A 94,576-nucleotide genomic window follows, 5' to 3' on the forward strand; every position below is an offset into this window, starting at 1 on the left:
TCGTTCTGTGGGGGTAGATCTTCTTTATTACTCCCAAAGTGATCTCGCTATAGCAACCCTTTCATCACAAGATGGTACCGCTAAAGCGTATCTTTCATCGCTTTTACACAAAATTGGTTCAATAAAGAACAATTATAGTCAAATCCGTTTGCTTGATGTCAATGGCAATGAAGTGATCCGTTTCGATCGGAATGCAGACTTTAAACTACATCAGGTGCCTTCCCACAAACTACAGAATAAGAGTAACCGCTACTACTTTAAGAATGCACTAAATCTCAAGTCAGGTGAGGTTTACACCTCAAAGTTTGACTTAAACAAAGAGCACGGAGTTGTTGAACAGCCAATTAAACCAATGCTCCGATTTTCTACACCTATATACAACGCCCAAGGAGTATTGGTAGGTGTCGGCGTTATAAACTACGAAGGAAGGCATCTACTACAAATGCTGGAGGGACTAAATGAACACGAAGGAGATCAGCTCTTTGTTATCAATGAAGATGGTTACTATTTAAAAGCCTATGCTTCTCATAAAGAATGGAGCTTTATGTTTCCAGAGGGTGAACAATTTCTGTTTTACGATGATCACCCCGAACTATGGCATTCCATGCAAAAGTTCTCAAAAGGAAAACTCACCAACTCGGATGGCGAGTATTACTTCCACCATTTCGAACTGGCCCCTTCGGAAACACTTAGTACCATTAATCGCGAGGGTGGATTCCTTGTTATGCATGTCCCATCAAATGTTATTGATGATGAATTATCTATTTTAATTCATGGGCTTGGGATAGGGTTCATTTTAGTGGCACCATTACTAGTCTTTTTGGGATTAAGGCTCGCTAGCTCGCGCTCAGAACAAGAAAGGCTTCTTAATACATTGAAGTATGAAGCAAATCATGATGCATTAACTGGTCTATACAATCGTAAAGCAATTATGGATTGTCTAAAAACCCATGTACTTCTCAGCCATCGAAGAAATTCGCTACTAGCTGTTGGGTTTATTGATGTAAATGATCTGAAAGTAGCGAATGATTTATACGGTCATGAAGCTGGTGACGAATTAATCAAAGGCGTAGGTAGTGCGATTAATATGTCTATAAGGGAATCTGATTGTGCTGCTCGAATTGGTGGGGATGAGTTTTTGGTAGTGTTTGTTGATTGTAACAAACACGATGCGAATATTATAATGCAACGAATCCAATCAGCTTATCGTTTACTAGGGGCTCAAAGAGGAAAACACTGGGATCTGAGCTTTGGATGTTCTGAGCTTGGAAATGAAAATGATGATGCTGAAGCACTAGTTGCTAGAGCTGATAGCGTTATGTACACGCATAAAACGCGTATGAAATCTTCTTATAAGTCCGATTAATTGTTAATAGTTTCCTCAAATGAAAAGCGGGTACTGTCATATCTGTTCCTGTCTGAACTAGCTCACTTTATGCGCCCATATGGTATTTGTATGCAAAAGTGTGACTCCAAGCCGTTCGCTGCTCAGTGAAAGGTTTTGTCCAGTCCCTTTCAAAATCGCCACCTGTAGCAAAGGTAGCGTTCTGCTTTTTGGGATATGAAAAATTATTTAAGGACATCTAAACTAGCAGAGTTACTGACACGTCTTTGTCCAGAAGTTTATTTGATATGTCAATTTTGATTATGCTCGAGCATAGCTCGAAAATTACCGAGGCAGTAGGATGATATATGAACCTAGATTTTATGAGTGAAGTCATCAAACTTCACAATAAAAACCAGTTTAATGCACTGCTAAAAGACCATGACGATGTATTATTGGCAATCTCTGAGGATTGGTGCTCGATCTGTAGGGTGATGGAAGGCACTCTTATTAATGCGGCATTTGAGCTGAAAGGTAAGGCGGTGGTTGTAAAATCAGATATTGCGACTTCCCAGTCTTTAAGTGAGCAATTAGGCCTGAGAAGTATTCCTGCATATGTTGTGTTCAAAGAGGGCGAAGTGTCAGAAGTCTTGTATGGAAGACAGCCGATTCAGTCGCTGACCAAGGCCTGGATTTAAATTTGCTTAGAGTAAGTATAAAAGGGGAGCCATGCGGCTCCCTTCTTAATTTTTGGTAACTATATAAAAGCTATTACGTTACAGTGTAATGATAAGCTGGCTATTTCAAATATCGACTTTCCAAATGAGCTTTAAAGAAGGTTGGGTTCAACGCTTCGTCAGTAGCTTTTTTAACTAACTCGTCTGTTGTTAGCAAGCTGCCTTTGCTCCAGATTTTATCCGATAGCCAGTTAAAGATAGGGGAGAGATTACCGCTACGGATGGCAGCATCGACATCAACCGTTTTCTTCATTGCCGCCATAAACTGAGCGGCATACATAGCACCTAATGTGTAACTTGGGAAATAGCCGAAGGCACCATCGGTCCAATGTATGTCTTGCATACAGCCGTCTTTAAAGTTGCCTTTGGTGGAAAACCCAAGGTAGGCCTGCATTTTTTCGTTCCATAGCTCCGGGACATCAAGATAGGATATTTTGCCGTTCATCAGATCCCGTTCGATCTCATAACGCAGGATGACATGGGCCGGGTAGGTCAGTTCATCAGCATCCACACGAATAAAGCCTTTGTTTACCCGGGAATACAATTTCTGGAAGTTATCTGAAGCAAAAGCCGGTTCATTTTCTTTGCCAAATTGTTTGCCTGTCATCTCGGCCAGGTGATGGATAAAAGACGGGCTACGTCCCACCTGCATTTCAAAGAACAAAGACTGAGACTCATGAATGCCCATGGAACGGGCTTCTCCGACAGGTAGCCCAGCGTAGGATTCGGGTAAGCCCTGTTCATACCGGGCATGGCCGGTTTCATGCACGGTGCCCATCAGAGACTGGATAAAGTCGGTTTCATCATAGCGGGTCGTCAGACGGACATCCTGTGGAACGCCACCGCAAAATGGGTGTACGCTTTCATCCAAACGACCATGATTGAAATCAAACTGTAGTAATTCCATCACTTTATGACCCAGTGCCTTTTGTTGAGTGGCTGGAAATATTCCCTGGGGCATAAGAAGGTTTTCGTGGCTTTGTTTTTCGATGACCTGTTCAATAAGTTCAGGAAGCCAGCGCTTAATATCATCAAATAGTGGTGTTAAAAATTCAGTCTTAGTTCCCGGCTCATAAATGTCTAACATGGCATCGTAAGGGGACAAACCGGTGGCTTCAGCACGTATCTGAGCCTCATGCTGAGAAAGGTTAACGACTTCTTTCCAGTTTTCAGCAAACCCCTTCCAGTCATTGTTGGTGCGTTGGGTTCGCCAGGCATGCTCACATTTTGAGCCTGCCATGGATTTAGCATGGACTAAATCTTCAGGAAGAACATTCGCCTGAACCCACTGACGCTTCATTTCGCGCAGACTTGCCGTGTCTTCCGGTGGCAGGGTTTTTGTCTCCGCTTCAGAAAACCAGTCGGCGAGAGAGTCTTGAGTTTGTAACTTATGAATATGGACGGAAAGCTCTGCCATGGCTGCGGAACGAGCCGATGCGCCTCCGGCTGGCATCATTGCAGCCTGATCCCAGCCGCAAATCGCAGCCAGGTGATTAAAATGCGATATTTTTTTAAAATGTTCGGTCAGTTTTTTATATGCGGTCATCAGCTTATGTCCGTGAGTGTAAGTCACTTTATACTAACAAGTTACCTCTCACTTTCTCAATCACTTGGTATTACCGATGTTTCCTGATATAACCAACCTTTATGCTGTTTCCGGAGCCTGTATGTATATCCAAAATATTGAAGCTTTTCTTATCGCCATTACTATTCTGACTCTGACACCTGGAATTGATACAGCGCTAGTGATAAAGAATACGACACGTAGTGGTGTTAAGGATGGCTGCGTGACTAGTTTTGGTATCTGTAGCGGGTTGTTTATTCATGCCACATTTTCTGCCGTTGGTATTTCGGCTATTTTGTTGCAGTCCGCCCAGTTGTTTATGGCGGTTAAATGGGTTGGGGCACTTTATCTTATCTGGTTAGGGATTAGCTCGATGAAATCGACATTCAAAGGGGGAAACGGGCTGGATGTTGATTCAGTAAGTAGCCGGACTTTTTCTGCAAGACGAGCAGTAAGAGAAGGCTTTTTATCGAATGTACTGAATCCAAAAACCGCAGTATTTTATCTCGCGTTCCTACCCCAATTCATTAATCCGGATTACTCCCCATTTTTGCAGTCACTAACTATGGCTGGTATTCATTTTATGATTGCCATGGTGTGGCAGTGCGGTGTTTCTATGGCGGTAACCTCTGCACAAAAGCTGGTAAAAAACTCAGCAATGTTAACCTGGATGGAAGGCATTACTGGTAGTGTACTTATCGCGCTTGGAATCAAGCTGATGATAGATGATGGACCGTCTCCGGTTCATTAGGTCAGCCCATACCAAGGTGCAATAAATAAAAATGCCAGTCAGATTAACTGACTGGCATTATCTTTTTATACTTGGTATGTCGCAATAGGCTGATTAGCTTTCTGTTGCAGGTTCGTGTTTGTCCAGTGTCACCATCTGACTAAAAAACTGTTTCGTTTCTTCCGCGACCACATTACGCAGTGCTATCAGGCCAATCAGGTTAGGAATCGCCATCAGTCCGTTAACGATGTCAGCAATCAGCCAGATCATATCCAGTTTCAGGAATGCACCGGAAGCGACTAATCCAAGAAAGATGATTTTATAAGGCAGTACTGCTTTAGTACCCATCAAAAATACTACACAGCGCTCACCGTAATAGTTCCATCCAAGAATAGTGGTAAAAGCAAAAAACATCAGGCCAATGGATACCATCATCGGGCCAAAAGTGTCTGAACCCAGACCAACCGCGAATGCATGTGTTGTCATCTCTGCACCGGCAAAGTCACTCTGCCATGCGCCTGTCAGGATCAGAGCCAGACCGGTCATGGTACAGATGATGATCGTATCGAAGAAAGTACCGGTCATGGAGATCAGGCCCTGACGAACACACGAGTCTGTTTTAGCAGCAGCAGCGGCCATAGGAGCGCTACCAAGCCCTGATTCGTTAGAGAATACACCACGTGCGATACCGGATTGGATCGCAACCATGATCGTTGCACCAAGGAAACCACCAGTTGCTGCGGTAGAAGTAAAGGCAGAAGTGATAACCAGTTCAATAGCCGTTAGCAGTTGGTCTGCATTCGCAACCAGGACACTCAGACAGGCAAGCACATAAAAAACCGCCATTGCCGGAACCACTTTACCCGCCACTTTAGCGATAGACTTAATACCGCCAATAGTCACAAACGCGACTAACAGAGTCAGAACCGTTGCGGCTACGCCGCGTGACAGGCCGAATGACAGTTCAGAAGCATCAAGGATTGCGTTCACTTGCGGGAATGTACCGATACCGAAGCAGGCAACACCAAGAGCAAAAATAGCAAAAAGAGTAGCCAGTAGTTTAGAGCCGACCCCGTATTGCAGATAGAACATTGGGCCACCAACCATCTGGCCTTTATCGTCTACTTTTCGGTATTTGACTGCCAGCAGACATTCCGCGTATTTTGTTGCCATTCCGAATACGGCAGCCAGCCACATCCAGAAAAGAGCACCGGGTCCACCTAGTTTGATAGCTGTGGCAACACCAACGATATTACCGGTACCGATAGTGGCAGACAGAGCCGTACACAATGCAGCGAAGCTGGATACATCGCCCTGAGTTTTATCATTACCACTTTTGCTGAACACCATTTTTAGTGCAGTTGGCAGGTGTCTAAACTGTAGTAGTCCAAGACGAAAGGTGAAATACACACCGGTACCAACCAGCAGTATTAATAATGGTGGTCCCCAGACCAGACTGTCGACCGTTTGTAAAAAAGATTGGAAGTTATTCATGATTTTCCCCTTAAATAATAAAATCGGTTAAGGAGAAGAGGGAAAGGTGGTGATTTTAATTATCACTTATGATCGGGTAAGAACACCCAAAGGTGCTCTGAAGATACATTTACTCGTTTGCTTTCCACTCCTCTGTCCTTTTGCCTGAGAGTTTCACCCGACCTGGTGGTCGAACTTGCTCCTTCGGCGGCTGATAATATCGTTGTGATATTTCAGCTCTCTCCAGAGGTTCCTCCAACTACAGTCCCCGTCTAGCGTTAAGCATCGACACCTGAAAGATTCACTTCTTCGGTGGACAAATGTCGTACGTTTTTTTCAAAACGAAGAGCAGATGTCTCTCTCCTGCAGTCTTCACTGGAACAAATACCTGTATAAAACTTATTAACAAGTATTCTGTAGCGCGGATTTTAATTTAAAATCGGGAGGGTGTCAGCAAAGAAATGACTGTTTGTCTAAATAATCGCCATAAACCTAAGAGGAAGATGAAGAAATACGGAAAAAATACCGAAATTATATATAATTAGGTAATAAGTCAGGTTTTCCGAACAGAAGATAACGGAGCAAAAAATGACAAGATTACTCGCGATTGGTGTTTTGATAGCATTGGCGGTATTGCTGTTTCGGTATCGGACTAATGAAAAAGTACAAACGGGTGTTGTGGTTGTGCTGATTACCTGCGTTACGATATATACCATCATCATTGTAATTAGCGAATTGATACGTTGAGAGTGAAGTCGGAGTAATAGTTCAGTGAAAGATCAGAACGATCAGGATAATGTTGTTGTCATTGAAGAGCGGGACAAGAGAACGTATCTCTATATCGCGGTGGCCGCTGTATTTGGAATAGCTATTGGTGGCCTGGTGGGGTCAATAGTGACGCAGAGCCGATGGGAGTCTGCGTATCATCAGGTTCTGGCCAGATTAGAACAGGTAAGTACCGTACCGCTAACCAATAGTAAACCGCGTGTTGACGAACCAGCTCTGGATATTGAAACCGAAGTTAATAAGAGGGTAACGGAACAACTTGAATCAGAAGTGAGTGTCTTACAAAAAGAGTTTGATGCGGAACTTCAGGCGTCAAAGAATATGGTAACGGAGCTTGAAAAGGTCAATATCAACCTGGAAACCAGAATAAAGACACAACAGGAGGCAATAGAGCAGTCTCGGGATGAAAATGTTCAGCTTCAGCAAAAAATTGAGATGCAAGGCGTTGTGTTTGAGCGGGCCAGAGAGTTGTTTCAAAAAGAGTTAAGAGTGAAACAAGAACTGGACAAACTGCAGCAGGAAAGGGAGGAACTGGAGCCTAAAGTTGCACGTTACCGTAAAGACTGTGACGCTTACCTTGAAGGTAATGACTGGGATGTTGCTGAAAATTCTTGTGATAAGCATGATGAAGCAAACTCAAGGATCAGTCAGATCGATCAAATGATAGAAGTTCACAGACTTGATCTTCGTGAAATACAGCAAATTGCCAGTGAGATAGGGCTGTAGGTTAGGTTACTTCAACAGATATACATGCTTATTGAGGTTTTGCTTGTTGTAACTTGCGGTAGGCATAACAGGCGATTGCTCCCCAAACGATAACCTGCCCCCACATTACGGACCACAGAGGCAGAATAAGAGAAAAGTCAGCCCCCATCTGATTGACAGAGAGAAAACTTTGTATTGCCGGAGTGCAGGGAAAGAGCTGGCTGAGCCATATAAGAGGTTTTGGCAGGGCTTCCAGGGGCCAGATAAATCCGGAACTGAATATCAGTGGCATTGAGCTTACTAACACGACCATGGTGACTAACTCCCGCCTTGGCAGTATTGCTCCGAGCCAGATACCGATACAGGCGCTGCTGATAAGAAAAGGAGCCAGTAACTTTACGATCAGCCAGCCATCAGCCAGTTGGCTGATATGGTAATAGTCAAAGCTAAAACCAAAATAAAACATGGCCAGCAGGTAATAAATAGCGACAAAAATAAACACGCGTATGCTTAAAAGAGACATAGTCGGTGTTCGTTTCCAGTACCCGTTTCTGTCTTTTTCAGTTCCGACTAACAGGCCGGTACCCATGATCAGTGTCTGCTGCAAAATGAGCACAAATACCCCCGGTATCACATAGTCCACATAGCCGATAACCGGATTAAATACAGGCTTCATATTGAGTCTGGCTTGAGCATACTGCTCTTGTGCCGAAGCCAGAGGCACGCCGTCCATCAGCATTCTTGTTACGGTTGCCTTTGCACCTAAAGTACCGCTTGCCTGTGCCAGCCCTTGTATTATGGTTCCGTAAACCAGAAAGTACGATGCGTCACCCGCATAGGAAAGTATCGGACTTTTGCCTAACAGAAGGTCCCGGTAAAAATGCCTGGGAATAACCAGTAAGCCTCGAACCTGTCCGGAAACAAACTGTTGTTTGGCCTGTTCAATGGAATGGGCTCGGCCGACAATGTTTACCTGTGGTGTGGCATTAACCATTCGTTCCAGCTGGCGGCTGACAGCACTGTTATCCAGATTAACAACCGTAATATCCTGTTCGGTGGGGGTCTGTTTTGCATAAGGTAAGGGGTAAAGAAAAGAATAAAATATAACACCACCAAAGACTGTAAGCATTACCACCTGATTGGTGAATATCGAACGTAACTCTTTCTGGAGTAAAGAAAACAGGCTCATGTGTCGCTCTCCTGTCTTGCGTGGTGCTTTTTGATCAGTAACAGGGTGACCCCTAGCGGGAACAGGTAGCCTAGCATTGGCAGGCTAAACCGGGTAATGGTTTGCCATGATGTGACGCCGTAACTTGATTGGCCGATTTGCGCTTCAATATAATAGCTGACCGGCAGTAAATTTCGCCAGATCTCCGCAGGTAAAGGCATATCTGTCGCAGGGAAGGTAATGCCCATAAAAGCAAAGCTGGGGGCGGTTAAGACGCCCGCAAAACTCATTGCCCGCGCCGGATCCTGAGTGATAAAGAAAAAAAGGCTTCCCATAATGATACAGGCGACGGCAGTCAGGAGTTGTGCATAAATCAGAGGAAAAAGGCTGCCAGCCATGGGCCACTTTAGTCCGGTGTAAAACCAGCTGAGAAAACCGAAGCCTGAAAGTAGATAGAAGGGAAGATAAAACCTGCAAAGAGAGATAAACCGACGCACAGGTTGCGGACCTAGCATGGTTTTTGAACCATATATCCGGTAATTGGCAGTTAACCAGAGTATGGTGGAAACCACAATAAAAATCTGCCACAAAGCGGGAACAATAGCAGAAACAAGAAATTGTGCGTAATCTGAGTTCAGGTTAAACAGTGGGGTTATTTGACTGCGCAGTGGTAAAGCCTGGCCGGCTGCGCCTGAAAATGTCTGTTGTCCTTTGCTTAATTGTTTTAATGCTCCGGCCTGAGTGTTAAAAGTGCCATAAGCCTGATTGACCGCACTGTTGATCTGCTTGCCAACCAGAATGTACTGACTGTTATAAAACACCGATATCTGTGGCGGGGTGTTGTTATAGATATCCCGGGTAAAGTGGCGGGGAATAACTGCGTAAGCATAAATATTTCCTGCGATCAGCGCCTGCCTGGCTTCATAGACATTTGGGTAGGCGCTGGTAACTGCCATAACGGAGGTGGCATCAAGTTGACGTACCAGTGTGCGCGAAACCGTGTCATTCTCAAGATCAACAATACCAACAGGCAGATCACAAACAAGTCCCTGAGAAAAAATCCACCATAGTGTTACGGCCAGAAAGACGGGAAGCCATGTCAGGGATGAAAGCAGCCATTTATCATGCTTTAATACGTGCCACTGGCTAAGTCTGGAGTTCTGCATAGACTTACAGCTCAACAGCGACGCTCATACCCGCTCTGAACGGATACGAGCCGGTAAGTGGACGCGCCTCAACCTCAAAAGTTCTTAAATCAAAACCTTGTGAAGAGTCGGTTGATCGCCAGGTTGCAAAGTCACCCATAACGGCGATATGAGTGACCCTGAAATCGACATTTTTGTCTAATGCAGGAAGATAGGCGGTAAAGGTGGTGCCTTTAGTAAAGTGTTTGAGCCGATCCTCCCGGATGTTGAACACTGCCCAGCAATCATCCATGTCTACAACGGTGACAACAGGAAACCCCTGTGGTGCAAGCTCCCCGCTGTTCAGTAATACCTGAGAGACTTCACCATCAAACCAGCTTTTGATTCGGGTATCTTTGGCATAAGCTTCAACCTCAGCAACGGCACCTGCAGCCATACGGGCTTTCTCATTCGCTGCCTGAACGGTTTCGAAGCGGGCACCTTCTTTTGCCATCTGATACATTTGATACGCTGCACTTTCGGTATATGTTGCGGCTTGCCACTGGGTTTGGGCTTCATCTCGTTTTTGTTCCGCGATAACACCATCTCTATATAGGTTATCAATCCTTTTGTAAGTCTTTTCAGCAAGCTGAGCCGCTGCCTGAGCTTTTTTCCATTGATCTTCTGCGGCTTGGATCTGCTGGGTTCTGGCACCGTTTTCTGCTTCCTGAGCGAGAGCACCCGCTGCTGCTTTCCCGGCCTGAGCCTGCTCAAGTTTGGCATTAATTTCCGGGCTATAAATGGTGAAGATGAGATCGCCTTTTTTGACTACATCTCCTTTCTTCACCATCACACTATCAATACGTCCAGCGACTTTGGAGGAAATACTGTACTGCTGAGCTTCTATTTGCCCCTGAATATGAATCGGTTTTGGCTGATGAGCCTGATAAAAGCTATTTCCAACCCAGCCCGTGATGGCGAGTACAGCCGTGGCTATCAGAATTGGCTTCACAATATTCATTTTTCACTCTCCTGGTGAGTGGGGTTAGCAGACGTATATTCATAGTGAATGAAGGTATTCATTTCACTACTGAGTGCTAATAACCGATTTAAAGCAATCACGTAGTTAAACTTGGCAACTTGCTGTTGTGTTCTGATACTGGCCAGGTAGAGTTCGGCGTCGACAACGTCCAGGGAAGTGGCCAGCCCTTGAGAAAAAGCCATTTTGCGCAACTTCAGATTTTCTCCGGCGAGATCAAGGCTGGTATTCAGGCCGTCTGCTTCTTCAATGGCTTGTTGTGCCTCGGCATACGTTTTTTCTACCAATACGGTCAAATCTTTAATAGCCTGCTGGCGGGTATTAGAAACCTGAATAATGGCATGCTTAGCCGCTGCCGCTTTTTCTGAACGCCCCTGATTATCGACCAGGCTGATATTGACTCCGATTCCAACCATCCAATCGGGTACCAGCTTACTGGCAAGGGTGTCCTCCTCATAAAGGGTATAGTTACCGTACAGATACACTTCCGGGTAATAGCTTCCCATTTCGGCCTTCAGCAGATTCTTTGCCTGTTTCTCTTTAGCATTCAGAAGCGTAAGTCCAGGGTGTGTTGCTAAAGTCTGGTCAGTAAAAGCGGATAAAGGTGGGAGCTTATGGTTGATAAAAAGAGAAGTCTGCGGGCGGATAGGTTCCTTCTGATTGAGCACTTTTGTCAGAGCGGCAGACGCAATAGTTAAGTCTCGTTCTGCTTTTTTTCTGTCAACAATGGCTTTCATTAATGATGCTTCAGCCTGCAGCCGCTCTACTTTAGCTATCTGGCCTTGTTGCTCAAGCTTCATCGCTGATTTTTTATGTTGAGTCAGACCTTGCTCTACGGTTATTCGAGTATTTAGAATCTGTTTGGCTAATACCACACTGAAATAGTATTTTGTCAGGTCCTCATACCTGGCCTGAGTTTCCATTCTAAGTTGAGCTTCAGCTTCTTCTGTTTGTCCCTGAGCGATATCCTGGGCGGCTGTGATTCTTCCTCCGGTAAAAATAGGCCAGATAGCCCGTATGGAAGAGTTAACCATGTCTTTTTCTGCGATAGTTGATGTCGGGTTCAGGGAACTAAGCCCTGTAATGGCCGGGCCGAGGCTGGTGGATGATAGACTGCTTATCAGGTTTGGTAGCGCAGCTTTGGTCGAATCGTCGAGACTGTCAACAAGATCATCAGCTGAGAGAGTGACATCATCGTCCAGTCTTGTATATGTCGCCCCCAGAGTAATGGAGGGGTAATCTAATGCGGATTTAGCTTGTTCGAGCTGCTGATAACGCTCAACGTTGGCTCTTTGTGCTGCTAATGAACTGTTTTTTGTCTGCAGAATATCCCAGGCTTCGTTAAAGTGAAGGTTTTGCGAAAAAGCCGGAATGGATATAACCCAGCCCAGAATAGATGAGACGATAATGCGGGAGTTTTTAGCCATGTACAGATCAACGTTATAACGGTGCATGAATTAGAGTATATACTCTAATTCATGCGGGTGCAGCAAAATTAGCTCATGACTTATAGGGTTATTTTGCTATTCACTATACATTTTTGTCGCAAATATTGACCCGCCACTAGATTGTGTCTGATAAAAAGGTCAAGCTTTATTCATTGGCTTTATGAGTAAAATAATTGGAATGGATAATATTCAAATTCGGAGTGCTGTATTTGATGATTTGGATGAGCTGAACGATATGATGTTTGCTCTGCACGATTATCATCACAAGTCTTGTCCTGAACACTTTAAAACTGCTGAAGAAATTGAGCAGGAAAAAAGTATTGCCCGCTATCTGGACATACCAGAATGTCTGGTTTATGTCGCGGTAGAGGAAAAAAGAGTCATTGGCTTTATTACCGGTCATTTTTGTGAACTGGTATCAACCGTTAGCAAGCCCGTTGAAATGGGGAGTATTGATGAACTCTATGTGCTTCCCGAAAAACGCAACAGTGATATTGCGGGAAAATTGTTTCGGAAACTGGAGCAGACGTTTGATGATTATGGTGTTCAGCAAATCTTTGTTGAGGTATGGGATTTCAATCAGGGCGCTGTACATTTTTATAATAAAATGGGATTTAACCAGCATATCCACTGGATGAGAAAATCACTTCAGGGGGAATCTTCAGAGTATAAAGACTTGTTTTAACGTCAAACGAGTCAGTAAGAAAGAAGGCGGCTATACTTGCCGCACTTCAGTATTGTTTTAATCGGGATTGTTATGCATTAAGCACAAACTTCTCAATAGCGGCAGCAACGCCGTGATTGTCGTTCGTGTCGGTCACATAATCTGCCAGGGATTTGGTTTGTTCCATCGCATTTCCCATAGCAATCCCAAGGCCGGCATATTCGATCATATGGTGATCATTTTCAGCATCCCCCATACAGATTACCTGATCGGCATTCAGGCCCAGATATTCCGCAATCACTTTAACTCCGACACCTTTGTTACTGTCTTTATTCAGAAACTCCAGAAAGAAGGGGGAACTACGCACAATCGTAAACTGTTCATACAGTTCTTTTGGCATGGCCGCGATGGCTTTTTCTAACCGGTCTGGCTCATCGATCATCATCGTTTTGATAATCTGATGGTCGTCTTCCAGTGTTGAAAAATCAAGGACGGTCACATCCATGCCGTTGATTTTCGCTTCATGCTCTGTGTACTTACTGTTTTTTGGGGTGATCAGGCCGTGCTCTTGACTGAACGCATGGATATTGATACCTAGATCGTTACTTAAACTTGCCAGCAGCTTGGTTTCTTTACCGGTTAACGTCTGGCTACGAATTACCTCTCCATTCGATACTCTCTGGACGAGGGAGGCATTATAGCTGAGCACAAAATCGTTATCAGACGTTAAATCCAGCTCTAGTATTTTCGGCATTATTCCTTCAATAGGACGCCCTGAAGCCAGAACAACCGTTACGCCAAGAGCACGAGCTTTTGCTATGGCTTCTTTATTCTGCTGAGATATTTCTTTATCACTATTCAGTAGCGTGCCGTCCATATCCAGAGCAATCAGTTTGTACATATCAATACCTAGTGTGTCGTCAATATAAACTGAGAATACCATAGGAAGATGAAAGAATCCTGACTAAGCCGGGTAAAATCTTTCGGTGAATATTGATATTATGGCTGCTCTCTATTATGGTCTGGCAAGATTTGATTGTATTAAGGTAGTCCGATGAAGAAAGCGGTGGTGGTATTTAGTGGTGGACAGGATTCGACAACGTGTCTGGTTCAGGCCTTAAAGCAATATGATGAGGTTCATGCTATTACGTTTGATTATGGACAGAGACATAAATTAGAAATTGAAGTCGCGAGTAAACTGGCTAAAAAACTGAAAGTAAAAGCTCATAAAGTTATGGACGTTGGCCTGCTTAATGAGCTGGCTGTCAGTTCGCTGACCCGAGAAGATATTCCGGTTTCCCATGAGTTACAGGATAACGGCTTGCCCAACTCTTTTGTTCCGGGACGCAACATTCTTTTTCTGACTCTGGCGGGTATCTATGCTTATCAAATAGGGGCTGAGGCTATTATTACCGGGGTATGTGAGACGGATTTCTCCGGTTACCCTGATTGCCGGGATGACTTCATTAAAGCGATGAACTCAGCTCTGGTGAAAGGGATGGACAGGTCTCTGGTTATTGAGACGCCGCTGATGTGGCTTAATAAAGCTGAAACCTGGGCTCTGGCTGATCAAAATGATGCTCTTGATGTTGTGAGAAATGAGACCCTGACTTGTTATAACGGGGTGATTGGTGATGGCTGTGGGGATTGTCCTTCTTGCGCGTTACGACAAGCTGGACTGGATGAGTACCTGAGTAATAAAGATGCAGTTACGACGTCACTTTTAGCTAAGCAGGCTAATAGAATATAGAAAATACATGTCCGGGCATCCGTGCCCGGCTCAGAACCTATTTTTTATTATCAGAACTTACTTTTTATTAAAAGTACACTCCTGTTAAAGGGGCCTGTTAAAGATACATTTTAGCCAGTTCGGATGGCTCAACTTCTTTTCCTTCCAATTCTGCGTTCCAGTTAACGCCAATGAGAACGGCATCTTCAGATAACGTGATTAGCCAGTCTTCCACAAAAATATCTAATGGAATTTCAACGACACTGAAATCTTCCCACTCTTCTACATTCTGCATTTCTGCGTCTTCTTTTTCTGACCAGAAAGGCATGACTTCTGTGTCTTCGAATTCAGCAGAGTCACAGGCCAGCCAGCCTTCTTCATTGCGCAGCCCCCAGACAATCTTGCTTTCTTTCGTTTCGTTGATAAAAAGCTCGAGGTTCGCCTGCGTATCAGATGTCAAATTGCTCATGGTTTATTCCTGCAATGGTTTAATCGCTATGATGTTAGCAGGAAATCATAGTCTTATCTTATTTATTTCCTACTCTTGTTCCTGTTTTTCCGAGACGTCTGTTTTTTGACCAGACCAATCACTTTTGGGGATGATATCTCGTTATCTCTGTTCAATATGATAAATAAATATGCCACTGGTCACGGAATGGAGGATGAGAGATGTGGATAATGCACCAGATTGTTTTTATTTTGCTCCTGAATTTTGGGGGGCTTTGAAGGAGAGAGAATTACTATGTATTACGGTTTTGACGTTGGTGGTACTAAAATTGAGTTTGGCGCATTTAACGAAAAGCTCGAAAGGGTCGCGACAGAACGTGTACCTACACCAGGAGATGATTACCAGAAGCTCATTGATACATTGGCGGGACTGGTAAAAAAATACGATGAAGAATTTGGTGTTGAAGGTAAAGTTGGTATCGGTCTTCCTGGTATGGAAGATGCGGAAACTGGCGCGGTTTTAACGGTTAATATTGCAGCAGCAAAAGGTAAGCTGCTTCGCAAGGATCTTGAAGCGGTGATTGGCCGCGAAGTTAAGATCGAAAATGACGCTAACTGTTTTGCTTTGTCAGAAGCCTGGGATGAAGAATTGCAGGGTGAAGAATCGGTAGCCGGTTTAATTCTTGGTACAGGCTTTGGCGGCGGACTTGTCTTTAATGGTAAGATTTTCTCCGGTAGCAACCACGTAGCGGGTGAAGTTGGCCATATGCGCTTGCCTATTGATGCATGGTTCCACTTAGGAGACAGTGGTAAAGCACCATTGTTTGATTGTGGGTGTGATAAAAAAGGTTGTCTGGATAATTACCTTTCTGGTCGTGGTTTTGAGCAATTGTATGAGCATTACTACGGAGAGAAGAAAAAGGCGATTGACATCATTAAGGCTCAGGCTGAAGGCGAACCAAAAGCCGTTGAGCATGTTGAACGTTTTATGGAGTTGTTGGCTATCTGTTTCGCGACTATCTTTACGTCTCTTGACCCACATGTCGTTGTTCTGGGTGGCGGCTTGTCTAACTACGACCTGATTTATGAAGAGCTACCAAAACGCATTCCTAAATATCTGCTGTCTGTGGCGAAATGTCCGAAAATCATGAAAGCGAAACATGGTGATTCCGGCGGTGTCCGTGGTGCGGCATTCCTGAATATTAAGTAATTACTTCATCAGTTCACATAAAGCAGCCCCTTATATAAGGGGCTGTTTCATTTCCTCTCTACCTTAGTTTTTCTTTTTTCCGACGCCACGGTTTTCTTTTTGTTGCAGAGTTATTTTCCCAAAGCCTAATTTTCTGAAGTAGTTATCTCTGTAATCGCGCACAGCTTTGCTGTCGGACACAGCTTCTATTTGTTGCTCCATTTTCAGGTATTCAGAAAGGTCAATACCTTCGGCTTCGGCGACAGCTTCTTGGATAGTACGGTGTTTCTCATAAGAAAAGGGCAGTGTTTTTTCCTGCTCTTTGTAGATATAAATAATTGTGCGTGCCATGTTTTTACTTACTATTGAATGTTTGAATAAAATCGGTCACAAAATCACAGATGGCAGAAATATCATTAATACTCATCTGTGGTAAAGAAGAATCCGCATGGGTATCTGATGCGATGGCAATAATATCCTTGTCTTGAGGGTAAAGCCAGGGGGTACTGGTTTCTTCCCGGTGTAGCTCGACCTTAGGAAAGGAGAGGTTTTTACAACCTTCTACCAGGATGATATCCAGCGTTGAGTGATCAAAGCGGCTCAAGAGGTATTCGAAACTGACTTCTTCCTCTGGAGTTTCTGTCATTAACACATGGCGTTTTCCCGATGCTAATAACATTTGATCTGCTCCGGCTTTACGCAGGCGATAACTGTCTTTTCCCGGTGTATCCACGTCAAAACTATGATGCGCATGCTTAAGAACCGCCACGCGCAGGCCCCGTTTTTTCAATACGGGAAGCAGAGCTTCCAGCAGTGTTGTTTTACCTGTGCCGCTATACGCTGCAAATCCTAAAACTGGAATGTTTGGTCGTGTCATTATTTTCCTGATATACCGTTTTGTAATTCTTCTGGTGTGTTTAAATTCATAAACAGTGAAGGTGTATGGGAAAAGTCGATATACTTTGTATTGCACTGTTGCAAAAACAATTTTACTTTCCGGTCTCCCTGAGCCAGGTAAGACTCTAGCTTTGGTAACGTGCGGGCATTCCATATACTGAAAACAGGTTGCGGCTCATGCCCATCGTGAGCGACGAAGATATCCGCGTCGGTCGTTATTGCTTGCAGCATTTGGTCGATATAATCCGTTGACAGATTAGGACTGTCGCATGGGACAAATCCCAGCCATTCACTTTTTATTTGCCTGAGGCTCGCATGAACTCCGGCTAAAGGGCCTGGAAACCCTGGCATTTGATCACAAACTACCGGTGCATAATTTGTGTAGTGGTTAATGTTACGATTGGCATTGATAAAAATGGAGTCTGACCGTTTTTTCAAACACTCCAGAGCATACTCGATCAAAGGGCGGCCATGGAATGCAATCAGTCCTTTATCTCGGCCTCCCATACGGGAAGCTTGTCCTCCGGCGAGAATGACCCAGCTAATCACCTGACCGAACTCCTTTGTGTCCATACCTTTGTAATATCCCCTAAAATAAGCGTATAGAGAAGCATAGTGTTTATGTAGGGAATAAGCTACTCTATCGCGAGTAAAATTAAGTTATTTCATAACGTTGGCATATAGTAATGAATTATTTCTCCGGTAAACAGACTAATCGCTATCAAAGTGCTTCTATTCTTATCGTCGATGATGAAGTCGGCATGCAAAAGGTGCTTTTCAAAGCATTGAGCAAAACTTTTCCCAAAGTGGATTGTGCAGGCAATATCGAAGAGGCGGAAAAGCTAAGAACCCAGAATCACTATGATTTGGTCATTCTTGATATTAACTTACCGGGGCGGTCAGGTATCGAGTGGACTGAAGTCTTTGATCACAATGAGCATGTGACTGATGTGATCTTTATGACAGGTTATGCCGATTTGGATATGGCTATTAAGGCTCTAAAACTGGGAGCGGCGGATTTTATATTAAAGCCATTTAATCTGGAGCAGATGCTAAAGGCGGTTCAGCAGTGTCTGGATAAGCGTATCGATCAGCGTCTTCGTTATGCGTTACAACGTGACGTTGAAAGGCATGTCGAAACGAATATTATTGGTGGCTCGGAAAAAACCAGACAGATTGTACAGACCATCAGGCAGTTTGCACCGTCAAAAGCGTCTGTTTTGATTCAGGGGGAGTCAGGTACCGGGAAAGAGCTTATTGCCCGTGGCTTACATGAGGCAAGTGGCAGAACCGGACCTTTTGTTCCCGTCAATTGTGCTTCCATATCTGAGCATTTACTTGAAAGCGAGTTGTTCGGTGATATGAGTACTCAGAGAGAAGGCATGTTTCAGGTTGCTGCCGGTGGTACGCTGTTTTTAGATGAAATCAGTGAAATGCCGTTGAGTGTTCAGTCTGCTCTGTTAAGGGTCTTGGAAGAAAGGAAAATCCGTCCCTTGGGATCAGATAAACAGATTAGCGTGGATATCCGTATTGTGGCATCGACAAATAAGAATCTGAAGCAGGAAATTAATGACGGACATTTCAGGGAAGATCTATTTTATCGGTTGAATGTGCTAGATATTCAGATACCTCCACTGAGAGAGCGTAAAACGGATTTAATTGATCTGGTTCCGCATTTCAGTAAAAAGCTTGCCAAAGAGTTAAACAGACCCGAACTCACCTGGAGTGAAGAAGATGTCTTTGCGATGCACCAGTATGAGTGGCCAGGCAACGTCAGGGAGTTAAAAAACTTACTTGAGCGATGTATTTTAATTGGTAAACCCGTTGCACAATACTGGCGAGAACTAAATTTTGAACATTCACCTTCCGACAGTAGAATATCAGTGACGCTGTCACATGGTGACATTACAACCGCCATTACCGATTTCAATAACAATCATATGGGGTATCCGACGGAATGGACGTTAAAGGACGTAGAGAAAGCTCATATAAAACAGGTTGTTAAATATTTTGATGGAAATAAATCAGCTGCGGCCAAAGAGCTTGGAGTATCGAGAAAAACGCTCGATAGAAAATATAAAGAGTGGGAGTCTCAGGACTTAACATGATGGAAAATCTTTTTGGTTTGGTTAGCCCACGGAATTTAGCTTATAAGATAAAAACCAAGGTCCGGTACCGGCTTCTGTTTCTCACCTCAATGCCTATTTTTATCACTATGTTTGCGCTGGTGATGATAACTATCTATTGGGCGACTCACTATACCTGGCAAAATGCTCTGGATGATGTCTCCGAGCGACTAAAAACTGCAGAAATCTATGTCTCACACCTTCATGAGAGCCAGAATATCGAAGTGACTACTTTTGAGGCGTCGTATAGTTTTCGTCAGAAGTTACGTGCATCTCTTTATGATGTTGATGAACTTAATTCATGGCTAAAGAGTCGTTCAACTAACGACTCTAATGTCTGTCTTCGCTGGCGAAATCCAAAGAGCGTGTCCAGCGGACTTTCCGATATCTCATCTGGGAAAGGTGCCTTTTATCAGGTGTTAAGTAAAGATGAGCTTCAGGCTGAGTGTCCAGAGCTTGCAAAAAAAGCGAGTGTTGCTGTGTTTAATGAGCAGCGGGAAGAAGAGCGGGCTCTGGTTAGTCGCATTATTTATCCGGTTTATGATGAAAACAGGGAGTTGCGAGGATATCTTGATAGCATACATTTAATCAATAATAACCAGAAAATAGTCGATGATATCAAGGAGCTGGTATATCCGGATATTGGCCTTAAGACGGCCAATACTGGTGCGGTCACTATATTTCTGGAAGATTTACGTATCAGTACAAACGTCCCTTTGAATGAGGGGGAGCCCGCTAGAAAGGCAGTTGGTACCCGTGTTTCCCAGAGAGTGAAACATACCGTATTAGAGCGAGGTGAATCCTACCTCGACAGAGCTTACGTGCATAACGCCTGGTATGTTTCTGCTTATATACCGCTACGCGACATCAATAGTAACATCGTCGGAATGTTATATGTCGGTCATCAGATATGGCCATTGATAGAGGCCTATATTATTAATCTGGGCGAGATTGCTTTGATGGTTTTTCTTGTTCTTCTTATTAGTGGCTACATTGTGCATTTTGGTACCAGAGACTTATTCCATCCTATAGAGAAAATTTCCTCTGTTGTGAAGGGCGTCCAGAATGGCAAAGTGAAGCGCATTGGTAACCTCCAATTATCAGACAAGCACGAGCTTGCGGAGCTGGCCAGACAGTTTGACCAGATGTTGGATCAACTGGATTTCCGTAATCAACAAATCAAACAGGCCGCGGCACAACTTGAGACTAAAGTTGCCGAGCGTACGGCCAGCCTTCATGAAAAAACGGAGCAGCTCGAACACCATATTACTTTGCTTAATCAGACCAGAGATAAACTGATTGTCAGCGAAAAACTTGCAGCGTTAGGGCAACTTACCGCGGGTATTGCTCACGAAATCAATAACCCTGTTGCCGTTATTTTAGGAAATGCTGAGTTGATTCAGATGGAGCTGGGAGAAGATGCGACTGATGTGAATGAAGAACTTACCGTTATATTTGAGCAGGTCAGGCGGATCAGAAACATAACACAAAGTCTGTTGCAGTACAGTAGAAATAGAGGAAAAGATGAAGTCTACAGTCTCCAGGATATAAACAGCATTGTGGCAGAAAGTATTACTTTAGTTAAAACTGGTTCTAAAAAGAAAAATGTGAGCTTTATTACCAACTATTCAGCGACAGCATTAGTTGAGTGTAGTCGTAACCAATTACTGCAGGTTCTGATCAACTTGCAGGTTAATGCAGTGCAGGCAATGGGTAGTAAGGGGACGATTTATATCAGTACTGAAAATTGGGTCGAAGAGTCGGTACAGAAAGGAGGGATTATTCATATTGAAGATGAAGGGAACGGTATAAGAAAAGAGGACATTCCAAAAGTATTTGATCCATTTTATACGACCAAAACAGAAGGTACTGGGCTAGGTTTGTCTGTATCTCAAGGTCTGCTTCACCGTATCGGGGCAGAGATACACGTTGAGTCAGAGCACGGAAAAGGTGCGCGGTTTAGCCTTTATCTCCGTAGAGAGGCTATATTTAGTTAGTATACCTGAATGCTATTGATTCAATTCGGTGCAATTAGTGTATTGTGCTAACCATATTGGTGCGCAAATTGGGTGCGCTCCTATAGGTTTTTATTTTATCTAAATAAGAATATTTTAATTTTACCGTTACAAATCAATATGATGCTGGTTGTTTTGGCGGTTTTTCCTTGCGCTGTGATTTATGGAACGCTATTTGCTATGACAGGGGAAAATAAAATAATTAACCATTTTGGTTCGCTATGACGTGCATATGCACTGAATTGATGCGAATAAAATAATGGTTTAAACCGACTCAAAATAACGGAGTAGTATCGAGAATGAGCAATAGTATTAGTCAAGTACATAGTGCTGTTCAGACTTTGACACAAAGTTCGGACACCTTATTCCTTTTGTTAGGTGCCATTATGGTATTCCTGATGCATGCTGGGTTTGCATTTCTGGAAGTAGGTACAGTACGTAAGAAAAACCAGGTTAACGCCTTAGTTAAGATCCTGGCTGATTTTGGTGTTTCCGCAGTTGCATACTTTTTCATCGGCTATTGGGTAGCTTATGATGCCAACTTTTTTGCAAGTGCAGAAACTCTATCCGCAGGAAATGGATATGAACTTGTTAAGTTCTTCTTCCTTCTGACATTTGCAGCAGCAATACCTGCCATTGTCTCTGGTGGTATTGCTGAAAGGGCGCGTTTTTATCCGATCCTATTAGCCACATTGTTTACCGTTGGTTTTGTGTACCCATTCTTTGAAGGCATTATCTGGAACGGTAACCTGGGTGTTCAAAACTGGTTTGAAAGCACTTTTGGTGCCGGTTTCCATGATTTTGCCGGTTCTGTTGTGGTTCACGCCGTTGGTGGCTGGATTGCCTTAGTGGCTGTCATCTTCCTGGGCATGCGTAAAGGTCGTATTCGTGCAGGAAAACACACGAACTTCGCACCTTCCAATATTCCATTTCTAGCTCTGGGTGCGTGGATCCTTTGTGTGGGCTGGTTTGGTTTTAACGTTATGTCCGCTCAGACTTTGAATGGTATTAGCGGTCTTGTTGCCATGAACTCATTAATGGCAATGGTTGGTGGTATTCTGGCTTCTTTGCTTGCAGGTAAAAATGACCCAGGTTTCATTCACAACGGTCCACTGGCTGGTTTGGTTGCGGTATGTGCTGGCTCTGACCTGATGCACCCACTTGGTGCGCTTGTAACGGGAGCGATTGCTGGTGCAGGATTTGTATGGCTGTTTACTCTTCTGCAAAACCGCACAAAAATCGACGATGTGTTGGGTGTATGGCCTCTGCACGGTGTGTGTGGTGCATGGGGTGGTATTGCTGCCGGTATCTTTGGTCAGGAAGCGTTTGGTGGCCTGGGTGGCGTGAGTTTCACTGTTCAGCTTCTCGGAACTATTTTGGGTATTGTTGTCGCGCTGGTGGGCGCTGGTATTGTTTACGGTACTCTGAATAAAGTGATGGGGCTGAGACTCTCTGAAGAAGACGAGTTTAGTGGTGCTGACCTGGCTATCCATAAGATTAGTGCAGTTAATGAAGAATAATCATTAAACATATGCGTAATAAAAAGGGTAGATGCTACACAGCATCTACCCTTTTTTAATGAATGTGTAATAGTATTTATAACACCAGCAGCCTGCTATCGTGCCAGCAACTCTGCAACCAGTTTAGGTACTTCAATGCCAGCTTTGCCATAACGTTTTTCTTCAAATTGGCTTTCTACCGCACTTGGCTTGAGGTTGATTTCAATCGTGTGGGCACCATGGAGCCTGGCTTCGTGAACCAGCCCTGCGGCAGGGTACACCACACCAGAGGTACCGATGGAAATAAAAAGATCGGCTTGTGCGATAGCAGAATAGATTTCTTCCATTCGGAGTGGCATTTCACCAAACCAGACTATGTGAGGTCGCATCTGAGATGGAACTGTGCAACACCGACACATGTCACCGGTTTGAATGTCTTCCGTATGTTCTACTACCTGTCCGGATGTACAGCAACGTGCTTTGAGAAGCTCTCCGTGCATATGAATGACATTCTTGCTGCCACCACGTTCATGCAGGTTATCAATGTTCTGGGTTATGATGGTCACGGTACCATCCAATTTTTGCTCCAAAAGCCCTAAGGCTTTATGAGCCGGGTTTGGTTTGATTTCTTCGCTCTGTAATGTCCGTCTTCTTTGATTATAGAAATCCTGAACCAGATCCGGATCAGCAATAAACCCTTCCGGAGTGGCAACATCTTCTACTCTGTGATTTTCCCATAAGCCATCTTCAGCTCGGAATGTCTGAATCCCGGATTCAGCAGAAATGCCGGCTCCGGTAAGCACAACGATATTTCTGTAGGGAAATTTCATGATATTCCTCCTGTATGGCTGCGTTATTGATAGTGGTCTTTAAGTTTTTGATAATACTCTTCGTACAGTTCATTCGCTTCACCCACGTCATCCTGCCAATAGCCGGACTCTATGACTTCCTGCGAAGGGAAAATGGAGGGGTCCTCAATAAAGGCCTTGGGTAGAAGAGGGTATGCAGATTTCACCGGAGTAGGGTAGCCAATTTTCAATGCTATCTTAGCGGCATTGTCCGGGCGAAGCAGGAAGTCGATCATTTGATGTGCCGCATCAACATTTTGTGCATCAGCGGGGATGGCCAGACTGTCCATCCAGAATATGGTTCCTTTCTCAGGCCATACGATCCGGATGTTCGCACCTTCATTGCGTGCCATATAGGCTGAGCCATTCCATAACATACCCAGCGATACCTCTCCTGATAGATAAGGATTTGCCGGGAAACCAGAATTAAATACCAGTATGTTTGGCATCAGCTGTTGCAACTCTTCATAAGCTGATTTTATTTCATCAGGATCCGTTGTATTGACTGAGTAACCGAGGCGAATGAGTGCAATGTGGAAGAGCTCCCTTGCATCATCAATAACCATTAACTGACCTTCCCACTTTGTATCCCAGAAATCATTCCAGTTTTTAACAGAAGTCAGATCCAGCATATCAGCGTTAATACCTATACCCGTGGCTCCAAGAACATAGGGGACTGAATATTGATTTTCAGGATCAAAAGGTTTGTTAAGATACGCCGGATCCAAATCATTCAGGTGAGAGAGCTTGGACTTATTCAGCTCCTGAAGCATGCCCTCTTTACGCATTTTGGACACAAAGTAACTGGAAGGAACCACAAGATCATAGTGTTGTTCTTGCTTTTTCAATGTCGAATACATGGTTTCATTGGAGTCATATGTTGAATACACAACCCGGATACCTGTTTCTTTGGTAAAATCAGCAAGAACGGATGCTGGAACATACTCAGACCAGTTGTAGAAAAATAACTCTTTATCTGCTGAGAAAGAAGAGGGTGAAAAAGAAACCAGTAACAGTATACAAGACAGAATGTTGGCTAATTTTTGCATGATAGTCTCCGTTACAACGGTTTGTCTGCTTTTTGAGTGACAGAAATTTTACGCATGATATCACCCAATGAGATGAAATATATCCGTTTAAGGCGATATTGTTTTTATTTTTTTACAACCATAACCTGTGAAATTGTTCATAGTGTGTAACAATTTAAAAGCGGCTATGAAAGAGAAACTTGCGCTAGTATAATCAACGGAATTTTTATATCAGAATTGAATTTATGACCCATAGCACTAAAAAAAGCTTTATCTTAGGTGGCTCGATAGAAACGGCGCTTTCTGGCCAGTATCAGCTGAGCCCGGTCGCTGTATTCCAGGAAGCTCTGAAACATACTATCAGGCACTTCATTTCTTTTACTCCTTCTATTGTGATTCTGTTGATTGTTCAGATCGCAATCTTTTACATTGCATTACAGCTGCAGATTGGCGATCCTCTTGCGTTGTTATCCCGCTTTTTAGAACCCGATACCATTACCAGCGATGTTCTGACCGCGATTATGGTTGCTAACTTTAGTTATGAGGTGATTAGTGCTCCGATCTACGCCGGAGTTTGTCTGATGGGCATGAGCCATGCCGCTGGCCTGAAAACAAAACCTAAGCACATATTGAAAGGTCTGCAGTTTACTATACCTCTTATCCTAGCAACCATGGTTGGTTTGATTTTACAGGGTATTGCAGGACAGCTTTTATTTGTACTATCACTGTATTTGTCTGTTGCGTTTAGCAATGCTGTACTTCTTATCTGTGAGAAGAGAATTGCGCCAATCTCGGCATTACTGCTTTCCTTACGAGCGGTAAACAAAAAGTTAATGCCTCTTCTCTCTATCTATCTGGTTATCATGGCTTTGTTTGTTTTGGCCACTATTTTTTATGGCTTCCCGCTACTGTTTGTGCTGCCGCTTTACTTCCACGTTAAAGGCATTGTGTATAGGAATATGTTCGGTATTACTCTGAAAATTGTAGCCACTGACAGTGATGATCACCCTGATTCAGGTAACCGTAGTGAAAGCCACTCCTCAAACACTGATAGCAATAAGGATTCTGACATTTTCAATGCATAAAGTAGTAGCAAAGTTGTTTGAAAACGTTTTTATAAAAATTATCGCCAGCGGTAAAAAGATCAAATTTAATGTCGGCCTTGCCGCTTTTTTGTCTGTGGCACTGGTTAGTTGTGTTTATAACGCCTACAAACCGGATAGCGGTGAAGCGGAATTAGTTGCTTTTGATCTGGTTGAGTTGGAGCCAACGCCGGATTTTACATCCATTTCAGATGTTACCGAAAAGAAAAAAGCGTTCTTTGAGTATTTGCGTCCGGGGATTAGAGCGGAAAATCAGCGAGTGAACAATGAGAGACGTTTTCTTTCAGCTATTCAATCTCGTGTTTCACATAACAAATCACTGTCATCTGCACAACAGCAATCGGTAGCGGCCCTGGCTGACAGCTATCAGTTGCCACTTCAGGGGCAGGCAGTAACACAAGACTGGCTGGACGAAATGAATACCCGTGTAAACGTGTTACCAGAAACATTGGTATTGACTCAGGCAGCGAACGAATCCGCCTGGGGAACTTCACGTTTTGCCCGGAAAGGGAATAACTACTTTGGACAGTGGTGTTATCAAAAAGGCTGTGGCCTGGTTCCTTTACAAAGGCATGATGAAGCCACTCACGAGGTGGCAAAGTTTGATTCGGCGGCTGAGTCAATTCACCGTTATTTTATGAATGTAAACCGTAATCAGGCTTATGAAGAATTAAGAGCTATCCGTGGTGAGTTGTCGAGGCAAGGGGTGGATCTGCTAGACGCTGAAAGTGCAACAAAGTTGGCCAATGGATTACTGAAGTATTCGGAACGAGGTCAGGAGTACGTCAATGACTTGCAGGCGATGATTCGGCATAACGAGGAGTTCTGGAAGCAATAGAATTTCATGAAAAAATGCGTATAATCCACGCCCTGTATAACCTGAATAGTATGCTTAAAGCAGAAATATCACCTGTCATAGCCGGACATGAGAAGTCGTAATGAGTCAAAAAGATACCAGAAAAGAAAACTATGAATACAACAAACTCCAGAAACGTCTCAGGAGAAATGTTGGTAGTGCTATTAGCGATTACAACATGATCGAAGAAAATGATGTTGTTATGGCGTGTATCAGTGGTGGTAAAGATTCATTTGCGATGCTGGATATTCTGCTGAGCTTACAAAAGGCTGCACCGGTTAAGTTTGATGTGATTGCTGTTAACCTAGATCAGAAGCAACCGGGGTTTCCTGAGCATATTCTGCCTGATTACTTCGAAACTCTGGATATTCCTTACTATGTTGTCGATAAAGATACATATTCAGTGGTGAAAGAAAAGATTGAAGAGGGTAAAACAACTTGTGGGCTATGCTCACGATTGCGCCGTGGAACCCTATACTCATTCGCTGAAAAAATAGGGGCGACAAAAATTGCTCTCGGTCATCACATGGATGATATTGTTGAAACACTTTTTCTGAATATGTTCCATGGCTCACGCATGAAAGCGATGCCGCCCAAACTGCGTTCTGATGATGGACGAAATGTCGTTATTCGTCCTCTGACATATTGCCGGGAAAAAGATCTTATTCGATTTGCAGAGCATAAAAATTTCCCGATTATTCCTTGTAACCTGTGTGGTTCTCAGGAAAACCTACAAAGACAGACCATCAAGGCGATGCTTCAGGAGTGGGATAAGAAAACACCTGGCCGTATAGAAAGTATTTTTAAATCATTGCAAAACGTTAGCCCAAGCCAGTTGGCAGACAAAGTGTTGTTTGATTTTATTGAACTGCCGATTGATCGTGATGGAGAACGAGCAGAGTATAATTTTGCGGAGGCTATGGTCTCATCAACGAATATTGATGAATCAATGTTTATTGATGTCGCGAACGTCTGATTCGAAACTCGACTCTTAACCCCCGGAGAATAGCGTATTCTTCGGGGGGTCTTCTATAAAGCCTTTTAGTTCTTCTATTCTGATTGCTCAGGATCCAGAGGGCTGATATACCCTTTGGGTTTTAGGGCCAAAACGTCGCAATTGATTTTATCAATGACATGTTCTGCCGTATTACCAATAAAGACCGCGGATAATCCAGTCCGTCCTGTTGTACCCAATATGACGAGCCCAGCATCCAGTTCCTTGGCCAAGTAAGGAATAATATCCTCGGGTAGCCCTTGTTCTACTCGGGTTTGCTCCTCTGGAATTCCGTATTTATTCCGCAAGGCCTTCATTGATTTCAAGTGATGACCTCGCACAGCATCTGTATAGGTTGCAGGGTCAAACTCGGGGAGTTCTATCGTAATATTTGCTGGAGTTACAGGGTAACAATTGGCCAGGTAAGGTTTGGCATCCAGCCGGATGCATAAGCTCTTTAACTGTTCTACCATCGAATCGTTAAGTTCTTGGTGAGTTGGGTTCTCTGAACCGACATGTACCGATGCGATAATATTACCGTTTTCCGGCCAGTCATGGTTTTTAACTAAAAGCACAGGGCAGGGGCATTTACGTAACAAGTGCCAGTCTGTCGGAGTAAAGATGACAGACTCAAGAACATCATGCTTACGAGTCGATTTGATAAGAATATCATGTGAACCAGAGAAGACCTCGCTGATGATCGCTTCATACGGCCTGTTATGCCATACCACTTTTACGTCAAAATCGATAGAGTCATTAATATAAGGCTGGGCAACTTCTTTCATCCATGCTTCGCGTTGCTGAACCACACCTTTGCGCATTGCGTTACGTTCATCGCTGGAAAGCATCGATGTCATTTCATACGAAAAATCGTAAATGGATAAGAAGAAAGTTATATGGCTTTTACACGCGCTTTTCTGTGAAAGCTGTATAGCTCTTGCTAATGCAGGCTGAACTTCGTTATTAACATCAGCAACCACAAGGATCTTACTGTATATACTCATAATAACTCCTCACTTATGGAGCAGAACCAAAGGGTTAATGGCTAACTCTCTCTGTTTAAATGTAGTGTATTCAGTGCAAATGTTTTAGTAAAAGGTAACTTATTCAGACAGAAATATGAAGTGGCTCATTAAAGAGCCACTTTTTGCAACAAGGAAGGTCAAAGTAAAAAGGACAAGGTTATTTTGGTACTGATATCCCGGCCAGTTGTTTTAAGGCCTGATGATCTAAGATAGTAATATACTTACCTTTTACGCTCAGAATATCTGATTTTTGAAAGCGTCCAAGTAACCGGCTAATCGTTTCAACCGTTAACCCAAGATAGTTCCCTATATCACCACGTGTCATCGTTAAGCGGAATTCTCTTGGGCTGAATCCTCGTTGAGAAAAGCGGGTGGAAAGGTTATATAAAAAGGCCGCAAGTCTTTCTTCCGCATTCTTTTTAGACAACAGTAAAATCATATCCTGATCGCCTTTGATTTCACTGCTCATCAGGCGCATTATCTGTTGTCGAAGTTTTGGCATTTTTCCTGACAAGTCATCAAGAATCTCATACGGAATTTCACATACCATAGAGGTTTCTAATGCCTGTGCGAATGATGGATGTAGGTTAGTATTGATAGCATCAAATCCAACCAGGTCACCAGCCAGATGAAAAGCCGTTATCTGTTCGTCGCCTTGCTCTGTGATCGTATAGCTTTTGATAGTACCGGACCGAATGGCATAAAGTGATTTTAGCTCATCACCTGCTTTAAAAAGCTCTTGTCCTTTTTGGATTGGCTTTTTTCTCTCGATGATCTGGTCAAGCTGATCCAGTTCCGTTTCACTGAGAGTGAAAGGAATACAGAGCTGTGAAATACTACAATCCTGGCAATGGATAGCACACCCACCAGACTGAATTCGTTTAGTTACTGCGTTTTTATCAGAAATCATAACTTCCAAGTTGCTAATTTGACATACATCAATATTTTAACATTGAAAAAAGTCAAAGGATAGTTAAAAAAATCCACTATAAACAGAAAGATAGCTATAGATTTAATTAAAGTGACATAAAGTCAGGGTTGTGTTTTCTATTCGATACACCATCAAGGTGTAGTATTGCATATGGTCATTCTTTTGTAAGGTAGCGCATATTGTGAGATGACAAAGGTTTACGCCTGATGCGATTGTAGGCTATAACTCTGGTATCACTCATTGAAAGATATCTGTTTGAAAAATATGCAGTTGGCTTCAGCCTTTTCCAATCACACTGATATTATCAGTGCGGTCAGTTCGTTATCGGCACAACTGGCCGGAAAGGTTGAACCATCATTCATGGTTTGCTATTACACTGAAAATTATGATGCAACATCTCTTGCAGATGAACTTAAAAACGCATTTCCGGGCATCCCTTTCCACGGGTGCAGTTCATGTCAGGGAGTCATGACCGATAAGGGGTACCATATCGCTCCTGCAGTTGCTCTTCTCGCTATTGATGATCTCGAATCTTCTGCTTACGGTGCTTATTATCAAACGTTTTCCAATAATTCCCCGACCGCTGAAAGCGTTACTCAGTGTACGGTTAAGGCTGTAGAAGGTGCCATCGATAGCGCAAACAGAAAAGGCGAATTACCCAGCCTTTTGCTTCTGCACGCTTCTATTGGAAATGAAGAGCTTATTATTGATGCGATTAAAAACAAGTTTGGCTTTCACATACCTTTAATCGGAGGAAGTGCGGCGGATAATGGAAACTTCCAGCATAGTTCATTTTTGACGGATAAAGGTGCAGCGTCTGAAGGCGTCTCCGTATCGGTCTTTTATCCCTCTACCTCTATTTCTACTTATTTTAGTACAGGCTACTTACCTACAGAAATTTATGGTGTCGCAACGAAAGTTAAAGGAAGAACGTTGTATACCATCGATAATCAGCCGGCCCTGGAAGTGTATAAAGAATGGATTTATGAGCATTCTGGTAAACGCGAGGTGGGTCATTACCTGTTTAACCAAACGATGGCATACCCATTAGGCCGTATTGTAGGGACTTTATATGAGAAACCTTTCTACAAATTATCTCACCTTTTAAGATCAACAGAAGATGGTGGCGTTGAAGTGTTTTCCAATATTAAAGAGGGTGAAAGATTATATCTGATGCAGGGGTCTTCTGAGCTTTTGGTTAGTAGAGCCAGCCGGGTTGTTGAAGCAGCCAAAAATGAGAATATTTTTAGTTTTCCTCTAAATGGAGGAATCAATATATTTTGTGCGGGCTCTATGGTACTAGTTAAAGACAGAATGGATGAAGTATGTGATCTTCTTCGATATTCATACAGAGAAAGCCCCTTTATCTGTCCCTTTACATTTGGCGAGCAAGGGCGTTTTCTTAATGAAGAAAATGTACATGGCAACCTTATGGCCTCTACAGCTTTGTTTTATGCCAATACGATAGAAAACAGGTAAGCATCTGATGGATATTCTCGAACAGGAATCATTACAGGAAGCCTTACAAGAGCTTCGTAGAAGCAAAGATAGACAACGTATTCTTTCCGAAGAAAATGAAGCGATTTTGACTACTATCTCAGCGATTAGCAGCGCTGAAAACAGACAAAATATATTTAATGAGCTTCTGAGTGTTCTGAGAAAATATATTCAGTTTGATGATGCCTTGGTCTTAATGAAAGCTGACAACAGCTCCTCTTTTTCTACTTTCTTAAGTACTGATAAAAATTATGACGAAATGCTTTGGCGAGAGGAAAGTAAGTTTGTCCGGGCTCTAAAAGGGGAATGTATACTTTTATATGAGCCTAAAGAGTTACGAGCTTTTGAGAGCCTCCCTGTAACTATCCGTAATCAGCTTGAAAGTGCGCTTGTTACGGGAATAAGTACAAAAATCAGCCAGTCTGTGATTATTCTTATAGGTAAAGAAAAGGGAAAAATTACCATAAAATCTAAGAATACATTACAGCGTTTCAGGCCTCTTATTGAAAGGGCTGTGATTGATATTGATCATAAAGAAAGGCTTCAGTCATTAGTGTCTGCCAGAACGACTGAGGTATTAGAAAATAAACAGCGTTTTCACGACTTCGCCAATAGTGTGGGTGATTGGCTGTGGGAGACAGATGAATCTTGTAATTTTACCTACCAAAGTAACGACAATATATCTTTTATAGAAATCAAAAATAACAATCTAAAAGATTCCATTTTATCCTGTAATTGTGGCTGTGATATGCGTGGAACTGTCAATGAAGTCATTACCGCAATAGAAAGCCGAGAGCCTTTCAGAGAAAAAGAGATTTGTCTTAATGATGGTAACTCTTGGATAAGTATCAGTGGCAGGACTTATTATTCAGATTGCGGGAATTTTCTAGGTTATCGGGGCTCTGCTAAAGATATCACTGCGAAAATCAGACAAGTCAGTGAGTTAAAAAAAGCCAAAAAAGAAGCACTTGAAGCCAGTAAAGCAAAATCTGAATTTCTTGCGATGATGAGCCATGAAATACGTACTCCGCTTAATACGGTTCTAGGGTTGCTTGATGTATTATTGAACTCTGTGATGATGAAAGAGCAGCGGAATATTTTGCAAAAAATGGAGCAGTCTGCAGAACTTCTGTTGGCTATTATTAGTGATATACTGGACCTTTCCCGAATAGAATCCGGTCATTTTTCATTAGATAATCAGAGTTGTCAGCTTAAAGAAGTTATTTCTAATAGTATTCAGCACCATTCCTCTCATGCAGAAAGAAAGAAAATTAATCTAACAACAACATTTTCCAGTGATTTGCCTGATATTATATGGATTGATCCTACTCGATTATCTCAAATTCTGTTTAACCTGGTTGGGAATGCTATTAAATTTACCCCAGAAGGAAAGGTGAGTATTCGTATTTATCAAAAGGGTATGAAAGATCTTATTATTGAAGTACAGGATACGGGAATCGGTATTCCGTCAAATACAATTAATTTACTTTTTCAACCATTTAAGCAAGCCGATGGAACCATTACTCGTCAGTTTGGAGGGACGGGGTTAGGATTAGCCATTACTAAAAAGCTTTTGGAGCTAATGAAAGGGTCTATAGAGGTAAATAGTATTGAAGGGGATGGGAGTTGCTTTATTGTTTCCATACCAATGGTTTTACCTAGTCAAAATATTGAGTTTGATATAAACAAAGAGGTAGATGAAAAACAAAATTCAAGAAAGATCCTATTAGCCGAAGATAATAAAACCAACCAAATGGTGATAAAGCTTATGCTAAATAAGCTCGGCCACGAGGTTTTTTTAGCTGATAATGGCCAAGAGGCTGTTGAGCTTTTAAAAGAGAAAGACCATAACATTGACCTTGTTTTTATGGATATATCTATGCCTGTCTTAGACGGATTATCTGCAGCAAGGAAGATTCGGGAAAGTGGTACCACAACCCCGATTGTTGCTTTGACTGCTCATGCTATGGATACTGATAAGATGGAGTGTTTTCAAGCTGGGATGAGTGCTTTTATTACTAAGCCAGTTAGAGCGAAGGAACTTAAGGATATAATCAACGCTCAAAATATCTAATTAATGGTAGAGATATGTGGAAATAAAAGACATCTGATGCACTATAACTAAACAACTATCACACCATAAAAAACCTATCAACTTAACCAATAACCATATCTCACAACTTTACCACAGCTTAACAAAAAAAATACGCGCATTTTGGCAACCAAAAAAAGATGAATACACACCCTAGAAGCGTTCTTGTAAATAGTTCAGCAGTTGGTTATAACTGCGCACCTTGGGGTAATCGTTTTCCGGGATACTGACCCCGGTGGTTTTTTTAAGCGAAGCGAGCAGGTTTAAAAAATCCATTGAATCGAGATCGCACTCCTCCCGCAGATCTTCATTCTGGTCGATTTCGTCCATTTCAATTTCGGGGGCGATGTGTTTGAGCGCATCAGCGATAATGGTCGGGATATCATTACTGTTCATAAAGCCTCCGGATGTTGGAGTTGTTTAGCAAGGGCGTGCAGAAAGCGTGCTCCGGTAATACCATCAGTAACACGATGATCGGCGGCGAGCGTTACCGTCATTACCTCACCGACTTCAAGGTTATCGCCGTTAACAACCGGTGCCTGACGAAGACGTCCTAAACCAATAATCGCAACCTGAGGAGGATAAATCACCCCGGTAATACTGTCGGCACCCCGTTCACCAATGCTGGTTACGGTAATCGTGCTTTCGCTGATCTCGGAGCTGCGCAGCCGTCCACGCCGACTCCGTTCAGCCAGATCTCTCAGTGCATCCATGATTTGATCTATCGTTAGCTGGTCGGCATTGAGGATGGCCGGGATGACAAGCCCGCCTCCGCGCAGACTGATGGTATTGCCGATATTAACCTTTGAGGACGGGGTAAAATACCCGTCAGTATAAAAACCGTTCAGATCGGGAAAGCGGATGAGCTGACTGGCGATGGCGGCAAGGATCAGGGCAGGGAGCAGTAACCGTTGTTCTGGCTCGCGCTGTCGGTTTTGCTCTTCAAGCCACTGTTGCGCTTTGGTCAGGTTGATATCTAAGGCCAGATAATAGTGGGGAGTTTCCCGTTTAGAGCGACTCATGGCATCACTGATGGCCTGGCGCATCGGTGACATTTCCGGCCTAGAGGAGCTGGCTTCACCTACGGGCTCTTTGCGGCGTGAACTGGCCTCTGTTTCCAAATCGCGTAATACAACGGCTCCCTGCGGTCCGCTACCGATAATGGTGGAGAGATCGATACCCAATAAGTGAGCAGCTTTGCGAGCCGTGGGCGAAGCTAACTGTCGCTCTGTTTTCGCCTCCTCTTTACCAGGTATTGCTGCCGCCTGAGTCAACGGCTCACGAGAGGTTTGTGGTGGTATGTAAGGAGGAAGCGCCGCATCAGCGGTGCTTTTCTGGATCAGCGTGACGGATCCCGTTTGATCCAGTGTTGCGCTGACAGGACTGTCCGTTTCCATACGCGCCATAACGCTACCGACTGAAAGTTTTATTCCGGGCTCAACCAGTAACTCCGAAATGGTGCCCTGGTGGTAGGATTCCATATCTATCGCGCCTTTGTTGGTCTCTATTACCGCAATTATTGCGCCTTTTTCCACACTGTCACCCGGCTTGACCTGCCATTCAATCAGAGTACCGTCACGCATATCCGCACCGAGTGACGGCATAGTGATATCAATAAGGGCAGGCGTATGCTCATTGTTATCCATCTGCTTAATCTCCGCCCTTGGTTTGCCAGTCGGGAGCCATTAGCGTGGCCTTCGCGGCGTGCACAATTTTGTCACTCTGAGGGATCGCTGCCTGCTCGAGGTGCTGAGGATAAGGAATGGGCACTTCCTCGGTGCAGACCCTTGCCACCGGTGCATCCAGTTGCCAGAAGGCCTGCTCCATAATTATGGCACTTATTTCACCGGCGAGGCTACCGGTATACCAGCCTTCATCGATGATCACGGCATGGTGGGTCTTACTGATGCTGGATACGATGGTTTCGGTATCGAGTGGCCGGAGTGAACGAAGGTCGATGACCTCAGCATCCATGCCATCCACTTCAAGTTGCCTGGCAGCCTGCAATGTTTTATTCAGGTTGCCTCCATAGGTTATCAAGGTGATATCCTTACCGGCGCGGCGAACCAACGCTTTGTCCATTGGTGCATCAGGTAAATCACTGACTTCCCCATCTTCATTTAGGAGCATGACATGTTCAAAAATCAATACGGGGTCAGGGTCAACCAACGCCTGACTGAGCATATAGCGTGCATCGTTATGGGTCCCAGGGCTGAGGACTTTCAGCCCGGGCACATAGGCATATAAGTTTTCCCAGCTGTGTGAGTGCTGGGCCGCAAGTTGTTTGCCAGCACCACATGCCATTCGAATAACCACTGGAACGTTGAATTGCCCACCGGACATATGCAGTAAGGTGGCCGCAGTATTAACGATTTGATCCATGGCAAGCAGACTAAAATTGACCGTCATCACCTCTATAATCGGCCGCATTCCCCCAAGTGCTGAGCCAATACCAACGCCAACAAATCCAGACTCGCAAAGTGGTGTATCAATGATACGTTCTGTACCATATTGCTCAAGCAGGCCCTTACTGACGGCATAGCAGCCACCATAGCGTCCGACGTCTTCCCCCATAAGGAAGGTACGAGAATCGTTTTCCAGCGCGTCCCGGATCCCTTCACGCAAAGCCTCTCGGTAAGTCATTGTGGCCGGTGTCTGGCTTGATGGCTGAGGAAGTGGAGGGGGCTCGGTGCCCGGGCTGTTCACAAACCTTGCCAGTTGCTCGACTGGCTCCCATTCACCGGTTTCGGCAAAGGCCATCGCGTCACTTATTTCCTGAGCAATTTTAGTTTCAATTGCTGACAATTCCTGATCCTGGAAATGATTATTTTTGCGTAACCATTGGATCAGCTGTTTGACCGGACCTTTTTCTTCCCATTGAGCAATTTCTTCTTTGTCCCGGTATAACTGAGTATCAAAACTTGAGTGGCCCCGGAAGCGGTAGGTCTGACATTCGATAAAGTAAGGGCGTTGTTGTTCGCGAACATAATCGACAGCAGTAGAGGCGGCGGCTTCAATATCGACAACATTCATCCCATCGACCTGAGCTGTTTCTATTCCGTAATATCGTGCTTTTTTGGCGATATTGGTTTCTGATTCGGACAGGGCGAGGGCCGTACCCATAGCATAGCGATTGTTTTCACAGATAAAGAGTACGGGAAGTTGCCAAAGTGCTGCTAAATTGAGGCTTTCATGAAATTCCCCTTCGGCAACCGCGCCTTCACCAAAAAAGCAGACCGCTATGGCATCGCGTTGCATCTTCTTGTTCGCCAAGGCGAGGCCTGTGGCTAACGGAAGCCCTCCACCAACAATGGCATTGCCACCGTAAAAACGGAGGTTTTTATCAAAGAGGTGCATCGAACCACCGCGACCATGGCTGCATCCGTTACTCCGACCATACATTTCGGCCAACACACTGCCCATGCTCATTCCCCGGGCCAGAGCGTGACCGTGTTCCCGGTAGGTTGCGACAATTTGATCTTCTTCATTCAGAGCAGACATCACTCCGACCGCAATAGCCTCCTCACCGATATAGAGATGCAGAAATCCCCGAATTTTTTCCTGCGCATAGAGCTCTGCGCATTTTTCTTCAAACCTACGTATTCGCAACATTCGCTCAAGCTGGTCGAGTAAATGCTCACGGTTGATATGGAGTCTGTGCTTCATTTTTCATCGCTCTCCAGGGTTGAAATGTCTCCTTCCGGAAGACCCAGTTCCCGCGCTTTGAGTAGGCGACGCATGATCTTGCCGCTGCGTGTTTTGGGCAGGTTCTGACGAAATACAATTTCTTTCGGTGCCACAGCCGCACCAAGCCGTTTCCGCGTCAAGCCGAGCAGAGCCTGTTGCAGTTCTTCATCGGCGAAAAAGTCAGGTTTAAGGGCAACAAACGCTTTGACTATCTGTCCGGCAACCGGATCCGGTACTCCGATGACGCCAGCTTCACTGACGGCAGGATGTTCCATCAGGACACTTTCTACTTCGAAAGGGCCGATTAAATGGCCGGAGGATTTGATCAGATCATCCTTACGGCCGACAAACCAGAAATAACCGTCTTCATCTTTCATCGCTAAATCACCGCTGAGATACCATTCTTCAGTAAAGCATGACTGGTATTTCTCCGGCTTATTCAGGTAGCCACGAAACATGGATGGCCAGCCGGGCTGAATGGCCAACTCGCCTACGGTCATTGGCTGTGTTTCGATTTGTGGCACCCCGTTGCTGTCCGGGTTGACGATTCCCGCTACAATTCCGGGCAGAGGTTTGCCCATAGAGCCCGGTTTGATCGGTAAGCTGGGGACATTGGCAATCAAGATGCCACCCGTTTCGGTTTGCCACCAGTTATCATGAAATGGCATGCCTAATACCCGTTCACTCCACTCAACGGCTTCCGGGTTGAGGGGTTCGCCCACGCTGGCCATAAAGCGCAGGTGTGAAAGATCAAACTGTTTAGGCAGTATGTCGCCGTTTTTCATCAGCATTCTGATCGCTGTTGGCGCGGTGTACCAGACCGTGACCATCTGATCCTGTAAGATCTGATACCAGCGCTCAGCATCAAACTCCGCTTCGTCGACGATCATGGTTACCCCAAGGCAAAGTGGCGCGATAATGCCATAGGTTGTGCCGGTGACCCAGCCGGGATCGGCGGTGCACCAGTAGATATCGTCGGGTTTCAGATCCAGCGCATAGTAGGCCGACCGTATGTGGTGTTTTACCGCTTCATGAACATGGATAACCCCTTTGGGTTTACCAGTGGTACCACTGGTAAAGTGCAATAATGCCATATCTTCAGCTTGGGTAAGTTCACAGGTTCGTTCAGGGGCAGAGTTTGCCATTAACGTGGTGTAATCGTAGCAACCAGGCTCGTCGTCCGGGTTGCCATCAATGAGTAGTACTGCTTTAAGGTGTGGTAGTTCTCGCCACCAGTTTTTGAGTTTTTTCCGGTATAAGCTGCGAGTGGTGATAATAAGGTTCGCACTGCCAATTTCCATCCGGGAACGGATCGGATCCGGGCCAAAGGCTGAGAACAGCGGGGTAAACACACAGCCGGCCTTAAGCGTACCTATTGCCGCAATGTACAGCTCCGGCCTACGGCCAGAGAGGCTGAACACCCGACTACCCCTAGAGAGGCCAAGCCGAGACAGTAAATCGGCAAAGCGGCTGGTCTGCTGACTGAGCTCCCGATAGCTGAAATCTGTAATCTGGTCATTCTTGCTGATCCAGCGCAAAGCCAGCTTATCTTGAATGGGGTGATTCAGATGACAGTCCAGCGCTTCGTAACCGATATTCACACCATCATCAGCAAGTCCATTGATCGAAGGAGGAGGAGATGTGTGTGCCTGTGGATCCGTTTTGAGGTTTGCGTTGTCTGCCAGTGTCTGATGAAAGAGTGTTTTGACCATAATTGACGTCCTACACAAAAGTGATGAATGTCCAGATAAGGGCGATATACCCGGGTAGCCTCAAAATGCCTGAGCATAGTCATGATGAAAGTATGGTCTATGGGCAGTTTTTTTCCATTGCTTAATTCAGATAGGTCTGTTTTATGTCACCGACACTTTTGGATAAGGGATCGAGCTCAGTTATTGCTCGCTGCTTTTAAATCTTTTAGTGGTTGAAGAGTTCCACAAATGTTGGCGAAAAAACACGAATAAACTTATAGTACTGTCGGTATTTAACATAATATACATAATACGTACTTAGATATGGGCGTACTGTATAATAGTGACCCGGTCACTAATGCTGTATAACTCATTGAAAAACCTTTAATTCCTGACTTCTCTAACTGTTCAAGGAGCTTCTTCCAAGCTTGTTGTCCTTCGAACGTCTTTGACCGGCTGGCCGCCATGACCACCATTGCTAAAGTTGTATCAACGCCGGATTCTTTAGCCAGAAAAAGCACTTCATTTTCAGTAAGATGGCGAGTTCCGGTTCTAACACCTGATATCTTTTGGGTGCTTATCCCTAAATCATGTGCAATTTGCTTATCTTGCACATAGTTTTTCTTCTTTAAGTACTCATTTAGCAGATAGTTTTCATACATTTTTGAAATTCCTGTATGGCGTTCCTTTGGTCAATTTTAGCGTATAGCACCACGTTTACGTGGGTTTACAAACCACACTTTTGTGGTTTTTACTATACACAGATTTGTGGTGTTTCTTGGTGTTGCATATGATTTATTGGTGTTTTTTTGAACTACACCATAACAACAAGATACCTGCGCATTTTTACAATTGCGAGTGATATCAACTATTTTGGGGCGAAAACATGAACCAGACAGTCAAAGTTTTCTATGACGTGATGCCAGATAACACCGTGTCGGTGCTGGTTCAGGGTTCTTGTGATTGGGATCTCCTTATGTCTTACCGTTCGCTGGTTCAGTGGTGTGAAATGGAATTAGGTTCTTTTGAGCTTATCGACATTACGGATACCACTTACCAGCAACGCCGCATTATGGGGGTTTTCGCATGATTAACCGCCTGTGTATGGAGTGCGGCTCCGAGTATCAATCTGCATTAACCTGTTGCTGTCCTGAATGCGGTGCGGGCGTTATCTGGCAACAGTGCACGACCTCCTACTCGCCATTAAAAAAACGTGCGAAAACTGACCATAAGCCAGCAGGAAAGTACGTCTACCGTCCGAAAAAAGCCGGTCTCTCTCCTGAGTTCGTACCGCATTCAGAACAGCAATACCGTACCGTTGAAGACTATGAAGAGTCTCCGGTTACCATTGATTACCTATGCTTTACCGTGAAGCTGAAAGACTTCCGCCATTGCCGCAGAGAGTCCCCTTATTCTGGTATTCATTTCCCGACTGAGCCTCAGTTTGACTCACATCAGGCTAAAACTACGGAAGAAATCGACGCCTATAACCGGTATTTCCGGTCAGTCTATGAAGATTACATTCAGGAGACAGTACGCCGCTTTATCACGCATGTTCTGGGCTTTAATTATTCGGCTCCCCGTGACCGGGGTTTCCAGTTCTATGAAAATTCATTCGCGTTAACGTCTGGTGATGGTGATGACTTCTGCGGTCAGGTTGGGATTGGCGGTAACAATGACACGATTCACTTTCAGATTAACGGGCATGGTTGCAAACACCTGTTTATGTCCCGTTCCTGTCGCTACGTGCACCACTGGCTGAATACGGTTCTGGGCGTAAAGTTCTTAGCCCGGATAGATTTGGCTTTTGATGATCATGACGATGTACATACCTGTAAAGCCGCTGAACTGGCTGCCCGTGATGATGGATTCCGTTCTGCCGTTCGTGGTCGCTCTCCTAAGATTGGTCTGGCTCATGAGTACGTCTATGACCAGAAAACCCAAGAAAAAATCTATGTACGTGAGCAGGTTAATGTCGGTTCGCGTCAATCCAACATCTACTGGCGTGTGTACAACAAGAAGCTTGAACAGAATATCGAGGCGGAAAACTTCTCTTGGTATCGCTCTGAGGTAGAGCTGAAACGGTGGGATGTAGATGCCCTGCTGAATCCGGTCGGTACGTTCAAGGGGCTGTGTCCTTATGCCTCGTCTTTGATTTCCGATGAAATCGCACCAGTTACAGCGTCACGTAAAGGTAAAAAACGGGTTGCTCTGGATTTGCTGAGTTCGGCCTACTGGATGAAACGCCAGTACGGAAAAACCCTGAATGCGCTCGTTGAATATTACAAGGGCGACTTAGAGAAAGTCGTGTCCTCTTTGGTTCGGGACGGTACTCGTTTCACGTTCCCCGATACTCATAACCGTTTAATGCATGAAATATTAATGGAGAGTTGATTATGTCTAAAGCTGTATTTGTTCTGGGTATGGATATTATTTCTAGCCCTGCGTTTGGTGAATCTGCGCAATTAAATGTGTCTCGTCCAATGCGGGAAATTAATACTGAAAATTATAAACGCCGCACTATTGGCGAATCTGGCGATGTAAACCCTAAATGGGATCAAGTCATTAAAGTCGATTTGGATTACGCCTTAGCTCTGGAAAAAAACGGTGCTTTGGTTCCCCGCCGTGAATATGAATTAAAGCTGGAAATAAATCCGTTAGACCCGTTATCCGGTGCCATTGTGACCGAATTAGTTCCGGTGGATGATGAAATTAAAAAGCACTTTCAGGCGTCCATGGAATAACGGGTTATTACTATGTATTTATTAGCTTGTGAAACACCCATTATTAATAATAGCTGTTCTACAGGCTTTAAATCGGTGGCTTTAAATGAAGTCACTCCTCAGATGATGACACTCGCACAATTTTATGAAGTAGCTCCTTATACCCTGCTCTTCCTTTGTGCGTGTGGCGTCTATCGTTACCTCCGTAAACTCTAAAAGGAAAATTGTATGAAAAAGTATCTTGTAATGGCTTTGGCTCTGGGTTCTAGCTCTGCATTCGCTACAGGTGGTGCAGCTATTGATACCTCTGCGGCAACTGGCGCAATTTCTCAGGGCGTGACCGCTGCCGGTGTGATTGGTGGCGGCTTCCTTGCGTTCCATATCGGGATTGCTGTCTGGAAGAAAATCCGCGGCGCTGCGTAATCGCCACTGTGTCACTCTCAAGGGCGGTCTTATTGGCTGCCCTTTTTTGATCAAGGGGTATTTATTATGGCGTTGACAATAGAAACATACACCATATTAGTTTTGATGGTTGGCTTTATTATTTTAGTGTCGTGAGGAAATATAAATGAAGCGTATTTGTCCTTTTTTAATACTTCTGTTTTTTCCTTGTTTTTCGTTTGCAGAGAGTTATCAGTTTGTTTTTGATAAAGCAATGAATGACATGAATAGTTTTTCAAATTGTCGAGGAGATAGATTTTGTAAAATAGAGGTTAAGCCTGATTATTATGGTAAAGGTGTCGGTGAAGTTCGCATACTTTCTTATTATAAACATGATGGTAGTCGTTTCGGCTCAATATGGTCTAAGCGTTTTGATGGTGATGTTCCGGTTCAATGTGAAGAATATAAAGAATATAATCAGTGTCAGTGTTCTGAGGGACAGATAAATGCTTTAGATGGTTCGTGTACAACAAAACCACCTCCCCCCAAAGATTGCCCCTCTTTAAAAGCCAAAGATGCCCCTGAACCTTCCAAGTTTCCTCCTCGTGGAAAAAATGAAAGTTTAGCTTATGACTTTCTTTATTGTACTTCTGGGTGTGAAGCGTATTCGGAGTATTCAGTTAAGCATTATAAAGATGGTAGTACTGGGTTTGGTCGGGATTTTTATTATACAGGTGAGGAATGCGCTGGCGGTGCTGAACATTATAGTAGTGAATGTCCTATTTACGGCGGGTGTGACGGTTCCTCCAATGATGAGCCGAATTCCGGTAGCAGTTCGGGTACTTCCAGTTCCGGAGGTTCCAATACAGGAACAGGGTCTGGTTCATCCTCTGGTTCCGGCACATCTGGCGGTTCCGGTTCCTCAGGCTCCGGATCATCTTCTGGTTCTGGTTCCACATTAGACCCTAACGACAAAGACCAGCCTACCTCTTCAGACAAAGATAAAACAAGTGGTACCGGCGAACATGACGCCGCTATCCTGCAATCCAACCAGAATCAGGAAAGTCTGCTTAATCAGATTCAGGCTAAACAGGATAAACAGACCTCCCAAACTGCCGCTTTAGTCAGTGAAAATCAGAAACACACTCAGCTTATGAACCGGCTCCAAGCGAATCAAACCAAAACGACAGCAGCCATTATCCAGAGTATGAACAGCAATGACAAAAATCAAAAAGATTTGATACAGGGTCTGTCTGAAAGCAACAGTACTGGTAAGGAAATAAAAGGATCATTAGATGAAATTAAATGCCTACTTGATGAAAACTGTAATCCGGATGGCACTTCGGGTGGTCCCCCGACAGCTTCGGCCTCTTGTGGTGCTCCTTTTAGTTGTTCTGGTGATGCTATTCAGTGTGAGCAGTTAAGGCTCCAGTACGAAGAAAGCTGCATCGGGGATGAACTGACTCAGTTTGAACAATCTCTGAATCAAATTACTCAGGTGGATAACGTAGAGATGTTGGTTGATGAACAAACCATAGACCTGTCAGAAATCGATACCAGCTATCTGGGCTCTAACGGTGTGTCAGTTTCCGGCAGCTGCCCCGCTTCAAGAAGTCTCGGTTTTTCTATGGCTGGTTATTCCTTTTCTCATTCTCTGGATTGGTCACCGTTCTGTGATTTCTTAGAGGGGGTGCGTCCGTTTATTGTGGCTTTTGGATGGATCACCGGATTGTTGTTAATTGGTCGAACACAAGGAGGCGTTTAATATGCCTTTATTTATCGCGTTTCTTGGGGCAGTCATTGTCCCTTTAATCCCTGCTCTTGTTCGTGGCATTGTCTCCTATGCTGCGGTTGCTGTTGGTTTCTCTCTGGTTGCCTATACGGGCATTTCCGCCGGAATAGATATGATAGTCGGCTATGTTCAGGCTAATTTTGACGGTCTGGGGCGTGATGTATCTTATGTGGTGGCGTTGTCAGGGTTTGATAAAGCCATTAATGCGGTTATCACCTGTCTGGTGTTCAGTCTGACTCTGAAAGGGTTAATGTCTGCCACCGGTTATCGTCCTCGCTGGCGTACACCATCATAAGGGGGCTTTATGTTAGCCGGTTTTAGTGGTGGTATGGGTGCGGGAAAGACCCTGAACGCCATCAAATATGTGATTGAAAATGATGACTTTGCGGGTCGTGAAGTCTATTACCACGGCATACGGGTGAATCTGCTCGATTATGATGTGTGTAATAGCTTTCATGGCTTTATGTACGGGCATTATTTTTTAGAAAACAAAAGCAACAAGGCGCTTGAGAAGAAGCTTCTGACACTGGAAACAGAGGGACGGTTAGCTGAACTGGAAGACTTCCCTTATCTGGCCGGACAGTTCGCCAGTCATAATCCTATGCAGCAGTGGTTACACTGGTTTAAAAAGCTGGCTTCCAAGAAACGGATTGCACTCTATCATGAAGCCTTAGACGTACTGGAAATAGACGAAAGCGAGTTAACCGAAAGCCATATCAAAGAACTGAAACTCAGCTGGCGTTCCTTTGATAACCCGAAAAAGATACATGATCTTCCTGCCGGTGCGGTGATACTGGTTGATGAGGTACAGAACATCTGGCCGCCCCGTCCGACTTCTTCTAAACCATCAGAAGATATTAAGTATGTCGCCACACACCGGCACCGTGGCAATGATTTGGTGTATATCTCTCAGGATTTTAAGGATGTGGATCATTTCATTCGTCGCCGGTTACAGAACTACACTCATATAGAGTTTGTTGGTCGCGATTACATTAAAAAGTATAACGATAACAAGCTATTTGACCCTGCATCTAAAAACGATCTCCGGCGTGTGGGTGGTGACACTTCCAAGCGAGACAGCAAATATCACGGTGTTTATCTCAGCAGCGTTAAACATACGCACAACGTGAAATTTAATAAACGGCTGGTTAAGCTTCTGACGTTCTTTGCATTGTTGCTGTGTGTGATGGTGGTTTGTCTGTTCTATGCGTGGGATTTGTTTTTCCCGAAAGAGGCACAATTCAACCCTATAGTTGAACAGGTAGACACTACTGACCAAGACGGGGAAATGGGAACTCTGCCTGATAACCATCTGAGCCGGTTAATTCCCCGACATGACATTCTGCCGTTTTCAGCCCCTGTCTATGACGAACTGACCCAAGATGCTCAGGACTACCCAAAACTCTTTTGTATCGAAACACCGTCCAGCTGCAAGTGCTTCACCCAACAACACACCATTTATCCTATGTCAGATGATTACTGTGCCAGTGTTGCCCGTTATGGCTACTTTGACCCGTTTGATACGTCACTCACCGGTAAACGCCGCGCCAGTACCAGTAAAAAACTAAAATCCGGAGGGGTTTTCTAATGCGCCTTATTACTCTGCTTTTACTCACCATAAGTCTGCACACGTTTGCCCAGGTGAACGCGAACCTATCAGGCAAATCATTAGATCAGTTTTTCATTCTGGCCAGTGAAGCCTTTCAGAAAACCATCATTGTAGACCCGGCCATAGATGGCAAAGTCAAAGTCTTTCAGGTGGGCTATGCGGCTAATTTCCGTGATGTGTTCTTTTCAGTGATGCGCGCACACAATTTAGTTTATGTAGAAAGTGACACTGTAATTAGGGTGCAATCACGGAAAAAGCTACAGCCAAACAATAAGATAGTGACCCGTACCTATAAGCTCAATCACGTTTCGGCTTCTCAGATAGTGGAACCCCTGCAAAAATCCTTAGTGGTTCAGTCGTCCGTTCTCGATGTGCCGGACATTACCCATGTTGAGGGTATTATCGCGGATTCAGTCCTTATGGTAACGGCTCCCCAGTCGATGCAGACTAACATCAGAGAACTGGTGAACGTGATTGATACCCCGCTGAAACAAATCCGGATTAAAGCGGTTATCTATGAGTTTGTCTGGAATGGCAGTGAGGAGCAGACGGTAGACCTGCAAGCGGGATTTGATGCCCTAAGAACGGGTTTTCAGGGTAGTTTAACAGGGGTCACTTCTGCTGTTTCTAACTTCTCCAGTCAATCAGATCATTTTGACGCCTTTATCCGTTTTCTGGAAACCAACGACCAGACCAAAATCCTGAGTAAACCGGCTATCAGTGTGCTTCATGGCAGTACCGGCTTTATCTCTGTTGGTCAGGAGCTGCCCTTTATCACCGGACAATACACCACAGACACAGACGGGGTTGAACGTCCCTTTCAGACGATTGAACGTAAAGACGTTGGCCTGTCGCTTAAAGTGAAACCGTTTATTGGCGTAGATGGTAGTGTCAGACTGGATATAGACCAGATACTGAGCCGGGTTGATAAGAACATACAGGCCAGTGACATAGCGACCAGAAAACGCCGCATCACGACCACGGTTAATACAAAAATTGGTGGTAGTGTCATGCTGGCCGGCATGAGTTCCAATGAAAAACAAACCTTAGAAATGAAAGTCCCGCTGTTGGGTGATGTTCCCGTTCTTGGTTTGCTCTTCACCTCTGAATCAGAAAAGGAAGTGCGTAGAACTTTAAGTGTGGTTTTGCATATTACAGAGGTGTAAGGTAGATTATTCACTGAATAAAAGTCGCTATCCCGAAATTTTCAGGAAAAGCGTCTTTTCTACAAGCTAGATTAATCATACTCTCGCATCAATAGCTAAAGGTCTCCACAACACCTTGTGTATATATACGATTGACGTGTTCATTATTTTTTGTGGCGTTAAGTCCTGAGTTCTGTCATGAATCCACTTAACGCTAGAAGTACCATCAACCTTTATACCAATCACACCAATTTTATACAGCGTAAATAATAGATTTTGAATTAATTGATTTCTATATGTATCTGTCATAGGGTATTTAGAGTTGAGATAGCTAACGGCACTTTTTATAACAGAATCTTCATACTGATATTTAGATTCTGTTATTCTTAAAATCAAATCTTCTATTTCACTATCGACAATACTATTAACTTTAAATCTTGCAGTCTTTTTATTTAGTATATCAATATAATGATCAAGTGCTGGGTGCTCTACAAACCACTCGTATTTTAGAGACTCAATTCTTTTACTTGAGTATGATTTTTCCGCTAATTTCATGATTGTTGGGGTTATTTGTGTTTTTCCTTGAGATTCAATAAGGCATTCATTAACAAACATGATGGCATCTCTTGGTCTTAGCAATGTTCTATCAAGAATATAATCCGCAGATGTCGTTTTATCTATTTTATTAGGGAATATATCACCAAAGCTTACTTCACTTTTGGTATACTTGTGTTTTAATAAATGATTAACTCTTCTATCTAGGAGGGAAACCAACTGATCTTTATTCCAACCTAATTCTAAAAAAAGACTAGAGTACTTTTCGAGCTGAAATCCAGAATCTTTTGTATTTTCTAATACTCGGTGTAATAAATCCGTTCTTAGGGTGAAGATTATCTTTATATTCTCTATAGTTCGAAATTTCTTTACTGTTTCTATTAATGCCCTGATAAGTTTATATCTTAGCTGGTCATCGACCCAATTTTCATCTAGTCTATCAATTAATATATATGTTTTGTTCTGAGGGTCATCAAAGATATCTTCTGCTAATAGGTCAATTATTTTTGATAATTTCTTAATTTGGATGGAACTGACAACTTGTTTTCCATAATAAACTACTTCTGTTTTCTGTTCCTCAGATAAGTTTGATGAACTTCCAAATCCAAATTTGAAGTGTGGTACATTAGAGCCAACAGTGGTCTGTAAATTATCTTCTAATTTTTCTGTTATTTCTTTAACTCTTGATTCTGTATCAAGCCAAAATTTCCCACCCCATTCCTCTATATAATTTATTGCTTTTTGTTTCGAATTATTCCCTGATAGTTTATTTTTTATATTTACAAAAAAGTTTTCTTTGGCAACTTCAGATTCTATGTTGTACCGGTTTTTTATTAACTCGACAGCAAACACATGCTGCCATAATAAGTTATAGAAAACATCCAAATTTACACCGGATTCTTCAAAGAAACGCAAAACATTAGAGTTTGAAACATGACGTATTGCAAGTTCCTCTGGTTCTAACCTGATAACTTTCTGTTCTGTTTTTTCTAGTTGTTCTAAAAGTGCACTTTTACCTATACCTGTGCGACCAACAATAATCGCTTGCGGAGAAAGAGTATTTTGTAAGACATCATAATCGCCTATATCTTCGAAGCATTCCTCAAGATACAACGTGTCATGCTCTGCATCTGCTTCACCAATATTCATGTGTTTTTTAAACACAAAGTTTTTCAGCGGTTCTTTAGCCATTATTTATGAGTCCCAATGTTTCTGTATAAAATTGATAGCATTAAAAAATTACATTTTCTGTGATGGTGGTCGAAAACTGATGGCTCCTAATGTCATTTGTTTCATATTTGCCCAAATGTGCCTTGGCACATATAAGGCCGGAGAGATGATCAGCATTTTAGTGTAGGTCAATCCGGCCGATACCCGCGCCAGCGGCTACAGAATGCAGTAAACCGAAAATCCCCCTTCCTTCCTGCCAAGCTCGCCTCCCAGAGCATGAACGTATCAGAGGCGGGTCGCCCCAACTGGAACCCAGCAGAACTTAACGGAAAAATGTTATTAGATAAGATTCAAAGCCACATAGCGTGAAAACACTTAACCTCTCCTGTGCCGCACCACTGTACGGCGCGGGAGAGTTAAGTGTTGGGCTTTGAGAACCCCCGTCGTGTACTACGGGGGTAAATTCCCCCAAAACTCAACGGGTACAGAGAAAATCAGGGATTTTTATGAGGTTGCTTGAAGTTCCTGAACGCACTTTATTCCAGCTTGTTCTTCTAGAATTTTAGCTATTTCAGATTGTTCATAATATCTACGACTTTGTATGCGGATAAGAGGATGATGATCTTTGAGTGCGTTATTTACATACAGATCGCGTTTTTGACGGCTCTTTCTATTATGTGTGCTGTCATCAAGCTCAATCACAGCTAAGACTCTGGTCATCTTGTCTGTGATAACAAAGTCCATTCGTTTAGCCCAAGTTTTCGAATTATCCTTGAAGTTTTTTGGTGTTACCAATGCCATAAGTGATACCTGGCTGTGAATTATGTAATTTTCGTTAAGGATAGCTTGTAAAGCCTGATGCAGCTTTTGTTCATTCTGCGTAGCAAGGTATTCTTGTTTTACGTGTTTCACTGTTATGGCACTCTCCGAGGAATTACTCGGCTGTTTGGCCTTTTGAGGTTGATTTGTCAGTATTAATTTTAAAATGACATAGCCAGCTATAACGGTTATCAATAAATAAAGCATAAGTCTGGTGACTCCTTAGAATGTAACGTTTACGATTTATCCGCCTGATATGCTAACTTTCAAATACTGTTTGGTTGTACACATTACTTTGGGGTTGCGATTTACATCTATAGCAGTACCTCTTAAATGGGGAGCTGTTAACTTTTCTAAGATTTTCACCTCGCTAAACTATTCGATTTCGCACCATGATTTTTGCTAGATGTGTAGCTATTCGTAAAAACCTTTTTGTTCTGGGGCGCTCATTGGGGCCAGCATTGTTAAGTAATACCCAACCAGTAACAATCTGCTGAGGGCCGATAGTTTCATCATTTGGTAGTTTCAGTTTTTCCCCTACGATTTGAAAACCCTCCCAATCGGGTGAGTGGTGTATTTCTCTCCCTCTGGCCATCCGCATAAGTCGTTTGCATTCCGGTGGGATCTCTCTCCCTGCATCCCATTTTCTGACAGTGGTCGCACTTTTAAAACATAATTCTGCGGTTTGTTCGCGGGTTAATTGACATTCACAGACGCGGAAAATTCGGTTTTTAGTCCATTTAATAGAATTCATAAATTACAGCCTTATATTTACGAATTTCCATTATAATTACAATGGGTTACGGGATAGCGTGTTTTTGACATAACACTACATAATACGCACTAAGGTGTGGGAGCAAAGTTAAAATGTCCTCTTATGCTTAATGAATTACCATTAAATTTGAGGAACCTAACCGATGCTAATTCCTATGAGCGAACAAGAGATTAATCGATTCAAAGAGCTTCAAGATGTGCTCTTACAACCCGTCAAGTTCGGCGTTTACTGGAACAACTGGCTAAACATGACGCTTCGAGTTTGGGACATGGTGCTCGAGGTAAACCCAGTAACAGACGTTATCCTGATGAGTTTCGTCATCTTCAAGTGTCAGTTGAGACTTTGCGTCAATTGCACAAACTAGAAAGTTTTGCTGCCTCAAAGTGTCACCTTGTAGATGGTTAATTAACATTACACATTTTATGTGTTTAGTTTACAACCTGCGTGTTATAATTTTGCTAATAGTATTAGTTATAGTGCGTTAGGATAACGCTGAACAAACCTTTATCAATGTATTTATATGAAGCTACTTCAGGCATTTGATTGCAAAGTGTTCATGTTGAAGTTCTTCTAGTTCAGCGTAAGCCTGCAGGCGGTTTTCAAAAGCCTCATCAAACGCAATCTTATCAACTTCACCGAGTTGAAATTTTTCTCTGACTTGGTTGTATTTGGCATCAGCAAAGTTATATCTCTCCTGAGCTGTTTTTATCTGCTGTAAAGCGTTCTCTGTTAGCTTTTGGTAATCTATATCAGCCATGCCGTTATCCCTCTTTACATCGTTATATTAATGATGGGTGACACTTCGTAACTATGCAAACTTGGGTTAAGCTCTTTTCTTTCCGTTGCTTCTAAAGCCTTGGTGAGGAAATACATTGCGTATTCTTTGCTGTATTTTGTGAGGAATACTTTTCGAAAAAGTCATCTTCGCTCCAGATCGGGTCATATAGACCTTAACAGTACCTGAAAATGGTGTTTTTCGTGCAATTTCTTTACAGTTTTGCCCAAATGCATGAGGTACATTTCCCTTACTTTTATCTAGCAGACCATCTTTGAATACCAGTTTTAGTGCTGGGCGATCGAAGGCAACAAGCCATAATATTAAGACAGCCGCAGCAGCGATAACGTAAAGCATACAAACTCCTTATTTAGTCTGACAACAATTTACTTAAATCTTCCTTCAAACTACTAACCGTCTGACTGGCTTTCTCACTTCTTGATGCTTCGCTAAGCAAATACTCAATGGCATCGGATAAGGTACAATCCAGCTCTCCAGCCCTTTGAGAAAGTTTTTCCCACACGCGGTAATCGAGATCAATGGATTTTTTCTTAGTATGTTGTTGTTCCGCGTTAAAATGTCTTTTTCTTTTTGCTCTGATTGCTTGCTTGAGTTTGTTATCCAACTCAAAAGACATATGTTTTTCTATCCACTCAAGAACCTTGACCGGCTCATATTCAATGTCTCTTAGCTGTTGAATAGCGTGATCAGCTTCACTAGAGTCTATGTAGCGGGTAATAGCTTCACCATCTTTCCATTTTTTAACCAGATACTGCCACTTCCAACCACACTCAAGGTTTTCAAGCTGCTGATACTTCATAATAAATCCTCTGAATACATTTTTAGTGACAGCGTAACTCTAAGTTGATTATTGAGCAATCAATAACTGAAAAAAGTGTTAACTATTTCCAAACCAAGATTTCTTGCTAAACAGGTAAAGTGTATAATCCCCCCTCCTTCTCATACATATTAAATCCCGATGATTCAAGAAGACTGGCGCTCCGTCACACCTCAGACAGATTGTTACCTAAAACATTTCAAAGATTTCAATAATCTTAGCTCATTATCCTTTCTGGACATGCAACCACGGCTGCATTCTGCATTAATGCGCTTTGAACAATTGCAAAACTGGACCAAGGTGTTACTGATCAATTCTCCTGATAATGCCATTTATCGGAATGCGGTTATTGAGGCAATACAAAAGAACTCGTCAGCTGATGTGCCTCCCGTTGTTGTTAAGGCTGAAACTCTTGAGATTGACGCTATTTTAGGCCGCTATAAAGCCCATAATGGCAAGGTAGTTTCTGAGTCTAAAGGATTGCTTGAGCAGGCTGATGGAGGCTATCTGGTAGTTTCAGCCAATCTGATTATGGCCAACCCCTCCTCTTGGATGGTATTGAAGTCTGCACTTTTGGGTGAAGCTTTTTCACCTATTAGTGTTGATAGAAAACATATTGCTGCAGAAACCCCTTCACACTGCGTCAACGTTAAGCTGATTGTGATCGGAGATCGTGAGCAAATGAGTGAGTTAGACTATTTTGACTCCGATATTCAGTCCGGTTTTTGTGTCTTTACTGAAATCGAATTAGATATAAAGCTGAACAGCTCATCCATTAACAACTATCTTGGTTTTGTAAAAGGCTTGTGTGAGTACTTTCATTTGCCATTTTTGGATGAATCAGGCTTGCAAAGGTTAATTGCTGCAGGAGCTCGAGAGTGTGAAGATCAGCAATTCATGCCATTGTGCCTTCAATGGCATAACTGGTTGCTTTCTGAAGCAGCCTTAGAGTCAGGTGGTAATACTTTATCACGCCAACACCTTGATAAAGCGATAGACAGCAAATACTTCAGAGAATCTTATCTTCCGGAAAGAGCTATCGATGATATTCTTGACGGTCAGGTTATTATTGAAACCGAAGGTAAACAAGTTGGTCAGGTGAACGGCCTGACGGTTATTGATGTTCCTGGCCATCCTATTTCTTATGGTGAACCCGCCCGTATTTCCTGCGTCATACACTTCGGTGACGGAGATATTGCTGACGTTGAACGCAAGGCAGAACTTGGGGGTAATTTACACGCCAAAGGCATGATGATTATGCAGGCGTTTGTCAGCAGTGCCTTAGATTTGGATGAACCTTTACCCTACTCTGCTTCTGTTGTTTTTGAACAATCATATTGTGAGGTTGATGGAGATAGCGCTTCTTTGGCTGAATTGTGTTCGCTGGTCAGCGCATTATCTGAAGTCCCAATTAACCAGCAATTTGCCGTAACAGGTGCCGTTGACCAATTTGGACGGGTTCTTTCTGTTGGGGGGTTAAATGAAAAAATTGAAGGTTTCTATCGGGTTTGTCGGCATAAAGGCTTTACCGGTGAACAAGGCGTTATCCTGCCAAAGACTAATCTGAATCATCTTTCATTAAATAATGAAGTCATCGAAAGTATTCAAAAAGGAGAATTCCATATTTGGTCAGTCAAAAATGTTGATGAAGCTATTGCACTGATCACCGGAAAACAATTCCGCGGTGACGCCGAAGACACTATTATTAACAAAATATCTCAACGTATAGAGAATTTTGCCCGAACCGAGATGAATGAAGGACTTATTCAAAGAATTAAGAACCGATTTGCAAACTGATCGGACTTGATTAGCGTACAGGTGTTCACTAACATGCACCTACTAAATTCTGGAGTGATAAAAAAATGCAAAACAGACGTAGTTCTTATAACCGTGACGACCTACTAGCCTCAAGCCAAGGCGAACTATTTGGTGAAGGTTACCCTCAACTTCCTGCACCTAATATGCTAATGATGGACCGAGTAAGCCTGATGACAGAAGACGGTGGTGAATTCGGTAAAGGATACATTGAAGCTGAACTAGATATTACTCCTGACCTGTGGTTTTTTGATTGTCACTTCCCAGGTGACCCGGTAATGCCAGGATGCCTTGGACTAGATGCTATGTGGCAATTAGTGGGCTTTTTCCTTGGTTGGGTTGGCGGCAAAGGTAAAGGCCGTGCTCTTGGTGTAGGTGAAGTTAAATTCACTGGCCAGATTCTGCCAACAGCGAAAAAAGTAACTTATCAAATCAATATGAAACGTGTTATTAACCGTAAACTGGTTATGGGCATGGCTGATGGCCGCGTATTGGTTGATGGTAAAGAAATCTATGTAGCTAAAGATCTTAAAGTAGGCCTGTTCCAGGACACGTCAAGCTTCTAATCTGAATTGCAGATTTAAAGTAGTAGTATTTAAAAAAGGCAACTGTATGGTTGTCTTTTTAAGATACAAACCAATAAGTTATAGTGCATTAGGGGGGGTAATAATAAGACCCCTTTCGGGGCCTGCTCCTTAATTCAACTTGTATGTACATGAGAGTTGTTATTTATAGAGACCTGATTGAACATCACTTCTCGCGTCACGCCATCCACCTAACCAATACGACCTCGCGTCGGCTTGCTGATAAGGACAATTTTCCATAGACCGTCCGTTAACACCCGCTTTATAGCCTTGTGACTGAGCTCGTTCCAGGCGATCACGCTTCTGTCTCTTCATAGTGCAGTTCCTCATACAGTGAATTGTTTTCCTAACGTACTACTATTACTTTTTTATGGAGTATTTGTTACTCCGTTGTTAAGGATGCTCCAATTAGAATTTTTTCTCAAGCACAAAAAAAGCACAGATTCAAAATTGTGAACCTGTGCTTTTTGTATTCAGCTAATTATGCAAATTTGCGTCGAATTCCCATCAATCCAAGCAACATGATGCTTAACCACCCTAGCCCTGCTCCCGAACGTTCTGATGAACTTGAATCGGATTCAGCTCTCTCCACAATCGATTGCTCAGATGAAAGAGGAATAAGCTTAACGGCGACGATCTGCTCATCACCATCACAGGTAGCGAAATGGGCGGTAGAACTATATCCTCCATCACATTTAAACGCTGATGCAGCGATGACACCGGCATCGTTAATATCTGCGGCGTTAAAAATACGATACTGGTTGTTATTGTCGCTATAAGTTCCGCCATTGGTTAGATCATCCAGCCACCATGCCTGATTGCTGAATAACGCCATTCGGGTAGAATCCGAATTAGTCCCGTTGTATGGATAAATGAAACCGCGACGCCGACGTTTTTTGCCGTTGTTTTCCCGGTGAGTTTCAGCGTCGATTTGCCCTACAATTTCATTGTAATTGTTAATAGCATTGGCTTCACCACCAGCACCACTAAAGAAGATACCTCCGCTGAGATAACTCGCACTTGGCGCACCATCACTGGCGTCTGCGATAAACAGACGGTTATTAAAGGCACCATTTTCAGAGGTTTCGCGTTTTGCTTCACCAATGACTAATAAATTATCGTTAATATCTTTGGCGACAGAGTTGCTGTATACGTAGTTACTGCTCTGCCTTAGCTCAGCCCCGCTGATAAAAGTGCTGTCCCAGGCATCAGCAACGACACCGCTGGCATCAAAGGTATCATTAGGATAATAGACCGCCGCCTGCATCATCAGATTGCTATCATAAACCGCTGTATTAAAACCAACCATAACCGGCTTACCGCTATAAGTTCCGGATGCCGGTATCACAACGCCACGAATACCAGCCTCAGCAGACTCTTCCTCAACATTCGCGCTAGAACCACTGTTCCAGTCAGTAGCCGCTATACCGGTTGCGGTGGTCACACCATTAGTGGAGCTGGTATTCGTCACATTCCATACGTAAGCCTTCTGAGCAAACGCAAAGTTCTGGCATTCTGCATAAGTAGCTGGATAATCATATGTGGAACAACTACTTACATCGCCTAAATAATCTTTGCTTGAATCAGATGCATCAAAAGGAGCAACTGCAGCAGAGCCAACTACATAAGTGGAACCACCATAGGTAAATGAATCAAACGCCATCGTCCGACCCATTTTTTCTACGATATTTTCATCGCCCTGCTCCGGAAGAAGCAGAGTAGAACCATAAAATCCGCGATTACGATAAGTCAGAGCATAATTGCCACTTAAATCAAAATAACCACTGGAAGTGTTACCAATAGGCGTTGTTCCACCTAACGCATTGATAACGACATTCTTAGAAGCGCTCTCTGGAGATGAAGTCGTACCCTGTGGATCTTCTGTTGGATCAGGAGAATCAACGCTGATGCTACTGCCTGAAGCATTTGTAAACGCAGTGGCATTAGAAGTATAAGAGACTAAACTCCATGCCTCTCTCTCCCGCTTAAGGCCACCAGCATCATCAATGCCATTCCACTGATAAGAAGCCCAGCTTTCACAGGTGTTATAACCCAGCTCGTTAGAACAATAGGTTTCCAGATCGTCCTGATCCAAGATAGTGAAAAAGTTATCGAAACCAAAAGGCACTTCCTGCTTATAAGAAAAGCCCATTGTACCTTCCAGGGTATCTCCAGCTAACGTATAACCGGAGCCATCACTACAATCTGTCGTAAAGCAGCTTGTAGTACCCTCCTCGATTGCAGAGCCATAGGCTTCTGTGCCTGACGGCTGTGTGACTTCTACAACCCGGTATAGTGCAGCATTAGCGTGTGTAGCGGCCAAAACTAAGGCCGCTAATGTCGATAACTTAAATGTTTTACTACTCATTTAATTTTCAAATTCCTGTTGCATGGCTTCAAGCTCTTCCCAGCGCTCGAATGCTGTTTCCAGTTCCTGCTCAGTGGCAGATAATTTATCCAACACAGGTTGTGTTTCTTCTACTGGCTTAGAGAAAAAGCTGGGATCATTTACCGAAGTCTGTAACGATTCAATTTCCGCTTCAAGCTCTTCCAGCCGCATTGGCAAAGCTTCTAACTCGCGCTGTAGCTTATATGATAACTTCTTCGGTTTATTGCGTGGCTGACTATTTTTGAGAGTTTCCTCAACCACTTTCTGCTTTGATTCAGGCTTTTGCGCAAGACGAGCTTGTCGTGCCTGTTCTCTCTGCTGTTGCGCATCATGATACCCACCAACAAATTCCTCGATATGACCTTCGCCTTCGAAGATCCAGCTGGTTGTCACTGTATTATCAACAAATTGTCGGTCGTGACTCACCAGAAGTAACGTACCCTCATAGTTGGCAAGCAAATCTTCTAAAAGTTCCAAAGTTTCAATATCTAAATCGTTGGTTGGTTCATCGAGTACCAACAAATTATTGGGTTTCAGAAAGATTCTTGCCAGTAGCAGCCGGTTTTTCTCTCCACCAGACAGCGCTTTTACCGGCGTTCTCGCCCTTTTCGGAGAAAAAAGAAAATCTTGCAGGTAACCCAATGCATGTCGCTGACGTCCGCCGACCATCACTTCCTGCTTACCGTCAGCCAGATTATCGATGACGGTTTTCTCCGGATCCAAAATCTCCCGATACTGATCAAAGTACGCCACTTCGAGCTTGGTACCACAACGCAATTTACCGGAATCAGGTGTCAGTTCTTCAAGCAACAGTTTCAAAACCGTACTCTTACCACAGCCATTCGGCCCAATAAGAGCAATTCTGTCACCACGCATAATATTGAAGCTAAAATCAGAAACAATTTGTTTGCCACCAATAGAATAATTGACATTCTGTGCTTCAAACACAATCTTGCCTGAGCGGTTACTGGTATCAATATTGATATTCGCTTTGCCCTGCACTTCTCGGCGCTCTTTGCGTTCTTCACGTAGCTTTTTAAGTGCTCGTACGCGGCCTTCATTACGGGTACGACGAGCCTTAATACCCTGTCGGATCCATACCTCTTCCTGAGCGAGCTTTTTGTCGAATTCCGCGTTCTGCATTTCTTCAACACGCAGAGCTTCTTCTTTATCTATCAGGTATTGATCGTAATTTCCCGGGAAAGAGTTTAGCTTTCCCCGGTCAAGGTCAAGAATACGGGTCGCCATAGATTTGATAAACGCACGGTCATGCGAAATAAAGACAATAGAGCCACGGAAGTCTTTAAGAAACGTTTCCAGCCACTCTATGGTCGTTACATCCAGATGGTTAGTTGGCTCATCTAGCAGCAATACATCCGGATCGCACACCAGCGCCTTAGCCAGTGCCGCCTTTCTCTGCCAGCCACCGGATAGGTCAGTCAGCTTAGTGTGCGGGTCTAACTGCAACGCTGTCAGTACGTTTTTGATTCGGTCTTCAAACCGCCAGGCACCAGAATGTTCAAGCTGTTCCTGAACCTTAGCCAGTCGGTTGATATTCTGTTCTGAAGGGTCAGAGGCCACCAGATCAAGTTGATCCTGATAGATCTTTAGCTGTTCACCTGCTTCAGCCAAACCACCAGCCACATAATCCAGTACCGTACCCTGTTCGTTTCTCGGTGGATCCTGTTCAAGACGAGAGACCACCACATCCTGAGTAATCTGGATTTTACCGTCATCCAGTAAAACCTCTCCGGCAAGCACCTTCATGAGTGTCGATTTACCGGCTCCGTTTCTGCCGACTAAACACACCCTTTCATTTTCCTGCAGGGCGAAATCAGCATGATCAAGTAAGGGATTATCCCCAAACGCCAACTGGGCGTTATGTATGGTTAATAATGCCATGTATTTTAATCGTTCCGTGTCTGTTACTGCTCTTGTTTGTGCGTAATAAGCCAGCAGTTATGAATATGTTTATTTCTGGAAAAATCCAGAGGAAGCGTTTTCGCAGAGATATTCTCAGCCTGAAGACCGAGCTCTTCCAGTGCAGTAAAGTCCATCTTAAACTGACGTTTGTTATTAGAAAATACAATGGTACCGTCTTGTCTTAGCAAACGCTGAAGATGCTTCATCAGGTAGATATGGTCACGCTGAACATCGAAACTCTTTTCCATACGTTTAGAATTTGAGAACGTAGGGGGATCGATAAAGATAAGATCATAATTGCCTTGTGCCGACTCCAGCCACTGAAGACAATCTGCCTGCTCAAACCGGTGTTGACGCCCAACCTGACCATTTAGTTTCAGGTTCTCTTTTGCCCATTCCAGATATGTTTTAGACATATCTACTGTGGTGGTAGATTTGGCACCACCACAAGCGGCGTGAACCGTTGCGGATCCTGTATAAGCAAACAGGTTAAGAAAATCCTTACCTTTGGCCATACGACCAATTTGCCTGCGGGTAAGTTTATGATCCAGGAAAAGTCCCGTATCCAGGTAATCATATAGATTAACCTGCAGTTTTACACCGTACTCATTAACTTCAAGATAACGAGCGTGCTCACCCAACTTCTGATACTGAGAAGCGCCCTTTTTCTTTTCCCGGGTTTTCAGCACCACTTTATTGGCATCCACACCCATCACCTGAATGGTGGCGCGGATAACATCCGTTAGACGACGTTTAGCTTTCTCTTCAGGGATGTTCTTCGGAGCGGCATATTCCTGGATAACCAGATAACCCTGATACACGTCGATTGCGACATTGTAATCCGGCAAATCCGCATCGTAGACACGATAGCAATCCAGCTCTTCGCGCTTGGCCCACTTGCCTATCTTACCTAAGTTCTTTTTCAAACGGTTAGCAAAATCAGGCGCAACGACTGCCTGCTCTTTTTGTATATTTCCATTTTCTGCCGTTCGCTCGGAAATAGAGTAATTTTTCTGGTGACAGCGTAACGCACCGTTATTCAGCTTATATTGTTTATCGGCACGCATACGAAGACAGCTTAGCAACTCTTCAGAACTGGAGAAGATAGAGGCTTCACAGCCACCAAATTCAGCCTTTAACTGGGCACCAAACGCTGTATACAAAGCGATAAGGCCCGGCTCTGTGCCTAAACGCTCGCCATATGGCGGGTTACAAACAATAACACCATGAGTAAAATCTTTAGGGCGAGTTAACGTTGCTGCGTCACTTTGCTCAAACTGGATCAGTTCTTCAACACCAGCTCTTCTTGCATTATCACGGGCGACCGACAATACACGCTTGTCATTATCATAACCGAAAAATTTCCCCTGAACATTTTTCGCTCCCCGGCGAGCCTGCACACTAGCTTCTGATTTAAGCTCTGCCCAAACTTCGGGTTCAAAGTCTTTCAATGCTTCAAACGCCCACTGCTTCCTCTTTACGCCCGGGGCCATGTTAGCCGCCATCAAAGCAGCTTCTATCAGTAAGGTTCCTGAACCACACATAGGGTCCAGCAGGGATTTATCAGCATCCCAGCCACAACGCATAACAATCGCCGCTGCCAGGTTTTCTCTAAGAGGCGCTTTGCCTGATTCCGTCCGGTATCCACGCTGATGCAACCCCGTACCCACCATATCGATACCGAGTATAGCCTTGTCTTTATTCAAGCGAACATGGACACGAAGATCCGGACGATCTTTACTGATCGAAGGTCTTGAAAGGCGCTGTTTCTCAAAACTATCGATAATCGCGTCTTTTACCTTCATGGCACCGTACTGGCTATTACGGATTTCTCTGTTCGTACCGTTAAAGTCAACGACAAAGCGTTTAGAACAATCAAAGTGTGAAGGCCAGTTAATTGCTGACGCAGAAAGATACAGATCCATGTCATCCTGACACTGAAATTCAGCCAGTATTTTTACAAAACGGGACGCGATTCTGCTCCACAGACAACAACGATAAATTAGTCTGTTATCGGCTTTAAATTTTACGCCAGCCTGAACAGGCTTTGGATCGATAACGCCAAGCTCTTTAAGCTCTTCCGCAAGAAGGTTTTCTAACCCGTTGGAGGTTATTGCTAGATATTGATTCATCTTGACCTTTCTATCAGCACACTCCGGCAACACGCCGGTGAAAAATAGTGTCTGATTATACCTGAGAATCAGTCTGGATCAGAGCAAAGTCGGCATTTTCTGTTTTCTGGCGACGTTAACTGATTAAAGAACCCACAGTAACCCTGGTTAATGACGGTAACTTACTGTCCGTTCAGGCCGGTTTGCTGTCTGGCTTTTCATGCTTCATCTCTAACAATCTCGTCCCCTCAACTTAATTTACCATAAAAATTATAGTGACTACTTACTACGCCTTTAAGCGAGATATAACAATGTCTCCTAATTTAAGCAGCATAGTTATTCATGTATAACTTGGTCTATACCAGAATATTCTGATAATGAAATTAAATAACAGATCTACCCTAAAACAGGAATAAATGGGCAAAATTCACCCGAAAGATTTAGTTTTATGGTGTACGAAAAAGAGAAAAATTGAGTGGTTCATGCCGCTTATTGTCTCAGTAATAAGAGACTCTTGCGTTCTGAATGATTAAAAATCAAACAAATACACAGTAAAAGTGCTTACTATGATAAGGTCATAGGGCAAAAAGACAGGAATAAAAAAAATCGGCTACCAGGGAAGAAGCCGATAAATACAACAAAGGAACGAATTTTGATGAACTGTATTGGTGGGTAATGGTTCTGTTCGTGAATAGCTAATGCGTTCTTATTAGCTCACCAGAGCCACTGGATTCTCGATAAAAAGTGCATTCGCGCACAACATACGGTCATGCATTACTTTGATAGGCTCAGCAAATCTCAGCTTCTTGGAGCCATTCAGGTTGAACTCATCCAGCTCGATATAGACACATAAGCTGGCGTTCTCACCACACTCCACCACCATAAAGTAGCCTTCGCCGTACTGGTTCTGAAGGTGGATAAAATCCCCTTCTTCGACTTCGTAGCCGTCCCTTTCAGGTTGGTAATCGAAAAACCAGCTTTTGGGCTGAACGGGAACATGAAATCGTTTAGCTGCAACACAGTTAAGTACCAGCTCGGCCCGACGTGGCTCGGAAAGACTTGTTCTGGATGTTTTCTCGTAGAAAATCTGAAACGATGTAGCATCTTCCACAGAAAATTCATTGCTGGCAAAGGCGCAGTCAACCAAAAGTTTCTTTGGCAGGTTTACCCGAAAGAGCATTTCCTCGCCGAGATCCAGCATCAGAGCGTCATCGCTTTTGTCGTAATACCAGTTCCATGTGTCTTTTGGTTTTAGCATGTTCCGTCACCTATTTTTTTAAATTGATTCAAAATGTTAGGTAAAAGACGTAATTATCTTAGCCAACGTTTCTATTAATTCTACAAACGGAAAAGCAAAAAAAAAGAGGAAAACAATTCCCTCTTTTTCTGCAATAAGACAGGTGTTGACAACGGTGAATTACAAATTTCGGACAATATCCCGGATCAAACCAGGGCCATGGTAGATAAATCCAGAGTAAACTTGCACAAGTTGAGCACCGGCGAGCATTTTTTCTTTGGCCGCAATATAAGAATCGATACCGCCAACCCCGATAATCGGTAATTTGTCTCCAAGCTCCTGATGAACCCGGCGAATGACTTCTGTACTCCGAAGTTGTACCGGACGGCCGCTTAAACCACCCGCTTCTTCCGCATGCTTCATTCCTTTAACCATCGACCGGTCAAGGGTCGTATTCGTGGCTATCACACCATCAACATTGTGACGAACCAAAGAGTCACAAATCTGCACAAGCTCTTCATCACTTAAATCAGGCGCAATTTTCAGCGCTAAAGGAACGTACTTATCATACTTCTTCTGCAGCTCTACCTGCTTGGATTTAAGATCTGACAACAGTTGGTCCAAAGCATCACCGTATTGTAGTGTTCTTAGCCCTGGGGTATTTGGTGACGAAATGTTAACAGCAATGTATCCCGCATGATCGTAGGTCTTTTCCATGCAAATAAGATAATCTTCGCTGCCTTTCTCAATTGGCGTATCTTTATTTTTACCAATATTGATACCGATAACACCATCGTAGGTCGCTTTTTTAACATTTTCGACTAGAGCATCAACACCATCGTTATTAAAGCCCATACGGTTTATCAGCCCTTCCGCTTCCACAAGACGGAAAAGACGCGGCTTATCGTTACCCGGTTGAGGACGTGGCGTTACCGTACCTACTTCAATGTGGCCAAAGCCCATAGAACCAAACGCATCGATACACTCACCATTTTTATCCAGCCCTGCCGCCAGACCAACTGGGTTTTTAAAAGTAATCCCCATACATTCCACCTGACGAACAGGAAGGTTCTGACGATAAAAGAGGTCAAAAGGTGTGCCGTGAAAACGTTTGAAATTTTGAATTGCTAACTCGTGTGCCTTCTCAGGATCGAGTTGAAAAAAGCCAGTCCTGGCCAGACGGTAGAGCATTGTGCCTCCGATATAAAAAGCCCCGTTTAAACGGGGCTGTATTATTTACTTATTTGCAGAACAATTCAAATTTAAAAGCATCAATTCTCGCAATGCGACTGAAAACTTAGCAAACTCATGTCCTGTACCAACTTTAAATTCATTTAAAATATTTTCCCATCGGGATAATGAACGTTTATTCGCTTCCATCCAGTTTTCTAATGCGGACACTGACTCGAATTTACTGCCGGAACAACCACAATTCAGAACCTGAGCCGAAAGCTGCCTTTGCTGCCAGTCCAGATCTTCTCTGAATGCAGCTCTTGCTAATGCCTGCCAGTTATTAGTGGTTTCCTGAATATTGATTTGTTTCAGGAACCAATGCAGAGATAACCGGTCTCCCAACGTAAAATACAATTTAGCTGCATCTTCTATTGACTGACCGCTTTCTCTTGCAATAGATGAAATATCCAACACAGAATTAAGGCTGGACAGTCTGGCAACATAATTAGCCAGATCGGTCTGTACCCCCTGTTCAATCCATTGGTTTGCCAGATCGTTATGCTCCTGTACTTCTTGCGGAACCAGAAAACTGTCTAGTTGAGCTGTAATGATTGCGACATCCTCTTTAAACAGGGAAACGGTGTCGCTAATTGGTGTACGGTTCCGATTACGCAAGACCCAGCGAGACAATCTTCTCATGGTTCTCCGGACATAAAACAGTAATTCATACTGAGCTGACGCCTTGGCCTTGTTATCCAAATCACGAATAGCACTTATTGTATTAGCAAAATCATAGATTTCTCTGATAGTGACATAAGCATTCGCTATTTCTGCAACGTCTGCTCCTGTTTCTTCCTGCAAACGGGTAACAAAATTGCAGCCCATTTCATTCACCATCTGATTAGCCAGTACAGTGGCAATAATCTCAGCGCGTAGTGGATGGTTAACGACATGCGGAGAATAGTGACCACGTAACTCTTTTGGGAAGTAGTTTTGTAAACAGCGACCGTAAAAATCGTCATTAATGATATCATCACAGACTAATTGCTCTTTCAAAACCATTTTACCGTAGGCCAGCAATACCGACAGTTCGGGACGGGTAAAGGCTTTCCCTTGCTTTTCTCTTTCAAGTAACGTCTCATCATCAGGAAGATATTCCAGGTTACGATCCAGGTAACCTCCTTTTTCCAGATCATGAATAAAACGGATTTGCTCTTTTACCAGAGACGCCCCCTGATATTCACTGACTGAAACTGATTCAGACTGACAATAAGCGTCATCCAAAACAATTCGACTCACTTCATTTTCCATTTGCTCTAACAACTGATTCCGTTGTTTAAGTGTCATGTCCCCATTCGCCACCAGCGTATTCAGGAAAATCTTTATATTTACCTCATTATCTGAACAATCGACGCCACCGACATTATCGATGAAGTCGGTATTAACCCTTCCTCCCAAGAGCGCATACTCAATACGCCCTTTTTGGGTCATACCAAGATTTCCACCTTCACCAATAACTTTTGCATTCAGCTCTTTTCCATCAACTCTCAGTGCATCATTGGTCCGGTCTCCGACATCTGAATGACTTTCACCGGATGCTTTTACATAAGTTCCTATCCCACCATTCCAAAGCAAATCCACCTGCATCTTCAAGATCATCTTAATCAGATCATTAGGCGAAACAGCCGCTTTTCTGGTCGACAACATTTTCTGAATTTCGGGGGTTAGCTTGATCGACTTAGCTTTTCTCGAGAAAACCCCGCCTCCCTGAGAAATTAAATCTCGGTTGTAATCTTCCCAACTGGAACGGACTTTATGGAATAAACGCTCTCTTTCCTGCCAGCTAGTTTGTGAATCCGGTGTAGGATCAATAAAAATATGAATATGGTTAAATGCCGCCTGCAGGCGTATATGCTTAGAAAGCAACATCCCATTACCGAAAACATCGCCTGCCATATCCCCGATACCAATACAGGTGAAATCCGTTGTCTGACAATTTGTGCCCATTTCCCTGAAGTGGCGTTTTACAGATTCCCATGCACCTTTCGCAGTGATCCCCATAACCTTATGATCATAGCCATGAGATCCACCAGAAGCGAAAGCATCACCAAGCCAGAAGCCATACTGTTCAGACACCGCATTGGCCAGATCAGAGAAGGTCGCCGTTCCTTTATCGGCCGCAACGACCAGATATGGGTCATCATCATCATGGCGAACCAGTTCTGCCGGGCTGACAACCTTGCCCTCAACAATATTATCGGAGACATCCAGCAAAGCACGAATAAACTGTTGATAACAACGTCGGCCTTCTGCCTGAATCTCGTCTCTTGTGGCAAGGCTTGCAATTCGCTTACAGACAAAGCCACCTTTTGCTCCTACCGGAACGATGACCGTATTTTTTACCTGCTGCGCTTTCACCAGCCCCAGAATTTCTGTCCGGAAGTCTTCGGGACGATCAGACCAACGCAGACCACCCCGTGCAACTTTTCCACCGCGCAGGTGTACCCCTTCAACATCGGGGGCATAAACAAAGATTTCATAAGCCGGTACTGGTGCAGGAATATCAGATATCTCACCCGGCCTTAGTTTAAGTGCTAACCAGGCTTTGGGCTGTTTACTGCTATCCAGTTGAAAATAGTTTGTTCTGACGGTTGCCGAAATCATTTCCATGTATTTACGAATGATCCTGTCATCATCCAGACTTTCGACATGATCCAGCTTGGTCATGAGATCATTGTTCAATGTGCTATAAGTTTTAGCTCTGTTCTTGACCGCAGGATCAAATCGCTTAATAAACAAATTAACTAATGCTGCTGCCAGATCCGGATAGTCAGACAGCGTTTCTGCGATATAGCGTTGACTAAATGGAAACCCAACCTGGCGCATATAACGGGCATACCCTCGCACAATGGTCACTTCACGACCCGTTAAACCCGCCCCAAGAACTAGCCGGTTAAACTTGTCACTTTCTAGTCTTCCCGACCAGATCTGAGCAAATGCCTGCTGGAAACGATCCCTTGCTTTACGAAGATCAATCTTATTTTCTCCGCTGTGGATCATAGAAAAGTCCAGGATCCAGCAAATCGTGCCATCCTTTTTCTCGATCTCATAAGGAGATTCACCGACAACGCGTAAGCCTAAGTTCTCCAGCATAGGCATTACATCAGAAAGATGAATAGGCTCATCACGATGATACAATTTAAGGTGAACCACTCTGGAATCTATACCCTCTTCCTGCGGACGATAAAAAAGCATCCCGAGACGATTATCGTCACTGAGTGCTTCTATTCTTTCAATATCAGCCACTGCCGCTCCCGCTAACACGTCCCCCTTATACGCTTCAGAAAATGCCGATATATACTTTTTGGCTAATGCCAGTCCCTTACTCTCACCGAAGTTTGCGACTATGGCCTGTGTGAGCTGATCATCCCAAGAAGAGGCTGCTTCCATTAAGTTCTGCTCTATAGTTTTAATATTGAAACGAACATTACTGTCGGTCACTCTGACCGTGTACTGAGTTCTTGCCAGTGGGCTTTCAGAGAAAAACGTGGTGAATTCCACGTCTTGGTCTGACTGGAAATGTTCTTTTAAGATACGCTGGGTCTCGCAGCGAAGGCCTGTGTTATAACGCTCTTTGTTGACGTACACCATGCAGGTAAAAAAACGACCAAAAGGATCTTTGCGAACAAATAGACGCAGAAGATCACGATCCTGCATTTGCAACACGCCGGATCCGATATTCAATAAATCTTCTTCACTCGCCTGTAGCAGTTCATCACGAGGATAATTCTCTAATATATTGTGCAGCGCTTTACAGGAATAAGATCCTTCCCGATAGCCACTCGCTTTCAGAATCCGTTGCACTTTCTGACCGACAAGAGGGATATTGAATACACTCTGATTATAAACCGCGGAGGTATACAAGCCGATAAACCGGTGTTCGCCGATAACGATTCCTTTCTCGTCAAATTTCTTGATGCCGATATAGTCGGTATGTGCAGGACGATGAATTCTTGAAGGCGTGTTCCCTTTAGTCAGAAGAAGCAGAGTGGGTTTTTTCGCTTCGACTCTGGCAGAGTCCGGCATATTTGAAAGACGCAGCGACTTTGTTTTTCCCGGCTTGGACAGCAAACCCAGTCCTTTTTCTTCTGTAGGAGTTAACACATGATCGCCGTTATCATCAATCAGACTGAATTCCTTGTACCCCATGAACGTGAAATTGCCTTTGCCCAGCCAGCGCAAAAACTGCAGGTCTTCCTCCATCCTTTCATCACTTTCCGGAATACATCCCCTGTGTCGCTCAATCTCTTCAACTACCTGGTTCAGCTTTTTCAGCATGGGCTGCCAGTCAGAAACCACGGATTCCGTGTCTTGCAGCACATTCGTCAACTCATTCTCCAGATTCAACATTTCAGATTCATTTTCAAGGCGGTCAACCTCGATATGAAATAGAGATTGATAGACCCCTTCACCAGTGTTGATTCCGGTCACTTTCTTTTTTTTACTCCATTCCAGTTGAGTTGGTCCATGAAGCATCAGGTGACAAGTCAGGCCGAGCCGGTTAAGTGCCATTTTTACTGAATCGACCAGAAATGGTCTGTCTGGTACGACAATCTCAACAATAGTATGAGTCGACTGCCAGCCATTCCGGCTTAACGTTGGGTTAAAGGCATGCACAGAAGTCTGATCCGGCTTATTTTTTACCAGGTGATTCCATAAACTCATCACCGCACCATAAAGATCCGAATCCGACCTATGTGTCAGGTCATCTTGCGATATATTGTTAAATAAATGTTGTGCCAATTGAACCACAAGTCCGGACTGTTCAGACTCCAGCTTTTGGTGGATAAGCTGGTATACTTTTTCCAGTAATACTGGGGTAGGAGTTGATCGCACGTTCATAATCATGACCCATTATTGGACTACCATGATTATAGTTTATCTCTGATTTGAAAATGAAATTGACAATTAGTTAACATTTTAACTAATCGTACAGGAGAAAATAGGATTATGTGAACAAGATTACTGATTAAACTTCAGAGAGTTACCTATCTATAGTGATTCCAGCTGGACAAATTTGTTATTCTGGTCAGTTGTCAGCCGAAACCTACCTTTAATGCCAATCTGAGATAAAAAAGGCCTTAAGCGCATTGCCGGGATCTGAACCTTCAGCCCCTGCTCTGTCATCACCAGTACAGCACTGGCAGCACCGGAATAATGTTGCTGAAAAGTATGGTAAGAAATGTTGAGGCGAAATGTGTAATGATTCATTGGCAATAACTGTTGTAAATGACTAAATCGTGTTTATCTTTCATCAATTCTTAGGCACCGCCTAAATAACTGATGCCCCCTCCGCGCCATCCATCGCACAGAGGGTTGCAAATATATCGTGTCCCTAGTTTAAGATTTTATTATGATTAAGCTTCAAGTGCCTTGGTCACTTTCTCATACAAATCTTTTGCCAGGTTATCCATAGCTGCCAGATTTTCTAACTCTTTACGCATCATTTTTTGGCGGTGTGCGTCGTAACGACGCAGTTTCAGCATTGGATCAATCAAACGAGATGCCACCTGTGGATTTGACTCATTCAGGGTACGCAGAATTTCACCGGCAAATTCATAGCCAGAGCCGTCTTTTGCATGGAAATGAACCGGGTTTGCGTTAAGGAACGAACCGATAAGGCTGCGGATCCGATTTGGGTTCTTCAGGCTGAATGTCGGGTGATTCATCGTCTCTTTGATGACACTCAAAACATTCTCTGCCGGACTGGTTCCCTGCAAACTGAACCACTTATCCATCACCAGACCATCATGACTCCATTTGCTGCTGAAGTCAGACATCAGTTCTTCACGACACGGCAACTGAGCCAGATTTGCTGCAGCCATTGCCGCCATGGTATCCGTCATATTATTCGCACTTTGATACTGAGCGTGAACCAATGAATTTCCATCATCGAGATGAGCCAGATAACTCAGACAAGTATTACGCAATGTCCGCTTACCAAGTGCGTCATGTTCAATGGTATACTCTTTCTGCTCCAGGACCCGATATGTTGCCATCAATTCATCTTCAAGGTTGACCGCAATTACTTTCTTAATTGATGTCAATACAGAGTCTATTGCATCTACATCAACGGTATCAAACCAACCTGACACCTCATTGTGAGATGGAAGAGACATAAATTCTGCAACAAATGCAGGTTCGAGTTTCTGACTCAGAAGTACACCACGGAAAGCATCCAGTACCTCCTCTGGTAAAGAAAATGCTTTCCCTTGCTGCAGTTTAGCGACATTCTCACGGATATATTTTGCAAGCAACATTTGTCCGGCATCCCAACGGGCAAAATCGTTCTTAGCATAGTTCATCAGGAATATGAGTTCCTGGTCAGAATAATCGTACTCCAGTTTTACTGGTGCAGAAAATTCACGCAGTAGCGACACTACTGGTTTTTCCTGAACATTTTCAAATACAAAGCTTTCTTTCTCCTGCTTCACATCTAAAATATTCGTTACTTTTAAACCATTACACTGTAACGGAATGACATCACCATTCTTAGCATAAAGCTCAATATCCAGAGGAATATGGAGTGCCTGCTTCTCTTTTTGTTCCTGAGTGGCAGGTGTTGACTGAGCAACATTCAAAGTGAATGTTTGTGCCTCGGTGTCATACTGACTGTCAACTTTCAGAGTCGGAGTACCGGACTGGCTATACCATCGTTTAAAGTCGGACAGGTCAACATCAGAAGCATCCTGCATGGCTGCAACGAAATCATCGCATGTCGCGGCGGTACCGTCATGACGTTCAAAGTACAGCTTCATCCCCTTTTGGAAGCCTTCTTCACCTAGCAGAGTATGTATCATGCGAATGACTTCACTGCCCTTTTCATAGACGGTTAACGTATAGAAATTATTCATCTCAATTACTTTATCCGGACGAATGGGGTGTGACATCGGACTGGCATCCTCGGCAAACTGAGGACCACGAATAATACGTACATTATTGATACGGTTGACTGCCCGTGACCCCAGATCCGACGAAAACTCCTGATCACGAAATACCGTCAAGCCTTCTTTCAAACTAAGCTGGAACCAGTCACGACAAGTGACACGGTTTCCGGTCCAGTTATGGAAATATTCATGACCAATGACCGCTTCAATACCCAGGTAGTCGTTATCTGTGGCCGTTTCTTCGTTCGCCAGAACAAATTTGGAGTTAAAGACGTTCAGACCTTTGTTTTCCATTGCTCCCATGTTGAAAAAATCAACAGCAACAATCATATAAATATCAAGGTCATATTCCAGCCCGAACCGTTCTTCATCCCACTTCATCGAGTTAATCAAAGACGTCATCGCATGGCCGGCACGATTAAGATTCCCTTTATCGACAAAGATTTCCAGATCAACATGTCGTCCGGAGCCTGTCACGTATTGATCACGAAGAACATCGAAATCACCGGCTACCAATGCAAACAGATAAGCGGGTTTTGGGTGTGGGTCTTCCCATTTTACCCAGTGTCGACCACTGTCCAGCTCCCCACTGTCTACCTTATTACCATTACTCAGCAGGAATGGATTTTCTGTCTTATCCGCGATGATTTTGGTTGTAAATTTTGCCAGCACATCAGGGCGATCCAGATAATAGGTAATTCGTCGGAAGCCTTCAGCTTCACACTGAGTACAGAATGCGCCACCAGATTTATACAAACCTTCCAATGCCGTATTCTCTAGAGGATTAATTTCCGTCTTAAGTGTCAGGGTAAATTCCGGAGGTAGGTGGTAGATTTCGAGGCGGCCTTCTGTTTCTTGATAATCACTCCAGACCTGTCCGTCAACTTCTACAGCAAGCAGGCTTAGCTGTTCACCATCCAGAACAAGAGTCTCGCTCTTTTTAAGTTGCTTAACCTTGGAAACCGCCGTGACTTGGGTAGCAGTATCATGTAAGTCAAATGTGAGGTCGATATGGGAAATGGTATGTTCTGGAGACTGATAATCTTTGCGGTATTTTGCTTGAGGGCTCTGTGACATTTGTATAATCCTTTGTTGTCCGGTTTTCATTCTGAATGAAAACTCTGATGGACATTTTATTCATTCCTGAATAGATCTATGGGCGACATGAGCGAACCTCAACCCCCAGTCAGACAAAAACAAGGAAAACCAACTGGTTAACCTCATATAATATTGGTAAAAAACGGTTTTTGTGACTCATTCAACCCTTGCGAGTTCTGCATACATATCAAAATGCTCGCTTGTTAAGGTAAGAGTATCTTTACTGAGTGTGTAGCGAGAGTCCTGTTCACCTTCTTCATACATCAGAATCAGATGATCATCTTCCATAAAGTAAATACCTTCATGGGTAACAAACGTGCCATCCTGAGACTGTGCCATAAATAAAAAGACAAAATCGGGCTGGAGAACTAAATCCATCTGACTGACATTACTGGCGAGAATATCTTCTCCCTGAATATCACGGCTGGTCCACGAGCCAGCGATTGCGTTCGGTAATCCCTTGATAAAAGTAATACCGTTTAACATTAATCGATTATGGCTTGAACGGTATTGATATGACTGTGGAATATCAGCATTCACCCCAAGGATCAGGGTACCAACGCCAACGGAATAATGTCCCTGCCAATAATCCACACTATAATCTTTCTTTTCGACCCTGATACTAAACTTATAATCAGAAGCAAGGGACAGCTTTATTGTCAGAAAGTCTTCCTGAGACTGCTGAGGGTTAGGATTAAACAGGTACCAATCACCCAATAAAAACGGGTAATCGAACTGGGTTAAATCCCCTTTTAGATTTATATCTGCCTTCACCGTTATAGCAAAAACAGAGGTCAGAATGAGTAACAACCACTTCATCATCATTCTCCTCACTTTTCTTTAAGCTTAGGCAGAGATGATTGATAAAGCGAAAACTTTGCTCTGAATCACACTGTTCAAAACGAAAAAAGCGAGCACCTGGCTCGCTTTTTATTTATTATCAAAGGAATAGAACTCTCTATGGCTTAAGCATATCAACCATAATGGCGACAGATTCATCAAGATAAGCATCGGGCGCTTCGTAAGATTTAGGAATATCATCAAGCGATTTATAAGGTTCTTCACCTTTGGCTTTTTGCCTCTCATTAATGCGATCAAGACGAATTTTATCATCCTCATCTCTTTCAGCTCTGCGAACTTTTTCGTTCAATGAAAGAGTCGTATCATCTTTTTCCTTCTGATAGCGGACAATATCTTCCTGAATAAAGCCAAACTCCATATCGTTTGCGATACGTGCCTTATGTTTTGCCGTAAGCGTTGACACCAGACTGGTTTCATCTGCCAGTTTTTCATACGACGCAGGAACAATACTATCCCATGGTAGTGCATTATCCTCGACACTCTCGCCCGTTTCTTCCGGGTTCACTGGTGTCGGGTAAGGAATATCGGGCGCTACCCCTTTATTCTGCGTACTTCCACCATTGATCCGATAAAACTTCTGAATGGTATACTGAACATAACCGAGTTCTTTATCAAACATATCATAGATATGATTTAAAGAGCGGTGTTGTTGAACCGTGCCTTTACCATAGGACTGTTCTCCCAGAATGATGGCCCGACCGTAATCCTGCATTGCTGCCGCAAAAATTTCTGATGCTGAAGCACTGTAGCGATTAATCAGAACAGTCATCGGTCCCCGATAACTAATTTCGTCGTCCGTATCACTATTGATGTTTACACGACCATAACTGTCACGAACCTGAACTATCGGACCACTGGTAATAAACAATCCGGAAAGCGCATTGGCTTCTGTCAGAGCGCCGCCACCATTGTTACGCAAATCAACAATAATACCATCCACATTCTGCTGTTTCAGTTCAGTCAGCAGCTTATCAGTATCTTTCGCCAGACCGACATAAAAACTTGGTACTTCTAAGACGCCGATTTTTTTACCGTCTTTTTCAATAAGTTCTGATTTTACCGCCCTGTCTTCTAACCGAACTTTATCTCGCACAATTGTTACGTTGTGACTTTTTGCACTTTTACCTTCTGGTAAAATCTGCAGTGTTACCTCAGTGCCTTTTGGGCCTTTGATCAACTGAACAACATCATCCAGACGCCAGCCGATGATATCAACCATCTCTTCGTCTTTCTGAGCAACACCAATAATACGGTCTCCATCCGTAAGCGCATTGGTCTTTGATGCCGGGCCACCAGGTACCAGTGAACGAATGACGGTATAGTCATCCACCAGTTGAAGTACGGCACCAATACCCTCAAGAGACAAATTCATTTCGGACTGAAACTGTTCAGCATTGCGGGGCGAAAGATAACTCGTGTGAGGATCAACCTGACGAGCAAATGCATTCATATATAACTGGAAAGCATCTTCACTGTGCGACTGAGTCAGGCGCTTAATGGCATTGTTATAACGTTTCTCCAGAGTGTCTTTTATCTCTGTCCACTCTTTTCCAGCCAGCTTAAGGTTAAGCGCATCGTATTTAACTCGCTTACGCCATAATTCATCAAGTTCTGCTTTATCTTTCGGCCATGGCGCTTCAGAGCGATCCAGCTCGATGGATTCATCAGCATCAAATGTGATCTCTTTATCCAGCAGACTCAACGCATAAGCAAAACGTTCGAAACGTCTCAAAGTCGCCTGATTATAGACATCGTAAGCAATTTGGTTATTGCCTTCCTTAAGTTGATCATCTAATTGTAGTGACCAGCCATTAAATGACTCAATATCAGACTGAGTAAAGATATTCCGGTTATAATCCAACATTTCCAGATACCGGGCAAAAATGGCCTGAGAGAACTGGTCATCAAGATTAAAATGCTTGTAATGAGAGCGGGTAAACCGGGAGGTAACCCGTTTACTTGCAGTTTCGTGTTGTTTTTCAGAAGAAAGAACGGGAAGCTGATCCCGATGGATTTTTGCCTCAAGGGCGTTCGCTGAAGCTGCCAGCAATAAGCCGGCAGCGATCAGGGATAATTTTAAACGGCATTTCATGCGTAGGATTATCTCCTTAACATACGTGATACAACCACGTATGAATTATGCACGCAGATGCTCCGCCTTAACAACCATTTGCAGGCCATTCGCCAGGCTAACGCGTACATCATCCTTATTAATTTCTACAATCGTAGCAGCCATATTACCTTTGCCCATATTAACATGCACGTCTTTACCAACATTTAATTCGTCAGTCGTTAACTTGCGTGTCTCCTGAACAGGTTTATTCTCTGCCTTAGTGTGTTTCGGCTTTGCAGGACGTCTCTGCTGAGGCTTCTTCGCTTTAGGCTTATTCGTTTTACCTTCTTCACGAGCCTTCTCTGCCTGTTCTTTACGACGAGTATTAACTCGTGCCTTGCTTTCTGATAACGTTTTCTTGGCGTGGTCGATATGTTCCTGCTCAACTTCACCACAATCGTTACCATCAAGATCAACACGTACTGCACCTGCTTTTACGCCATAAAGGTAACGCCAGGATGAAGTATATTGTCGCAATGCTGCGCGTAGCTGAGTTTTACTGACCTTTTCGTCATCAGCTAGACGCTCGGCAAGATCTTGAAAAAGACCGATTTTAAGTGGCTTTGCTTCACCTTCTAAAGTAAAGCATTTAGGGAAACATTCAGCAATATACGCAATCACTTCTTTGCTATTTTTTAACTTTTCAGTGTTTTCCATGAGGATTCCTGGTTCGGTGCGGCCTTTTTCCGCGCGATCTGTTGTCTGGTAAATAATCTGGCTATTATAGTGAGATAGAGTTGAAAAACCACATTCAATCCTGAATTTGTGCTTTGTTCGCGTGTGAATTGAGCAGCTTTTCCACTTCCTGCACTAAATTCTCTAATCCCAACTGGTCATTTTCATTAAAACGCCCCACTTCAGGGCTATCAATATCCAACACGCCAGCAATGTTTCCATTAATAGAAAAAGGAATCACAATTTCTGAGTTACTTTCCGCATCACAGGCAATATGGCCTTCAAATTGATGGACATCATACACTCTTTGTGTCCGGTTTTCTGCAACAGCAGTACCACACACACCCCGACCAACAGGAATGCGGACACAGGCCGGCTTTCCCTGAAAAGGTCCGAGAACAAGCTCATCATTTTTTAACAGATAAAAGCCCACCCAATTGAGCGCGTCTAACTCCATATTCAAAAGCGCACTAAGATTCGACAGGTTCGCTGTCAAATCGGTTTCTGATTCCAGTAAAGCAATCGCCTGCCTGGTTAACGTCTGATACTGAACCAATGTCATTCCTCAAATCTAAGTCCCAGTGGATGGGATAGGTTATTTCACAAGAATAATACAAGATATAGAAAAAGATTTTAACCATACAAAAACAATGCCTTATACTATTTATAGTCAGGATTCATAAATTCGTGGCTAAGATTCATAATTTGGCGTACATAATTGTCTTCGGATATCAGGGAAAGAGCCGTGTCAACTCAGCAACATCAACAGCCAGTTAGAAAAGTCAGATTATGTCAGGGGTGTGAACTTCCTGTCGATTTGACCCCGGTTCCCAATGGAAAAAGCGCCTACTGTCCCCGGTGTGGTACGCAACTCTACCGGGGTGGTAAACACGCCCTGTCCGGTAATCTTGCTCTGGCGATTACCTGCCTGTTGTTGTTTATCCCTTCCCATTTATTCCCTTTTATCAACATTCGGCTGATTGGAGTCACCTTTACCGCCACAATTCCATCCGGCATTTACAGTCTGATACAAGAAGGGTTCCCCGAACTGGCGATATTAGTATTTTTCTGTAGTTCTCTGGCACCATTTGCTGTTTGTGTATCTGTAGTGGGCGCTCATATAGCTCTCAGAAAACGTTGGTTTAAAGTATTGAAATATTCCTTAACGTTAAGTCAATGTCTAAAACATTGGGTAATGTTGGATGTGTTTCTTGCTGCCATCGCAATTTCCTGCTTTAAGTTGCAAGATTATGCTGATATTCAGGTTGATACCGGACTGTACGGCTTAATACTATTGCAGATATTTATTCTGATGCTTATTACCCGAATCAGCGTACGACGCTACTGGGAGCGCTGGCAACCCGAATCAACCTACTCGTTCGAACATAAACATGTGCATTGTCATCACTGTCACTTATCTCAGCCTGACGGTTCCCATTGCCTACGGTGCCAAAAGCCACTGCATCACAGGAAACCATATTCCGTTCAAAAAACCTGGGCTTATTTAATTGCTGCCACCGTGGCCATTTTTCCAGCGAACCTTATCCCTATATCTATCCTGTTTACTAACGGCCAGAGATTAGAAGACACCATTCTCTCCGGTGTTGCCTCCTTGATCACCGAAGGAATGCAAGGCATCGCTCTGATAATATTTATCGCCAGTATTATTGTGCCTGCCGCTAAGATACTGGGGATTGGCTGTATTCTTATTTATCTTCATTTTGGGAAGAGAAATATCCGTAAACAATTGATGAGTGTTTATTTTGCAGTTAAATGGATTGGTAAATGGTCTGTCATGGATATCTTCGTGATATCTATTATGATGACTCTGGTTGACAGAGGTCGAATTCTTAATTTTACCCCCGGCTATGGCGCAATCGCTTTCGGAGCGGTAGTGGTATTAACTATGCTGGCAACAGAAAGCTTTGATCCCCGATTGATATGGGACGGTAAATCAAGCTCTGATAAAACCAAAGATACCGCGTTAGAGATAATAAAAGATTAAAATTTTCAGAATTTAAATATTCAAAAACGAGTAGCTCAATGGACAATGACGCAAAACAACAAGACTCTTACCCCCCCAAGGTAAAGCGTGATTATGGCATATCTCCCCTTTGGATTGTGCCACTGGTTACACTTGGCCTTGCCGTATGGTTAGTCATACAAGCAATCAATGAGGCAGGACAAAGTGTAAAAATATATTTTTCAGACGCAGAAGGTTTGATAGCTGGCCAGACAACCATCCGCTATCAAGGCCTCGAAGTTGGGATGGTAAGAAACATTACCCTGTCTGAAGAACTGGATAATATCTATGTTGATGTTGATGTTTATCCTGAAGCCACCAAGCTTCTAGGTAAAAATACCCGTTTTTGGCTGGTTAAACCAACCGCAAGCCTGTCAGGAATATCAGGCCTGGATGCTCTGGTATCTGGAAACTATATTGCCATTCAGCCCGGAAAAGAAATCGATGATGATGAACCCAGAGATGTCTATACGGCGCTGGAAGCCGCCCCAGCAGATTTACAGGCATCACAAGGGTTGAACATTACTCTTGAGTCAAATGATCTGGGCTCCGTGTCTATCGGTTCACAAATTCTGTATCGAAAAATCCCGATTGGTGAGGTATACAGCTATCAGTTATCAGATGATGGTGACCAGGTATTAATTAAAGCATTTATTAAACGAGAGTTTAGCCATATCGTGACTAGCGAGAGCCGTTTCTGGAATGTCAGCGGTATTGGTGCAAATATAGGATTCAAAGGTATTGATGTCCATTTCGAAAGTTTGAGCGCGTTGCTTGTCGGAGCCATTGCTGTGGATGCACCGGATACTGGCGAACCCATAGAAGAATATACTCACTTTAAGTTGTACCCAGACCTTAAAACGGCAGGACGCGGTATTCCGGTGACTATCCATTTACCTGAAGAGAATAAAATCGCCCCAAACGGTACTCCAATTATGTACAGAGGGATCGAAGTTGGGCAAATCACCGACCTGTCCTTTAATGGAGATCGCCAGTCAGTCATTGCCTCTGCCGCCATTCAGCCTTCATTTAGTGATCTGTTGACTACAGGCGCTCGTTTTCTGTTGGAAGAGCCTAAATTGTCACTCACCGAGCTGGATAACCTATCCAACCTGATCACCGGAAATTATCTGACATTAGTACCGGGAAACGGAGACAAAACCCGAACTTTCAAAGCCATTCGGAGGGACGACCTCCTGAAAGAACAAAAACAGTCGGTGCCCATTACATTGATTGCTGATGACTCCTTTGGGCTAACCGCAGGGTCATCGGTTCTATATAAAGGACTGACCGTTGGTTCTGTATCGTCACTTTCCCTGCTGGAAGGTCACGTGGAAATTAAAGCACTTATAGACAGACCATATAAAGATCTACTTAAATCCGCTAACCGTTTTTTTGTCACAGGACAAGCCACCGCCAAACTAACTGAATCTGGCTTAACGGTTTCTGTTCCACCCGCCAGACAACTGCTTACCGGCTCGGTTAGCTTTATCAGCCAGGGAAAACCGGAGAAACGCAATCAGTATCACCTCTATGGCAATAAAGCCCAGGCAGAACTGGCCACTTACAATCAACAAGGAACATCCCAGCTACAGCTCTTTGCTAAAGAACTTCCCTCTATCAGTGAAGGCAGCCCACTTCTTTACCGAAATATCCCCGTTGGGAAAATATCCGGTTACTCTCTCACGAGAGAAGGTGTCATTATTCAGGCGAAGATAGAAAACCGCTATCGTCATCTGATACAACCTCAGACTGTATTCTGGAACCGCTCAGGCGTTGAAGTCAACGCCAGCCTGAGTGGCGTTAATATAAAAGCGGCACCATTAAAATCCCTCATACAAGGAGGGATCGCTTTCGATGTTATTCCGGGAGTAGAAAATAAACGAGGTAAGAGTTGGTTACTTTATGCCGACTTTAAACACGCTAAAAACTACGGAAGAGAAATAACCCTCTCCACCAGCGAAAATATCTCGATAGGAAAAGGGACACCCATTCGTTATCAGGGAGTCACTGTAGGTGAAGTAACGCAGCTGCTTCCGGATTTTAAACACAGCGAAACAGATGTCATAGCCAGAGTAATGCCCGAGTACGTTCCTTATATTACAACTCGGGGTAGCTACTTTCAGGTTATTACACCGGAAGTAGGAATCAACGGCATTAAGAATCTCGATACCCTGCTTAGCTCGTATATTGATGTCAAACCTGGCTCAGGTAAAGCCGCATTCCACTTTGACCTGCACCTGAAACCACAAAAGGAGTCAGGTACACATTATACCCTGCAGAGTGAATCCAGAGATTCTCTGGAAGTCGGAACGCCGGTTCTTTACCGGGAAATGGAAGTAGGCAGTATCACGAATGTTGAACTCGGTGCGTTCGCTGACAGAATTATCGTCAGCATTGAAATAGACAAAAATTATGCCTATCTGATACGAGAAAATACGGTATTCTGGAATGTCTCCGGCGTCGATGTGTCTCTGGGGTTATCCGGAGCACATATAAAAGCCGGCACGGTAGACAGCATAATCCGGGGTGGAGTCGCATTTGCTATACCAGAGAGCACCACCCTTCGTCCTGTGGCCAGAGAGAATCAGTCTTTCTATCTATACCCGGAAGCAAAAGACGAATGGCTGGCCTGGAGAACCCCTATACCAAAACCTGAATAATTTTCAGTTGATCTGGCAGCCTTTCTGGCTGCCAGATAACCTTTTAATTCTACGCCGGATACAGGTAGAATAGCCGCCCTGTTTATTAGCCAGCTTATCCGGATAATTACTGTGCACCCTAATATCAAATTACCAGACGCTTTCCTGCAGCAAATTGAATCTATCATGCCAGCTCACCTGGATATGGAAGAATTTATCGCTGCATGCCAACGCCCTCTTCGTCGTAGCATTCGTGTTAACACCCTGAAAATATCGGTACAGGATTTTCTGTCTCGTGCCAGCAAAAAAGGATGGACATTAACACCAGTACCTTGGTGCGAAACCGGATTCTGGATCGAAAGAGACACAGAAGATACCACTCCGTTGGGCAATACCGCAGAGCACATGGCCGGGTTGTTTTATATACAGGAAGCCAGCTCTATGATGCCGGTCTCTGCTCTCCTTTTTGAGCAGGAAGATACGCTGAATACAGTGCTGGACGTTGCAGCGGCTCCGGGGTCAAAAACCACTCAAATAGCCGCAGCGATGCAGAACGAAGGTGCACTGGTTGCTAATGAATTCTCTGCTAGCCGAATTAAAGGGCTGTATTCTAATATTCAACGCTGCGGTGTAAGAAATGTCGCTCTGACCAACTTTGATGGACGAGTGTTTGGCGGCTGGCTCCCCGAGCAGTTTGATGCCATTCTTCTTGATGCGCCTTGCTCTGGTGAGGGTACTATTCGTAAAGACCCTGATGCAATGAATAACTGGAGTCGGGAATCGGTACTGGATATTGCTAGTACACAAAAAGACCTGATCGAGAGCGCGTTCCATGCTCTGAAACCAGGAGGGGTACTGGTGTATTCAACCTGTACTCTGAACCTGGAGGAAAATCAGCAGGTTTGTCACCACCTTAAAAATACTTTTGGTGACAAGGTCACGTTTGAACCTTTGGGTAGCCTTTTCGATGGTGCCGATAACGCCGTTACTGAAGAAGGCTTTCTGCATATTTATCCGCAAATTTTCGACAGCGAAGGCTTCTTTGTAGCAAGATTGCGTAAAAACACATCGGCTACCCCTCCACAAGTAAAGAAACGTTTGGGTAAGTTTCCTTTTGAAAAAGTCTCACACAAAAACAGTGACATTGTCGCTAAAGAGTTAAAGAACACCCTGGATATCATACTTCCAGATTCAGGTGTTCTGTGGCAACGCGATAACGAAGTGTGGCTTTTCCCTGGTACTTTGGAGCCGATGATCGGTCAGATACGTTTTGACCGCATGGGTATCAAGCTGGCGGAAGCCCATAAAAAAGGCTACCGATGGCAACATGAAGCCGTAATGGCTCTGGCCACTGGCGAGGAATCTATCTGTGTTGAACTATCCATAGAAGACGCCAGAGAATGGTTTATGGGCCGGGATATTCGCCCTGATGGTTTATCTGGAAAAGGCGAATTGATCGTAACGCTAAATAAAGATGTGATAGGGATCGGAAAATGGGTAGGAAACCGGATTAAGAATGGATTACCCCGCGAACTGGTTCGAGACGGTAACCTGTTCTAATCTCAAGCTATTCATAACGCATAAGCTAAACGCTGTTTAAAAAGGGCTTATTTAACGCCAGCCCATACTGGCAAAGCCCTGAGCCTGTACTAAACTTGAAGTAATTACAGCCAAGATTGATTAGCGCAGGCTCTATTGAGCCGTTCCCCTAGGCCCGACATCCTAAAGGTTTCGGGCTTTTTTTTACTCACTTAATCGAATACCGTCAGCATCGATGGTAATTTTACCCTGCTTATATAAGCCACCAATCGACTTCTTAAAAGTACCTTTACTGGCTCTGAATACATTAAAAATAGCTTCCGGTGAAGACTTATCATTCAACGGCAGAAAGCCACCTTTCTTTTCCAGGGTATCCATGATCTTACTACTCAGGTCATCCATTTTGGCTACACCCACTTTCTGTAAAGAAAGGTTTATCTTCCCGTCTTCGCGGATATCTTTGATATACCCTTTCAGACGCTTACCGATAAACAATTTACCAAATACATCGGAGCTGAAAATCATACCCCAGTGTGTGCCGTTGACAATGGCTTTATAGCCCAAATCACTACGTTCAGCGATAATCAGATCAACCTGTTCGTTACGCTTGTAGTTGGCAGGGACCTTATCCAGTAGCTTGTTGAATTTTGTGGTACCTACAATCCGGCCAGACGCTTTATCTGTATAGACGTATACCAGCACCTGCTGACCCGCTCTGAAACGTGTTCTTTGCTCACTAAATGGAATAAGCAGATCTTTTTCCTTTATCCCCCAACTGGCGAATGCCCCGGTCTGATTGATCCCTTCAATCTTCATCAGTCCCCATTCACCAACCTGAGCTATAGGTTTCTCTGTTGTCGCTGAAAGTTGGTTATCAGAGTCAAAATAGAGAAAAACATCCAGCTTCTGGCCTAATTCCACATCATCAGGGGCATGACGACCAGGAAGCAGTACCGAGCCATAATCCTCCGCATCCAGGAACAAACCGAAGTTTTCAACTTTCATCACTTCCAGTGAGTTTATCTGGCCAATGTTAATCATCTATTATCTCAACTCTTAATTTTCAGAAACAAAAAGGAGACAGCGTTCTGCTATCTCCTCTCCCTAAGCGCATTATACGCGATCTCAACAGGTAATGCTCGGTGAAATTACCTTTGATAATCCAAGTTCATGTTACGCCGTCACTGCAACCTGAACATTGTCCAGTTCAAGTAACGCTGCCTGCAGTAGTGGATACTGCTCAAGAACCGGACACACGACCAAATAAGGTTTACCCACTTTATTAATGGTTTTCGCCATCATTTTCATTAAGTCGATAACTGCATCATTCTGCATATCAAAGCTGTGAGTCAGAGCTTCATTAGACTTATCAACACCTAAAGTAAACTGAGCCAGATGATCCAGATTAATCACAGCCCCGTCAAAATAATGAAGCAGCTTATCAGCAAGCAATACCGATGAAGGAACATCACAGGAATACAGCAGTTTGAAACCATTCAAACCCCTAGGTAATCCCTGCTCAGCAAGGCGATCGATAATGGTAGCTGCATCTTTCAGAGCCCGGACAAAAGGCACTACTAGCTCTACATTAATACCATCCGCGCGTAACGATTTGATCACTTCACATTCCATAGCAAAAGCTTTGCTATAAGCATCTGAAGCAAATCGCACGACACCTCTTTTCCCCATCAGAGGGTTAATTTCAGCTTCTTCAACTTCTCCACCCAGAAGAGCGCCGAATGCATAACTATCTATATTGCTCAGACATACCCGAACCACTTTATGCTGCTCAGTAACAGCCTCTTTAATGGCGGTATACAGGGTATTGACGAAGTGTTCTTCAACGGAGACACCATTTAAAATAGAATCCAGTTTATTTCTCTCTGCCTCTGAGAGCTGAGAAACGTCTACTGACGGGTGATAACACACATTCTCCTTTATCAGGTCAGCCATTGATACGTACAGCTGATCCGACTGATTACTCTGAGTATAAGCAGGCAGTACGTTTACGATATTAAGTTCAGAGAAACTCTGTCCCTGTGTTGCATTACTCATTACGACTCCGGTTATAAACTTTTTTTGTTTTAACTGAACATACAATTCAAATCAGATTAACTCAAGCTAAATTTGATAATTATTTAAAAAAAATGAATAAATAATCACAAAGTGAGCATATTAACGCGCTACTGAAGATAAAGTAAACGCATCATCTGGTTTATATACTTGTCTATTTTCGCTATCTTACATGTTATCCACATGGTTTTTATACAAATTCTACTATCTGGATGATTTTATACTAACACTACTTCTATAGGCGACGTCATGCCATTAAAAACAGATGAACTTCGAACTCAGCCACTTGGCCCTATGCCAACTCCTGCCGAGCTGAGTACCCAATACCCGGTCACGGATAAAGTAGCAGATAAAATTTCACACTCTCGTAAACAGATTGAATCCATTCTCACAGGTCAAGATAAACGATTATTAGTGATTGTGGGTCCTTGCTCTGTTCACGACACCGAAGCCGCGCTCGATTACGCGCGCCGACTAAACGTGGTTCAGAATAAGTATAAAGAAGAACTTTTTATCGTAATGAGAACTTACTTTGAAAAACCACGAACTGTTGTTGGGTGGAAAGGCCTGATAACCGATCCCAATCTGGACGCTAGTTACGCGTTAGAAGCCGGATTAGCAAAAGCCCGTAGCCTGCTTCTTGAAATTAATAAGCTGGGACTGCCAACGGCAACTGAATTTCTGGATATGATTACCGGCCAGTATATTGCGGATCTTATTAGCTGGGGAGCCATTGGGGCACGTACCACAGAATCACAGATACACCGGGAAATGGCTTCTGCCCTTTCCTGCCCTGTCGGATTTAAAAATGGCACCAACGGAAACATAAAGATTGCTATTGACGCCATACGGGCCGCTAAATCCTCGCACTATTTTTATTCTCCGGATAAAACGGGCCGCATGACGGTTTACCGCACCAGTGGTAATCCATACGGCCATATTATTCTTCGTGGTGGAGATAATGGACCTAACTATGATCAGCAATCAGTACAGAGCGCGTGCGAAGCTCTTTCTGAGGTCAACCTGCCACAACGTCTCATTGTTGACTTTAGTCATGCCAACTGCCAGAAGCAGCATAAGAAGCAGTTAAAAGTTGCCGACAGTATTTGCGAGCAAATTCGTAATGGCAGTCAGCATATTGCTGGTGTAATGGCCGAAAGCTTTATCGTCGAAGGCAACCAGCCAATGACAGATGTGACTAACCTTATCTATGGCAAATCCATCACTGATCCATGCCTTAGTTGGGAAGACACACTTGATATGTTAGATATGCTCTCTTCAGCAGTACATGATGCTAGCGTCAATGCAGATTAATATCCTACAAATGCGCCTGCTATATGCAGGCGCATTTACCATATGTGAAGCCATTTACTGACATAAAACAAAAAGAACTGTCTTTCGGATCACACAAACCAAACAAAAAATAATATGAATAACAATTAGTTATTAATTTAATACTATTTATTTTAGTCTTATTACTTTACTTTGGCACGTATCCCCAAAATTGTGCATCCCACTTCTGTTAAGTTGCCTCTTAAAACTTTTTCTGTGTTTTTTTACCCAAAAACCCAGTCATATATTTCAGACCTGAACGCAAAACCAGAATATTGATTCAAACAGAATTTCATGCTGGCACCACACTCTTAATCCCCATTTCAGTGCAACATTGCACTATTTACTCTTTATATGTAATTCGTCATTCTAAATCATGTAGGGAGTACAAGGGAACGAGCATTACTCCTATAAATCAATGCATTACACAACACATTATATTTTTTGATAAAAGAAAAGAAGTCGGTTCCGGCCTCTGGGGCCGGCAACTAAAATATTACTATAGGAACGGCGAACCAGTCATAACTGGTTCAACTACAACTACAGGAAGGATGCAGATGAAAAACAAACTCACTATTATTGCTTCTGTTATAGCAGCTTCTGCTGCATTAATGTCAGGCAACGCCGCAGCAGCAGACTCTACTTTGGATAAGGTAAAATCACAGGGATACCTATCATGTGGTGTTACTACAGGTCTGGCCGGTTTCTCTAACCCTAACGAAAAAGGTGAATGGGAAGGTCTGGATGTTGCCTATTGTGAAGCCGTAGCAGCTGCAGTATTCGGTGACAAATCTAAAGTAAAATTTGTACCTCTTACGGCAAAAGAACGTTTCACAGCCCTTCAGTCCGGTGAGATTGATGTTCTGGCTCGTAACACAACCTGGACTCTGCAACGAGATACGGCTCTTGGTCTGAACTTCGTAGGTGTTAACTACTACGACGGACAAGGCTTTATGGTATCGAAAGATCTGGGTGTAACAAGCGTGAAAGAGCTGGATGGTGCATCGGTTTGTATCCAGTCAGGTACAACAACAGAACTGAACCTTGCCGATTACTTCCGTAACCACGGCATGTCTTTCAAACCTGTTGTTTTCGACACTTCTGCACAGACAGCTGCTGGTTTTGACTCTGGTCGATGCGATGTACTGACTTCAGATCAGTCTCAACTCTATGCGCTGCGCCTTAACCTGAAAGATCCATCGTCAGCCGCTGTTTTACCTGAAATCATTTCTAAAGAACCTCTGGGACCGGTTGTCCGTCAGGGTGACGATGCGTGGTTCAACGTTGCTAAGTGGACACTGTTCGCAATGGTTAACGCTGAAGAGTACGGTGTCACATCGAAAAATGCGGATGACATGCTGAAGTCAAAAGATCCAAACGTACGACGTATTCTGGGTGTTGACGGTCCAAAAGGTAAAGCACTGGGTCTTGATGACAACTGGGGTTACAACGTTGTTAAGCAGGTGGGTAACTACGGTGAAGTCTTCGAATCTCAGGTTGGCTCCGGCTCACCTCTTAAGATTGCCCGTGGCGTAAACGCTCTGTGGAATGCAGGTGGCTTTATGTATGCTCCACCAATTCGTTAATTTCTGAAATTGTTTGTCTCCTGAAGGGTGGTTCCAATCACCCTTTTTTCAATAAATTTAGAGGTTATCGCTGTATGAAACCAACAAATATAATAACTACTAATCAGCTAGGTATTGCTGACAGCGAATCAATGACAGAAAGTAAAAGTACAAATTTCTTGTACAACCCGACTTTCCGTTCTATTGCTTTCCAGCTTATAGCCATACTAGGACTGGTCTACTTCTTTTATGCCATTATTTCGAACGCACTAAACAATCTGGATGCCCGCGGTATTGCCACTGGTTTTGATTTCCTTTCACAGGAAGCAGGCTTCGGTATATCCATGTCTCTCATTGACTATGATGAGACTTTTTCCTACGGAAGAACGTTCCTGGTAGGCCTGCTGAATACAGCTCTGGTCTCTTTTCTGGGAATTATATTCGCATCGATGCTTGGATTCACAATTGGTATAGCAAGACTTTCATCAAACTGGATTGTCAATCGTTTTGCGGCTGTATACATCGAAATTTTCCGAAGTATCCCACTACTTTTGCAAATCTTCTTTTGGTATTTTGCGGTACTTCAGGTGTTACCTTCACCAAGACAGAGCCTTAGTCTGGGAGAGGCTATATTCGTAAACGTTCGCGGCCTGTATTTTCCAGCTCCGGTTTTTGAGCCGGGTAGTGAGCTGTTTCTTGGAACACTTATCTTAGGTATGGTGTTTGCCGTTATTGTTCACTTTTGGGCTAAAGACAAACAGGAAAGAACCGGTGAACAGACACCGACTTTCCGTATTGCACTGGGCTTAATCGTAGGCCTTCCCGGACTGGTTTTCCTGTTCAGCGGTATGCCTGTTTCTGCCGACCTCCCGGTATTGAAAGGATTCAACTTCCGTGGTGGCGTTACTGTCATACCAGAGCTGATTGCCCTACTGCTGGCGCTAAGCATCTATACAGCTTCGTTTATTGCGGAGATTGTTCGTTCTGGCATTAACTCCGTCAACCATGGTCAGACCGAAGCAGCCATGTCACTGGGTCTGCCAACCGGCAAGACATTAAAGTTAATCATCATTCCTCAGGCTATGCGTGTCATTATTCCGCCTCTGACCAGTCAGTTCCTTAACCTGACAAAGAACTCGTCTCTGGCGATGGCCATCGGTTATCCGGATCTGGTTTCCGTGTTTGCGGGAACAACGCTAAACCAGACAGGTCAGGCTATCGAAATCATCGCGATGACCATGGCGGTTTATCTGGCATTGAGCCTAATCACCTCAGCCTTTATGAACATTTACAACAAAAAAGTTTCTCTGGTGGAACGTTAAGAGGAAAGATAAATGAAAGTACATCAATTTCAGGAAGATCTGCCACCACCAGCAAATACTGTTGGGCTTGTTGGCTGGATAAGAAAAAACTTATTTAACAGCCCGCTAAACACCATTCTAACTTTTGTACTTGGTTACATAGCGGTATCTATCATTCTTGCGGTCGGTGAATGGGGCATCCTAAATGCCGACTGGATTGGCACAACCGCCGATGCCTGTAGTAAAGACGGTGCTTGCTGGGTATTTATCAGCGTACGCTGGGAACAATTCATGTACGGCTTTTACCCAGATGCAGAGCTGTGGCGTCCCCGCTTTTTCTACGCAACACTAGCCATTCTTATCGCCCTGCTAGCGTATGAAAAAACACCTAAGCGTACCTGGATAGCATTATTTACCATCACTATTTACCCGTTAATAATTGCGACTTTGCTATACGGTGGCGTATTTGGCCTGGAAACGGTTGAAACCCACCTTTGGGGTGGCCTGTTGGTCACTCTGGTTATTGCACTGGTTGGTATTGTGGTTTCTCTGCCTATCGGTATTGTTCTGGCACTTGGTCGCCGTTCGGATATGCCGGTTATTCGTTCTATCAGTACGGTGTATATCGAAGTCTGGCGTGGCGTACCACTTATTACCGTTCTGTTTATGGCTTCCGTTATGCTGCCACTGTTCCTTTCTGAAGGGTCAGAAACCGACAAACTCGTTCGCGCTCTTATTGGTGTGGTGATGTTCGCATCGGCTTATATGGCGGAAGTCGTTCGGGGTGGTCTGCAAGCGATTCCGAAAGGTCAGTATGAAGCAGCTGATGCTCTGGGCTTAAGTTACTGGAAAAAAATGGGGTTGGTTATTCTTCCTCAATCACTGAAAATTTCCATTCCTTCGATTGTGAATACTTTTATTGAGTTATTCAAAGATACCAGTCTGGTACTGATCATCGGTATGTTCGATGTGCTTGGTATCGGTCAATCAGCAAACACCGACCCTGAATGGCTTGGGTTTGCAACAGAGAGTTATGTATTTGTCGCGTTAGTGTTCTGGGTGTTCTGCTTTGGCATGTCGAGATATTCGATCTGGCTTGAGAACAAACTTCATACCGGTCACAAACGATAAGTTAAATAAAGAATTCGAGGACGTATTATGACGCAGCAACCACAAGATGATTATGTAATCAAAATCAAACACATGAACAAATGGTACGGCGAGTTTCACGTACTGAAAGACATTAACCTTAAAGTTAAAAAAGGCGAGAAAATTGTAATCTGTGGCCCTTCTGGCTCAGGTAAATCCACAATGATCCGCTGTATTAACCGTCTTGAAGAACACCAACAAGGGAAGATTATTGTCGGTGGTACCGAATTAACAGAAGATCTGAAGAACATCGAAGCGGTTCGTCATGAAGTTGGTATGTGCTTCCAGCACTTTAATCTGTTCCCTCACCTGTCTGTACTGGATAACTGTACGCTGGCACCAATCTGGGTGAAGAAAATGCCTAAAGAGGAAGCAGAAGAAATTGCGATGAAATACCTGGAGCGGGTTAAGATCCCGCATCAGGCCCACAAGTACCCAGGACAACTTTCTGGTGGTCAGCAGCAACGTGTAGCGATTGCCCGTTCACTATGCATGAACCCAAACATTATGTTGTTTGATGAACCAACATCGGCGCTTGACCCAGAAATGGTTCGTGAAGTACTGGACGTAATGGTTGAACTGGCCGAAGAAGGCATGACTATGCTTTGTGTTACTCACGAAATGGGCTTTGCGAAAGAAGTAGCGGATCGAGTTATCTTTATGGATGCCGGTGAAATTATTGAAGAAAACAACCCCGTTGATTTCTTCGAAAACCCGCAATCCGATCGCACCCAGAACTTCCTGAGTCAGATCCTAAGTCACTAAATTGGTGATCTTATTTCACTATACGACCAAAGGGTTAAGCTTCGGCTTAACCCTTTTACTTTTCCAGTCGTCAGAAGATATTCTCGCCCTTCCGTGCTGACACATTCTGTTACACCTTTACTCGCAGTAAACTTATTAATTTTATTAGAATTGATATAGCAAATGGTGAAGTTAGGGGTTGAAATTCTGAACTTTCACGCCAATATATAACCTAAATTAGAAAGTCACTTTTGTGAGGAAGATTATGAATAGTCCAATGGTATCCCGTACCACTACCCAACAAGGTGTGATGCAGACAAACAAAGTCCTGCGTAATACCTATTTCCTGCTGTCAATGACACTACTCTGGTCTGCAGTAGTTGCCGGCTTCTCCATGGCGATGAATCTGCCTCGCCCGGGTTTAATCATTATGCTGGTTGGTTTTTACGGCCTGCTGTTTCTGGTTGAGAAAAACCGTAACAACAGTATGGGTCTGGTATTTACCTTCCTATTCACCGGTTTCTTAGGTTACACCATTGGTCCTATCCTTAGCATGTACATTGGTGCCGGCATGGGTGATGTGGTAATGACTGCGCTCGGCGGTACTGCTCTGGCTTTCCTTGGGGCATCAACCTACGCACTGACAACGAAACGAGACCTTTCCTTCCTAAACGGTATTATGATGGCCGGTTTCGTGGTTATTCTGGTCGCTATGGTTGCAAACATCTTCCTGCAGATGCCTGCTCTGTACCTGGCCATGAGCGGAATGTTCATCCTGTTCTCTACAGGTGCTATCCTGCTGACGACACAACAGATCGTGCGTGGTGGTGAAACCAACTACATTTCAGCCACCATTACGCTGTATGTCTCTATCTACAACCTGTTTATTAGCCTGTTAAGCATCCTTGGCGTGATGAACGACGACTAATTCAGCACTTAATAAATTTCCTAAGCCCGGAATTAACTTCCGGGCTTTTTTATTTGTAGAAGCTGATATACGCTTAATAACAGAGCAAACAACCGATAAGAAAACCCATGTTTAAATACCAAGGAAAACAAATAGAAACTGATTCAGAAGGTTACCTTCTAAATGTCGATGACTGGGAAGAAGGAATGATCGAAATCCTGGCACAGCAGGAAGGCATTGAACTGACTGATGATCACCTGGAGATTATCCATTTCGTGCGTGACTTTTATCAGGAGTTTAACACTTCCCCTGCCGTCAGAATGCTGGTAAAAGCGGTTGAAAAAGAACACGGCCCCGAAAAAGGTAATAGTAAGTACCTGTTTAAGCTATTTAAGAAAGGGCCAGCCAAGCAAGCAACCAAACTGGCCGGACTACCAAAGCCAGCCAAATGTTTGTAAGGTTGCAGGAGCGGAATTTAATCCGCTCCTAATACAGAATCTCAAAACTCCGATAACTCTTCACCTCTGCCGGTTCAGAAATTAGCTGAGTCACCGTCGCACTCCTCGGTCCCTCTTTCAGCCATTCATGCAGTGAATCCACTTTATCAGTGCTTCCGCATGCGATCACTTCGACGTCCCCGTTGTACAGGTTTTTAGCGTACCCTGTTAACCCTCTTTTCAGACCTTCGTGACACGTGTGATAACGAAACCCAACGCCCTGAACCACACCTTTTACAATAAACCTCATACACTTCTGAGTCATAATTCAGGCTCCTGTTTATCTCTGTATTTTATAGGTAGTTATATACAGTTTAGCGTAAAAGCCCGGGATAATTTATTGACTACCCGCCCGTTTTTTCGCGACAATACCGCCCCTTTTAGATCAAAGCAGGCAACACACCATGACAGCGTCCATTTATCTGGCGAAAGGCAGAGATAAGTCACTAAGACGAAAGCACCCTTGGATCTTTTCCAGAGGCGTAGAGCGGATTGAAGGCTCTCCTCAATCTGGCGAAACCGTCGATGTCTTCGCACAGAACGGTCAATGGTTGGCGAAAGCGGCCTATTCCCCTAGTTCTCAGATCCGTGCCCGTGTATGGAGTTTTGAAAAAGAAGAGATCAACAAAGACTTCTTTGTTAAACGTATTCAACAGGCTCAGTTGCTAAGAGAAGAGATTATTGAACGTGACGGCGTCACTGGGTACCGACTGATTGCCGCAGAATCTGACGGGCTTCCCGGCATTACCATTGACCGATACCAGAACTTTTTGGTGTGTCAGCTACTGAGCGCCGGTGCTGAGTGTCAGAAACAAGTTTTGGTCGAGGCCCTGCTTGAATGTTTCCCGAACAGCAATATCTATGAACGTTCGGATGTTTCTGTACGTAAAAAAGAAGGCCTTAAAGAAACAATGGGGGTACTCCACGGTGAAGAGCCGCCAGAGTCTGTCATCATTGAAGAAAACGGCGTAAAAATCAGTGTTGATATCAAAGGCGGGCATAAGACCGGCTTCTATCTTGACCAGCGAGACAGTCGTCAACAGTCTGTTAAATACGTCAAAGATAAAGAAGTGCTGAACTGTTTCTCCTATACCGGAGGCTTTGGCTTATACGCACTTAAGGGCGGAGCAAAACGAGTCATCAATGCCGATGTCTCACAGCCCGCTCTGGATACGGCGAAACATAATGCAGAAATCAACGGCTTTGATATCTCCAAAAAGCGTGCTGTGTTTCTGAATGCCGATGTATTTAAACTGCTGCGTGAATATCGCGATCAGGGTACTAAATTCGATGTGGTTATTATGGATCCACCTAAGTTTGCCGAGTCGAAAGCACAGCTTAATGGCGCATGCCGTGGCTACAAAGATATTAATATGCTGGCCATGCAGATCCTTAAGCCGGGCGGCACACTCTTAACCTACTCCTGCTCAGGTCTGATGGAACAGAGCCTATTCCAGAAAATTCTTTCAGATGCGGCTCTGGATGCTAATCGTTCAGTCAAGTTTATCGAGCGTTTTGAACAGGCAGCAGACCACCCGGTTGATACGGCTTATCCGGAAGGTTTTTACCTGAAAGGGTTTGCGTGTAAGGTGCTGTAGTATTCCTGAACTAAAAATCAGGGCTCCGGTAAAGGAGCCCTTTTTTATACACCGCATATAAAGACTAGTCTGTCACAATGCCATTGTTCTGTAACAAGTAGTCTGTTAATTGCGTAGTCATATCATCAGCATAACCTTCAAAAACAATGGTTACGCTTTCACCACCATGTTCGATAATCAGCTCAGAATCCAGTCCATTAGCTGACTCGGTGACAGAGAGTGAATTCAGGTAACTATCCACTTCGGTGTCAGACATATCAGACAGAATATCGGAAAGATCGATTTTATCACCATCAGCAATACTGAAATCTTTAATGGTATCGGTTGAGCCATCAAGGTCTTCAGCTTTCCAGATAAAGGTGTCGATACCCTCTCCGCCAACAAGAATATCGTTGCCTTCACCACCGATCAGATAATCATTACCCGCTCCGCCGTCAAGGTAATCATCGCCAGGACCTCCTCGAAGTACGTCGGTGGCATCACCACCATACAGGCTATCATTTCCTAATCCACCGTAGATTAAGTCCACCCCTCCTTGTCCATAAACGGTATCCTCTCCGTCTCCGCTGAACGCGACGTCAGTAAAGGCGTTATTGGTGTACTCATCAACAACTTTCGAATCAGAAGTGGTATCCATGTATTGCATTTCAGCATCTGTTGCATCGATAAATTTTTCAATATCATTGATCAATGCTTGCTCATCACCTTCCGTTTTGTTGGCTTTTGATGCATCGCCAAGGAAGATGGTATCGTCACCAGCACCAGTAGAAACGAAATCACCTCCTCCATAGGTATTGATGTTTGCACCATCAGCATCGTAAGGGATGTCCTGTTCAGTATCTGCACTACCAGGAATAGTTTTCCATGCAAGCACAGGATTATCAGGATCAGTAGTATCAATTTGGATAATATCCCTGACATCACCAGTAGCCTGGATATCAAATGGCACCACAGTGATATCTACACTGCCCGATACTGTACCTGTTCCATCGGATACAGAATAAGTGAAATCTCCGACATCACCATCAGCAACAGGATCATAGTCATATGGTGCGTCGTATTCCAAACCAAGAAGCTGTTCCTCAGTCAGGATGTCACCACTTTGAACGGGATCGCCGTTTGCGTAAGTAACCGTACCTAATGTCGGTAGTCCTGTCACTTCAATAGTCAATACACTATCGTCTACATCTGTTGGTGCTGTTAATCCAAGGTTAGTATCATCACTATCTTCAAAGACAGTAATCGTATTACTGGAAACAACTGGAAGATCATTCACACCGGTAATGGTGATAGTGATGTCATGTTCTGTTCCTTCAGCGGTTTCAACAGTAAACACTTCCTGTTTGGTGTCGCCGTCACCCAGATACTGCACATCGCTGTTGGCCACGTTGTAAACCCAGTTACCGGCCGCATCAATGGTTAATGAACCCAGAGCCCCAACACTGGCAACAACACTACCCGGTACAAAGACCGCCTCTCCTTCGTCCGCATCGGTAACCGTCAGAATGCCACTGTCGGTAAGGGTCGGATCACTGGCATCTTCGGTCACTGCACCGCTGTCATCACCAGAGACCACCGCGCCGTCATTCACACCGGTAATGGTGATAGTGATGTCATGTTCTGTTCCTTCAGCGGTTTCAACAGTAAACACTTCCTGTTTGGTGTCGCCGTCACCCAGGTACTGCACATCGCTGTTGGCTACGTTGTAGACCCAGTTACCGGCCGCATCGATGGTTAAGGAGCCTAACGCGCCCGCACTGGCACTTACGCTAGCCGGTACAAAGACCGCCTCACCTTCGTCCGCATCAGTAACCGTCAGAATACCACTGTCAGTCAACGTAGGATCGCTGGCGTCTTCGGTCACCGCACCGCTGTCATCACCAGAGACCACCGCGCCGTCATTCACACCGGTAATGGTGATAGTGATGTCATGTTCTGTTCCTTCAGCGGTTTCAACAGTAAAGACTTCCTGTTTGGTGTCGCCGTCACCCAGGTACTGCACATCGCTGTTGGCTACGTTGTAGACCCAGTTACCGGCCGCATCGATGGTTAAGGAGCCTAACGCGCCCGCACTGGCACTTACGCTGGCCGGTACAAAGACCGCCTCTCCTTCGTCCGCATCGGTAACCGTCAGAATGCCACTGTCGGTCAGGGTCGGATCGCTGGCGTCTTCGGTCACCGCACCGCTGTCATCACCGGAGACCACCGCGCCGTCATTCACGCCGGTAATGGTGATAGTGATGTCGTGTTCGGTGCCGTCTTCCGTTGCCACGGTAAACACTTCCTGTTTGGTGTCGCCGTCACCCAGGTACTGCACATCGCTGTTGGCCACGTTGTAAACCCAGTTACCGGCCGCATCAATGGTTAAGGAGCCTAACGCGCCCGCACTGGCACTTACGCTGGCCGGTACAAAGACCGCCTCTCCTTCGTCCGCATCGGTAACCGTCAGAATGCCACTGTCGGTCAGGGTCGGATCGCTGGCATCTTCGGTGACCGCACCGCTGTCATCACCGGAGACCACCGCGCCGTCATTCACACCGGTAATGGTGATGGTGATGTCGTGTTCGGTGCCGTCTTCCGTTGCCACGGTAAACACTTCCTGTTTGGTGTCGCCGTCACCCAGGTACTGCACATCGCTGTTGGCCACGTTGTAAACCCAGTTACCGGCCGCATCAATGGTTAAGGAGCCTAACGCGCCCGCACTGGCACTTACGCTGGCCGGTACAAAGACCGCCTCACCTTCGTCCGCATCAGTAACCGTCAGAATACCACTGTCAGTCAGCGTAGGATCGCTGGCATCTTCGGTCACTGCACCGCTGTCATCACCAGAGACCACCGCGCCGTCATTCACACCGGTAATGGTGATAGTGATGTCATGTTCTGTTCCTTCAGCGGTTTCAACAGTAAACACTTCCTGTTTGGTGTCGCCGTCACCCAGGTACTGCACATCGCTGTTGGCTACGTTGTAGACCCAGTTACCGGCCGCATCGATGGTTAAGGAGCCTAACGCGCCCGCACTGGCACTTACGCTGGCCGGTACAAAGACCGCCTCTCCTTCGTCCGCATCGGTAACCGTCAGAATGCCACTGTCGGTCAGGGTCGGATCGCTGGCGTCTTCGGTCACCGCACCGCTGTCGTCGCCGGAGACCACCGCGCCGTCATTCACGCCGGTAATGGTGATGGTGATGTCGTGTTCGGTACCGTCTTCCGTTGCCACGGTAAACACTTCCTGTTTGGTGTCGCCGTCACCCAGGTACTGCACATCGCTGTTGGCTACGTTGT

At 44.1% G+C, this 94,576-nt stretch carries 79 protein-coding genes, 1 pseudogene and 1 riboswitch (1 of these 81 running past the window's edge); of the genes and pseudogenes, 37 read left to right on the forward strand and 43 right to left on the reverse strand.

What is annotated here, in order from left to right:
* Nucleotides 1-1,366 carry the 3' portion of a sensor domain-containing diguanylate cyclase gene (locus tag DI392_RS07965; RefSeq protein WP_219930891.1) on the forward strand. The gene continues 173 nt to the left of window position 1, outside the view, so only the last 1,366 of its 1,539 coding nucleotides appear in the window; the start codon falls outside the window, past its left edge; the stop codon is at nt 1,364-1,366.
* Nucleotides 1,367-1,692: 326 nt separating this feature from the next.
* Nucleotides 1,693-2,022 (forward strand): thioredoxin family protein, encoded by a 330-nt coding sequence (locus DI392_RS07970; RefSeq protein ID WP_109319369.1) that lies wholly within the window; start codon nt 1,693-1,695, stop codon nt 2,020-2,022.
* Between the two features lie 100 nt (nt 2,023-2,122).
* Here DI392_RS07970 and DI392_RS07975 read toward each other — a convergent pair whose 3' ends face one another.
* Nucleotides 2,123-3,607, reverse strand: a complete 1,485-nt coding sequence (locus tag DI392_RS07975; RefSeq protein ID WP_109319370.1) for a carboxypeptidase M32 — start codon at nt 3,605-3,607, stop codon at nt 2,123-2,125.
* Nucleotides 3,608-3,728: 121 nt separating this feature from the next.
* On the opposite strand from DI392_RS07975, the gene DI392_RS07980 reads away from it, so the two are divergent.
* Nucleotides 3,729-4,376 (forward strand): LysE family translocator, encoded by a 648-nt coding sequence (locus DI392_RS07980; protein WP_109319462.1) that lies wholly within the window; start codon nt 3,729-3,731, stop codon nt 4,374-4,376.
* 93 nt (nt 4,377-4,469) lie between these two features.
* Here DI392_RS07980 and DI392_RS07985 read toward each other — a convergent pair whose 3' ends face one another.
* Nucleotides 4,470-5,849, reverse strand: coding sequence for an alanine/glycine:cation symporter family protein (locus DI392_RS07985; RefSeq protein ID WP_109319371.1), 1,380 nt, complete (start codon nt 5,847-5,849; stop codon nt 4,470-4,472).
* 122 nt (nt 5,850-5,971) lie between these two features.
* Nucleotides 5,972-6,085, reverse strand: a riboswitch (glycine riboswitch).
* Nucleotides 6,086-6,416: 331 nt separating this feature from the next.
* Between DI392_RS07985 and DI392_RS19580 the strand changes: the two genes are divergently transcribed.
* Nucleotides 6,417-6,575 (forward strand): hypothetical protein, encoded by a 159-nt coding sequence (locus DI392_RS19580; RefSeq protein ID WP_181388387.1) that lies wholly within the window; start codon nt 6,417-6,419, stop codon nt 6,573-6,575.
* A 24-nt stretch (nt 6,576-6,599) separates the two neighbouring features.
* Nucleotides 6,600-7,340, forward strand: coding sequence for a chromosome partitioning protein ParA (locus tag DI392_RS07990; protein WP_109319372.1), 741 nt, complete (start codon nt 6,600-6,602; stop codon nt 7,338-7,340).
* A 28-nt stretch (nt 7,341-7,368) separates the two neighbouring features.
* Here the strand turns inward: DI392_RS07990 and DI392_RS07995 are convergent, their stop codons facing one another.
* Genes DI392_RS07995 through DI392_RS08010 form a run of 4 tightly spaced genes read right to left on the reverse strand, consistent with a single transcriptional unit; the run spans nt 7,369 to nt 12,077 of the window.
* Complete coding sequence (locus DI392_RS07995; protein WP_109319373.1) at nt 7,369-8,508, reverse strand: ABC transporter permease; 1,140 nt, start codon at nt 8,506-8,508, stop codon at nt 7,369-7,371.
* Nucleotides 8,505-9,653: an ABC transporter permease gene (locus DI392_RS08000; protein WP_109319374.1), complete on the reverse strand. Its 1,149-nt coding sequence runs from the start codon at nt 9,651-9,653 to the stop codon at nt 8,505-8,507. The genes DI392_RS07995 and DI392_RS08000 overlap by 4 nt, the downstream gene beginning before the upstream one ends.
* Before the next feature lie 4 nt (nt 9,654-9,657).
* Nucleotides 9,658-10,632: an HlyD family secretion protein gene (locus tag DI392_RS08005; protein WP_109319375.1), complete on the reverse strand. Its 975-nt coding sequence runs from the start codon at nt 10,630-10,632 to the stop codon at nt 9,658-9,660.
* Nucleotides 10,629-12,077 carry a TolC family protein gene (locus DI392_RS08010; RefSeq protein ID WP_109319463.1) on the reverse strand — a complete coding sequence of 483 codons (1,449 nt, stop codon included), beginning with the start codon at nt 12,075-12,077 and terminating at the stop codon, nt 10,629-10,631. Before DI392_RS08010 ends, DI392_RS08005 begins: the two co-directional genes overlap by 4 nt.
* Before the next feature lie 199 nt (nt 12,078-12,276).
* On the opposite strand from DI392_RS08010, the gene DI392_RS08015 reads away from it, so the two are divergent.
* Complete coding sequence (locus DI392_RS08015; protein ID WP_109319376.1) at nt 12,277-12,783, forward strand: GNAT family N-acetyltransferase; 507 nt, start codon at nt 12,277-12,279, stop codon at nt 12,781-12,783.
* A 70-nt stretch (nt 12,784-12,853) separates the two neighbouring features.
* Here DI392_RS08015 and yidA read toward each other — a convergent pair whose 3' ends face one another.
* Entirely contained in the window at nt 12,854-13,663 is an 810-nt protein-coding gene (yidA, locus tag DI392_RS08020; protein WP_109319464.1) for a sugar-phosphatase, read from the reverse strand.
* A gap of 153 nt (nt 13,664-13,816) precedes the next feature.
* Between yidA and queC the strand changes: the two genes are divergently transcribed.
* Nucleotides 13,817-14,512, forward strand: coding sequence for a 7-cyano-7-deazaguanine synthase QueC (gene queC, locus DI392_RS08025; protein ID WP_109319377.1), 696 nt, complete (start codon nt 13,817-13,819; stop codon nt 14,510-14,512).
* 97 nt (nt 14,513-14,609) lie between these two features.
* On the opposite strand, the gene DI392_RS08030 is transcribed toward queC, so the two are convergent.
* A complete protein-coding gene (locus tag DI392_RS08030; protein WP_109319378.1) occupies nt 14,610-14,960 on the reverse strand; it encodes a DUF2750 domain-containing protein in 351 nt (116 codons plus the stop codon).
* Between the two features lie 273 nt (nt 14,961-15,233).
* Between DI392_RS08030 and nagK the strand changes: the two genes are divergently transcribed.
* Nucleotides 15,234-16,148, forward strand: a complete 915-nt coding sequence (nagK, locus tag DI392_RS08035; protein WP_109319379.1) for an N-acetylglucosamine kinase — start codon at nt 15,234-15,236, stop codon at nt 16,146-16,148.
* A gap of 63 nt (nt 16,149-16,211) precedes the next feature.
* Here the strand turns inward: nagK and DI392_RS08040 are convergent, their stop codons facing one another.
* The 3 genes and pseudogenes from DI392_RS08040 to mobA form a co-directional block, all read right to left on the reverse strand.
* Nucleotides 16,212-16,478: a DUF2960 domain-containing protein gene (locus DI392_RS08040; protein ID WP_109319380.1), complete on the reverse strand. Its 267-nt coding sequence runs from the start codon at nt 16,476-16,478 to the stop codon at nt 16,212-16,214.
* Nucleotides 16,479-16,491: 13 nt separating this feature from the next.
* Nucleotides 16,492-17,004: pseudogene (gene mobB, locus DI392_RS08045) on the reverse strand (molybdopterin-guanine dinucleotide biosynthesis protein B); the annotation flags it as partial.
* The gene (gene mobA / locus DI392_RS08050) at nt 17,004-17,597 is read right to left on the reverse strand and encodes a molybdenum cofactor guanylyltransferase MobA (RefSeq protein ID WP_109319382.1); all 594 of its coding nucleotides are present in this window, start codon (nt 17,595-17,597) and stop codon (nt 17,004-17,006) included. The gene mobA and the pseudogene mobB, both read right to left, overlap by 1 nt.
* A gap of 113 nt (nt 17,598-17,710) precedes the next feature.
* On the opposite strand from mobA, the gene DI392_RS08055 reads away from it, so the two are divergent.
* From DI392_RS08055 to DI392_RS08065, 3 genes are all read left to right on the forward strand, one after another.
* A complete protein-coding gene (locus DI392_RS08055; RefSeq protein ID WP_109319383.1) occupies nt 17,711-19,132 on the forward strand; it encodes a sigma-54-dependent transcriptional regulator in 1,422 nt (473 codons plus the stop codon).
* Entirely contained in the window at nt 19,132-21,147 is a 2,016-nt protein-coding gene (locus DI392_RS08060) for a sensor histidine kinase (protein WP_109319465.1), read from the forward strand. Before DI392_RS08055 ends, DI392_RS08060 begins: the two co-directional genes overlap by 1 nt.
* Nucleotides 21,148-21,464: 317 nt before the next feature.
* Nucleotides 21,465-22,685: an ammonium transporter gene (locus DI392_RS08065; protein WP_109319384.1), complete on the forward strand. Its 1,221-nt coding sequence runs from the start codon at nt 21,465-21,467 to the stop codon at nt 22,683-22,685.
* A gap of 95 nt (nt 22,686-22,780) precedes the next feature.
* Here the strand turns inward: DI392_RS08065 and cobB are convergent, their stop codons facing one another.
* Nucleotides 22,781-23,494, reverse strand: a complete 714-nt coding sequence (cobB, locus tag DI392_RS08070) for a Sir2 family NAD+-dependent deacetylase (protein ID WP_109319385.1) — start codon at nt 23,492-23,494, stop codon at nt 22,781-22,783.
* Between the two features lie 23 nt (nt 23,495-23,517).
* Nucleotides 23,518-24,561: an extracellular solute-binding protein gene (locus DI392_RS08075; RefSeq protein ID WP_109319386.1), complete on the reverse strand. Its 1,044-nt coding sequence runs from the start codon at nt 24,559-24,561 to the stop codon at nt 23,518-23,520.
* Nucleotides 24,562-24,785: 224 nt separating this feature from the next.
* Between DI392_RS08075 and DI392_RS08080 the strand changes: the two genes are divergently transcribed.
* The 3 genes from DI392_RS08080 to ttcA all read left to right on the forward strand — a co-directional run bounded on the left by DI392_RS08080 (nt 24,786) and on the right by ttcA (nt 27,475).
* Nucleotides 24,786-25,625, forward strand: coding sequence for a DUF2189 domain-containing protein (locus DI392_RS08080; protein WP_109319387.1), 840 nt, complete (start codon nt 24,786-24,788; stop codon nt 25,623-25,625).
* The gene (locus DI392_RS08085; RefSeq protein ID WP_109319388.1) at nt 25,618-26,481 is read left to right on the forward strand and encodes a glucosaminidase domain-containing protein; all 864 of its coding nucleotides are present in this window, start codon (nt 25,618-25,620) and stop codon (nt 26,479-26,481) included. The genes DI392_RS08080 and DI392_RS08085 overlap by 8 nt, the downstream gene beginning before the upstream one ends.
* Before the next feature lie 100 nt (nt 26,482-26,581).
* A complete protein-coding gene (gene ttcA, locus DI392_RS08090; RefSeq protein WP_109319389.1) occupies nt 26,582-27,475 on the forward strand; it encodes a tRNA 2-thiocytidine(32) synthetase TtcA in 894 nt (297 codons plus the stop codon).
* A gap of 74 nt (nt 27,476-27,549) precedes the next feature.
* Here ttcA and uspE read toward each other — a convergent pair whose 3' ends face one another.
* Both uspE and DI392_RS08100 read right to left on the reverse strand, forming a co-directional pair.
* Nucleotides 27,550-28,497, reverse strand: a complete 948-nt coding sequence (gene uspE / locus DI392_RS08095) for a universal stress protein UspE (protein ID WP_109319390.1) — start codon at nt 28,495-28,497, stop codon at nt 27,550-27,552.
* Between the two features lie 178 nt (nt 28,498-28,675).
* The gene (locus DI392_RS08100) at nt 28,676-29,428 is read right to left on the reverse strand and encodes a fumarate/nitrate reduction transcriptional regulator Fnr (protein WP_109319391.1); all 753 of its coding nucleotides are present in this window, start codon (nt 29,426-29,428) and stop codon (nt 28,676-28,678) included.
* A gap of 285 nt (nt 29,429-29,713) precedes the next feature.
* Here DI392_RS08100 and DI392_RS08105 point away from each other — a divergent pair, with 285 nt between their 5' ends.
* Both DI392_RS08105 and DI392_RS08110 read left to right on the forward strand, forming a co-directional pair.
* Complete coding sequence (locus DI392_RS08105; RefSeq protein ID WP_245883999.1) at nt 29,714-30,928, forward strand: FIST signal transduction protein; 1,215 nt, start codon at nt 29,714-29,716, stop codon at nt 30,926-30,928.
* 7 nt (nt 30,929-30,935) lie between these two features.
* Complete coding sequence (locus DI392_RS08110; protein ID WP_109319393.1) at nt 30,936-33,020, forward strand: ATP-binding protein; 2,085 nt, start codon at nt 30,936-30,938, stop codon at nt 33,018-33,020.
* A 171-nt stretch (nt 33,021-33,191) separates the two neighbouring features.
* Here DI392_RS08110 and DI392_RS08115 read toward each other — a convergent pair whose 3' ends face one another.
* The 5 genes from DI392_RS08115 to DI392_RS08135 all read right to left on the reverse strand — a co-directional run bounded on the left by DI392_RS08115 (nt 33,192) and on the right by DI392_RS08135 (nt 39,078).
* Complete coding sequence (locus DI392_RS08115) at nt 33,192-33,434, reverse strand: acyl carrier protein (RefSeq protein ID WP_109319394.1); 243 nt, start codon at nt 33,432-33,434, stop codon at nt 33,192-33,194.
* On the reverse strand, nt 33,431-34,684 hold the full coding sequence (locus tag DI392_RS08120; RefSeq protein WP_109319395.1) for a dihydrolipoamide acetyltransferase family protein: 1,254 nt from the start codon (nt 34,682-34,684) through the stop codon (nt 33,431-33,433). Before DI392_RS08120 ends, DI392_RS08115 begins: the two co-directional genes overlap by 4 nt.
* Nucleotides 34,685-34,688: 4 nt before the next feature.
* On the reverse strand, nt 34,689-36,704 hold the full coding sequence (gene pdhA, locus DI392_RS08125; protein ID WP_109319396.1) for a pyruvate dehydrogenase (acetyl-transferring) E1 component subunit alpha: 2,016 nt from the start codon (nt 36,702-36,704) through the stop codon (nt 34,689-34,691).
* Nucleotides 36,701-38,437: an acetate--CoA ligase gene (gene acsA / locus DI392_RS08130; protein ID WP_109319397.1), complete on the reverse strand. Its 1,737-nt coding sequence runs from the start codon at nt 38,435-38,437 to the stop codon at nt 36,701-36,703. The genes pdhA and acsA overlap by 4 nt, the downstream gene beginning before the upstream one ends.
* Nucleotides 38,438-38,709: 272 nt before the next feature.
* On the reverse strand, nt 38,710-39,078 hold the full coding sequence (locus DI392_RS08135; protein WP_109319398.1) for a DUF3693 domain-containing protein: 369 nt from the start codon (nt 39,076-39,078) through the stop codon (nt 38,710-38,712).
* A gap of 224 nt (nt 39,079-39,302) precedes the next feature.
* Between DI392_RS08135 and DI392_RS08140 the strand changes: the two genes are divergently transcribed.
* The 8 genes from DI392_RS08140 (at nt 39,303) to DI392_RS08180 (ending at nt 46,087) form a co-directional block, all read left to right on the forward strand.
* Entirely contained in the window at nt 39,303-39,506 is a 204-nt protein-coding gene (locus tag DI392_RS08140; protein ID WP_109319399.1) for a hypothetical protein, read from the forward strand.
* On the forward strand, nt 39,503-40,810 hold the full coding sequence (locus tag DI392_RS08145) for a replication initiation factor domain-containing protein (RefSeq protein WP_109319400.1): 1,308 nt from the start codon (nt 39,503-39,505) through the stop codon (nt 40,808-40,810). The genes DI392_RS08140 and DI392_RS08145 overlap by 4 nt, the downstream gene beginning before the upstream one ends.
* 2 nt (nt 40,811-40,812) lie before the next feature.
* Nucleotides 40,813-41,160 (forward strand): DUF1293 family protein, encoded by a 348-nt coding sequence (locus DI392_RS08150; RefSeq protein WP_109319401.1) that lies wholly within the window; start codon nt 40,813-40,815, stop codon nt 41,158-41,160.
* A gap of 207 nt (nt 41,161-41,367) precedes the next feature.
* On the forward strand, nt 41,368-41,562 hold the full coding sequence (locus DI392_RS08155; protein ID WP_109319402.1) for a major capsid protein: 195 nt from the start codon (nt 41,368-41,370) through the stop codon (nt 41,560-41,562).
* Between the two features lie 145 nt (nt 41,563-41,707).
* Nucleotides 41,708-43,285 carry a virulence factor TspB C-terminal domain-related protein gene (locus DI392_RS19585; protein WP_181388388.1) on the forward strand — a complete coding sequence of 526 codons (1,578 nt, stop codon included), beginning with the start codon at nt 41,708-41,710 and terminating at the stop codon, nt 43,283-43,285.
* 1 nt (nt 43,286) lies between these two features.
* Entirely contained in the window at nt 43,287-43,607 is a 321-nt protein-coding gene (locus DI392_RS08170; RefSeq protein ID WP_109319405.1) for a DUF2523 family protein, read from the forward strand.
* Between the two features lie 9 nt (nt 43,608-43,616).
* Nucleotides 43,617-44,900, forward strand: coding sequence for a zonular occludens toxin domain-containing protein (locus DI392_RS08175; RefSeq protein WP_109319406.1), 1,284 nt, complete (start codon nt 43,617-43,619; stop codon nt 44,898-44,900).
* A complete protein-coding gene (locus DI392_RS08180) occupies nt 44,900-46,087 on the forward strand; it encodes a hypothetical protein (protein WP_109319407.1) in 1,188 nt (395 codons plus the stop codon). The genes DI392_RS08175 and DI392_RS08180 overlap by 1 nt, the downstream gene beginning before the upstream one ends.
* Nucleotides 46,088-46,162: 75 nt before the next feature.
* Here the strand turns inward: DI392_RS08180 and DI392_RS08185 are convergent, their stop codons facing one another.
* The 6 genes from DI392_RS08185 to matP all read right to left on the reverse strand — a co-directional run bounded on the left by DI392_RS08185 (nt 46,163) and on the right by matP (nt 50,980).
* Complete coding sequence (locus DI392_RS08185; protein ID WP_109319408.1) at nt 46,163-47,812, reverse strand: P-loop ATPase, Sll1717 family; 1,650 nt, start codon at nt 47,810-47,812, stop codon at nt 46,163-46,165.
* Nucleotides 47,813-48,295: 483 nt separating this feature from the next.
* Nucleotides 48,296-48,817, reverse strand: a complete 522-nt coding sequence (locus DI392_RS08190) for a DUF2726 domain-containing protein (RefSeq protein WP_109319409.1) — start codon at nt 48,815-48,817, stop codon at nt 48,296-48,298.
* 163 nt (nt 48,818-48,980) lie between these two features.
* Complete coding sequence (locus tag DI392_RS08195) at nt 48,981-49,364, reverse strand: regulator (RefSeq protein WP_109319410.1); 384 nt, start codon at nt 49,362-49,364, stop codon at nt 48,981-48,983.
* Nucleotides 49,365-49,911: 547 nt separating this feature from the next.
* The gene (locus DI392_RS08205) at nt 49,912-50,142 is read right to left on the reverse strand and encodes a TolC family protein (RefSeq protein ID WP_109319412.1); all 231 of its coding nucleotides are present in this window, start codon (nt 50,140-50,142) and stop codon (nt 49,912-49,914) included.
* A 66-nt stretch (nt 50,143-50,208) separates the two neighbouring features.
* Nucleotides 50,209-50,517, reverse strand: a complete 309-nt coding sequence (locus DI392_RS08210; protein WP_109319413.1) for a DUF3634 family protein — start codon at nt 50,515-50,517, stop codon at nt 50,209-50,211.
* 13 nt (nt 50,518-50,530) lie between these two features.
* Nucleotides 50,531-50,980, reverse strand: coding sequence for a macrodomain Ter protein MatP (gene matP, locus DI392_RS08215; RefSeq protein ID WP_109319414.1), 450 nt, complete (start codon nt 50,978-50,980; stop codon nt 50,531-50,533).
* 159 nt (nt 50,981-51,139) lie between these two features.
* Here matP and DI392_RS08220 point away from each other — a divergent pair, with 159 nt between their 5' ends.
* Together DI392_RS08220 and fabA are read left to right on the forward strand one after the other, a co-directional pair.
* Nucleotides 51,140-52,795 (forward strand): S16 family serine protease, encoded by a 1,656-nt coding sequence (locus DI392_RS08220; RefSeq protein WP_109319415.1) that lies wholly within the window; start codon nt 51,140-51,142, stop codon nt 52,793-52,795.
* Nucleotides 52,796-52,860: 65 nt separating this feature from the next.
* On the forward strand, nt 52,861-53,379 hold the full coding sequence (gene fabA, locus DI392_RS08225) for a bifunctional 3-hydroxydecanoyl-ACP dehydratase/trans-2-decenoyl-ACP isomerase (protein WP_109319416.1): 519 nt from the start codon (nt 52,861-52,863) through the stop codon (nt 53,377-53,379).
* Between the two features lie 159 nt (nt 53,380-53,538).
* Here the strand turns inward: fabA and rmf are convergent, their stop codons facing one another.
* From rmf to DI392_RS08290, 13 genes are all read right to left on the reverse strand, one after another.
* The gene (gene rmf, locus DI392_RS08230) at nt 53,539-53,712 is read right to left on the reverse strand and encodes a ribosome modulation factor (RefSeq protein WP_109319417.1); all 174 of its coding nucleotides are present in this window, start codon (nt 53,710-53,712) and stop codon (nt 53,539-53,541) included.
* A 166-nt stretch (nt 53,713-53,878) separates the two neighbouring features.
* Entirely contained in the window at nt 53,879-55,765 is a 1,887-nt protein-coding gene (locus DI392_RS08235) for a DUF3466 family protein (RefSeq protein ID WP_109319418.1), read from the reverse strand.
* Nucleotides 55,766-57,688 (reverse strand): ABC transporter ATP-binding protein, encoded by a 1,923-nt coding sequence (locus tag DI392_RS08240; protein ID WP_109319419.1) that lies wholly within the window; start codon nt 57,686-57,688, stop codon nt 55,766-55,768.
* A gap of 23 nt (nt 57,689-57,711) precedes the next feature.
* Entirely contained in the window at nt 57,712-59,841 is a 2,130-nt protein-coding gene (gene rlmKL / locus DI392_RS08245) for a bifunctional 23S rRNA (guanine(2069)-N(7))-methyltransferase RlmK/23S rRNA (guanine(2445)-N(2))-methyltransferase RlmL (RefSeq protein ID WP_109319420.1), read from the reverse strand.
* A gap of 688 nt (nt 59,842-60,529) precedes the next feature.
* Nucleotides 60,530-61,078, reverse strand: coding sequence for a cell division protein ZapC (locus DI392_RS08250; RefSeq protein WP_109319421.1), 549 nt, complete (start codon nt 61,076-61,078; stop codon nt 60,530-60,532).
* A gap of 159 nt (nt 61,079-61,237) precedes the next feature.
* Complete coding sequence (gene pyrD / locus DI392_RS08255; RefSeq protein WP_109319422.1) at nt 61,238-62,248, reverse strand: quinone-dependent dihydroorotate dehydrogenase; 1,011 nt, start codon at nt 62,246-62,248, stop codon at nt 61,238-61,240.
* Between the two features lie 45 nt (nt 62,249-62,293).
* Complete coding sequence (locus tag DI392_RS08260; RefSeq protein WP_109319466.1) at nt 62,294-67,132, reverse strand: NAD-glutamate dehydrogenase; 4,839 nt, start codon at nt 67,130-67,132, stop codon at nt 62,294-62,296.
* Between the two features lie 150 nt (nt 67,133-67,282).
* The gene (locus DI392_RS08265) at nt 67,283-67,501 is read right to left on the reverse strand and encodes a DUF2835 domain-containing protein (RefSeq protein WP_109319423.1); all 219 of its coding nucleotides are present in this window, start codon (nt 67,499-67,501) and stop codon (nt 67,283-67,285) included.
* 146 nt (nt 67,502-67,647) lie between these two features.
* Entirely contained in the window at nt 67,648-70,254 is a 2,607-nt protein-coding gene (gene pepN / locus DI392_RS08270; protein ID WP_109319424.1) for an aminopeptidase N, read from the reverse strand.
* 177 nt (nt 70,255-70,431) lie between these two features.
* The gene (locus tag DI392_RS08275; protein WP_109319425.1) at nt 70,432-71,094 is read right to left on the reverse strand and encodes a hypothetical protein; all 663 of its coding nucleotides are present in this window, start codon (nt 71,092-71,094) and stop codon (nt 70,432-70,434) included.
* 139 nt (nt 71,095-71,233) lie between these two features.
* Nucleotides 71,234-73,228 (reverse strand): carboxy terminal-processing peptidase, encoded by a 1,995-nt coding sequence (gene prc / locus DI392_RS08280; RefSeq protein ID WP_109319426.1) that lies wholly within the window; start codon nt 73,226-73,228, stop codon nt 71,234-71,236.
* A 45-nt stretch (nt 73,229-73,273) separates the two neighbouring features.
* The gene (proQ, locus tag DI392_RS08285) at nt 73,274-73,906 is read right to left on the reverse strand and encodes an RNA chaperone ProQ (RefSeq protein ID WP_109319427.1); all 633 of its coding nucleotides are present in this window, start codon (nt 73,904-73,906) and stop codon (nt 73,274-73,276) included.
* A gap of 94 nt (nt 73,907-74,000) precedes the next feature.
* Nucleotides 74,001-74,486, reverse strand: coding sequence for a GAF domain-containing protein (locus tag DI392_RS08290; protein WP_109319428.1), 486 nt, complete (start codon nt 74,484-74,486; stop codon nt 74,001-74,003).
* A 183-nt stretch (nt 74,487-74,669) separates the two neighbouring features.
* Between DI392_RS08290 and DI392_RS08295 the strand changes: the two genes are divergently transcribed.
* The 3 genes from DI392_RS08295 to rsmF all read left to right on the forward strand — a co-directional run bounded on the left by DI392_RS08295 (nt 74,670) and on the right by rsmF (nt 80,149).
* Nucleotides 74,670-75,929, forward strand: coding sequence for a paraquat-inducible protein A (locus tag DI392_RS08295; RefSeq protein WP_109319429.1), 1,260 nt, complete (start codon nt 74,670-74,672; stop codon nt 75,927-75,929).
* Nucleotides 75,930-75,967: 38 nt separating this feature from the next.
* On the forward strand, nt 75,968-78,610 hold the full coding sequence (locus tag DI392_RS08300) for a PqiB family protein (protein ID WP_109319430.1): 2,643 nt from the start codon (nt 75,968-75,970) through the stop codon (nt 78,608-78,610).
* Between the two features lie 111 nt (nt 78,611-78,721).
* Complete coding sequence (gene rsmF, locus DI392_RS08305) at nt 78,722-80,149, forward strand: 16S rRNA (cytosine(1407)-C(5))-methyltransferase RsmF (RefSeq protein WP_109319431.1); 1,428 nt, start codon at nt 78,722-78,724, stop codon at nt 80,147-80,149.
* Between the two features lie 183 nt (nt 80,150-80,332).
* On the opposite strand, the gene DI392_RS08310 is transcribed toward rsmF, so the two are convergent.
* Together DI392_RS08310 and DI392_RS08315 are read right to left on the reverse strand one after the other, a co-directional pair.
* Entirely contained in the window at nt 80,333-81,169 is an 837-nt protein-coding gene (locus DI392_RS08310; RefSeq protein WP_109319432.1) for a CvfB family protein, read from the reverse strand.
* Between the two features lie 132 nt (nt 81,170-81,301).
* On the reverse strand, nt 81,302-82,183 hold the full coding sequence (locus DI392_RS08315) for a putative PEP-binding protein (protein WP_109319433.1): 882 nt from the start codon (nt 82,181-82,183) through the stop codon (nt 81,302-81,304).
* A gap of 267 nt (nt 82,184-82,450) precedes the next feature.
* Here DI392_RS08315 and DI392_RS08320 point away from each other — a divergent pair, with 267 nt between their 5' ends.
* The 7 genes from DI392_RS08320 (at nt 82,451) to DI392_RS08350 (ending at nt 89,657) form a co-directional block, all read left to right on the forward strand.
* Complete coding sequence (locus tag DI392_RS08320) at nt 82,451-83,515, forward strand: 3-deoxy-7-phosphoheptulonate synthase (RefSeq protein ID WP_109319434.1); 1,065 nt, start codon at nt 82,451-82,453, stop codon at nt 83,513-83,515.
* 575 nt (nt 83,516-84,090) lie between these two features.
* On the forward strand, nt 84,091-85,119 hold the full coding sequence (locus tag DI392_RS08325) for an amino acid ABC transporter substrate-binding protein (RefSeq protein WP_109319435.1): 1,029 nt from the start codon (nt 84,091-84,093) through the stop codon (nt 85,117-85,119).
* 74 nt (nt 85,120-85,193) lie between these two features.
* Nucleotides 85,194-86,420: an amino acid ABC transporter permease gene (locus tag DI392_RS08330; RefSeq protein ID WP_425445684.1), complete on the forward strand. Its 1,227-nt coding sequence runs from the start codon at nt 85,194-85,196 to the stop codon at nt 86,418-86,420.
* A gap of 12 nt (nt 86,421-86,432) precedes the next feature.
* On the forward strand, nt 86,433-87,530 hold the full coding sequence (locus DI392_RS08335; protein ID WP_109319436.1) for an amino acid ABC transporter permease: 1,098 nt from the start codon (nt 86,433-86,435) through the stop codon (nt 87,528-87,530).
* Nucleotides 87,531-87,557: 27 nt separating this feature from the next.
* A complete protein-coding gene (locus tag DI392_RS08340) occupies nt 87,558-88,313 on the forward strand; it encodes an amino acid ABC transporter ATP-binding protein (protein WP_109319437.1) in 756 nt (251 codons plus the stop codon).
* Nucleotides 88,314-88,557: 244 nt separating this feature from the next.
* A complete protein-coding gene (locus DI392_RS08345; protein WP_109319438.1) occupies nt 88,558-89,220 on the forward strand; it encodes a Bax inhibitor-1/YccA family protein in 663 nt (220 codons plus the stop codon).
* A 107-nt stretch (nt 89,221-89,327) separates the two neighbouring features.
* Nucleotides 89,328-89,657, forward strand: coding sequence for a TusE/DsrC/DsvC family sulfur relay protein (locus tag DI392_RS08350; RefSeq protein ID WP_109319439.1), 330 nt, complete (start codon nt 89,328-89,330; stop codon nt 89,655-89,657).
* Nucleotides 89,658-89,685: 28 nt separating this feature from the next.
* On the opposite strand, the gene yccX is transcribed toward DI392_RS08350, so the two are convergent.
* Nucleotides 89,686-89,961: an acylphosphatase gene (gene yccX / locus DI392_RS08355; RefSeq protein WP_109319440.1), complete on the reverse strand. Its 276-nt coding sequence runs from the start codon at nt 89,959-89,961 to the stop codon at nt 89,686-89,688.
* A gap of 139 nt (nt 89,962-90,100) precedes the next feature.
* On the opposite strand from yccX, the gene DI392_RS08360 reads away from it, so the two are divergent.
* Complete coding sequence (locus DI392_RS08360) at nt 90,101-91,294, forward strand: class I SAM-dependent methyltransferase (protein ID WP_109319441.1); 1,194 nt, start codon at nt 90,101-90,103, stop codon at nt 91,292-91,294.
* A 64-nt stretch (nt 91,295-91,358) separates the two neighbouring features.
* On the opposite strand, the gene DI392_RS08365 is transcribed toward DI392_RS08360, so the two are convergent.
* On the reverse strand, nt 91,359-94,576 hold a 3,218-nt coding region (locus tag DI392_RS08365), incomplete at its 5' end, for a VCBS domain-containing protein (protein ID WP_146194529.1).

The sequence above is a fragment of the Vibrio albus genome, from assembly GCF_003144035.1.
Classification (GTDB): Bacteria; Pseudomonadota; Gammaproteobacteria; order Enterobacterales; family Vibrionaceae; genus Vibrio; species Vibrio albus.

What these genes read in the sequence shown, in the direction of transcription:
- rmf (WP_109319417.1), bottom strand. Translation starts at nt 53,712, where the DNA reads ATGAAGAGACAGAAGCGTGATCGCCTGGAACGAGCTCAGTCACAAGGC.
- DI392_RS19580 (WP_181388387.1), top strand. Translation starts at nt 6,417, where the DNA reads ATGACAAGATTACTCGCGATTGGTGTTTTGATAGCATTGGCGGTATTG.
- DI392_RS08260 (WP_109319466.1), bottom strand. Translation starts at nt 67,132, where the DNA reads ATGAACGTGCGATCAACTCCTACCCCAGTATTACTGGAAAAAGTATAC.
- DI392_RS08055 (WP_109319383.1), top strand. Translation starts at nt 17,711, where the DNA reads ATGAATTATTTCTCCGGTAAACAGACTAATCGCTATCAAAGTGCTTCT.
- DI392_RS08030 (WP_109319378.1), bottom strand. Translation starts at nt 14,960, where the DNA reads ATGAGCAATTTGACATCTGATACGCAGGCGAACCTCGAGCTTTTTATC.
- pepN (WP_109319424.1), bottom strand. Translation starts at nt 70,254, where the DNA reads ATGTCACAGAGCCCTCAAGCAAAATACCGCAAAGATTATCAGTCTCCA.
- DI392_RS08075 (WP_109319386.1), bottom strand. Translation starts at nt 24,561, where the DNA reads ATGCAAAAATTAGCCAACATTCTGTCTTGTATACTGTTACTGGTTTCT.
- yccX (WP_109319440.1), bottom strand. Translation starts at nt 89,961, where the DNA reads ATGACTCAGAAGTGTATGAGGTTTATTGTAAAAGGTGTGGTTCAGGGC.
- fabA (WP_109319416.1), top strand. Translation starts at nt 52,861, where the DNA reads ATGCAAAACAGACGTAGTTCTTATAACCGTGACGACCTACTAGCCTCA.
- DI392_RS08085 (WP_109319388.1), top strand. Translation starts at nt 25,618, where the DNA reads ATGCATAAAGTAGTAGCAAAGTTGTTTGAAAACGTTTTTATAAAAATT.
- DI392_RS07985 (WP_109319371.1), bottom strand. Translation starts at nt 5,849, where the DNA reads ATGAATAACTTCCAATCTTTTTTACAAACGGTCGACAGTCTGGTCTGG.
- DI392_RS08015 (WP_109319376.1), top strand. Translation starts at nt 12,277, where the DNA reads ATGGATAATATTCAAATTCGGAGTGCTGTATTTGATGATTTGGATGAG.
- DI392_RS08300 (WP_109319430.1), top strand. Translation starts at nt 75,968, where the DNA reads ATGGACAATGACGCAAAACAACAAGACTCTTACCCCCCCAAGGTAAAG.
- DI392_RS08310 (WP_109319432.1), bottom strand. Translation starts at nt 81,169, where the DNA reads ATGATTAACATTGGCCAGATAAACTCACTGGAAGTGATGAAAGTTGAA.
- DI392_RS08360 (WP_109319441.1), top strand. Translation starts at nt 90,101, where the DNA reads ATGACAGCGTCCATTTATCTGGCGAAAGGCAGAGATAAGTCACTAAGA.
- DI392_RS08175 (WP_109319406.1), top strand. Translation starts at nt 43,617, where the DNA reads ATGTTAGCCGGTTTTAGTGGTGGTATGGGTGCGGGAAAGACCCTGAAC.
- DI392_RS08105 (WP_245883999.1), top strand. Translation starts at nt 29,714, where the DNA reads ATGCAGTTGGCTTCAGCCTTTTCCAATCACACTGATATTATCAGTGCG.
- uspE (WP_109319390.1), bottom strand. Translation starts at nt 28,497, where the DNA reads ATGAGTATATACAGTAAGATCCTTGTGGTTGCTGATGTTAATAACGAA.
- DI392_RS08205 (WP_109319412.1), bottom strand. Translation starts at nt 50,142, where the DNA reads ATGGCTGATATAGATTACCAAAAGCTAACAGAGAACGCTTTACAGCAG.
- DI392_RS08010 (WP_109319463.1), bottom strand. Translation starts at nt 12,077, where the DNA reads ATGGCTAAAAACTCCCGCATTATCGTCTCATCTATTCTGGGCTGGGTT.
- nagK (WP_109319379.1), top strand. Translation starts at nt 15,234, where the DNA reads ATGTATTACGGTTTTGACGTTGGTGGTACTAAAATTGAGTTTGGCGCA.
- yidA (WP_109319464.1), bottom strand. Translation starts at nt 13,663, where the DNA reads ATGTACAAACTGATTGCTCTGGATATGGACGGCACGCTACTGAATAGT.
- DI392_RS08120 (WP_109319395.1), bottom strand. Translation starts at nt 34,684, where the DNA reads ATGGATAACAATGAGCATACGCCTGCCCTTATTGATATCACTATGCCG.
- DI392_RS08065 (WP_109319384.1), top strand. Translation starts at nt 21,465, where the DNA reads ATGAGCAATAGTATTAGTCAAGTACATAGTGCTGTTCAGACTTTGACA.
- DI392_RS08340 (WP_109319437.1), top strand. Translation starts at nt 87,558, where the DNA reads ATGACGCAGCAACCACAAGATGATTATGTAATCAAAATCAAACACATG.
- DI392_RS07980 (WP_109319462.1), top strand. Translation starts at nt 3,729, where the DNA reads ATGTATATCCAAAATATTGAAGCTTTTCTTATCGCCATTACTATTCTG.
- prc (WP_109319426.1), bottom strand. Translation starts at nt 73,228, where the DNA reads ATGAAATGCCGTTTAAAATTATCCCTGATCGCTGCCGGCTTATTGCTG.
- DI392_RS08210 (WP_109319413.1), bottom strand. Translation starts at nt 50,517, where the DNA reads ATGCTTTACGTTATCGCTGCTGCGGCTGTCTTAATATTATGGCTTGTT.
- DI392_RS08110 (WP_109319393.1), top strand. Translation starts at nt 30,936, where the DNA reads ATGGATATTCTCGAACAGGAATCATTACAGGAAGCCTTACAAGAGCTT.
- pyrD (WP_109319422.1), bottom strand. Translation starts at nt 62,248, where the DNA reads ATGCTCTACCGTCTGGCCAGGACTGGCTTTTTTCAACTCGATCCTGAG.
- DI392_RS08180 (WP_109319407.1), top strand. Translation starts at nt 44,900, where the DNA reads ATGCGCCTTATTACTCTGCTTTTACTCACCATAAGTCTGCACACGTTT.
- DI392_RS08330 (WP_425445684.1), top strand. Translation starts at nt 85,194, where the DNA reads ATGAAACCAACAAATATAATAACTACTAATCAGCTAGGTATTGCTGAC.
- DI392_RS08275 (WP_109319425.1), bottom strand. Translation starts at nt 71,094, where the DNA reads ATGAAGTGGTTGTTACTCATTCTGACCTCTGTTTTTGCTATAACGGTG.
- DI392_RS08235 (WP_109319418.1), bottom strand. Translation starts at nt 55,765, where the DNA reads ATGAGTAGTAAAACATTTAAGTTATCGACATTAGCGGCCTTAGTTTTG.
- DI392_RS08140 (WP_109319399.1), top strand. Translation starts at nt 39,303, where the DNA reads ATGAACCAGACAGTCAAAGTTTTCTATGACGTGATGCCAGATAACACC.
- matP (WP_109319414.1), bottom strand. Translation starts at nt 50,980, where the DNA reads ATGAAGTATCAGCAGCTTGAAAACCTTGAGTGTGGTTGGAAGTGGCAG.
- proQ (WP_109319427.1), bottom strand. Translation starts at nt 73,906, where the DNA reads ATGGAAAACACTGAAAAGTTAAAAAATAGCAAAGAAGTGATTGCGTAT.
- DI392_RS08145 (WP_109319400.1), top strand. Translation starts at nt 39,503, where the DNA reads ATGATTAACCGCCTGTGTATGGAGTGCGGCTCCGAGTATCAATCTGCA.
- DI392_RS08005 (WP_109319375.1), bottom strand. Translation starts at nt 10,632, where the DNA reads ATGAATATTGTGAAGCCAATTCTGATAGCCACGGCTGTACTCGCCATC.
- DI392_RS08320 (WP_109319434.1), top strand. Translation starts at nt 82,451, where the DNA reads ATGCCATTAAAAACAGATGAACTTCGAACTCAGCCACTTGGCCCTATG.
- DI392_RS08170 (WP_109319405.1), top strand. Translation starts at nt 43,287, where the DNA reads ATGCCTTTATTTATCGCGTTTCTTGGGGCAGTCATTGTCCCTTTAATC.
- DI392_RS08080 (WP_109319387.1), top strand. Translation starts at nt 24,786, where the DNA reads ATGACCCATAGCACTAAAAAAAGCTTTATCTTAGGTGGCTCGATAGAA.
- DI392_RS19585 (WP_181388388.1), top strand. Translation starts at nt 41,708, where the DNA reads ATGAAGCGTATTTGTCCTTTTTTAATACTTCTGTTTTTTCCTTGTTTT.
- DI392_RS08315 (WP_109319433.1), bottom strand. Translation starts at nt 82,183, where the DNA reads ATGAGTAATGCAACACAGGGACAGAGTTTCTCTGAACTTAATATCGTA.
- queC (WP_109319377.1), top strand. Translation starts at nt 13,817, where the DNA reads ATGAAGAAAGCGGTGGTGGTATTTAGTGGTGGACAGGATTCGACAACG.
- ttcA (WP_109319389.1), top strand. Translation starts at nt 26,582, where the DNA reads ATGAGTCAAAAAGATACCAGAAAAGAAAACTATGAATACAACAAACTC.
- DI392_RS07995 (WP_109319373.1), bottom strand. Translation starts at nt 8,508, where the DNA reads ATGAGCCTGTTTTCTTTACTCCAGAAAGAGTTACGTTCGATATTCACC.
- DI392_RS08100 (WP_109319391.1), bottom strand. Translation starts at nt 29,428, where the DNA reads ATGATTTCTGATAAAAACGCAGTAACTAAACGAATTCAGTCTGGTGGG.
- DI392_RS08185 (WP_109319408.1), bottom strand. Translation starts at nt 47,812, where the DNA reads ATGGCTAAAGAACCGCTGAAAAACTTTGTGTTTAAAAAACACATGAAT.
- DI392_RS08155 (WP_109319402.1), top strand. Translation starts at nt 41,368, where the DNA reads ATGAAAAAGTATCTTGTAATGGCTTTGGCTCTGGGTTCTAGCTCTGCA.
- DI392_RS08220 (WP_109319415.1), top strand. Translation starts at nt 51,140, where the DNA reads ATGATTCAAGAAGACTGGCGCTCCGTCACACCTCAGACAGATTGTTAC.
- DI392_RS08195 (WP_109319410.1), bottom strand. Translation starts at nt 49,364, where the DNA reads ATGAATTCTATTAAATGGACTAAAAACCGAATTTTCCGCGTCTGTGAA.
- DI392_RS07975 (WP_109319370.1), bottom strand. Translation starts at nt 3,607, where the DNA reads ATGACCGCATATAAAAAACTGACCGAACATTTTAAAAAAATATCGCAT.
- DI392_RS08345 (WP_109319438.1), top strand. Translation starts at nt 88,558, where the DNA reads ATGAATAGTCCAATGGTATCCCGTACCACTACCCAACAAGGTGTGATG.
- rlmKL (WP_109319420.1), bottom strand. Translation starts at nt 59,841, where the DNA reads ATGAATCAATATCTAGCAATAACCTCCAACGGGTTAGAAAACCTTCTT.
- DI392_RS08250 (WP_109319421.1), bottom strand. Translation starts at nt 61,078, where the DNA reads ATGCTAAAACCAAAAGACACATGGAACTGGTATTACGACAAAAGCGAT.
- DI392_RS08350 (WP_109319439.1), top strand. Translation starts at nt 89,328, where the DNA reads ATGTTTAAATACCAAGGAAAACAAATAGAAACTGATTCAGAAGGTTAC.
- DI392_RS07970 (WP_109319369.1), top strand. Translation starts at nt 1,693, where the DNA reads ATGAACCTAGATTTTATGAGTGAAGTCATCAAACTTCACAATAAAAAC.
- DI392_RS08265 (WP_109319423.1), bottom strand. Translation starts at nt 67,501, where the DNA reads ATGAATCATTACACATTTCGCCTCAACATTTCTTACCATACTTTTCAG.
- cobB (WP_109319385.1), bottom strand. Translation starts at nt 23,494, where the DNA reads ATGAAATTTCCCTACAGAAATATCGTTGTGCTTACCGGAGCCGGCATT.
- pdhA (WP_109319396.1), bottom strand. Translation starts at nt 36,704, where the DNA reads ATGAAGCACAGACTCCATATCAACCGTGAGCATTTACTCGACCAGCTT.
- DI392_RS08000 (WP_109319374.1), bottom strand. Translation starts at nt 9,653, where the DNA reads ATGCAGAACTCCAGACTTAGCCAGTGGCACGTATTAAAGCATGATAAA.
- DI392_RS08135 (WP_109319398.1), bottom strand. Translation starts at nt 39,078, where the DNA reads ATGTATGAAAACTATCTGCTAAATGAGTACTTAAAGAAGAAAAACTAT.
- DI392_RS08335 (WP_109319436.1), top strand. Translation starts at nt 86,433, where the DNA reads ATGAAAGTACATCAATTTCAGGAAGATCTGCCACCACCAGCAAATACT.
- DI392_RS08190 (WP_109319409.1), bottom strand. Translation starts at nt 48,817, where the DNA reads ATGCTTTATTTATTGATAACCGTTATAGCTGGCTATGTCATTTTAAAA.
- mobA (WP_109319382.1), bottom strand. Translation starts at nt 17,597, where the DNA reads ATGGACACAAAGGAGTTCGGTCAGGTGATTAGCTGGGTCATTCTCGCC.
- DI392_RS08060 (WP_109319465.1), top strand. Translation starts at nt 19,132, where the DNA reads ATGGAAAATCTTTTTGGTTTGGTTAGCCCACGGAATTTAGCTTATAAG.
- DI392_RS08115 (WP_109319394.1), bottom strand. Translation starts at nt 33,434, where the DNA reads ATGAACAGTAATGATATCCCGACCATTATCGCTGATGCGCTCAAACAC.
- DI392_RS08290 (WP_109319428.1), bottom strand. Translation starts at nt 74,486, where the DNA reads ATGACATTGGTTCAGTATCAGACGTTAACCAGGCAGGCGATTGCTTTA.
- DI392_RS08240 (WP_109319419.1), bottom strand. Translation starts at nt 57,688, where the DNA reads ATGGCATTATTAACCATACATAACGCCCAGTTGGCGTTTGGGGATAAT.
- acsA (WP_109319397.1), bottom strand. Translation starts at nt 38,437, where the DNA reads ATGGTCAAAACACTCTTTCATCAGACACTGGCAGACAACGCAAACCTC.
- DI392_RS08325 (WP_109319435.1), top strand. Translation starts at nt 84,091, where the DNA reads ATGAAAAACAAACTCACTATTATTGCTTCTGTTATAGCAGCTTCTGCT.
- DI392_RS08150 (WP_109319401.1), top strand. Translation starts at nt 40,813, where the DNA reads ATGTCTAAAGCTGTATTTGTTCTGGGTATGGATATTATTTCTAGCCCT.
- DI392_RS08040 (WP_109319380.1), bottom strand. Translation starts at nt 16,478, where the DNA reads ATGGCACGCACAATTATTTATATCTACAAAGAGCAGGAAAAAACACTG.